Genomic DNA, 115343 nt, shown 5'->3' with positions numbered 1-115343 from the left:
CGCGCGATGCGCTGCTCGATGACCGGCTGGAACTCCGGGTCGGCCTTGATCGCGCGCAGGGTCGCCAGCGCGTCATCATTCTTGTCGGCTTCGACCTGGGCCTTGGCCAGCTGCAACGCGGCCAGGTCCGAATAGATGTTGGCCTTGCCGTCGTCGAGCGCCTTCACGCCCTTGGCCGCTTCCGCCAGGTTCTTGTCCTGCAGGTGCTTGAGCACCGCCTGGTACTGGACATTGGCGCCAGCAAGCGAGTTGCTGTGCTCCTTCTGCCACCACTGCCAACCGGCGATGCCGCCGATGGCGATCGCCACACCGGCGAGGATGCTGACACCATTCTTCCGCAGCCAGCCGCGGACGCGTTCACTTTGTTCGTGCTCGTCGAGCAGGTCGTCGATCGCCATGCGTACTCTCGCCCCGCCTGTGAAGGAGGAGCTGTTTGAATTGGATTGGGAAACGCGGCTCAGTGCGGAACTGGGGCCACGGAGCCGTCAGAGGATACCGTAAAGCGTGCCACGTTGGCTCGCTGGTAGGGCGAAAGGTCGACGATAGTGCCGGCCTGCTGAACCTCGACCGCCGACGCGTTGCCGAGCGTCATGCGCCCGACCTGACCGGGGCTGAAGCTGCGGGTGTCGCCGGACTTGATCAGGGCCTTTTCGACGGTACTGCCGTCCGGGGCGGCGATGTCCACCCAGCTGTCAGCCTTGAACTGCAGGCTGAGCGCGCCGGTCGGTGCCGTCGCGGCGGTGGCCGGGCGCGGCACCGGGGTCAACGAGGCCAGGTAAGGCGCCGACGGCGCGGACGGGGTGGCCACGATCGGGGCCGCGTCCGGGCGGACCGCCTCGGCCGGGGCCGGACCGCCGCTCATCGGCACCGCGGCCGGGACAACGTCCAGTGAAGCGGTGCTGGGCGCGGGGGCGCTGCCATCGAAATGACCACGGGTGGCAAACCACACCGGCACCGCCAGAACGGCGGTGATACCGACATACAGTACCCGGCGACCGAGACTCTCGGCGATGCGGCGGGCCCGCGGGGTATGCGTATGGCTGACCAGCTGCGGCGGCACCACCGGGCCGATGCTGGCCTGTTCCAGCACGTCGCCCAGGTCGACCTTCAGCAGCCGCGCGTAACTGCGCAGCTGGCCGCGCACGAACACCGGCGCGCCAAGGCGCTGCCACTGCTCATCTTCAAGCGATTTCACCACCTGCATCGGCATGCGCAACTGCTGCCCCACTGCTTCGAGCGTCAGTCCTGCCGCTTCCCGCGCCTGGCGGAGACGAGCTCCACAGCCGGCGGCGGTATCAAAAGCGTTCACAGTCTGGTCATCAATCACAATGCTTCAACCCCGGGGATTAGGTGCCGCATCCTGCGGAAATTCGTTGCGAATTCGCTGCAGATAGCGGCCGGATGCCACGTCGTCGCCGAGCTGCGCCTCGATTTGAGACGCAAGTTGTAACACGGAACGTGTGGCCGGTGCAGCCGCGAGACGACGTTGCGAGAAGGCCCGGGCCTCGAAATACCGGCCTTGGGCGAACTCGCTGCGGGCCATCGACTCGAGGGCATAGGCGTTGGTCGGGTCCAGTTCGATGGCGCGACGCAGGTCGCGGGCGGCCCGTTCGGACTGCCCCGCATCGAGCGCGCAGCCGCCGGCATTGGCCAGCGCCGAGCCCGGCGTGGCGTAGCCGGGGGCCGCCATGGCGCGGTCGAACCAGACCAGCGATTCGGCGGCCTGGCCATGCGTACATAGCCAGGCGCCATAGTTGTTGAGTGCATCGCCCTGCCCCGGGGCCACGTCGACGGCCTTGCGGTACAGGGTGCCGGCCTCGGTGTCGGCACCGCGCTGGCTGGCGATGTTGGCCAGCAGCAGGTACGCGTCCGGGCGGCTGCCATCGATCTTCACCGCCGCGCGCGCCTTCTTTTCCGCCGCCTGGGCCTGGCCGGCGCGGAACGCTTCGGTGGCCAGGGTCATCTGGTCCTGGTAACCGACCCGCTGCCGGATCGACGCGTTGTCGCGGACCTCGTACACCGGCGCGACCGCCAAATTGCCGGTGGGCGGCCTGATACCTTGTTTACCGCAGCCGACCAATGCCAGCGCGATGAAAACAACGGCTGGCAATCGGATATCAGGCAGCGGCATCCCGGCTTTTCCCTTCCTGCAATGTCTTGTTGAACTCGGCCTGGCGACGCGTGCGGTCCATCACCTGGCCCTTGAGCTGACCACAGGCGGCATCGATGTCGTCACCACGGGTGCGTCTCACCATGGTGAGCACCTGCGCATCCAGCAGGATCTTCTGGAACGCGCGGATTTCGGTATCGCCGGAACGCTCGTAGCGCGTGCCCGGGAACGGATTGAACGGAATAAGGTTGACCTTGCCTGCGTGCGAGGCCTGCACGGCGTTGTCGAACTGGCGCATCAGCCGCGCCAACTGCCGGGCATGCTCGGGCTGGTCGTTGATGCCCTTCATCAGGGTGTATTCGAAGGTGACCGATTCGCGGCGCTTGTTGGCGCGCAGGTAGCGCGCGCACGAGGCCATCAGCTCGGCGATCGGGTACTTCTTGTTCAGCGGGACCAGCGTCTCGCGCAGCGCATCGTTGGCCGCGTGCAGCGACACCGCCAGCGACACATCGCTTTCCGCCGACAGCCGATCGATCTGCGGCACCAGGCCGGAGGTCGACAGGGTCACGCGCTTGTTGGCCAGGCCGTAGCCCAGGTCGTCGCGCATCACGCTCATGGCGCGCACGACGTTGTCGAAATTCATCAACGGCTCGCCCATGCCCATCATCACCACATTGGTGAGACGACGCTGCTTGTGCGGGATGTTGCCCAGATGACGCGCGGCCACCCACACCTGGCCGATGATTTCGGCGGTGGAGAGGTTGCGGTTGAAGCCCTGGGTGGCGGTCGAACAGAACGTGCAGTTCAGCGCGCAGCCGACCTGCGAGGACACGCACAGCGTGCCGCGGTTCTTGTCCGGGATGTAGACCGCTTCGATGGCATTCTTGCCATCGCTGCCCATCGCCAGCAGCCACTTGTGGGTGCCGTCGGCGGAGGGTTTGTCGAACACGATGTTCGGGACCAGGACCTCGGCATGCTGCTTGAGCTTGGCGCGCAGCGCCTTGCCCAGGTCGGTCATCTCATCGAAATCGGTGACGTAGTGGTGGTGGATCCACTTCATCACCTGATGGGCGCGGTAGCGCGCTTCGCCGAGCGTGTCGGCGAAGAAGCGCTCCAGACCCTCGCGATCGAGGTCGAGCAGGTTCTGCTTGGCCACCGGCATGCTCGGGACGAGCACGACGGGGATGGCGGTTGGCTGTACGACCTCGTTCACGGCATCACTCTCAGCGCGAGACGACTTCGGTCGCGGCAAAGAAGTAGGCGATTTCGATCGCGGCGTTCTCGACCGAGTCCGAGCCGTGGGCGGCATTGGCATCGATGGATTCGGCGAAGTCGGCGCGGATGGTGCCCGCAGCGGCTTCCTTCGGATTGGTGGCGCCCAGCAGGTCGCGGTGGGCCAGCACGGCGTTGTCGCCTTCCAGCGCCTGGATCATCACCGGGCCGGAGATCATGAACTCGACCAGCGCGTTGAAGAACGGACGCTCACGGTGCACGGCGTAGAAGCCTTCGGCTTCACGGCGCGACAGCTGCTTGTACTTGGCGGCGACGACCTTCAGGCCGGCCTTTTCGAAGCGGGCGTAGATTTCACCGATGACGTTCTTGGCGACGGCGTCCGGCTTGATGATGGAAAGGGTGCGCTCCAGCGCCATGGGAATTCTCCGTTGGGCGGGCCACTGATCGGCCCGAGATTAACATGAAAAAAACCCGCGTCAAAACGCGGGCTTAGCCTGATATACGTGAGGCAATTCTAACGTGTAACCCGCCCCCGCGGTAGTGCCGACCGCTGGCCGGCAACGCCCTGTGTGCCGTGGTGATCGGCCTGTTCAGGCAATGGCGTGGTTGCCGGCCAGCGGCCGGCACTACCGGGAGGGGCGGATGAACGAACGCCCGTTTCTGCTGCGCCGCACAATGCGCCAGCGCAGCCCCAGGTCTAATATCAAACAATCGTTTGATTGAACTCTGCCCGCCCCATGGCCAAGCCCGCTCATTTCTCCACCAAGGACCGCATTCTCGGCGCGGCCGAGGAGCTGTTCGCCCAGCATGGCTTTGCCGGCACCTCCCTGCGCCAGGTCACCAGCCAGGCCGACGTGAACATCGCGGCGGTCAACTACCACTTCGGGTCCAAGGAAAACCTGGTCAACGAGGTGTTCCGTCGGCGGATGGACGAGATGACCGCCGCCCGCCTGGCCCAGTTGGACAGCGCCCGCCGCGAGCATCCCGGCCAACTGCGCCCGGTGCTGGCCGCGTTCGTCGAACCGGCGCTGGCGATGGCCCAGGACCGCCAGACCGGTGGCGCCTTCGTGCGGGTGATCGCCCGCGCCTATGCCGAGAAGAACGACAACCTGCGCAAGTTTCTCTCCGACCACTACGGCCATGTACTGCGCGACTTCGGCAAGGCCATCGCGGCCTGCGTGCCGGAGCTGAGCAAGGAAGAGCTGTACTGGCGGTTGGACTTCCTGGCCGGGTCACTGACCTATGCGATGGCCGATTTCGGCCTGATCAAGCGACCCGCCGGTGTCACCGAAGCGGCGCATCGTGCCCATGCCGCCCGCGAACTGATCCATTTCGCCGAAGCCGGTTTCCGCGCCAGCGCGGTCATCGACGCTCCGACGACCTCCCTCTCCACCCCGTAGAGCCGGGCGTTGCCCGGCTTCCAGACAACCAAAGGCTTATCGACATGTCCAATTCCCTGCCAGCCCGCCGCGCCGCCGTACTGGGTGCCGGTGTCATGGGTGCCCAGATCGCGGCCCACCTGACCAACGCCGGCGTCGACACCGTGCTGTTCGATCTTCCCGCCAAGGAAGGTCCGGCCGATGGCATCGTGCTCAAGGCGATCGCCAACCTGGGCAAGCTCAGCCCTGCTCCGCTCGCGAGCAAGTCCTACGCCGAGGCGATTACCCCGGCCAACTATGAAACGGGCCTGGAACAGTTGAAGGACTGCGACCTGATCATCGAAGCCATCGCCGAACGGATGGACTGGAAGCAGGACCTGTACAAGAAGATCGCCCCGTTCGTGGCCGATCACGCCGTGCTGGCCTCCAACACCTCCGGCCTGGGCATCAACAAGCTCGCCGACGTGCTGCCCGAGCAGCTGCGCCACCGTTTCTGCGGCGTGCACTTCTTCAATCCGCCGCGCTACATGCACCTGGCCGAGCTGATCCCGGCAACCACCACCGATGCGTCGGTGCTGGAAGGGCTGGAAGCGTTCCTGGTCACCACCCTGGGCAAGGGCGTGGTGTACGCCAAGGACACCCCGAACTTCATCGGCAACCGCATCGGCGTGTTCTCGATCCTGTCCACCATCCACCACACGCAGGCATTCGGCCTGGGCTTCGACGAAGTCGACGGCCTGACCGGCCCGCTGGTGGGCCGCCCGAAGTCGGCCACCTACCGCACCTCCGATGTGGTCGGGCTGGACACCATGGCGCACGTGATCAAGACCATGGGCGACACCCTGCCCAACGATCCGTGGCATGAGTTCTTCAAATCGCCCAAGTGGCTGGACGCGCTGATCGCCAAGGGCGCGCTCGGCCAGAAGACCGGTGCCGGCATCTTCCGCAAGGTCGGCAAGGACATCGTCGTCCTTGATCTGGAAAAGCAGGACTACCGCGCCGCCGACCGCACCGCCGCGCCGGAAGTGGTCGAGATCCTGAAGATCAAGAACCCGGCCGAGAAGTTCGCCAAGCTGCGCGAAAGCCAGCACCCGCAGGCGCAGTTCCTGTGGGCGACCTTCCGCGACCTGTTCCACTACAGCGCCTACCACCTGGCCGACATCGCCGAAACCGCGCGCGACGTCGACCTGGCCATCCGCTGGGGCTACGGCTGGTCGCTGGGCCCGTTCGAAACCTGGCAGGCCGCCGGCTGGAAGCAGGTCGCGCAGTGGATCGCCGATGACATCGTCGCCGGCAAGAGCATGAGCAACGCGCCGTTGCCGGACTGGGTGTTCGATGGCCGCGACGGCGTGCATGCCGCCGAAGGCAGCTACAGCCCGTCGCGCAACGCCAAGCTGCCGCGCTCGGCGCTGCCGGTGTACCAGCGCCAGCGCTTCCCCGATCCGCTGCTGGGTGAAACCTTCAGCCCGGGTGAGACCGTGTTCGAGAACGACGGCGTGCGCATGTGGCACGACGGCGACGGCATCGCCGTGGTCAGCTTCAAGACCAAGATGAACACCGTCTCCGACCACGTGCTCAATGGCCTGCAGGAAGCGATCAAGCGCGCCGAGCAGGACTTCAAGGGCCTGGTGATCTGGCAGCAGAAGGAACCCTTCTCCGCCGGTGCCGACCTGGCCGGTGCGCTGGGCCTGCTGCAGGCCGGCAAGGTCGAGCAGTTCGAGGAAATGGTGCACAACTTCCAGCGCACCAGCCAGGCGATCAAGTATTCGCTGGTGCCGGTGGTAACCGCCGTGCGCGGCCTGGCCCTGGGCGGTGGTTGCGAATTCCAGATGCACAGCGCCAAGAGCGTGGCCGCGCTGGAAAGCTACATCGGCCTGGTCGAGGCCGGCGTCGGCCTGCTGCCCGCCGGTGGTGGCCTGAAGGAATTGGCCGTGCGTGCCTCGCAGGCCGCCGGTCCGGGCGGTGACGTGTTCGCCGAACTGAAGAAAACCTTCGAAACCGTGGCCATGGCCAAGGTCTCCAACTCGGCGGTCAACGCCAAGGAACTGGGCCTGATGCGCGCGACCGACAAGGTCGTGTTCAACAGCTTCGAAGCGCTCCATATCGCCAAGGCCGAAGTGCTGGCGCTGGCCGAAGGTGGCTACCGTCCGCCGATGCCGGCCCGCCGCATCCAGGTTGCCGGCGACGTCGGCATCGCCACCTTCAAGATGATGCTGGTCAACATGCTGGAAGGTCGTTTCATCAGCCCGTACGACTACGAGATCGCCGTGCGCATCGCCACCGTGCTGTGCGGTGGCGAAGTGGATCGCGGCACGCTGGTGGACGAGGAATGGCTGCTGACCCTGGAGCGCAAGCACTTCGTCGAACTGGCCCAGCAGGAAAAGACCCAGGCCCGCATCGCGCACATGCTCAAGACCGGCAAGCCGCTGCGTAACTGATGGCGTCACGGGCGCGACGGACGCCGTCCGCGCCCGCCTGGTGCCGGCCCCTGGCCGGCACGCCTGTCCCCCTATTTGAAGAGATCACTGCAATGACCAAGCAAATCCAGGACGCCTACATCGTCGCCGCTACCCGCACCCCGGTCGGCAAGGCGCCCAAGGGCATGTTCAGCAATACCCGTCCCGATGACATGCTCGCCCACGTGCTCCGTTCCGTGGTCGCGCAGGCGCCGGGCGTGGACGTCAACCGCATCGATGACGCGATCATCGGCTGTGCGATGCCCGAGGCCGAGCAGGGCATGAACGTGGCACGCATCGGCGTGCTGCTGGCCGGGCTGCCGGACACCATCGCCGCGCAGACCGTCAACCGCTTCTGCTCGTCCGGCCTGCAGGCCGTGGCGATGGCCGCCGACCAGATCCGCCTGGGCAATTCGGACCTGATGCTGGCCGGTGGCACCGAGTCGATGTCGATGGTGCCGATGATGGGCAACAAGATCGCGATGGCCCCGAGCGTATTCGACAACGACCACGTCGCCATCGCCTACGGCATGGGCATCACCGCCGAGAAGGTGGCCGAGGAATGGAAGGTCTCGCGTGAGGAGCAGGACGCCTTCGCCCTCGCCTCGCACCAGAAGGCCATCGCCGCGATCCAGAACGGCGACTTCAAGGACGAGATCAGCCCTTACGACGTGCGCACCCGCCAGCCCGACCTGGCCGACGGCCGCCGCATCATCACCCGTGACAGGATCGTCGACACCGACGAAGGCCCGCGCCTGGATTCGTCCGCCGAAGGCCTGGCCAAGCTGCGCCCGGTGTTCCGCAACGGCCAGTTCGGCGGCACCGTCACCGCGGGCAACTCCTCGCAGATGAGCGACGGCGCCGGCGCCGTGCTGCTGGCCTCGGAGCAGGCGATCAAGGACTACGGTCTGACGCCGCTGGCCCGCTTCGTCAGCTTCTCGGTGGCTGGCGTGCGCCCGGAAGTGATGGGCATCGGCCCGATCGCCGCGATTCCCAAGGCCCTCAAGCAGGCCGGCCTGAGCCAGGACCAGCTGGACTGGATCGAGCTCAACGAAGCCTTCGCCGCGCAGTCGCTGGCGGTCATCCGCGATTGCGGCCTGGACCCGTCCAAGGTCAATCCGCTGGGCGGCGCCATCGCCCTGGGGCACCCGCTGGGCGCGACCGGCGCGATCCGTACCGCCACCCTGCTGCACGGCCTGCGCCGTCGCCAGCAGAAGTACGGCATGGTGACCATGTGCATCGGCACCGGCATGGGTGCGGCCGGTATCTTCGAGTCGCTGTGATGTGACAGGCGGTGCCGACCCCGGGTCGGCACCGCCCACCCGGCAGGTACCGACCGTTGGTCGTCACGAAGAACGCAAAAGGGCAGCCGCGAGGCCGCCCTTTTTGCCATATCCCACCACAGCCCATCGGGTGGTAGTGCCGAGCCATGCTCGGCAAGCGGTAGCGCCGAGCCATGCTCGGCGGGCGGTAGTGCCGAGCCATGCTCGGCGGGTGGTAGTGCCGAGCCATGCTCGGCAAGCGGTAGCGCCGAGCCATGCTCGGCAGGCGGTAGTGCCGAGCCATGCTCGGCAAGAACACCAAGGTACATTCAACGGCCAGCCGGGCATGGCCCGGCGCTACCGGTCAGCTGTCGGCGAGCGCCTTCTTCAGCATCTCGCGCGCCGGTCCGGCCAGCTTCTCGTTGTTCAACGCAAAGCGGATGGTCGCTTCGACCAGACCCAGATGGGTACCGCAGTCGAAACGGGTGCCTTCGAAGCGGAACGCGTCCACGCGCTCGCTCTTGAGCAGCTCTGCGATGGCGTCGGTCAGCTGGATCTCGCCACCCGCTCCGGTGCCGGTGGCTTCAAGCAGCTCGAAGATCTTCGGGCTCAGTACGTAGCGGCCGACCACGGCCAGGTCGCTCGGCGCGTCCTCGGGCTTGGGCTTCTCGACAATCGCACTGATCCGACCCTGGCGGCCATCGAAGGTGTCGGTGGCGACGATGCCGTAGCTGCCGGTCTTGTCGTGCGGGACGTCCTCGACGGCGATGATGCTCGCGCCGGTGGCCTGGTTGGCGTCGGCCATCTGCTTGAGCGCACCGTCACCCTTGTTCCAGATCAGGTCGTCAGGCAGCAGCACCGCGAACGGCTCGTCGCCGACGATCGCCTTGGCGCACAGTACCGCATGGCCCAGCCCCAGCGCCTCGGCCTGGGTGACGAAGATCGCACGCACGCCGTTGGGCAGCACGTGGCGCACCAGCTCCAGCTGCTCCATCTTGCCGGCGCGCTCGAGCTTCTGCTCCAGCTCGTATGCCTTGTCGAAATAATCGGCCACCGCATGCTTGTAGCGGTTGGTGATGAAGATCAGGGTGTCGCAGCCGGCTTCGATCGCTTCATCGACGGCATATTGGATCAACGGCCGATCGATGATCGGCAGCATTTCCTTGGGAACCGTCTTGGTCGCGGGAAGGAATCGGGTACCGAGACCTGCCACCGGGAAAACCGCCTTGCGGATACGCTTGTTCGTCACAGCCTGTTGGCCTCTCGTGCCGGGAAGGGAAGCACTTTAGCGGACGCGACGTGATCGTCCTGTTGCAGTGGCGAGAACTCCGGCATGGTGGCGAACAGGATGCTGTTGATGGCATCGGTGTCGTAGGTGGCGATCGCTTCGCGCAGGCGCGGGACATTGCCCAACACCTGCTCGCGGGCGAACGTACGCACGCCGGCTTCGAGGATCTTCGGGTGCGCGGTGGGGCGATAGTCCTCGTCCGAATAGAACAGGGTCTCGTGCAGCTTTTCGCCCGGACGCAGGCCGGTATAGATGATCGCGATGTCCTTGTACGGCTGTTTGCCGGCCAGGCGGATCATCTGCTCGGCGAGCACGCGGATCGGCACCGGCTCGCCCATGTCCAGGGTGTAGATCGCCCCGTGCGACGCCGATGCCGCGGCCTGCAGGATGAGCTGGCAGGCCTCGGGGATGGTCATGAAGTAACGCGTCACTTCCGGATCGGTCACGGTGACCGGCCCGCCCTTGAGGATCTGGTCGCGGAACAGCGGCACCACGCTGCCGGCCGAGGCCAGCACGTTGCCGAAGCGCACAGTCACGAAACGGGTGTGGCTGGTCTTCTGGTCCAGGCTCTGGCAGATCATCTCGGCGTAGCGCTTGCTCGCGCCGAGCGCGTTGACCGGGTCGACCGCCTTGTCGGTGGAGATGAACACGAAATGCTCGATCCGGGCCTCGACACAGGCACGGGCCACCGTTTCGGTGGACAGGATGTTGTTGCGCACCGCCTCGCGAAGCTGGCGTTCCAGCACCGGCACCTGCTTGTAGGCGGCGGCGTGGAAGACCGCATCGACGCTGGCCATCGACAGCGCGTGGCGGATCACCGCCGGGTCACCGCAATCACCGAGCACCGCTTCCACTTCCAGGTCGGGGAAGCTGCGGGTGAGCTCGCCCTCGATGGTCAGCAGCAGCAGTTCACTCATTTCCAGCAGGATGATCCGGCCGGCACCGTGACGCGCGCACTGGCGGCACAGCTCCGAACCGATCGAGCCACCGGCGCCGGTCACCAGCACGGTGCGCCCGCCCAGCCAGCCACGGATCAGCGACCAGTCCGGCAGGATCGGCTTGCGACCCAGCAGATCCTCGATCGCCACTTCCTTGAGCTCGCCCGGCAGCGAATGACCGAGCAGCACGTCATTGAGCTTGGGCACCATGCGGAACGGCACGCCGGTGGCCTCACAGATGGCGACCACCCGCTGCATCCCGACCGCATCCAGGGAGGGAATGGCGATCACCAGCAGTCGGGCGGCGGTTTCGCGCACCGCGGCCGGGGCATCGTCCAGTGTGCCCAGAATCGGCAGGCCCTGCAGCTTGGCGCCCTGCAGGTGCGGGGCATCGTCAAGCAGGCCGACCGGCTCGAAATCGCCGGAACGGCGCAGGTCGCGGACCAGCGCCTCGGCGGCCTGGCCGGCACCCAGGATCAGCACCCGACGCGCAGTGGCGTCGTATTGCAGCGACTGGTAGTCCTTCCACGCGCGGTACAACAGGCGTGGCGCACCCAGCAGCGCCGACAGCGCGAACGGGTAGATCACCAGCACCGACATCGGCACACCATTGAAGCGCTTGTAGGCGAGCACGACCACGATGGCGAGCAGGCCGATGAAGCTGGCCTTGAAGATGTTGAGGAGGTCGGCCACGCTGGCAAAACGCCACAGGCCGCGGTACAGGCCCACCCGCCAGAACACCACTGCCTGGATCGCCAGCACCAGCGAGGTGTCGATGTTCCACAGCGGAAGCGAGGGGGCATCGGCCAGCATCGAATAGCGGCCCGCATGCAGCAGCTGCCAGCACGCCCAGACCATGAACAGGTCGTGGACCACGATGGCGCCGCGCGGAATCAAACTGGTAAGACGGTCCTGCCAAGGCGTCATAAAACAAACAATCCTTCTAGTTGCGCATTCCCTTGCGCAGGAGTAGCCACAGGCCGGTCGCGAAGATCATCCACGCGACGGCTACGGCAGCCTCCCACCTCGGCTGCAGATCACTGCAAGCATTAAACACTGTAATACTGAATAGACCAAAAACAAAGTACATCCCTGTGACCAAAGTGTGGCTCAGACCACCTTTGACCGCGCGCTGGTAGAGATGCTGGGTGTGGGGCTCCATCCATCTTTGCCCGGACAGCATGCGCGACAGCAGTGTGAAGCCTGCGTCCACGAGGAACGCCGTGAGCGGCACCAGCAGCAGCAACCAGTTGACCTCGGTCACCACGCTGGCCAGGCAGACCAGGGCGGCAATTGCATAGCCCAGCGCGCCGCTGCCGACATCGCCCATGAAGATCCGTGCCCGCGGGTAGTTGAATGGCAGGAACCCCAGGCACGCCAAGGCCAGGACCAGGCCGGCCAGGGCAAAGGGCGCGGGCATCACCACCGCGAAGGCCAGCCCGGCCAGGATGGCCTGGGTGGTGGCTATGCCGTTGATGCCATCCATGAAGTTCCAGATGTTGATCAACGACGTCGTGAACAGCAGCGCCAGCAGCGCCTGCCACGGATTGCCGCTGGCCTGCCACACCAGGGCGGCCACCAATGCGGCGGCGACCAGATGCACCAGCAACCGGCGGACCGCGGGCAGCGGGCGGTGATCGTCCCACCAGCCAATGCCGGCCACCAGCACCAGGCCAAGACCGAACACCAGCAACTGGAGACGTGCGCCGGGCCACGCCAGCGCAGCTACGCCCGTAGCGAGCAGCAGGGTCAGCACGATCGCGATGCCGCCCCCGCGCGGGGTGGCCACGCCATGGCTGCGGCGTTCGCCGGGCTGATCCATCAGGTTGCGGCGCAGCGCGTAATGGCGCGCACCCCAGGTGAGCGCCGCCGCGAGCGCCAGCACCGCTGGCAACCCGACCATCCAGGCCACGGGCATCGCTTAAAGGACCGCGTAGTTCAGCAGCGGCTTGACCGTTCCCCATTCCTTGCAGCTGGGGCACTGCCAGTGGTGCGTACGTGCGCCGAAACCGCAACGCGTGCAGCGATAGGCCGGGTTGCGCACCAGCAACTGGTCGGTGATGTGTTTGAGGTCATGCAGGGTCGCGGTGGCGTCCGCGCCCTCGGCCAGGGTCAGGTCGATCAGCGCCGATTCGCCACGAACCGACGGACGATCCTTGAGCTGGCGGCCGAGATAGGCGCGCGCCGGGGCCACGCCCTCCTGCTCTTCCATCAACTGGGTCAGGGCCAGCACCGGGGCGATGCCACGGTAATGCTCGGTCATCTCCGACAGGAAGGCGCGTGCACCGCCAAGGTCGCCGACCTTGCGGTAGTTCTGCATCAGCGCCTGCAGTACTTCGGGCAGGTATTCGGGATCGTTGCGCGCGGCGCGCTCGAAGGCGCGCACGGCGGCTTCGGCATTGCCCGCATCCGCTTCAAGACGGCCCTCGATGATGCCGGCGCGGACCGACATCGCATCGGCCTGGTAGGCGCGCGCGATGGCCGCCCTCGCCTCCTCGATCTTGCCGGCGCCGCGGAAGCGCTCGGCCAGCTCGCATTCGAACTGTCCGATCAGCTTGCCCATCGGCTCGCCGGTGACTTCCTCGAAGCGGCTGGCGTTGTCGATCGCCTTTTCCCAGTCACGCTCGGCCTGGTAGATCCCGATCAGGTGCTTGAGCGCCTGCGGCGCGCGCTGGTCGATCTGCGCCAGCTCACTGAACACGGTTTCGGCACGGTCCAGCAGCCCGGACTTCATGTAGTCCTCGCCCAGGGCGAGCAGTGCCTGCACCCGCTGCGCGTCATTCAGGTCGGCACGGTTGACCAGGCCCTGGTGCAGTCGGATCGCACGATCCACCTCGCCACGACGGCGGAACAGGTGGCCCAGCGCGACCTGGGTTTCGAAGGTTTCCTTGTCCAGCTCGGCGATATGCAGGAACAGCTCGATCGCCTTGTCCGGCTGCTCGTTGAGCAGGTAGTTCAGGCCACGGAAATAGGTGCTGGACAGGCGGCTGACCTGGTTGTCGCCATGGCGCTGGCCACCGCGACGGCCGATCACCCAGCCGGACAACGCCGCCAACGGCAGGAACAGGAAGAACCAGAACCACTCGGAGACAAATTCCATCGGGGCTCAGCGTCCGTCGAAAGTAGAAGAAGGGGTGGAAGCCGGCGCCACGACCGCGGTCGGGACAGCCTTCTGCGCCGTGCGCAGCTTCGCGTACAACGGGATCACCAGGCTGGCCAGCACGATGCCGCCGCCGATGATGGCACCGGACAACAGGGCGACAATGATCGCCAGGCCGGTGGTGGTGGTGATTTGGGTGAAGCCCAGACTGAGAACCATCTTGTCCGAGTTGAGCGCACCGATGATGAGTCCGGCGACCAGAACCGCCAGCAGCACAAGCAGACGTACGACTTTCATGCAGCATCTCCAGTTCCGGGAGATTCAAAGAGTAGCGGAATATAGAGCAGCGGGACAAAGAGGCCCGGAACGAAAAAAGCAGCGGACCAACGGTCCGCTCTACGCGGGGTCGCTTTCCAGCGGCACCACGGCGCTGACGCGCTCGCGCAGCTCCTTGCCCGGTTTGAAATGCGGGACATGCTTGCCCGGCAATGCGACCGACTCCCCGGTCTTGGGGTTACGCCCCAGCCTGGGTGGCCGGTAGTGCAACGAAAAACTGCCGAACCCGCGGATCTCGATGCGATCCCCGCCGGCCAGCGCCCCACCCATCATTTCCAGCAACGACTTCACGGCCAGATCGACATCGTCCGACTTCAAATGCGCCTGTCGGCGCGCCAGGATTTCGATCAGCTCGGATTTGGTCATTACGGGCTCTTCGGGGGGAACTAGACCCTGAAACGGCCCGGACTGATGTCCGGGCCGTCCAGGAAACTACGACAGCGACAGACCGATTACTCGGACTTGTTGCCGTTCAGCTGTGCACGCAGCAGCGCGCCGAGCTGGGTGGTGCCGCTGGACGCCGAAGAGGACTGGTATTCCTCCAGCACTTCGCGCATTTCCGCATCGTCCTTGGCCTTGATCGACAGCTGCAGGGTACGACCCTTGCGATCCATGCCCACGAACTTGGCTTCAACCTTGTCGCCGACCTTCAGGAACTGGGTCGCGTCGTCCACGCGCTCGTTCGCAACATCGCGAGCGGCCACGTAGCCTTCGATGCCGTCAGCCAGTTCGATGGTAGCGCCCTTGGCGTCCACTTCCTTGACCACGCCTTCGACCTTGGAACCCTTCGGGTTGGCCGCCATGTACTGGCCGAACGGATCCTGCTCCAGCTGCTTGACGCCCAGGCTGATGCGCTCGCGCTCCGGATCGACGGCCAGGACCACTGCGTCCAGGTTGTCGCCCTTCTTGTAGTTGCGGACCACGTCTTCGCCGGTGGTGTTCCAGCTGATGTCGGACAGGTGCACCAGGCCATCGATACCGCCGTCCAGGCCGATGAAGATGCCGAAGTCGGTGATCGACTTGATCTGGCCCGACACCTTGTCGCCCTTCTTGTGGATGGCAGCGAAGGTTTCCCACGGATTGGCGGCAACCTGCTTCATGCCCAGCGAGATGCGGCGACGCTCCTCGTCGACGTCCAGGACCATGACTTCAACTTCGTCACCGACCTGCACAACCTTGGACGGGTTGACGTTCTTGTTGGTCCAATCCATTTCCGACACGTGCACCAGGCCTTCCACGCCCGGCTCGATCTCGACGAATGCGCCGTAATCGGTGACGTTGGAGACCTTGCCGAAGACGCGGCTGTTGGCCGGGTAACGACGGGCGATGTTGTCCCACGGATCTTCACCCAGCTGCTTCAGACCCAGCGAAACGCGGTTGCGCTCGCGGTCGAACTTCAGCACGCGGACGTCCAGCTCGTCGCCGACGTTCACGACTTCGGACGGATGGCGCACGCGCTTCCAGGCCATGTCGGTGATGTGCAGCAGGCCGTCGATACCGCCCAGGTCCACGAACGCGCCGTAATCGGTCAGGTTCTTGACGACACCCTTCAGGATCGCGCCTTCCTGCAGCTTGTCCATCAGCTGCTCGCGCTCTTCCGAGTGCTCGCTTTCGACGACAGCGCGGCGCGACACCACGACGTTGTTACGCTTGCGGTCCAGCTTGATGAGCTTGAATTCCAGCTCCTTGCCTTCCAGGTAGGCCGGATCGCGCACGGGGCGCACATCGACCAGGGAACCCGGCAGGAACGCGCGGACATCCTTGATGTCCACGGTGAAACCACCCTTGACCTTGCCGCTGATGCGACCGGTGATGGTTTCGTTCTTCTCCAACGCTTCTTCCAGCTCGTCCCACACCATCGCGCGCTTGGCCTTCTCGCGCGACAGGACGGTTTCGCCGAAGCCGTTCTCGATGGAATCGAGGGCAACCTTGACGACATCGCCTTCGGCGACGTCGATTTCGCCAGCGTCGTTACGGAACTGTTCGATCGGCACGATGCCTTCGGACTTCAGGCCGGCGTTGATCACCACGACGTCGCCGCGGACTTCAACAACGACGCCGCTGACGATCGAGCCCGGCTTCAGCTTGGCCAGATTGGCCTGGCTGGCTTCGAACAGTTCGGCAAATGATTCGGTCATTAGATTTACTCTGTTGGACACATGGGCATTGGCCCCCGAAGGGAACCGCTTACTGCCCGCCTGTTGGTCGACCCCGGTAACGCAGGTCGTGTGTTAAGTAGGAAAACCGCCACGCAACATTGCGGGACGGAGCTTTTGCAGCCTTGCGATGGTGCGACACCGCCGATGGATTGACGGTCCTCCTGTACAACGGATCAGGCACCCGAAACCGGAAGCAGATCCAACACGTTGGCAACGACTGCGTCGATGCCGATGCCACTGGTGTCGATGATGACGGCATCGTCTGCCGGCTTCAGGGGCGCCACTGTGCGCTGTGCATCACGGGCGTCGCGGGCCATGATCTCGCGCAGGAGGTCATCAAAGTTAACAGAAACCCCCTTGTCTTTCAACTGCTTATGCCGGCGCTCGGCGCGCTCCTCGGCACTGGCGGTCAGAAACACCTTGTACGGCGCGTCCGGGAAGATGACCGTGCCCATGTCGCGGCCGTCAGCGACCAGCCCAGGCTCCAACCTGAATGCGCGCTGGCGTTCTTTCAGCGCCGCGCGGACCTCCGGGATCGCCGCAATGGCCGAGGCGAGCGCCCCGGTGGTCTCAAGCCGCAGCTCGTCGGTGGCATCGGTGTCGTTGACCACCACCCGCAACCCGCCGTCGGCGGCTTCGATGAAGCGCACATGGGTGTCGAAGGTGCAGCGAACCAGCGCCGAGGCGTCGGAGGTGTCGATATCGGCCCAGCTGGCGGCCACGCCCACGGCGCGGTAGAGAGCGCCCGAATCCAGGTAATGCCAGCCCAGGCGGCGTGCGACAATGCGGCTGACGGTCCCCTTGCCAGCCCCGGAAGGGCCATCGATGGTGAGCACGGAAGGAAGCTGGTTCATGGGTTTCCCGGTAGATTTGACCGCCCATTCTAGCCCCCGCCCAGGGCCGCTTGAGATTTTTTTGGTGCAACCACTTGAAAGGATGGAAAAAAGCCCGGTAGAATGGCGGGCTTGAACGGGCGTCACCTGCCGATTGTCATCTGCATATCGCGGCCGCGCTCCAACCGAATCCAACGTTTACGCCGAGGTATGCAATGAAAGTCCTGTCTTCCCTGAAGTCGGCCAAGTCCCGTCACCGCGATTGCAAGGTCGTTCGTCGTCGCGGCAAGATCTTCGTGATCTGCAAGTCGAACCCGCGTTTCAAGGCTCGCCAGCGCTGAGCCCAAAGGCATCACGACCCCCGGGTCGCGAGCTGCCTGAATAAAAAACCGCCTCCGGGCGGTTTTTTATTGCCGTTTTTTGCTGTAATCGCCGGGTAACTCACGACACTTGGTCATGAGGCACGCCGTCGTGAGGCCTTCCGTATTCTTGACCACTGGGGAGTAGATCGAGATGAAGCGTTACCTGACCACCCTGCCGTTGCTTGCCCTGCTGGCCTGCGCCAGCGCCCACGCCGACACACTGCTGATCGATCGCAGCCAGGAAAAGCCCGCCACCGCCCTGCCCGTCCGCGGCCAGAGCATGCAGCAGGTGCAGGCCCAGTTCGGCGACCCGGGCGAACGCCTGGACCCGCGCGGCGGGCAGAAGCGCCAGTGGCCGACGATCAACCGCTGGGTCTACCCGCAGTTCACCGTCTACTTCGAGAAGCAGAAGGTGATCGACGTGGTGGCCAACAAGGCCGACGCCAACGAAGTCGGCCCGAAGCCGCCGATCCGCTGACCCCATTCCTACTGCCCGCCACCCGGCGGGCCATCGCATCGAGACCATGAACGACACGCTCCGCTTTCCGGCCGAATGGGAAACCCAGTCCGCCATCCTGATCGCCTGGCCCCACGCCGACACCGACTGGGCCGACCGCCTGGGTGACGTCGAGGACACCTACATCGCCCTGGTTGCGGCCATCACCCGCTTCCAGCCGGTGCTGATCATCGTCGCCGACGATGACCTGGAGGCCTACGCCGATGCGCGCCTGCGCTCCAACCGGATCGACATGGACCGCGTCCGTTTCGTCACCGCGCAATACGACGACACCTGGCTGCGCGATTCCGGCCCGATCACGCTCAAGCGTGCCGACGGCGGCTTCCGCCTGCTCGACTTCCGCTTCACCGGCTGGGGCGGCAAGTTCGACGCGAGCCTGGACGACCAACTGGTCGGGGTGCTGCATGCGGCCGGCGTGTTCGCACCAACGGCCGAGGTGCAGAGCATTCCCTTCGCACTGGAAGGCGGCGGCATCGAAACCGACGGCGCCGGCACCCTGCTGACCACCTGGCAGTGCCTGCACGAGCGTCATCCAGACCGCGCGCGCGATTCGCTCAGCGCGGACCTGGCCAACTGGCTGCAGCAGGACCGGGTGCTGTGGCTGGACCACGGCTACCTGGAAGGCGACGACACCGACGCCCACATCGATACCCTGGCGCGCTTCGCGTCGGTGGACAGCATCGTCTACCAGGCCTGCGATGACAGCGGCGATTCGCACTTCGCCGAACTGCAGGCAATGGGCAACGAGCTGGCCGCGCTGCGCACGGCGCAGGGCACGCCGTACCGCCTGTTCCCGCTGCCGTGGGCGCAGCCGGTGATCGACGATGGCCGCCGCCTGGCCGCGTCCTACGCCAACTACCTGATCCTCAACGGCGCGGTACTGATGCCGGCCTACGGCGATGTCGCCGACGAGGCCGCGCGCGCGGTGCTGGCCCAGGCCTATCCGGACCGCGAGATCGTGCCGGTGCCGTGCCGATCACTGATCTGGCAGAACGGCAGCCTGCACTGCATCACCATGCAGCTGCCGGAAGGGTTGCTGGCCTGACCCCTGCTGCAGGCCACGACCCACGGTCGCGGCCAGCAGCTCCTCTCCCTCGGCGCGCCTGGATGTCGGTAGAGCGGGCGGGCAGCGCGATCCAGGACCGTTGGGCGCCATGGATGGCGCCCACGAGCCCCCAAGGATGGGTTCACGGCGTGTCCTGGATTGGGCTGCCCGTCCCGCCTGCCTGCGCAAACGACGCGCCGCCCTCTGCACCGTGCCCCGACGATGGCGACAACGTGGCATCGCCGCCCATTTAGCGCACAGCACGCCGCGTGCACCCATCCGCGATAAACTGCGTTTTTCCCCCGCAGGACCGCACTCGGATGAGCTCACGCCACACCCTTTCCGTCGCCCTGATCCAGGAGCGCAACCACGGTGACGCCGCGGCCAACCTGGCCGTGATCGAAACGCGCGTGGCTGAAGCGGCCGCCCAGGGTGCCAAGCTGATCCTGCTGCAGGAACTGCACAACGGCGCGTACTTCTGCCAGCACGAGTCGGTGGACGAGTTCGACCTGGCCGAGCCGATCCCGGGCCCGAGCACCGAGCGCCTCGGCGCGCTGGCCAAAAAACATGGCGTGGTCATCGTCGGCTCGCTGTTCGAACGCCGTGCCGCCGGGCTCTACCACAACACCGCGGTCGTCTTCGAAAAGGACGGCACGCTGTTGGGCAAGTACCGCAAGATGCACATCCCGGACGATCCGGGCTTCTATGAGAAGTTCTACTTCACCCCGGGCGACATCGGCTTCAAGCCGATCGATACCTCGGTGGGTCGCCTCGGCGTGCTGGTGTGCTGGGACCAGTGGTATCCGGAAGCGGCGCGCCTGATGGCGCTGGCCGGCGCCGAGCTGCTGCTCTACCCCACCGCCATCGGCTGGGATCCGGAGGACCAGCAGGACGAGCAGGGCCGCCAGCGCGATGCGTGGGTGCTCAGCCATCGCGGTCACGCAGTGGCCAATGGCGTGCCGGTGCTGAGCTGCAACCGCGTCGGTCACGAAGCCTCGCCGCTGGGCGCCTCGGGCATCCAGTTCTGGGGCAACAGCCACGTGCTCGGCCCACAGGGCGAGTTCATCGCCGAAGCCGGTGGCGAGCCCACCGTGCTGATCTGCGAGGTCGACCTGCAGCGCAGCGAACACGTGCGGCGGATCTGGCCGTTCCTGCGCGATCGCCGCATCGATGCGTACGGCGACCTGCTCAAGCGCTACATCGACTGATACCCAGGACCCCTGCCCCGTGACCGTGTCCCTGCGCGACGCCACCGACGCCGACATCCCCGCCATCACCGCGATCTACGCGGTGGAGGTGACCGATCTGGTCAATACGTACGAGTACGACGTGCCCGACGCGGCGGAGATGCAGCGGCGCATGCACGACATCGTCGGCCGCGGGTTTCCGTACATCGTGGCCGAGGTCGATGGCCAGGTGGCCGGTTACGCCTATGCCAACACCTATCGCGGGCGCATCGCCTACCAGTGGACCGTGGAAAACTCGGTCTACGTGGATGCGGGCTTCCAGGGCCGCGGCGTCGGCACGGCGCTGCTGCAGGGGCTGATCGATGCCTGCGTGGCACGCGGGTACCGGCAGATGGTGGCGGTGATCGGCGAGCCGACCAACACCGCCTCGATCAAACTGCACGAGCGCTTCGGTTTCCACACCGTCGGCATTTTCCGCGGCCTCGGCCGCAAGCATGGCCGCTGGCTGGACACTGTCCAGATGCAGCGTGCGCTCGGCGATGGTGCCGACAGCGCCCCTTCGAATGAATGAAATGACTGAACCCCAGATCGATGACACCGGCGACACCCTGTTCGCCGGCCAGCCCGTGCGCGTGGTCGAACGCGACGGCGTGCGTTACACCCTGCTCGGCACCGCGCACGTGTCCCAGGCCAGCGTGGAGGCGGTGGAACGGGCGATCCGCAGCGGCCGCTTCGATGCGGTGGCAGTCGAGCTCGACGCGCAGCGCCTGCAGGCGCTGACCAACCCCGATGCGATGGCCAAGCTGGACCTGGTCGAGGTGATCCGCAAGGGCCGCGTGGCACTGTTTGCCGCCAACCTGGCGCTGGCCGCCTACCAGCGTCGCCTGGCCGAACAACTCGGCATCGAGCCGGGCGCCGAGCTCAAGCGCGCGGTGACCCTGGCCAACGAACAGCACCTGCCGGTGCATCTGATCGACCGCGAAGTCGGGCTGACCTTCAAGCGCGCGTCGCAGCGGCTGGGTTTCTTCGGCCGGATAAAGCTGGTGATGGGACTGGGCGCGGGCCTGTTCGCCTCTGAAGACGTGGGCGAGGAAGAGATCGAGAAGCTCAAGCAGGGCGACATGCTCGAAGCGAGTTTCGGCGAATTCGCCAGCGAAAGTCCGGCGCTGTACGAGACCATCATCGGCGAGCGTGACCGCTACATGGCCACCCGCCTGCGCGAAGTGCACGACCCTGCGCAGCGCGAGGTGCTGGCGGTGGTCGGCGCCGGCCACCTGGCCGGGCTGGCGAAGTATCTGGAAACCGATACCGATGCGCCGGGTCCCTTGCGCGAATCGCTGGAAGAAGTGGCGAAAAAGCGCAACATCCCGTGGATCACCCTGACCATCCTGGCGATCGTGCTGGCGGGTATCGCGGTCGGCTTCTACCGTGGCGGCATGGGCGTGGGCGGTGAGTTGCTGCTGACCTGGGCGATGTACACCGGTGGCCTGGCGGGCCTGGGGTGTCTGCTGGCCGGCAGCCATCCCTTGAGCATCCTGACCGCGATCGTGGTCGCCCCGTTCAAGCCGTTCCGCCTGAGCATTCCCACCGGTGCCTTCGCGGCGCTGGTGGAAACCCGCCTGCGCAAGCCAGCGTACGAGGATTTCCTCAAGCTGCGCGACGATGCGCAGAGCGTGAGGGGCTGGTACCGCAACCGCGTCACCCGCGTGGTGCTGACCTTCATGCTGACCAACCTGGGCAGCATGCTGGGACTGTGGCTGACCGGCTTCCAGGTGTGGGGGAAGGTGGCGGGGTAATTCCCTGCGCCGAGGCGTATCGAAGGGCCACGCAATGCGTGGCCTTTTTTTTGGTTCTTCGCCCCCTATGCGGGGCGAGCAGAAGCGTGCGTTGACTTCTTCCAGGCGCGGCGGTCGGTGGGTCGGGCGCTGGGCGCCCATGCCCTTTCCGGCGACGCCCCCGGCGTCGGCCTGCGGCCGCCACCTCCTCCTTTATTTCGCCTCCAAGGGAATGGGCGCCCAGCGCCCGACCCACCAACCGCCATCAAACGTGCCCGGCTCCTGGCCTGTACCGCAAGCCGAGCCCCGTAGCAGCCGGTAGGCCCCTGGGCAAAATAAAGGAGGAGGCCGCCAGGCCGGGGGACATTTGCGCCAGGGGCCTGCCGGCTGCTACGGGGCCCTCACGCTCGCGACATACCGGAGCGAAGACACAGCCTGGCACTGCCCGTCCGGGCCGACGGCCGGCGGTACCGGGAATCTGGGATTCGCGTGGAGCCGGCCAGCGGCCGGCACTACCGGGAAGCGGGGAGCGGGCCAGCGGCCGGCACTACCTAAAGCCGGGTACGTTGGCCGGCCAGGGGGGGCGTTCAGGCGACCGTTGCCGCTTCGCCCTTCGCCGGCAGGCCGCGGGCGCGGCGGATGATCCTGCCCACCGCGATGCTCATGTCATCGAGCATCGCGTAGATGGTCGGCAGGAACAGCAGACTGACCACCGTGGAGAACGCCAGGCCGCCGGCAATGGCACGTGCCATCGGGTAGTACGGCGGGCCGTTGCCCAGCAGCTGGGTGTCGGTGAGCGAGATCGGGATCATCGCCAGGATCGCGGTGCCCATGGTCATCATGATCGGGCGCAACCGCTCGCGCGAGCCTTCCACCAGCGCTTGGGTGCGGCCCATGCCGCGCTGGCGCAGGTTGTTGATGTGCTCGATCATCACGATGCCGTTGTTCACCACCACGCCCATCAGCACCAGGATGCCGATGAAAGACATGATTCCGAACGAGGTCCCGGTCAGCCAGAACAACCAGAACACCCCGAAGATCGAGAACAGCACCCCGCTCATGATCGCCGCCGGGAACAACAGCGATTCGAACACCGCGGCCATCACCACGTAGATCATCACCAACGCGATGATCAGGTTGAACAGCATCTGCTGCATCGCCTCGTTGTCATTGCCGTAGTCGCCGCCATCGAAGGTGAAGGTATAGCCGGCCGGGAAGCTCATCGGCGTCAGCGTCGCTTCCATCGCCTTGCGCGCTTCCGGGGCGGTGATCTTCTCGGCAAGGTTGGCCTTGATGGTCAACGTGGTCTGGCGGTTGGTGCGGCCGATCTGCGTCGCCGACGGCTTGATCGACACATCCACCAGGCTCAGCAACGGCACCGATCGGCCGTCGCCGGTACGCACGGTGAAGCTGGCCAGGTCTTCCGGGCTACTCTGTTCGGCCCCGGCAAACCGCACCCACACCGGCACCTCGCTGTCGCCGCGGCGGAACTCGCGCATCGGCGCACCGCGCAGCGCCAGGCCGACGAAGCTGGCGACCTGCTCTGCATTGAAGCCGAACGCCGCCGCGCGCTCGCGATCGACGTGGATGGCCAGCTCGCTGCCCTTCTCGCCGTTGTCGATGCGCACGTCGCGCAGTTCCTTGCGCTGTGCCAGCAGCGGCACCACCTCCTCGCCGATCTCCTGCAGCATCTTGGTCGAGTCGCCGACCAGCTGCACCTGCACGGATTGATTGCTGCTGCCGCCACCGTCGCCGCCCTGGTTGCCGACGATGTAATCGGCACGCGCCGAACGCGGCAGGCCCTTGCGCAGCGCTTCCTGCACGGCAGGCATGTTGTCGGCATGCGCTGCGTCGAAGGTCACCGTCGTGCTGCTGCCTTCCTGCTCGCTGTACCAGGAATAGATCTGGGTGATGTGCAGCTTCTCGCGCTGACCATCGAGGTAGTGCTCGACGCGGGCGACTTCCTCGGACATCTGGCTGTAGGTGTAGGCGCCCTTCCAGTTGTAGCCGATGAATACCTCGTGGCCACCTTCGCCCCCGAACATGTCGATCTTGGTCAGCTTCATCGGCACCAGGCTGATGGCCACCACCATCAGGATGCCGAACACGCTCCAGCCCCGATGTTCCAGCGTCCAGCGCAGGACCTTGGCATAGCGGCGCTGGAGGCGCGCGATCACCCCGGATTCGGCGTGCACCAGCTTGGGGGTCTGCATGCGCGCGGACAGCATCGGGATCAGGCTGACCGCCACCAGCCACGAGGCCAGCAGCGAGACCGAAATGGTGATCGCGATCTGCGACATGAAGATGCTGATGTTGTTGGTTTCACCGAACAGGTTCGGCACGAACACGATGCAGTGGCACAGGGTGCCGGCACTCAGCGCGATGGCCACGTTGCGCGTTCCGATGATCGAGGCCAGCCGCGGCTGGTCGGGCATGCGTTCGCGTTCCTGGTAGATGCTCTCCACCACCACCACCGCGTTGTCCACCAGCATGCCGACGGCCAGCAGCAGCCCCATCATGGTCAGGATGTTGAGCGTGACGCCGGCAAAGTACATGAAGCCCAGGGTGATCACGAAACAGATCGGGATCGCCAGGGTCACCATCAGCGTGGACGGCCAATGGCGCAGGAAGAAGAACAGCACCGTGATCGACAGCAGCAGACCGACCGCGCCGGCCTCGGCCAGCTCCAGCAGCGAGGAGGTGACCATCTTGCCCTGGTTGTCGATGACCTTGATCTGCACATCGCGCATCGACGGCTGCTTGCGGATTGCCTCCACTTCGGCGAGCGCTGCGCGCGAAACTTCCACCAGGTTGGCGCTGCGCTCCTTGAAGATGTCCAGGCCGACGGCCGGGTTGCCATCCAGGCGGCGGCCGTAGTTCATCCGCGTGGGCTTGAGCCGGATGTCGGCGATGTCGCCAAGGCGCAGGCCCTTGGTGTCGATCACCAGGTCGCGCAGCTCCTGCAGGTCGGTGATCTCCCCGACCGGCTGGATGCGCACGCGCTGGCCGTTGTCATCGATCTGCCCGGCCGAGATCGAGAAGTTCAGCGTGCGCAGACGGTCGCTGAGGTCGTTGATGCTCAGGTTGTGCGCGGTCAGGCGGTCCGGGCTGATCGCGATCTCCACCTCGTTGGGTGGCGCGCCGGAGATATTGACCCGGGCCACGCCGGGGATGCGTTCGATGCGCCGCTTGAACTCGCGGTCGAGCATGTCGTACGCGCCGGTGAGGTCGCTGCTGCTGGCCAGGCGCACCTTGAGCACCGGGTCATCGCTGCTGGACCACTTGAACACGCTGTAACGCTGCAGGTCATCGGGCAGGTCGGTGCGGATCGCGTCGATGCGCTCGCGCGCGTCCGAGGCGGCGATGGCGATGTCGCGGTCCCAGTCGGTGAACTCGATGAAGATGCTGGCCCCTTCGGAGGTGGCCGAGGAGCGCATGCGCTTGATCCCGGTCATGGTGGCCAGCGCTTCTTCGGTGGGGCGGATGATGTTGCGCTCCACTTCCTCGGGGGTGGAACCGGTGTACGGCACCTGCACGAACAGGAACGGGGCCGAGATGTCCGGCAGTGCCTCCAGCGGCAACCGCAACGAGGCGATCAGCCCCACCACCGCCAGCGACACGAAGCACATGATGGTGGTGATGGGACGGCGGATGGAGAATTCGGCGATGCTCATGCCGGCTCCTGTGCGGTGCCGGTGCCGGGGGTCTCGACGAAACCGGCTTGCTTGCGCCCACGTTCGCGGTAATACGCATCGCCGCGACGATCCAGCAGGTCGTACACCACCGGGATGACGATCAGGGTCAGCAGGGTGGACACCAGCAGGCCACCGATGACGGTGATCGCCATCGGCGCGCGCACTTCGGCGCCCTCGCCCATCGCCACCGCCAGCGGCAGGAAGCCGAACAGCGTGCACAGGGTGGTCATGATGATCGGCCGCAGGCGTGAGCGCGCGCCCTCCACCAGTGCCTGCTGCTTGGGCACCCCGGACTCGCGCAGCTGGTTGACCTTGTCGATCAGGATGATCGCGTTCTTGGTCACCAGCCCCACCAGCAGGATCAGGCCGATGAACACCACCACCGAAATCGGCTTGCCGGTCAGCATCAGCGCCAGGATCGCGCCAACCAGGGCCAGCGGGATGGTGAACAGGATGACGAACGGGTGCAGCAGCGATTCGAACTGCGACGCCATCACCAGGTAGACCAGGAAGATCGCCAGGCCGAAGGCGAAGATCAGCGAACGCGCCGATTCGGCCAGCTCCTCACCCTGCCCGCCGATGTGCATGCCCACGCCGGCGCCCAGCGGGTCCTTGGCGACCATGTCCTGTACTTCGCGCACCGCACCGCCCAGGTCGATGTCGCGCAGGTTGGCCGAGACCACCGCCACGCGCGTCTGGTCGGCGCGGTGGATCTCGCTCGGGCCGTTGGTGGCGACCACCTCGGCCACCGCATCCAGGGTCACCGGACGGCTGCTGCCGGGATTGACGATGAGCCGGCGGATGCTGTCCACGCTGGCACGGTCGCCTTCCTGGGCCCGCACCAGCACGTCGATCTTGCGGTCGCGGAAGCTGTAGCGGGTGGCCACGTCGCCACGCACCTTCTTGACCACCACATCGGCGATCTGGCGGGTGGTCAGGCCGAGTGCGCCGGCACGTTCCTGATCGAAGCGGATCTGGATTTCCGGGAAGCCTTCCTCGACCGTGGATTTGACGTCGGCGTAGTGGGGGTTGTTGCGCAGCATCGCCGCCAGTGCCTGGCCGGCGTGTTCCAGGGTGGCCATGTCCTGGCCGCGCAGCTCCACTTCCAGTGGCGTGGAGAAACTGAACAATGCCGGCCGCGCGAAGTCGACCTGCACGCCCGGATGCTGCTTCATCGAATCACGCAGGCGCTCGGTGATGGCCGCTTCCGTGCGGGCGTCGCCGCCACCGGCCATGACCACGGTCAGCTTGCCGATGTTCTCGCCGCTTTCGGTCGGGCTGGCATCCAGCCGCGTGCCGCTGCCGCTGACCCCGTACAACGAGGCGATCTGGTCGTCCTTGGCGTGGGCCAGCTGCAGTTCGCGGACCAGGGCATCGGTCTGCTTCAACGGCGTGCCGGCCGGCAGCTTGGCGGTCATCTCGAAACGGTCCTGGGCCAGCTGCGGGATCAGGTCGGCCCCCAGCATCGGCACCAGCGCCAGGGTGGCCACGAAGGCCAGGCCGGCCAGGCCCAGCACCTTGCCCGGGTGGTGCAAGGCACCCGGCAGCAGCTTGAGGTAGCCGCGCTCGGCACCGGCGTAGGGCTTCATCGCCACATCGCTGGCTTTGCGCATCACCGGGCCAACCACCGCCACGATCCCGCGCGACACGCGGATCACCGCCCATGCCAGCCCGAAGCAGGTCCAGCGCACCAGCGCGCCGACGCCGCGACGGCTACCGGCCACCGGCTTGAGCCAACGCTGCTCCGGCTGCCAGGTGGCGTGCGCCGGTTCTTCCGGGAATGCAAGCGGCGGACGGCCCTTGAGCGAGCTCAGCATCGGGATCAGGGTCATGGACACCAGCAGCGAAATCGCAATGGCGATCGCCACGGTCAGCGCCTGGTCGCGGAACAGCTGGCCGGCGATGCCATCGACGAACACCAGCGGCAGGAACACGGCGATGGTGGTCAGCGTGGAGGCGACCACGGCCATGCTGACTTCCCGGGTGCCGGCGATCGCCGCCTCCAGGATGCCCAGGCCACGCTCGCGCGCCTTGGCGATGCTCTCCAGCACCACGATCGAGTCGTCCACCACCAGGCCGGTGGCCAGTGCCAGGCCGCCCAGCGACATCACGTTGAGGCTGAGCCCCATCTGGCCCATGAAGAAGAACGTGGTGATGATCGACACCGGCAGCGACAGGCTGATCACGAACGTGCTCCAGCCATCGCGCAGGAACAGGAAGATGATCAGAATCGCCAGCAGGCCGCCGATCACCGCGTCTTTCTTGACGTCGCTGATGGCGTGTTCGATGAAGCGCGACTGGTCTTCGATGGTGGTCAGTTCGGCATCGCCGGGAATCTGCCCCTTGATCTGTTCCAGCTTGGTACGCAGCGCGGCGGCGGTGGCGACGGTGTTCGCATCGCCTTCCTTGTAGATCGCCAGTTCGACCGCTTCCTTGCCGCCTAGGCGGATGATCGCCTCGCGCTCTTTGTAGCCCTGGCGCACGCTGGCGACATCCTTCAACCGCACCGGCATGCCATTGGCGACGGTGGAGGCACTACTGCTGGATGCACTCTGCGCGGCCGAAGCGGCGGCGACGGCCGCATCCGAACCGGTGGACGCGGCGATCGCGAACATCTGCTGCATGGCCGCGTCGGCGGCACTGCCGTTGCTGCCTTGCGTGGTCACCAGCAGGTTGCGGATGTCGTCCAGGTCGGCGAACTGGTTGACGGTACGCACCAGGAAGCGCTGCGAGCCCTCCTCCAGGCGGCCGCCGGAAATATTGATGTTCTCTTCCTTGAGCCGCTTGATGACGGTGTCGATCGGCAGGTTGAGCTGGGCCAGCTTCTGCTGGTCGATGTCGACCTGGATCTCGTCTTCCAGGCCACCGCCGACCTTGACCGCCGCCACGCCGGTGACCGGCTCCAGCTTCTTCTTCAGGTCCTCGTCGGCATAGCGACGCAGTTCGGTCAGCTGGCGCACCGCGTCGGCGTCGGTGGCGGCCTCCTTCTTTGCCGAAATCACCAGGCGCATGATCGGCGCGGTGGACGGATTGAAGCGCAGCAGCACCGGGGCCTTGGCCTCCAGCGGCAGGTTAAGCGCTTCCATCTTGTCGCGCACCTCCAGGCTGGCCTGGTCCATGTTGGTGCCCCAGGCGAACTCCAGCACCACATCGCTCTGCCCGGTACGCGAGACCGACTTGAGCTTGCGCAGGTTCTTGACCACGCCCACGGCCTCTTCGACCGGCTCGCTGATCAGGGTTTCAATTTCAGTCGGCGCCGCACCGGTGTACTCGGTGCGCACGGTCAGGGTGGGATAGCTCAGGTCGGGCAGCAGGTTGACCTTGAGGTTGCCCAGGGCGATGAAGCCGAACAGCATCAGCGTCACCGTGCACATGGCGATGGTGACGCGGCGGCGGGTGGCAAATTCCACCAGGCCGCCGCCGTGCGCGCCCGGACGCTCGCCAGCGTGCGGGTCCTTGCCGTGGTCGTTGCCGGCTGATGTCATTGGCGGCTCTCCGCCTTTTTTGCCGGCACGGCAGCGGCGGTGGCGGTCGGCTTGGCACCGATCACCTGCACCGCGGTGCCGTCACGCAGCGCCACCTTGCCGGCGGTGACCACCTGGTCGCCTTCGGCCAGGCCATCGCGGATCTCCACCCACGGGCCTTCGGCATAACCGAGCTTGACCGGCACCCGGGCGACCTTGCCGGCGCGCACGCGGAACACGGCGGGTTCGCCGTCGTCGAGCAGTGCCAGGCGCGGCACCACCAGCGCATCGGCACGCTGGTCGTAATCGATCCGGATGCGACCGAACATGCCCGGCTGCAGGCCTTCGGCGTCTTCGCCGAAACCGCTGACCACGCGGAAGGTGCCGCTGCCGGCATCGATCACCGGCGCGATACGGTCGACCACGCCCGGGAACGACTTGCCCGGCAGCGCATCGGCCAGCAGCGTCACCGGCTGGCCGGCGCGCAGGGTGGCCAGTTCGCGCTCGGGCACGTTGAGCGTGGCTTCCAGGCGCGAGTTGTCGATGATGCGGAAAATCGGCGTGTTGATCTGCACGAAGTTGCCGGTCTTGATCGAGCGCGAGGCGATCACGCCGGAGATCGGCGCCACCACCGTGGTGTAGGACAGCTCCAGCGTGGCCAGCCGGTACTGCGCGCGGGCGTTCTCCACGTCGTACTTGATCTGGTCGACATCGGCGGCGCTGACCATCTGCTGGCCGATCAGCTTCTGCGCACGCTGGTAGTTGTTTTCCAGCTTGCGCATCACCGCCTCGCTCTGGGCGACGGCCAGCCGCGCACGGTCCGGATCCAGTCGCACCAGGGGCTGCCCGGCGCGCACTGCCTGGCCCTCTTCGACCAGCACCGCCAGTGCCACCCCGGAGGTCTTGGCCACCACCTGCGACTCGGCGCGCGCTTCCAGCGCGGCGGTGCCGGTATAGCTGGCCGCCACCGCGCGGCGGCTGGCGGCGACCGCTTCGACCGGGACCGCGTCGACCTTTTCGGCCTTGGCGTCCTTTTCCGCAGCCTGCGCATCGGCGGCACCGGTGCCGGCGCCGCAGCCGCTCAGCAGCAGCGAGGTGGTGATCAGCAGAGCAGCGGCGCAGGTTCCGGAGCGGCCGTGCAGGAAAGATTTTCGCGACATCGTCGTGTCCCTGAGGGATGCGTGGGCAGGTGTGGTAGCAAAGTAATGCACCACGTCACAATCACACCATATCCCAAAGGTCATGGTGACCTGCGGCAACGCGTCCGATGACCCGGTTTCAGCTAGATGAAATCGCAGGCTATACTCGGGCCAGTTCCGTACCCCACGCCGGAACGACCAGACCCGTACACCGGAAAGGACATCATGCGCCCGCAGCCGCTCGCCGCTTGTCTTCTGGCCGTCCTCCTGCCCCTCGGGGCCGCCGCACAGGCCGCCACTGCTCCAGCAGTACCCGCAGCACCTGCCGCACCCGCTCCTGCTTCAGCCCCCGCCGCGCCCGCCCCTGTCGCCCTCACCGGGAATGTCGACAATGGCCGCGTGCTGGCTTACACCTGCCAGGGGTGCCACGGCATCACCGGCTACAAGAACGCCTACCCCAGTTATCGGGTGCCCAAGATTGGCGGGCAGACCCAGCAGTACCTCAGCCAGGCGCTGAGCGAGTACCGCCAGGGCAAGCGCCGGCATCCCACGATGCAGGCGCAGTCCATGAGTTTCAGCGAACAGGAGATCGCCGATCTCGCTGTTTACCTGTCCACCGTCAAATAAGCGCGCTCATGTCGAAAGCCACGCCCTTCAAGCGTCACGCCATCGCCCTGTCCGTTGCCCTGCTGATGACTGCGTGTTCGCAGTCACAGGTGGAAAACAGCGCAGATTCCGCCGCCGACCCGGGCCACGCCAGTGGCGAGCATGGGTCCGGCTCCTCCGCCGGCTTACCGGCCGGACGCCTGGCTGCTGGTGAAGCTCGTGCCCAGGTCAAGGGCAAGGCCACCGGCCAGAGCTGCATCGACTGCCACGGCGTCGACGGCAACAAGCCGATCGACCCGACCTACCCGAAACTGGGTGGGCAGTACGGTGACTATCTGGCGCATGCGTTGCAGGCCTATCGCGCCGGCGACCGCCAGCATGCGTTGATGACCCCGCAGGCGACCGACCTGAGCGATCAGGATATTGCCGACCTGGCCGCCTATTTTGGTTCGCGGCCGAGCCAGCTGCGGGACCTGCACGGGGTGAAGTGACCGCGGTGGAGCCGACCGTTGGTCGGCTGCCCTTCGTTCCGGCGTCATGAACCTCTGAATGGTAGAGCCGACCGTTGGTCGGCTGCCCTTCGTTCCGGCGTCATGAACCTCTGACGCCAGCCGACCAACGGTCGGCTCTACGTGTGCGGCCGACCAACGGTCGGCTCTACGTGTGCGGCCGACCAACGTTCGGTTCTTCGCGTGCGGGCGACCTGCGGTCGGTTCCACACGTCCCGCATCGTCAAGCCGACCAACGGTCGGCTCTACGTCGATCGCCGGATCAGGCGTCCAGCTCTTCCCAGCGTGCGTAGGCGGCATCCAGTTCCGCCTGCACCTTGCCCAACTGCTGGGTGTGCGCGGCCATGTCGGCGGCGCTGCGCTGGTAAAACGCCGGGTCGTTCATCGCGGCGGTGAGGCCTTCGACGTCCTTCTCCAGCGTTTCGATCTTCAGCGGCAACTGTTCCAGCTCGCGCGCGTCCTTGTAGCTGAGCTTGCGCTTGGGCTCGGCCGGGGCGGCAGCAGCCGCTGCAGCCGCAACGGGCCTGGCCGCCGCCACCGGTGCCGACGCGGCGGCGGCCGCCACGCGTGCCGCGTGGCGCTGCCAGTCGGTGTAACCGCCGACGTATTCGCCGACCACGCCGTCGCCTTCCATGACCATGGTGGAGGTCACCACGTTGTCGAGGAAGTCACGGTCGTGGCTGACCAGCAGCAGGGTCCCGGTGTAGTCGCTCAGCAGCTCTTCGAGCAGCTCGAGGGTTTCCACGTCCAGGTCGTTGGTCGGTTCATCCATCACCAGCAGGTTGGACGGCTGCGCGAACAGCTTGGCCAGCAGCAGGCGGTTGCGCTCGCCACCGGACAGGCGGGTGATCGGCGCGCGCGCACGCTCGGGCGAGAACAGGAAGTCCTGCAGGTAGGCGTGCACATGCTTGCGCTTGCCGTTGAACTCGATGAAATCGCGGCCTTCGGCCACGTTCTCGATCGCCGTCCAGTCTTCGCGCAGCACCGCACGGTACTGGTCGAAGTAGGCGATCTGCAGGTTGGTGCCGGCACGTACTTCGCCGCCCTGTGGCTGCAGGTCGCCCAGCAGCAGCTTGAGCAGCGTGGTCTTGCCGCTGCCGTTGGGGCCGATCAGGCCGATGCGGTCGCCGCGCAGGATAACGGTGCTGAAATCCTTGACCATCACCCGCTCGCCAAAGGCGAAGGAGATGTCCTTGACGTCGATGACCTTCTTGCCGGAGTTCTCCGCCTGCGCCGCTTCCATGCGCACGTTTCCGCCAAGTTCGCGGCGCTGCGAACGGTCGTTGCGCATCGCCTTGAGGCGCCGCACACGGCCTTCGTCGCGGGTACGCCGGGCCTTGATGCCCTGGCGGATCCAGATTTCTTCCTGCGCCAGCATTTTGTCGAAGCGCGCGTTTTCCTGCGCCTGCGCGTTCATGCGCTCTTCGCGGCGGCGTTCGTAGTTGGCCCAGTCGCCGGGCCAGCTGGTGACCTGGCCGCGGTCGATCTCGACGATGCGGGTGGCCAGCGCGCGCAGGAAGCGACGGTCATGGGTGACGAACACCACGCTGCCGTTCCAGTTCTTGAGGAACATTTCGAGCCAGTCGATGGCTTCGATGTCCAGGTGGTTGGTGGGTTCGTCCAGCAGCAGCAGATCCGGCGAGGACACCAGCGCGCGGCCCAGCAGCACGCGGCGCTTCATGCCGCCGGACAGGCGCGCGAATTCGGCATCGCCGTCCAGGTCGAGCTTGGTCAGGGTCTCGCTGACGCGCTGATCCAGGCCCCAGCCGTTGGCGGCGTCGATCTTGGCCTGTACGGCCGACAAGGCATCGCCGTCGAAGTCGTCGGCCATGCTCAGGTGATGGAACTCGGCCAGCCACTGGCCCAGCTCGCCCAAGCCATCGGCGACCACGTCGAAGACGCTGCCGGCGGCACCGTGCGGCACCTCCTGTTCCAGGCGGGTGATGCGCACCCCCTGCTGCACGCGGACTTCGCCGTCATCGGGCTTGTGATCGCCGGACAGCAGTTTGAGCAGGGTCGATTTGCCGGCGCCGTTGCGGCCGATCAGGGCAATACGCTCGCCCGGCTCGATCGACAGTTCGGCTTTTTCCAGCAACAAGGGGCCGCCGACGCTGAAGTCGACGTTTTGGAGAGTAATCAGAGGCATCCGACCATTGTACGGGCTGGCGGTGCGCGGCGTCGCTCAACCGCGCGCGAAAGCGTCCGGCGGCAGGCCCAGCAGCGTGGCCAATGCCGGCGGCACCTGCTTGCCCGGGTGCCGGACCACCCACAGCTGCCGCGACAGGGGCGGCAACGGGGTGTCCAGGATACGCAGCGTGCCCAGCGCAACCAGATCGGCCACGGCGTGGCCGGACAGGCAGGCCACGCCCAGCCCGGCCGCTGCCGCCTGCTTGATCGCCTCGGTGCTGCCCAGCCGCATGGATCGGCCGAAGTGGTGCAGATGCGGCAGCAGCGCCTGCTCGACCGCCTCGCGGGTGCCCGACCCGGGTTCGCGCAACAGCCAGCGCGCGTTGGCCAGCGTGGCCAGGTCCGGCATCGGCCCGAGCGGCGCGTCGGCCGCAGCGACGATCACCAGTGCATCGCGCTGCCACGGCAGCACCTGCAGGCCGCTTTCATGGCACGGGCCCTCGATCAGGCCCAGGTCGACCTCCAGCCGTTGCACTGCAGCCACCACGTCGGCGCTGTTGCCGATGCGCAGGTCGACCTGCGCCAGAGGGTTGTCGGCCAGCAGCGCGGCCACGCGCGTCGGCAGCAGGTAGTTGCCGATGGTGCTGCTGGCGCCGATCCGCAACTGCAGCGGGACCTGGTCGAGCGTGCGGTCCTGCCCGACCCCGGCCACGGTCTCCAGGTCGGCGGCAGCGACCAGCAGCGCCCGCGCCGGGTCCAGCAGCGCCCGACCGTGCGCGTTGAGCACCAGGCGCCGGCCGATGCGATCGAACAGCGGCGCGGGCAGGTGGGCTTCCAGTTCGTTGAGCGCGGCGCTGGTGGCCGACTGCGACAGCGCCAGCTGCGTGCCCGCCGCCGCCGTGGTACGCGCGTTGGCGACGGCCACGAAAACCTGCCATTGGCGCAAGGTGAGGTGCATGGCGCAAATTAACGCATAGAACCGGTTGAAATCAGATGAACAATGCGTTTTACAGGTTTGTCAACGACGCGCACGCTGGGCATCCGATCCGACTGGAGCCTTGCCGTGAGCACCTCAACCGCCGCCCTGCCCTTGCCCTCCCTGGCCCAGCGCTGGCGCGGTCGCGTGCCGGGCCTGCTGCTGACCGCGGGGGTGGCGGCGGCCGCAATGGGCCTGGCAACGCTGCCATGGCTGCAGGCGCACGGCATCAGCGCGTTGACCCTGGCCATCGTGCTCGGTATCGCGCTGGGCAACAGCGTCTATCCGCGCCTCGCCGCGCAGGCCGCGTGCGGGGTCGGCTTTTCCAAGCAGTGGCTGCTGCGCGCCGGCATCGTGCTGTATGGGCTGCGGCTGACGTTCCAGGACATCGGCCAGGTCGGCGTGGCCGGCGTGCTGGTTGATGCGCTGGTGCTGGGCAGCACCTTCGCGCTGGCCTGGTGGGCCGGCACCCGCTGGTTCGGGATGGATCGCGAGAGCGCGCTGTTGATCGGCGCGGGCAGCGCGATCTGCGGCGCGGCGGCGGTGATGGCCGCCGAGCCGGTGGTGCGCGGTCGCGCCGAGCAGGTGACCGTGGCGGTATCGACGGTGGTGGTGTTCGGCACGCTGGCGATGTTCCTGTACCCGCTGTTGTATCAGCTCAACCTTGCCCATGGCTGGGTGCCGATGAGCGAAGCGGCCTACGGCGTGTTCACCGGCTCGACCGTTCATGAAGTGGCGCAGGTGGTTGCGGCCGGGCGTGCGGTGAGCCAGGGCGCCGCCGATACGGCGGTGATCGCCAAGATGGTGCGGGTGATGATGCTGGCCCCGTTCCTGCTCGCGCTGTCGTTGCTGCTGGCACGCGGCCGTGTCATGCAGCCCGGCGCGGCGCGCGCGACGATCGTGGTGCCGTGGTTCGCGTTCGGATTCGCGGCGGTGGCCGGGATCAACTCGCTGCATGTGCTGCCTTCGGCGATGATCGCTGCGGCCATCGACCTGGACACCGTGCTGCTGGCCATGGCGATGGCCGCGCTTGGCCTCACCACGCACGTCTCGGCGCTGCGCCAGGCCGGGATCAAGCCGCTGCTGCTGGCCCTGCTGCTGTTAGGCTGGCTGATCGGCGGCGGGCTGGCGATCAATCTGGCTGTACGGCACCTGCCGGGGTAAGCCACCGCAGCCGGCGCAACAGGTAGAATGCACCATGAACGAATTCTCCGAACTGCCCCTGTCGGCCTCGCTGGCGGCGGGCATCGACGCGCTGGGCTATACCCGCATGACCCCCGTGCAGGCGCAGAGCCTGCCGGCCATCCTCGATCGCCGCGACCTGATCGCACAGGCGCCCACCGGCAGCGGCAAGACCGCCGCGTTCGGACTGGGCCTGCTGCAGGCACTGGATCCGTCGGTGATCCGCGCCCAGGCGCTGGTGCTGTGCCCGACCCGCGAACTGGCCGACCAGGTCGGCAAGCAGATCCGCAAACTGGCCACCGGCATCCCCAATTTGAAGCTGGTGGTGCTGACCGGCGGCATGCCGCTCGGCCCGCAGTTGGCGTCGCTGGAAGCGCACGACCCGCACGTGGTGGTGGGCACGCCCGGGCGCATCCAGGAGCTGGGCCGCAAGCGTGCGCTGAAGCTGGGCGGGGTGACCACGCTGGTGCTGGACGAAGCCGACCGCATGCTCGACATGGGCTTTGAAGAGCCGATCCGCGAGATCGCCGGCCGCACCAGCAAGGACCGGCAGACGCTGCTGTTCTCGGCTACCTACCCCGATGAGATCCGCCAGATCGCGCGTGAGCTGCTGCGCGACCCGGTCGAGGTGACCGTTGAAGGCGCCGACAACGCGCCGGCGATCCGCCACCTGTTCTGCGAGACCGACCTGGCCAGCAAGCAGAAGGCACTGGCCGGGCTGCTGCTCAAGTACAACCCGGAATCGACGGTGGTGTTCTGCAACCCCCGCCGCGACGTCGACGATGTGGCCAACTCGCTGCAGCAGTTCGGCTTCTCGGCGCTGCCGCTGCACGGTGAAATGGAACAGCGCGACCGCGACGAAGTGCTGGTGCGCTTCGCCAACCGCAGCTGCAACGTACTGGTGGCCAGTGACGTGGCCGCGCGCGGGCTGGATGTGCAGGACCTGGCGGCGGTGATCAACTACGAGCTGCCCACCGACATCGAAACCTACGAACACCGCGTCGGCCGCACCGGTCGCGCCGGCGCGTCCGGTCTTGCGATCAGCCTGGTCACCGGCCGCGAGCGCAATCGCGCCGATGCCCTGGAAGCCGCCCAAGGCAAGCCGCTGGACTGGCAGAAGACCCCGCTGGCCACCGCGCGCCCAGCGGTGCTGCCGCAGGCGGCGATGGAAACGCTGCGCATCGACGGCGGCAAGACCGACAAGCTGCGTCCCGGCGATATCCTCGGCGCGCTGACCGGCGATGCCGGGCTGTCGGCCAAGGCGATCGGCAAGATCGACATCTACGCCACGCGTTCCTACGTGGCGATTGCGCGCGAGCAGGTCGGCAAGGCGATCGCGCAGCTGGAAGCGGGCAAGATCAAGGGCCGTCGTTTCCGCGTGCGCAGGATGTAAGCGAGATAAGGGGTAGACGGCGGCGATGCCGCCGTAGAGCCGACCGTTGGTCGGCTGCTCTTGCCGTTGGAGGTTCATGGGGAACCGGATCGACGGCAGCCGACCAACGGTCGGCTCTACGGTGGGTGGTGGCGTGGCCACCGCGCCGATACGTCAGTACACCAGGTTCGCCAACAGCGGCACGTTGGCGTCCCAGCGCTCGCGGCCGCCCAGGCCGGCCAGTTCGACCAGCACCGCCGCGCCAACCACCTCGACCTGCAACTGCTGGGCCAGCGACAGCGCCGCCAGCAAGGTGCCGCCGGTGGCCAGCACGTCATCGACGATCAGCACGCGCGCGCCGGGCGGCAACGCATCGGCGTGCACTTCGATGCTGTCGGTACGGTATTCCAGGGTGTATTCCTGCTTGAGCGTGCGGCCCGGCAGCTTGCCCGGCTTGCGTACCGGCACGAAGCCCACGCCCAGCACGCGTGCCATCGCCGCGCCCAGGATGAAGCCGCGCGACTCGATCCCCATCACCGCCACCAGGCCGGCATCGCGCCACGGTTCGACCATGGCATCGATCGCCGCGGCGAAATCGGCGCCATCGGCCAGCAGCGGCATGATGTCCTTGAACAGGATGCCCGGCTTGGGGAAGTCGGCGATGTCGCGCAGGCGATTGGCCCAGGCAGGGCTGGCGGAAACGTCGGTCATGATGGCGTCTGGCGGAATGGGCGGCATAGCGTAACCCGGCCGCTCATGTGGCTCTACCGCGCGCCGACACCTCAGGAACTGCAGGACAGCATCGAACAGCCGGCCTTGTCGCGCGCCCACGCCGGGCGCTTGCCGGCGTAATGCTCACGTCCGGGCTGCAGGTCATACGGATGCCGCAGCACCTCCTGCAACGCATGCACGCCACTCAGGTCACCCTGCTCGGCGTGTTCGATCGCTTCCTGGGCCAGCCAGTTGCGCAGCACATACAGCGGGTTGGCCGCCGCCATCCGCTGGTGCCGGGACGCGGTGTCCAGCGCATCGTTGCGCACCCGGGCCGCGTACTGCTGCAGCCACGCCTGCAGCGCCGGCATCACCGCCGCACGCCGGTCCGCGCTGTAGAACGCCTCTTCCAGCACGGCCACCGACGGCGCCTGCGGGTCCAGCGCGATCAGGCCGCGGAACGCCAGGGTCATGTCCATTTCGCCGTCCTGCAGGATCTGCAGCCACGCCGCCATCATCGCCACGTCGTCATCGCGACACTGCGCCAGCCCGAGCTTGGCGGCGATGTCCTCGCGCTCGCGCTGTGCGTGCACCGCCTGGAAACGTGCGAGCCCCTCATGCAGCGGCGCCACGTGGTCGAACAACGGCGCCAGCGCCTGCGCCAACCGGGTCAGGTTCCAGTACGCCACCTGTGGCTGGGTCCCGAAGCGGTAGCGGCGGCCCTGCGCGTCGGTGGTGTTGGGGGTCCAGTCCGGGGCGTAATCGTCCACCCAGCCGTACGGGCCGTAGTCGATGGTCAGGCCGAGGATGGACATGTTGTCGGTATTCATCACACCGTGCACGAAACCGACCCGCATCCAGTGCGCCACCAGCACCGCGGTGCGCTCGCAGATCTGCGCGAACCACTGCGCGTGGCGCGCGTCACCGGCATCGGCCAGCTCGGGAAAATCGCGGGCGATGCATACATCGGCCAGTTGCCGCAGCAATGCCACATCGCCCCGCGCGGCCGGCAGCTCGAACGTGCCGAAGCGGATGAACGATGGCGCCACGCGGCACACGATCGCCCCCGGTTCCGGTGCGGCGTTGCCGTCGTAGAACATGTCGCGCACCACGCTGTCGCCGCTGCCGACCAGGCTCAGTGCGCGCGTGGTGGGAACGCCCAGGTGGTGCATCGCTTCGCTGCACAGGAACTCGCGGATCGACGAGCGCAGCACCGCGCGGCCATCTGCGCCACGCGAATACGGGGTACGCCCGGCGCCCTTCAACTGCAGCTCCCAGTGCGTGCCGTCGGGTGCAACCAGTTCGCCCAGCGAAATCGCGCGCCCATCGCCGAGCTGCCCGGCCCAGTGACCGAACTGGTGCCCGCCGTAGTTGGCGGCCCATGGCTGCATGCCGGCGTACAGCGCGTTGCCGCCGAACACGCGGGCGAAGTCCGCGCTGTCGGTGAGGTCCGCGCCGATTCCGAGCAGGTCGGCCACCCCGGTCGACACTGCCAGCAGTTGCGGATCGGCCACGGGCGTGGGCATCACGGCCGACCACGCCGCACCGCGCACCTCGCGCACGCGCGGGCCGGTTTCCTCGTCGCCGGGGAGTTGCTCGATGAAACGGTTGTGGAAACGCAGCGGGTCGGTGTTCATCGCTTCGAAATGGGGGCGCCAGCGCGCGCCCGCAAGCTCATGCCGTGCCTGCGCCGAGGTCCAGCGCCCCGCCCCGCTCGCTGGCGCGCTGGTAGGCCGGACGCTGCTCGATGCGCTGCAGGAAGGCCTGCAGCTTCGGGTAGTTGGCCATGCTGCCGGCACGCGAAGCAGCGGCCTGGATCGGGAAACTCATCTGGATGTCGGCGGCGGTGAAGCGTTCGCCGGCAAACCACGGCGAGTGGCCCAGCTCGCGCTCCATCCAGTCCAGGTGCAGCTTGAGCTGCGGACCGACGAAGCCCTTCATCACCTTGTCCACGATGCTGCGGGCGATCGGCCGGGCGAAGAACGGCATCGGCGCCTTGCGCACCCGCGCGAACACCAGGCTCATCAGCAGCGGCGGCATGGCCGAGCCTTCGGCGTAGTGCATCCAATAGCGGTAGCGCAGCCGTTCGGCCGCCTGTGCCGGCAGCAGCTCGGGCGAGAGCTGGCGGCCACTGTCATAGCGGTCTGCGAGGTAATCCAGGATCGCCCCCGATTCCGCCAGCACCAGCGCATCGTCCTGCAGCACCGGCGACTTGCCCAGCGGATGGATCTCGCGCAGTGCCTGCGGGGCCAGCCAGGTCTTCGGATCGCGCTGGTAGTTGACCACCTGGTACGGCAGGCCAAGCTCTTCGAGCATCCACAGCACGCGCAACGAGCGCGAGTGGTCCAGATGGTGCACTTTGATCATTGCCGCGTCCGCAGGTTCAAAGCGTCATCGTAACCGCGGCGACGGATGCATGCCGTCATCGGCGGCAACCGGCCCGAAGGCCAGGCCGGGCAAAACGCGCACAACAAAAAACGCCGGAAGCTTTCGCTTCCGGCGTTTCATTGCAACCTGACGGTAGCGGGGGGTCGATTAGACCGCCTGCACCTGGTCAGCCTGCATACCCTTCTGGCCCTGCACGGCGACGAAGGTCACCTTCTGGCCTTCCTGCAGCGACTTGAAGCCGGTGCCCTGGATGGCACGGAAGTGCACGAAGAGGTCCGGGCCGCTTTCCGGGGTGATGAAGCCGAAGCCCTTGGCATCGTTGAACCACTTGACGGTACCGCTCTGACGATCAGACATGTACAAACTCCTGAAACAATAGTTGAAATAATCGCGGCTTCCCATTGTGGGCGCCGAGACTGAGTTGCAGGCGTTGGTAAAGCGGATCGATGAGCAGATCGTGAGATCAACTGCACCAGGCCACGATTCACGGTGACCCTAGCAAACACAGTGTGGGTGACGATACTCGTGTTTTACCGAAAAAGCGATAGCTGGTTTATTCAGCCATCCTCCCCCTCCCGCCTGACAGGACAAGGGATTGGCGCATCGTACACCAATCATCATGCCTATTCAGAATTTTCCTACCTTAAGATCAGCCAAATGCCCGATTCAAGTTCCCCGATTTCCCGTATCTGGGTCGATGCGGACGCCTGCCCTGGCGTCATCAAGGAGATCCTGTTCCGCGCCGCCGAGCGGGTGAAGATCCCGCTGGTGCTGGTGGCCAACCATTGGCTGCGGGTTCCCTCCTCGCCGCTGATCAGCTTCCTGCAGGTGCCGCCGGGGCTGGACGTCGCTGACAGTGCGATCGTTGAGCGGCTGGCCGCTGGCGATCTGGTGGTCACCCAGGACATCCCGCTGGCGGCCCTGGTTCTGGAAAAGCAGGCCGTGGCGTTGAACCCGCGCGGTCAGCTGTACACCCCGGACAACATGGCCGAGCGGCTGTCGATGCGCAATTTCATGGAGGAACTGCGCGGTGCCGGCATCCAGACCGGCGGGCCGCCTCCGCTGGGCGCGCGCGATCGGCAGGCGTTCGCCGCCGAACTGGACCGCTGGCTGGCCAAACGTTCAGCCCGCTGAACGTGTAGTGCCGGCCGCTGGCCGGCTCCCGGAAATGCCCATCACCCCGGTAATGCCGGCCGCCGGCCGGCTCCCGGAAATGCCAATCACACCGCGTAGTGCCGGCCGCTGGCCGGCTCCCGGAAATGCCCATCACCCCGGGTAATGCCGGCCGCTGGCCGGCTCCCGGAAATGCCAATCACCCCGGTAATGCCGGCCGCTGGCCGGCTCCTCGGGTGCCCAGGTTCCATGGGGAGCCGGCCAGCGGCCGGCACTACCCGGGGTGCTGCTCGAGCTGGCGTTCGCTCGCGAACTGCCGTGGCGCCCCGCTCAATGGATCGACGAACGCCAACCCCTGCGCCAACAACTGCAGCGACGCTTCGACCTCCTCCGGCCCCACCCTGCACAGCTGCGGATACAGATCGTCGCCCACGATCGGCGCACCCAACGCGGCCATGTGCACGCGCAGCTGGTGCTTGCGCCCGGTTTCGGGCTGCAGCCGGTAGTGCCAGATCGGGCCGTCGGCATGCAGCACCTCGATCCGCGTCCGCGCATTCGGCTCCCCGGGCGCTTCGTCCATGCGGAAGAAGGGTTCGCCCGGCACCAGCCGGCTGTGCCGCTCCAGCGGGAACGTCAGCGCGGGCAGCGCGGGCGCCAGCGCCTGGTAGGTCTTGTGGATGCGCCGCTCGCGGAACAGGCGCTGGTAGGCGTCGCGCGTGGCCGGCCGGGTCGAGAACAGCACCAGCCCGGCGGTGAGCCGGTCCAGCCGGTGCAGCGGCACCAAGTCGGCGTTGCCGGTGCGCGCGACCAGGCGCGCCAGCAGGGTTTCCCGCACATGCCCCCCGGCCGGCGTGACCGGCAGGAAATGCGGCTTGTCGGCCACCAGCAGGTCCGTATCCTGATAGAGAATGGATTCGAGGAACGGAATCGCCGGCTCGTCAGCCACCTCGCGGAAATACAGGATCTCCAGCCCCACCTGCCACGGCCGGTCCGGCGCCAGCGCCCTGCCCTGCGCATCCTGCACCCGCCCGCGCGCGAACCGGCTCTCCCACTGCGCCCGCTCGATGCGCGGGAAGCGCGCGCACAGCCCGTCCAGCAGGCTCGCCCACTCGCCCGGCGGCAGTTGCAGGCGGCTGGCGGCGATGGCGCTGGGAATCGGATCGGACGGGGTCATGGCACACCCATTATCATGGCGCTCTTTGTTTACGGTATCCCCATGGCCCTCACCGCCACCATCCGCAAGGCCGAACTGCAGATCAGCGACATGGATCGCGGCTATTACGCCAGCCATACGCTGACCCTGGCCCAGCATCCGTCCGAGACCGATGACCGCTTGATGGTGCGGCTGCTGACGTTCGCGCTGAACGCCGACGACCGCCTGGAATTCGGCCGTGGCCTGAGCGTGGACGACGAGCCGGACCTGTGGCGCCGTGATTACACCGGCGACATCGAGCTGTGGATCGAGCTGGGACAGCCGGACGAATCGCGCCTGCGCAAGGCCGCCGGCCGCGCGCGCGCGGTGCAGCTGGTCACCTATGGTGGCCGCGCGGCCGATATCTGGTGGGACCGCAACGCCTCGGCGCTGAAGAAGCTGTCCGGGCTGGACGTGATGGACCTGCCCGGTGAGTTCGTCACCGAATGGGGCGCGCAGATCGAACGCACGATGCAATGGGACGTGCAGATCCAGGACGGCGAAGTGCAGCTGACATCCGACAAGGCCCAGCTCAGCGTCATCCCCACCTGGCGCAAGCAGAAAGCGCAGGCGTGAGTGTGATCCGCTGCGACGTGCTGGTCATCGGGGCCGGTGCGGCCGGGCTGATGTGCGCGCTCACGGCGGGCCAGCGCGGACGCATCGTGCAGGTGATCGACCATGCCAACAAGGTCGGCAAGAAGATCCTGATGTCCGGCGGTGGCCGCTGCAATTTCACCAACACCGGCACCACCCCGGCCAACTTCCTCTCGGCCAACCCGCACTTCTGCAAGTCGGCACTGGCGCGCTACACGCCCTGGCACTTCATCGAGATGGTCGAGCGCCACGGCATCGCCTACCACGAGAAGGAACTGGGCCAGCTGTTCTGCGACATCTCCTCCAAGCAGATCGTGCGCATGCTGATGGACGAATGCCAGGCCGCCGGCGTGCAGGTGCGCACCGATTGCGCGGTGACCAAGGTCGAACGCGGCGCCGACGGCTTCCACGTGCAGACCGCACAGGGGCATTTCCATGCGGCCTCGCTGGTGGTGGCCACCGGCGGGCTCTCCATCCCCAGCCTGGGCGCGAGCGGCTTCGGCTATGAGCTGGCCCGCCAGTTCGGCCACGAGGTGCTGCCCACCCGCGCCGGGCTGGTGCCCCTCACCTTGAGCGGCAAGCACCAGGAACGTTTCAACGACCTGAGCGGCGTGGCGCTGCCGATTACCGCCCGCTGCAACAACGTGGAATTCCGCAACTCGATGCTGATTACCCACCGCGGCATCAGTGGCCCGGCGATCCTGCAGATCTCCTCGTTCTGGGAGCCCGGCGACGACCTGCGCCTGGACCTGCTGCCGGGCCAGGACGCGGACGCCTGGTTGCGCCGGATGAAGGCCGAGCGCGGCGCGGCCGAGCTGCGCACGGTGCTGTCGGAGGTGCTGCCGCGGCGGCTGGCGCTGCGCCTGTGCGAGCACTGGCTGCCGGACCGCCCGGTCAAGCAGATCGACGAACCGCAGCTGCGCGAGTCTACCTCCCTGTTGCAGGGCTTTCCGTTGGTGGCCAGCGGCACCGAAGGCTACCGCACCGCCGAAGTCACCCTGGGCGGGGTGGACACCCGCAAGGTGTCTTCCAGCACCTTTGAATCGCAGTTGGTCCCCGGCCTGCACTTCGTGGGGGAAGTGCTGGACGTGACCGGCTGGCTGGGCGGCTACAACTTCCAGTGGGCCTGGGCCAGCGGCCATGCCGCCGGCCAGGTGGTCTGACCATCGCGTGGATCCGTGACCGGCTACCGTCTGCCGCATGGACGTATCCACACGCATCGTGTATCAAGTTTGCAGTCCGGGGAGTAGTGAATGCAGAACGCGAATGACATCACCGTCCGCCTGCTGATCGTGGATGACAGCGGGGAAAACGCTGAAACCATCGTCAGCACGCTGCGCAACAGCGGCATCGCCGTGCGCCCGGCGCGCCCGCAGCACAGCGAGGAACTGGCCCAGATCCTGGGCAGCCAGCCGATCGACCTGGTGCTCGTCGCCCCCGCGCAGAGCATCCCGCTGCTTCAGGTGACCCAGCAGATCGCGGCCAGCGGCAAGGACATCCCGATGATCCTGCTGGCCGAATCGATCGATGAGAACGAGTGGGTCGAAGCCGGTGCCAACGGCATCCGTGCGATCGCCCTGCGCAACCGCCCCGAACACCTGCTGGCGGTGGTGCGCAACGAGTGGACCGACCTGCACGCGCGCCGTGGGCTGCGCCGCATCGAAGCGCAGATGCGCGAGACCGAGCGTCGCTGCGATGCGCTGATTTCCTCCTCGCGCGACCCGATCGCCTACGTCCATGAAGGCATGCACATCCGCGCCAACGAGGCGTACCTGGAGATGTTCGGCTACGACTCCTTCGACGACGTGGAAGGCATCTCGCTGCTGGACATGGTCGCCCCGCAGCACGTGGACGGCTTCAAGCAGCTGTTGAAGTCGATGAGCAAGGGCGAGGCGCCGCCGCCGCAGTACCAGGTGGACGCGCGCAACCAGGATGGCGCGGTGTTCGCGGCGACCATGGAGTTCACCCAGGCCAGCTACGAAGGCGAATCCTGCCTGCAGGTGGTGTTCCGCCGCCGGCGCATGGAGTTCGACCCGGAGCTGGCCCGCGAGGTCGAAGACCTGCGCCAGCGCGACCAGGTCACCGGCCTGCTCAACCGCCCCACCTTCATGCTGCATGTCGAAAACGCCGTCGCCCAGGCCGGCCGCAGCGAGGGCCAGTTCGGCCTGCTGCTGATCGAACCGGACCACTACGCACGGCTGCTGCCGGACATCGGGCTGGATTCGGCCGATGCGTTGATCGGCGCGCTGGGCCGGGTGCTGGCCGACAGCGTGGGCGAGCAGGCCCAGGTTGCCCGCTTCGGCGAACACAGCTTCGCGGTGCTGACCGAAGGCGCCTACGCGCAGACCGTGGCACTGGCCGATCAGATCCGCGAGGCCTTCGCCGCGCAGGTGTTCAGCATCGGCGAACGTTCGGCCACGGTCACCGTCAGCATCGGCGGCGTGCAGGTCGGCGAGAAGATCGCCAGCATCGGCCAGGTCCTGGCGCGTGCCACCGAATGCCAGCAGGCGGCGTCCGAACTGGGCAACACCACCCGCATCTTCGATCCGGCCGCGGTCGATCGGGTTGAGGAAGAGCGCATCCAGCGCTGGGTCGCGCGCATCCGCGAGGCACTGGCCGGCGATGGCTTCCAGCTGCACTACCAGCCGGCACTGAACCTGCAGGGCGAACCGCTGGAACTGTACGAGGCCTACCTGCGCCTGGAAAACAACGGCGAGCTGCTCAGCCCGACCGCGTTCCTGGGCATCGCCGAAGAGCACGGCCTGCTGGCCGACATCAACCGCTGGGTCGTGGCCCATGCAATCGGCGTGCTCGGCCAGCGCGAGCGTGCCGGCAAGCCGACCTACATGATGGTCAAGATCACCCCGGAATCGTTCAACGACCCGCAGATGATCGCCACCCTGCGCCGCGAACTGCAGGCGCACGGCGTACCGGGCGAGCGGTTGTGGCTGCACGCCCCGGAAGCCAAGGTGTTCACCCACCTGCGCAACGCCCAGCAGTTCCTCGCCGAGGTGGCGCCGCTGGGCTGCCAGATCGGGCTGGAGCAGTTCGGCTCGGGGCTGGACTCGTTCCAGCTGCTGGCGCATTTCCAGCCGCAGTTCCTCAAGCTGGACCGCGACTTCACCCGCGATGTCGCCAGCACCCGCGAGCACAGCGAGAAGATCAGCGAAATCACCGCGCGAGCGCAGTCGGCCAACATCCGCACCATCGCCGAGTTCGTCGCCGATGCCAACTCGATGAGCCTGCTGTTCAGTGCCGGGGTGGACTACGTGCAGGGCGAATTCGTCGGCCCGGCCGGTCCGGCGATGGACTTCGATTTCGCCTGATGCCGGGGCACGGCCCGCCGTCGTGACCGGCCGCTAACGGGAGGCAAGCAAGCCGCGCAGCAGCAGATCAAGCGCGGCCTGTGCGTGCGTCAGTCGTTGCGACGCCCCGGGTCCCTCGGCAATCCAGAACGCCGCTTCGGCGAGGCTGCCGTATATCAGCGAGGCCAGCGCCTGCGGGCTGGCGTCCGCCACCACGCCAAGGCGCATGAGATTTTCGAGCAGGGCCTGCATCGAGGCGACGCAATGGCGCTGCGCCTCCGGTGATGCGCCGCCCAGGACCGCACGCGCATCGCGTAGCACGATGCGTTGGATGTCCGGCTCCAGGGCCATCTGCAGGTAGGCATGGCAGCGGCTGCGAAAGCCTTCCCACGGATCGGCAGCCGTGGCCGAAATCGTCTGTAGTCGGACATCCATCGCGGTATCCAGCTGCGCCACCACGGCCTGCAGCAATCCCTTTTTGTCGCCGAAGTGGTGGTAAAGCGCGCCACGTGTGAGTCCTGCCTGCGCGGTCAGATCGTCCATCGAGGCGTCGGCATAGCCATGCGTGGTGAACACCGCATGCGCGGTGGCTAACAGGGCGGCGCGGGTCTCTTCCATCTCGGCACGGGTGCGGCGGGCCATCCGGTCAACTCCTTACATATGGTTCGTATGTTTATTTACATTCACAACGTATGTATATAGGATTTTATTCATACGCGTCGTATGTATGCGCATGAACCCGTGCCGGCCGATGGCGCAATCCTGGAGAACGTTGATGCTTGCCCCTTACCGAACGCTGTTTGCCGCCCCCGGAACGGGGCGCTTCGTCCTGGCCGGCCTGCTGGCGCGACTGCCCCTGCCAATGACCGGTATCGGCATCATCACTCTGCTCGCGCAGTTGCGCGGCAGCTATGCCCTTGCCGGCACCGTGGCGGCCGCGTTCGTCCTCACCTACGCGCTGCTCTCGCCACAGATCTCGCGCCAGGTGGACCGCCACGGGCAATCGCGCGTGCTGCCGGTCGCCGCGACGGTCAGTGTGCTGGGCATGGCGCTGCTGCTCGCTGCGGCCGCGCGGCACGCACCGGCATGGACGCTGTTTGCCGGCGCGGTGCTGGCCGGGTGCATGCCAAGCATGTCGGCGATGGTGCGCGCGCGCTGGGCCGCGATGTTCCGGGGGCAACCACGTCTGCAAACCGCTTACTCGCTCGAAACCGTGCTGGATGAAGTGACCTTCATTGCCGGTCCGCCGCTGGCGGTAGGACTGTCGGTGGCGATCGATCCGCTGGCGGGCCTGTTCGCCGCCGCCGTGCTGCTGGCGCTCGGCGTCACCGCGCTGACCGTGCAGCGTGGCAGCGAACCGCCGCTGCAGCCGGTCGACCCGGGCGACCGCCACGGGTCGGCGATCAGCGTGGGGAACGTGCGCCTGCTGGCGCTGCTGATGGTCGCGATGGGCGTCATCGTCGGTACGGTGGACATCACCAGTGTCGCCTTCGCCAACCAGCGCGGCGTTCCCGCCACCGCCAGCGTGGTGTTGTCCGCCTATGCACTGGGCTCGTGCGTGGCGGGGCTGTTGTTCGGCGCGGTCACACTGCGTTGGCCACTGCGTCGGCTGCTGTTGCTGGGTGGCATGGCGACCGCACTGTCCACCCTGCCCCTGCTGCGGGTGGACAGCGTCGCTGCGCTTGCGGTGGCGGTGCTGGTGGCTGGAGTGTGCTTCGCTCCGACCATGATCGTGGCGATGTCGATCGTAGAGCGGCTCGTGCCTGCGCACCGGCTGACCGAAGGCATGACCTGGCTGCTGGCCGGGCTCAACGTGGGCGTGGCGATAGGCGCGGCAAGCGCCGGCCAGCTCGTGGATATCGGCGGTGCGCGCGCCGCATTCGTCGTCGCCGTCGCTGGCGCTGCCATGGTGGCGCTCACTGCGCTGTGGGCGCATCAGCGCCTCCCCGCACAGACGCGCGACGCAAGCGACGCCGCCGCAACGCCCCCCTCCCTTCCTGCAGGATCCGAACGATGAACATGCTTCCCGGTGCGCATCCGCATGCACCACGCGCGTGGTTGGCGGTTGTCGCCGCCGCCCTGGCCACCTTCGCGGTGGTGACCACCGAAATGCTGCCGGTAGGGCTGTTGACCGATATCGCCCAGCACCTGGACACCAGCACCGGCACGGTGGGCCTGACCCTCTCGCTGCCTGCGCTGCTGGCGGCCCTGTTCGCGCCGATCGTGGTGATCAGCGCCGGGGGTATCGACCGACGCTGGATCCTGGCGGGGTTGCTGGCCCTGCTGGTGACCGCCAACCTGGCCTCGGCGCTGGCGGCGGACATCCGCTGGTTGCTCGCCGCGCGGATCCTGGTCGGGTTCTGCATGGGGGGCATCTGGGCCATCGCCGGCGGCCTGGCTGCCCGGCTGGTGCCGGCCGAACGCGTGGGGCTGGCCACGTCGATCATCTTCGGCGGCGTCGCGGCAGCATCGGTGCTGGGCGTGCCGCTGGGCACCTGGATCGGCGACCTGGCCGGCTGGCGATGGGCCTTCGCCGCGATGGCGCTGTTCAGTGCGGCGGTATTGGTCCTGCATCTCGTGGCGATGCCCACACTGTCGGTAACGTCTTCGCCTACCCTGCACCAGTTGCGCGGGCAGCTGGGCAACCGGGCGTTGCAGGCAGGACTGCTGCTCACGTTGCTGCTGGTCGGTGGGCATTTCATGACCTTCACCTTCGTGCGGCCGCTACTGGTCAGCATGGCCGGCGTGGATCCCCGCTGGGTTGGCGCAGTGCTGTTCGGCTACGGCATCGCGGGCATCGTCGGCAATTTCATCGCCGGCACCGCGGCGGCCCATCGCCCCGCAGCCACGATCACCGCCATTGCGATGGGCCTGTTGCTCACCCCGCTCCTGTACCTCACCCTCGGCGACACCGCAGCCGGCGGCACGGCCGTGCTTCTGGTCTGGGGGCTGGCCTATGGCGGGGTGTCGGTTGGCCTGATGACATGGGTGATACGGGCCGCGCCGCAGGCCGTTGAAATTGCCAGCGCGCTCTATGTCGGCGTGTTCAACGTGGGCATCGCGCTGGGATCGTGGAGCGGCGGTCAGCTGGTGGACGGGCTTGGGTTGACCGCCGTGCTCTGGTTGTCGGCCGGCTGTGCCGGCGCCGCGCTGATGCTGGCGTTGGTGCTCACGGCAGGCGGGCGCCGCGCTGGAACTGAAACGACAAACGCCGGGTAATCCCGGCGTTTGCAGTGCAACCCACGCGTGCCTGTTCGGGCACGCCGGATCAGGCCATCTCGACCAGGTTCGGAATCTTCACGTCGGTGGCGACGTCGGCGTCGTAATCCACGCCTTCCACGCCAAACCCGAACAGGCGCAGGAACTCCGCCTTGTAACCGGCCAGGTCGCTGATCTCGTACAGGTTCTCGTTGGTCACCTGCGGCCACAGCGCGACGACTTCGCCCTGCACCTCCGGCGCCATTTCCTTGTAATCCGCGCGCAGGCGACCGGCCTCGTCGATCAGTTCGACCTTGCGACCGCCGTCGGCAACCAAGTCATGGCGCAGGCGCTCGATCGCCGTGCCCGCGTCCTTGCCGCCGTAAAGAATGTCGTACAGCGTATCGAGCTGTTCGATGCAGCCCTCGTGGGTGCCCTTGGCCTTCATGACCTTGAACAGCAGCGACAGGTACAGCGGCATGGTCGGAATCGCCGAGCTGGCCTGGGTGACCACGGCCTTGAGCACCGACACGCGCGCGTCGCCGCCGATCTTCTCCAGCTTCGCGCGCAGGCCCAGCACCTTGGTGTCCAGGTCCTTCTTGGCCGCGCCGATCGATCCATTCCAGTAGATGGCCTGGGTGATCTCTTCGCCGACATAGGTGAAGGCGGTGGTCGTGGCGCCTTCCGCCAGCACACCGGCCTCCAGCAGCGCATCGATCCACATCTGCCAGTCTTCGCCGCCCATGACCGCGACCGTACCGGCGACTTCTTCCGGGCTGGCCGGTTGGATCGTGGTTTCGGTGATCACTTCCTTGTCGGTATCCAGCCCGCGCAGGGTGATCGGCGCGCCGATCGGCTTGAGCGTGGAGCTCATCACTTCGCCGGTCTTGGGATGCTTGCGGCGCGGTGCGGCCAGGCTGTACACGACCTGGTCGACCTGGCCCAGGTCCTGCTTGATCAGCTCGATGACCTTGGCCTTGACCTCATCGGAGAACGCATCGCCGTTGACGCTCTTGGCGTACAGGCCAGCCTGTTCGGCGTACTTGTGGAAGGCGGCGGTGTTGTACCAGCCGGCGGTGCCGGGCTTGGTTTCGGTACCCGGGCGCTCAAAGAACACGCCGAGGGTGGCCGCATCGCTGCCGAAGGCGGCGGTGATGCGCGCTGCCAGGCCGTAGCCGGTGGATGCACCCAGCACCAGGACCTTCTTCGGGCCGTTGGCGATCTTCGGCTTGGACTGGATGTACTCGATCTGCTGCTTGACGGCCGCATCGCAGCCGACAGGATGGGTGGTGACGCAGATGAAGCCGCGCACACGCGGTTTGATGACCATGGAGACCTCGATTGACTGGCGCAGGCCGCGCCTGCGCGATGAAAAGGGGCAACGCGCGCCACCGTGGCGGCTGCGCGAACGCAAGGGATCGTAGTGCGCGGGGGCGCGTTGTACAACCGACGGGGGTGTATGGCGGGCCGTTTGTCACTGCGTTTGCGAGGGACGGGATGGGTTTGGCGGGACACGCCATAAACCCGTCCGTGGGGGCTCGCGGGCGCCATGCAGGGCGTCCCACGGTCCTGCCAACCCCATCCCGTCGCTCGCCCGACAGGTGGCCGCGCGTGGGTGGGAGAGCAGCCGGGCATGGCCCGGCTCTACCAAGCGCGCTGATGCGTGCGATAGGCCCGCGTAGCCACGCAACACAGGGCGTGCCTTGGATCCGTTGCCGGTCACGGAGAACTGTCTGGAGGATGGCGGCCAGCCCCCGTGCAGGACCGTCGGGCGCCATGGATGGCGCCCGCGAGCCCCCACGGACGGGGTTACGGCGTGTCCTGCACGGGGCTGGCCGCCGTCCTCCCTCGCACAGAGCAAAGGCACCGCTCCTGGCGCTGCCTCGCCTGCTGCAAAAAGGAAAAGCCGCGCAGAGCGCGGCTTCTCAGGTAGTGCGTGCAACCGATGACTTACGGACGGCGCTCCAGCGCTTCGATGTCCTTGGCCTTGGGCAGCAGGTCCTGCTTGGTCACGCGCAGCGCACCGATGGTCAACATCGGCACGGCCACCAGGATCGAGGACAGCACCACGATCACCGCGCCCACCATGTGGGTTTCGGCCAGACCTTCCATCGACGTACCGCCGTACATGTACAGCGCCAGTGCCGACAGGAAGAACATCACCGCGGTGATCACCGTACGCGACAGCGTCTGGTTGATCGAACGGTTCAACACCTCCAGCGGCTCCACGCGCAGGCTGCGGAAGTTTTCGCGGACGCGGTCGAACACCACGATGATGTCGTTGATGGCAAAGCCCATCACCGACAGCAGACCGGCCAGCACCGTCAGGTCGAACTCGCGACCGATCGCCGAAATGTAGGCTACCGTCACCAGCAGATCGAACAGCGCCACGATGCTTGCCGTGATGGCGAACTTCCACTCGAAGCGGAACGCGATGTAGATCAGGAAGCCCACCAGCATGAACAGCGTGGCGTACAGACCGTTCATCGCCAGGTCCTTGCCGACCTGCGGGCCCACGAACTCGTTGCGCAGCACCGTTGCCTGGTTGTCGCCGGTGGAAATCGCCTTCACCACCGCCGCGGCGGTGCGCTGGTCACTGGCCGAATTGCCGGTGCCCGGCGCATGTTCACCCTGCGGTGCCAGGCGGATCAGCAGATCGGTGTTGCCACCGAAGCTCTGCACCTGTGCGCCTTCAAAGCCATTGCCCTCGAGCTTGGCGCGGACGTCTTCAACGTCCACCTTGCGCTCGAAGCGGGCCTCGATCAGCGTACCGCCGGTGAAGTCCAGCGCGTAGTTGAAGCCCTTGGTCGCGATCAACGCGATCGAACCCACGAACAGCAGCAGGGTCACGACCATCGCGGCATGACGCCACCGCATGAAATCGATCTTGGTGTCGTTCGGGAGGATATGCAGCGGAAACAGTTTCATTGTGCGTGTCGTCCCGTCAGATGGCCACGTTCTGGAGCTTCTTGCGGCGGCCGTAGATCAGCGTCGCCAAGGCGCGCGATACGGTGATTGCCGTGAACATCGAAGCGAAGATGCCGATGATCATGGTCAGTGCGAAGCCCTTCAGCGGGCCCGTACCAAACGCATACAGGGCCACGCCGACGATCAACCCGGTCAGGTTGGCGTCGAGGATGGTGCCGCTGGCACGCTCGTAACCGGTCACGATCGCGGTCTTGCCCGGCATGCCGGCACGCAGCTCTTCGCGGATACGCTCGTTGATCAGCACGTTGGCGTCGACCGACAGGCCCACCGACAACGCCAGGCCGGCAAAGCCCGGCAGGGTCATGGTGGCACCGAACATCGACATCACCGCGACCACGATCAGCAGGTTGAACAGCATCGCCAGCGAGGTGATCACGCCGAACATGCGGTAGTAGATGCTGAAGAACACCAGGGTGAACATGAACGCGTAGACCACCGCGGTAATGCCGTTCTTGACGTTCTCCGCGCCCAGGCTCGGGCCGACCACGCGCTCTTCGACGAAGTCCATCGGCGCTGCCAGCGAACCGGACTTCAGCAGCTTGGCCAGGTCTTCGGCTTCCTTCTTCTCCAGACCGGTGGTCTGGAAGTTCTTGCCGAACACACCGTTGATGTTGGCCACGGAGATCACTTCCTCCTTGACCCGGAAGCTGCGCACTTCCTTGCCATCGACCATGTTCACGGTCGGGATGCGCTCGGTGTAGACCACCGCCATCGGCTTGTTCACGTTGGCGCTGGTGAAGTCGAACATGCGCTGGCCGCCGACGTTGTTCAACGTCACGCTGACTGCCGCCGAACCGTTCTGATCGGTGGTGGCCTGCGCGGCGACCATCTGGTCGCCGGTGACGATCACGCGCTTGTTGAGCAGCACCGGGCCGCCGTTGTCACGGCGCTGGTAAACCTTGGCTTCCGGCGGAATGCGGCCGCTGGCGATCGCGTCCTGCGCGTTGCCCTCGACCACGGCGCGGTATTCCAGCGTCGCGGTGGCACCGATCATGCGCTTGGCTTCGGCGGTGTCCTGCACGCCCGGCAACTGCACGACCACGCGGTCGGCACCCTGGCGCTGGATGATCGGCTCGGCCACCCCCAGCTGGTTGACGCGGTTGCGCAGCGTATTGATGTTCTGCTCGATCGCACCATTGGCGATCTGGGTCAGCTCGGCCTCGGGGACCTTCACCGTGATGCGGTTGTCGTTGACCTCATAGCCCAGCGTCGGCTGCGCCTTGGCCATCACCTCGCGGGCGCGGGTGACCGCTTCGGCACCGGCGGACGGGCTGATGGTGGCGATGATGCTGTTGTCCGCGCGACGCTCCACCGACTGGTAGGCGATGCGGGCATCGCGCAGGCTGCTGCGCACGTCTTCGGCGTAGGCATCCAGGCGCTTGTCCAGCGCGGCCTTCTGGTCGACCTGCAGCACGAAGTGCACGCCGCCCTGCAGATCCAGGCCCAGCACCATCGGGCTGCCGCCCAGCTTGGCCAGCCACTCCGGCACGGTCGAGGCCAGGTTCAGGGCCACCACATAGTCCTCACCCACGCTGTCGCGCAGGGTATCGCTGGCGGCGGCCTGCGACTGCAGGTCGGCCAGGCGGACGATCAGGCTGTCGCCTTCCTTCTCCGCGCCAATGGTCTTGACCCCGGCCTTGGCCAGGTCGGCCAGCACGCGGTCACGCAGCGCGTCGTCGATCTGCCCGCCACGGTTGGCGGTGATCTGGACGGCCGGGTCCTTCTGGTAGACGTTGGGCAGCGCGTACAGGGTGCTGAGCGCCAGCACGATCAGGATGAGGAAATACTTCCAGCGTGGAAATTCGAGCATTGCTTGGGTCCCGCGCGGCGCCCATCCCGGCGCCGCGGTTGTGCTTCGGAAAAGGAGTGGCTCAGTTGGCCGACTTCAGCGTGCCGGTCGGCAGCACGTTGCCCACGGCGCCCTTCTGCACGCGGATGCGCACGTTGTCGGCCACTTCGATGGTGATGAAGTTGTCGCCGATGTCGGTGACCACGCCGGCGATGCCGCCGTTGGTCAGCACTTCGTCGCCGCGCTTGATCTTCTCCAGCATCGCCTTGTGTTCCTTCTGACGCTTCATCTGCGGGCGGATCATCAGGAAGTACATGATCGCGATCAGGATGATCGGGAACAGCAGCGTGGTCAGACCCATACCACCGCCCGGCTGGCCGCCAGCGGCTTGGGCGTGGGCGGCAGGAATCAGGAAAGCGATCAGGTTCATGTTGGTGTCCTTGGGTTGGGAGGCGCCCTGCCCTGGTGGGCCTGGGTGTCGCCGCGAAACGGGTCAGCCACGAAGTATGCCATGGCCCCGGGAGTTCGTCCTCGGGCCCTTTGGCAGGGTCGGCGCGGCGGTCGGTGCTGCGTGGAGGGCCTACAGCGCCGGGGTAGCCGCGCCACGGGCCGCGTAGAAGGACTCGCGGAAGGCGGCAAAGGTTCCCGCCGCGATGGCCGCGCGCATGTCGGCCATCAGCTTTTCGTAGTAATACAGGTTGTGGATGGTCCCCAGCATCGGCGCCAGCATCTCGTTGCAGCGGTCCAGGTGGCGCAGGTACGAGCGGGTGTAACCGCTGGTGCAGGCGTGGCAACCGCAGCCCGGCTCGATGGTGTCCATGTCGCGCTCGTAGCGGGCGTTGCGGATGCGCACGGTGCCGAACGAGGTGAAATAGTGGCCGTTGCGGGCGTTGCGGGTGGGCATCACGCAATCGAACATGTCCACCCCGCGGGCGACGCCTTCCACCAGGTCCTCCGGGCGGCCCACGCCCATCAGGTAGCGCGGGCGGTCGGCGGGCAGGATCGGGTGCATGTGGTCGAGCATGGCGTTGCGCTCGTGCTCGGGCTCGCCCACGGCCAGGCCGCCGATCGCGTAACCATCAAAGCCGATCTGCTGCAGGCCCTCGGCCGAGCGGCTGCGCAGGTCATGGTGGACCCCGCCCTGGACGATGCCGAACAGCGCCGCATCATTGCCCAGTTCGTCGTGCGCGTTGCGGCTGCGCTGGGCCCAGCGCAGGCTGAGTTCCATCGAGGTCCGCGCCACCGGCTCGGTGGCCGGGTACGGGGTGCACTCGTCGAAGATCATCACGATGTCCGAGTCGAGCACCTTCTGGATGCGCATGCTTTCTTCCGGCCCCAGGAAGACGCGTGCGCCGTCGGTCGGCGAGGAGAAGGTGACACCCTGCTCGGTGATCTTGCGGCGGTGCGCCAGCGAGAACACCTGGAAACCACCCGAATCGGTCAGGATCGGGCCATCCCAGCGCGCAAAGCCGTGCAGACCGCCGTGGTCGGCGATCACGTCCAGGCCGGGGCGCAGGTACAGGTGGAAGGTGTTGCCCAGGATGATTTCCGCGCCCAGCGCCCGGATCTGCTCCGGCAGGATGCCCTTGACCGAGCCATAGGTGCCCACAGGCATGAATGCCGGGGTCTCCACGGTGCCGCGCGGGAAGGTCAGGCGGCCGCGGCGGGCGCGACCGTCAGTGGTCTGGAGCTGGAACTGGAGTCGGGACATGGAGCGGGATTCGGGCAAATAATGGCCCATTGTCGCCGAAAAGCCCCCGCCTGCGCTCGCCCGTAGAGCCGACCGTTGGTCGGCCACCCACCCAACCGTAGAGCCGACCGTTGGTCGGCTACCCTCCCGACCGTAGCGCCGACCGTTGGTCGGCTAGGCCTGCGGGAACAGCAACATCGCATCGCCATAGCTGAAGAAGCGGTATTTCTCTGCGATGGCGGCCCGATACGCCTCGAACACCCGTTCCTTGCCGGCAAACGCCGAAATCATCATCAACAGGGTGCTTTCGGGCAGGTGGAAGTTGGTGACCATCGCATCCACGCTGTAGATCCGGTAACCCGGGGTAATGAAGATCTGGGTCTCACCGGCGTACGGCAGCAGCTCGCCATCGCGCATCGCGCTTTCCAGCGCGCGCACCACCGTGGTGCCCACGCCGATCACCCGCCCGCCGGCAGCGCGCGTGCGGCGCACCTGCTGGACCAGTTCGGCGCCGACGTTCAGCCACTCGCGGTGCATCACATGCTGCTTGAGGTCGTCCACCCGCACCGGCTGGAACGTGCCCGCCCCCACATGCAGGGTCACATGGCCGACATCGATGCCCTTGGCCATCAGCGTGGCCAGCAGCGCCTCGTCGAAATGCAGGCCCGCGGTCGGGGCGGCCACCGCGCCGATTTCACGGGCGAACACGGTCTGGTAGCGCTCGCGGTCGTCCACGCCCGGCTCGCGCTGGATGTACGGCGGCAACGGCAGGCGACCGGCGTGCAGCAACCACTGCTCCAGTGCCTCCGGCACGTGGAACTGCAGCACATAGAATTCGCCATCGCGGCCCAGCACCTCGGCCTCGCCGCCGGCATCCAGCGCGATCCGGCTGCCCGGTTTGGGCGACTTGCTGGCCCCGACCTGGGCCCGCGCCTGCTGGGCGCCGAGCAGGCGCTCGATCAGGATTTCGACGCGCCCGCCGCTGGCCTTCTGACCGAACAGGCGCGCGGGAATGACCCGGGTATCGTTGAAGACCAGCAGATCGCCGGCACGCAGCAGGTCGGGCAGATCGCGCACCTGGCGGTGCTCGAACGCGGCGGGGGCCGGCGGCACCAGCATCAGGCGGCTGGCGGAGCGCTCGGCGAGGGGCGCCTGGGCGATCAGTTCAGGCGGGAGTTCGTAGTTGAAATCGGACTTCTTCAAGGGAGCGCACGGCAACGTGTAGGCAATGTCGGCCATTGTACGACCGGCCCTCCGCGGCGGCGCAGCGACAGGCAAACGTCGCGCAAAATGCTGCTATGCAACAGTTTTCGCGGGGTTATCGCGCGAAAAAGCGCGTGCTAGCATCGGGCTGGAAGTTAGATGCACGAGCAGGAATGCCCCCAGCGCGCGCGAATAGACGCGCGTTTTGCGTTTCCGCCGCGCCGCCAATCGTTTCAGGAGATCTGCAATGAGCTTCATCGAACGTCTTGCCCCCCTTCGCGCCCAGCCCGGCACCCGCCTCACCGCCGGTCTGGATGACGCCAGCCTGGAGCGCCTGGCTGCCGGCCACCCGCACCTGATCGCCGCGATCGACGCTGCCGCCGCCGAGTTCGAGCGCGTCCGCGCCGACCTGGGCGACCTGCTGGCGCTGGACGAACGCGCCCAGATCGAGGCGATGCAGGATGGCTTCGTCAATTTCTACGCCGACGATGCGGTCACCCCGTATGTCGCCCTCGCCGCCCGCGGTGCGTGGGTGGTCACCCTGAAGGGGGCGGTGCTGTACGACGCCGGCGGCTACGGCATGCTCGGTTTCGGCCACACCCCCGAGGCGGTCATGGCGGCCATGGCCGCCCCGCAGGTGATGGCCAACGTGATGACCCCGAACCTGTCCCAGCAGCGCTTCATCAAGGCCCTGCGCAAGGAGATCGGGCACCGTCGCGGCGGCTGCCCGTACAGCCACTTCATGTGCCTGAATTCCGGCTCTGAAGCGGTCGGCCTGGCCGCGCGCATCGCCGACGTCAACGCAAAACTGCAAACCGACCCGGGCGCGCGCCATGCCGGCGCCAAGATCAAGCGCTTGGTCATCAAGGGCAGCTTCCACGGACGTACCGATCGGCCCGGCCTGTACTCCGACTCCAGCCGCAAGACCTATGTGCAGCACCTGGCCAGCTACCGCGGCGAAGACTCGGTGATCGCCATCGCCCCGTACGACGAGGAGGCACTCAAGCGCGTCTTCGCCGAGGCAGAGCAGAACCACTGGTTCATCGAGGCGGTGTTCCTGGAGCCGGTGATGGGCGAAGGCGACCCGGGCCGCTCGGTGCCGCCGGCCTTCTACGCGCTGGCCCGCGAACTGACCCGCCAGCACGGCAGCCTGCTGCTGCTCGACTCGATCCAGGCCGGCCTGCGTGCGCACGGCGTGCTTTCCATCGTCGACTACCCCGGCTTCGAAGGCCTGGACGTGCCGGACATGGAGACCTACTCCAAGGCGCTCAATGCCGCCCAGTTCCCGCTTTCCGTACTGGCGGTCACCGAACATGCCGCGCATCTGTACCGCAAGGGCATCTACGGCAACACCATGACCTCCAACCCGCGTGCGTTGGACGTGGCCTGCGCCACCCTGTCGCTGCTGACCCCGCAGGTGCGCGAGAACATCCGCGTGCGTGGCGAGGAAGCGGTGCGCAAGCTGGAGCAGCTCAAGTCCGAGCTGGGCGGGCTGATCACCAAGGTGCAGGGCACCGGCCTGCTGTTCTCCTGCGAACTGGCGCCCCAGTTCAAGTGTTACGGCACCGGTTCCACCGAGGAGTGGTTGCGCAACCACGGCATCAACGTCATCCACGGCGGCGAGAACTCGTTGCGCTTCACCCCGCATTTCGGCATGGACAGCGAAGAGCTGGACCTGCTGGTCGGGCTGGTGGGCCGCGCATTGAAGGAAGGTCCGCGCAAGGAACAGTCGCAGGCGGCTTGAGGCCGGCGGCCGGGCGGGGTTGAACCCGCACGGGGGTAGGCGACCGACGGGACGAACGCCGAAGGCCGGGCAACGGCAGGAAAAACGAAAGCCGACCAACGGTCGGCTCTACCCCCGGGTGCACCCTCATCCGTAGCGCCGACCGTTGGTCGGCTGCCGTCACGTGTGCAGATTGGCCTCCGCGCCCGTAACGCGCGATAATCCCCGCCCGCATCTGCGGAACGAAACCCCGTCACGAGACCGGAGCACTGGTCATCGGCGGGGCTTTTTCGTTTCCGCCGCACCAGCTTCTCGAACACAGGAAGATCCAATGAAGTCGATTTGCGTTTACTGTGGCTCCAACCCCGGCAGCAGGCCGGTCTACACCGAGCGCGCCATCGCACTCGGCGACCGCATCGCCCGCGACGGCCTGCGTCTGGTCTATGGCGGCGGCAATGTCGGCCTGATGGGGACCGTCGCCAATGCCGTGCTGGAAGGCGGCGGCGAGGTCACCGGCGTCATCCCCCAGCAGCTGGCCGATTGGGAAGTGGCCCACCGCGGCCTGACCGAGCTGGAAATCGTCGGCTCCATGCACGAACGCAAGTCGCGCATGTTCGACCTCTCCGATGCGTTCGTCGCCCTGCCCGGCGGCTTCGGCACCATGGAGGAGATCTTCGAGATGCTGACCTGGCGCCAGCTCGGCATCGGCAACAAGCCCTGCGCCTTCCTCGACGTGGACGGGTTCTACGCGCCGCTGATCGGCATGATCGACCGCATGGTCGAAGAGCGTTTCCTGCATCCGGAACAGCGCGCCGACCTCTGGTACGGCTCGGACATCGACGCCATGCTGGACTGGATGCGCGCCTACCAGCCCGCGCAGGCCTCCAAGTGGATCGACGAAAAGCGTCGCAACGCGCTGCGTTGATGGCCTGATGCGTTGATGTGGAGTTGCCGGCCAACGGCCGGCACTACTCCGCCGCGAACGTGTCCATCGGCGCCGGCCGCCCGAGCAGGTAGCCCTGTCCGTAATCGCAGCCGAGCTGCAGCAGCGTCAACCGCTGCGCTTCGTTTTCGATACCCTCGCCCACGGTCTCTATGCCCAGCGTGCGCGCCAGCGACAGCACGCCCTGCACCAGCGCGTAGGTGCTCTGGATGTCCTGGCCGTGCAGGCCGGCGATGAAGCTCTGGTCGATTTTCAAGGTCGAGATCGGGAACCGGTGCAGATAGGACAGTGCCGAGAATCCCGTGCCGAAATCATCCAGCTGCACCAGCACGCCACGCTCGCGCAGCGTCTGCAGGATGCGCAGCGTACGTGGACCATCGTCGAGCAGGGCCACTTCGGTGATCTCCAGCCGCAGCCGGCACGGATCCGCGCCCGCCGCCTCGATCAGGCCGAACAGCCGGCTGATGAAATCGGCCGAACGGAAATGCCGCGGCGACACGTTCACCGACAGATAGCCTTCCCCGCCCAGCGCCAGCTGCCCGATCACGTCTTCGTACAGCAGCCAGTCCACCTGTTCGATCAGCCCGCTCTCCTCGCCCAGGTCGAGGAACGCACTCGGCAGCAGCAGTCCCCGCCGCTCATGCTGCCAGCGTAGCAGCGCCTCATACCCGACCACCGCGCCGTCGCTCAGGCGCACGATCGGCTGGTAGTACGGCAGGAAATCGCGGTTGATGATCGCCCGGCGCAGGTCCGCTTCCAGGTCCAGGCTGCGCAATGCCTCCTCGCGCATGGCCTCGTCGAACACCGCACAACGATCCTTGCCCTGCGCCTTGGCCCGGTACATCGCCGCGTCCGCATCGCGCACCAGTTCCTCGCCATTGCGATAGCGCGGGTTCCACATCGCGATGCCGAGGCTGCCCGATGGGAACAGTTCGCGCCCCTTGACCCACATCGATTCTTCCAGCGCCACCAGCATCCGCTGCGAAAACTCGCGCGCCGACGCCAGCCCCTGGTCGCACTGCAGCAGGATCGCGAACTCATCGCCCCCCAGCCGCGCCACCACATCACCGCTGCCCATCATCGACACGATCCGCTTGGCCACCTCGACCAGCATCTGGTCGCCGGCCGCATGGCCGATGCTGTCATTGACCAGCTTGAACCGGTCCAGGTCCAGGAACAGCACCGCGAAGACCGGCCCATCCGGTGCGCTCGCCCGGGCGATCGCGTCCTCGAGCCGGTCGAGCAGGTGCAGGCGATTGGGCAATCCGGTCAGCGCATCGTGCATGGCCTGGTGGGTCAGGCGCTGCTCGGCACGCAGGCGCTCGCCGATCTGGCCGAGCAGCTTGTCATTGACCTCGGCCAGCTCGCGGGTGCGTTCTTCCACGCGTTTTTCCAGCTCGGCGTGCGCGTTGCGCAGGCCTTCCTGGTCACGCTGGCGGGCCAGCCCATTGCCGATGTTCTGCGCAACGAAGGTCAGCAGGCGCTGGTCGTGCGCGGTGAAACTCACCTCCGGCGAATAGCTCTGCACCACGATCACGCCGACCACATCGTCGTCGCTGAGCAGAGGCACGCCCAGCCAGCAGTGCGAGCGCGCGCCGAACTCACGCACGCGTCCGGCCGCACGCAGCCCATCGATGTGGTCGCGCGAGGCCAGCAACGGTTGCCGGTTGCGCACGATGAACTCGGTCAGGCCCTGGCTGAACGGACGCGGTGCGCGCGAGGCGTTGTACTCGTCCACCGAGTACACGAAATCCAGGCCGTCACCGCCCTCGTTGACCAGCGCGATGTAGAAATTGCGCGCATCCAGCAGCGTACCGACGACGCCATGCACCTGCACGTAGAACTGCGCCAGGCTCTCGGCGCTCATCGCCATCTCGGCGATGTTGAACAGCGCCAGCTGCAGTTTCTCCGCGCGCCGCCGTTCCACCACCTCGTCCTGCAGGCTGCGATTGGCACGCTGCAGCTCCACGGTGCGCCGCTCCACCTGGCGTTCCAGCTGGACCTGTGCCTGGCGCCGGTCCATCGCGGTCAGGATGTGCTGGGCCACGTAGCCCAGCAGCGTGCGGTCGGCCTCGTTGTAGCGCACCCGCTGCTCGTAGCTCTGGACCACGATCGCCCCGCACACGCGCCCCTCGCGCAGCATCGGCACGCCGAGCCAGTCCAGGCTCTCCGGGCCCCGGCTGGGGTCGTACTCGTCGTTCATCGCCGCCAGCAGCTCGTTGGACGGGCCGCTCAGCGGCTGGCCGTGGCGCAGCAACGCAAAGGTGAGGCTGCGCGGCATTTCATGTTCTTCGTAACTGCGGTCCGGATCGGCCACGAAGCTGTCGCGCTGGTCGGCGAAGTACAGGAAACGCACCCGCCGGCGCACGTCGTCGTACTCAACGATGTAGCAGTTCTGCGCGTACATCAGCGAATTGAGCACGCGATGGAAATGGCGCAGCATCTCGGCCATTTCCAGGTCCGCGCCGGCCAGGTCGGCGATCTCGTAAAGCGCCTGCTGCAGCCGCTTGGAGTTCTCCAGCAACTTGATCTGCTCGCGTTGCCGCGCCAGCGCCAGTGCGTCCTGCAATGCGCGCAGCGCGATCGCCCACCAGGCTTCGTCGGGCATCGCGTTGGCGCCGGTCAGCGCCCGCACCGCCAGTTCGCTGCCCTGGTGCTGCCAGCGGCGCAGCGCGGTATGCACGCCGGCCGCGTCGCCCAGCAACGCATCCAGCAGCTCGGCCGACGCGCATTCCGGCAGCGGATGCGCCTGGCAGCCTTCGCCCAGCCCCGGGTCCGACCACGCCAGGGCCACCTGCGCATCGCCAGGCAGCAACGCGCACAGCGCCTGCGCGAGCGCGGCGGAGACCACTGACTCACGATCCGGATGCCCCAAGGACGTCACTACCTGGCTGGACAACATGTTCATCTCTTCTGGCGCCGGATGCCCGGCACCTCCCCTGTGGCCTGAGCATAGCGCGCCGACCGGGGGGCAGTGGAAGCCCGCAACCCCGTTCATCGCCACGGGACGTTCAACAGGACCTCGCCCACCTCCCTGCGCCCATGTTGTCCCCTGCCCCCGCCCGCCCCTTGCCCTGCTATGCGGAATCCGGCCCAGCGCTTACCCTGTGCGCCGTGGACGCCGCCGCCCTGCCAACCGACGAATCGCTGATGCTGGCCTGGGCCGCTGGCGAGCTGCCTGCGTTCGAAACCCTGTATGCGCGCCACCGCAGCCGCCTGTACAGCTTCCTGCTGCGCCAGCTGCGCGATGCCGCACTGGCCGACGAGATGTTCCAGGACGTGTGGCAACGCGTGATCGCCGCACGGGCGAGCTGGCAACCCGATGCCGCCTTCACCACCTGGCTGTTCCGCATCGCCCACAATCGCCTCAACGACCACTGGCGCGCGGCGCGGCACCGCCCGCCCGCGCCCGGTGATGCCGAGGAGCGGGTCGCCCGCATGAGCGATACGCGTACGCCGGAAACCCAGCTGTCCGAGTTCGAACAGCGTCGCCGGCTGCAGCTGGCCATGGAACAGCTGCCCGACGAACAGCGCGAGGTACTGCAGTTGCGCCTGGAGCAGGAACTGAGCCTGGAAGAGATTGCCGAGATCACCGGCGTGGGCCGCGAAACCGTGAAATCGCGCCTGCGCTATGCCATGGACAAGCTGCGTGCGGGGTTGTCCGAATGAACCGGTCCGCGCCGCTCACCCCGGAAGAACGCGCGCTGGCGCGCCTGCTCGGTCGTCCCGCGCCCACCGCACCGTCGAGCGCGCTGGACGAGGCCGTACTGGCGGCCGCACGGGCGTCCTTGCACACCGCGCCGGTGGCGCAGTCCGTCCCGGTCCCGGAGGCGGCCGCGCCTGCCCGCAGCGTCCCGCGCGCCGCGCGCCGCCGTTCGCGCCTGCCGGCCGCGCTCGGTCTGGCCGCCTCGGTGGTGTTCGCCGTGGGCATCGCCTGGCAGCTCAAGCCCGACGCACCGCAGCCCGCGCCCAGCCCGGCCCCGTCGGCCGCGGTCGAGGCGCTGCCCACACCCGCAGCGGCACCGCAGGCATCCGAGGCACGCCACGATCAAGCGCCGATGGCCGCTGCCGACGTGGCCGAGGTTGCCACGGCACCGGTCGCAAAACCGTCCACGCCGCCGCCGGCACCGCCACGCGCCGACACGCGCGAGCCATTGGTCACCCGGCCCGCGCCCGCACCGATCGTGGCCGCACCGATGCCGCCGCCGGCAGCACCGGTGGCGGCCCCGTCGCCGTCCCAGGCCTACGCGATGGACGCCGTTGCTGCGCCTGCGCCTGCGCTGGAGAAGATCACCACCACCGGCAGCCGCGCACGTCAGCAGGCCACCGATATCCAGTCCGCGCCGATGGCGGCCGAACCGGCGCGCAGCGCCGCCGGTGCGCCCGGGGTGATGCGCCGCGCCGCGCCGGCGGCGGTGAGCGGCACGCTGTCCGACAGCGCCGTCAACGCCGCTGTCGATGCCGATGCCACGCTGCCCCGCAAGCAATGGCTCCAGCGCATCCGCGAGCGCCGCGACAACGGCGACGTGGATACTGCGCGCGCCAGCCTGGAACGCTATCTTCAGCACTATCCGGAAACCCGCGTCCCGCGCGACGTACGCCAGCTGCTGGACAACTGACGCGCCCGGTCGCAGCCAGCCCACTACAATGGTGGGAATGTCCGACACGCTCGCCACCCCCGTCAGCCACAGCCTGGAGATCAAGCACAGCCGCTTCATCGCCCATGCGGCGCCCATCGATGACGCGGCGGCGGCCCTGGCCTTCCTGCAGCAGGTGGCCGTGCCCGACGCCACCCACAACTGCTGGGCCTACCGGCATGGCGGGGAATACCGCTCCAGCGACGATGGCGAGCCGGCCGGTACTGCCGGGCGCCCCATCCTGGCGGCGATCGACGGCCAGGGCTTCGACCGGGTGATGGTGGTGGTGATCCGCTGGTATGGCGGCATCAAGCTGGGCGCCGGCGGTCTGGTCCGCGCCTACGGCGGCACGGCTGCCGAGTGCCTGCGCACCGCCCCACGGCAGCCGTTGATCGCACTGGCCGCGCTGCGCATCCACGCCGGCTTCGAAGACCTGGGCGCCCTGCATGCCGCATTGGCCGGTCACAGCGCCGAAAAACTGGCCGAAACCTTCACCCCGTCGGGGGTCGAGCTGCAGGTTCGTTTGCCGGCCGATCAGGCCGACCCGTTGAAAATCCGCCTGCGCGACGCCACCCGTGATCGTATCCGCATCGAAACATGCCCCGAACCAGGCCATCTGAATGACTGACACCTCCCCCGCGCAGGCCCCGGCCGTGCGTCAGCTCGGCAGCTTGGGCACGCTGTGGCCGTTCGTGCGTCGCCACACCGGGCTGTTCGTGGCCTGGCTGGTGGCGCTGGCGCTGTCCTCGGTGGCCACGCTGAGCCTGCCGCCGGCGGTGAAGCTGATGATCGATCACGGCTTCAACGACAGCGGCCAGATCAACCGCGCCTTCGCCCTGCTGTTCCTGGTCGCTGTGCTGCTGGCGCTGGCCACCGCCGCGCGTTTCTTCTTCGTGTCGTTGCTCGGTGAAAAGGTCGTCGCCGATCTGCGCAGCCGCCTGTACGCACACCTAATTTCGCTTGGCGCCGGTTTCCACGACCGCAGCCGCAGCGGCGAACTGGTGTCCCGACTCACCGCCGACAGCGAACTGCTGCGCAGCGTGATCGGCTCGACCATGTCCGTTGCCCTGCGCAGCAGCGTCACGGTGGTGGGCAGCCTGGTGATGCTGTTCGTGACCAGTCCGCACCTGGCCGCGTGGTCGCTGGTCGGCATCCCGCTGGCGGTGCTGCCGATCATCATCGGCGCACGCCGGCTGCGCAACATCTCGCGCGCCAGCCAGGACCGCGTCGCCGACGCGAACAGTCTTGCTGCCGAAACCCTCGGCGCGGTGCGCACCGTGCAGGCGCATGCGCGCGAGCCGTACGAACGGGGCCGCTTCAATGCGGCGCTGGCCGAATCGATCCGTGCCGCACGGCGCCGCATCGGGGCGCAGTCGATCGTCACGGCCACCGCGATCGTGCTGGTGTTCGGGGCGATCGTCGGCGTGCTGTGGCTGGGCGCGCACGATGTCATCGACGGCAACATGACCGCCGGTACGCTCGGCCAGTTCGTGCTATACGCACTGATCGGCGGCGGCTCGGTCGGTGCCCTGGCCGAAGTCTGGAACGAATTGCAGCGCGCCTCCGGCGGCATGGGCCGGATCGCCGAGCTGCTGCAGGAAGACATCGAAATCACCACCCCGGCCGATCCGCTGCCCCTGCCCACGCCGTTGCGCGGCGAGATCCGCTTCGACGACGTGGTCTTCCACTACCCGCAGCGCCCGGACACCGCCGCGCTGGAGCATTTCAACCTGCACGTCCGCCCCGGTGAAACCGTGGCACTGGTCGGCCCCTCCGGCGCGGGCAAGAGCACGGTGCTGTCGATGCTGTTGCGCTTCCACGATCCCGCCTCGGGCAGCATCCTGGTCGATGGCCTGGACGTTCGCCGGGTCGATCCGGCGCAGTTGCGCGCGCAGCTGGCACTGGTCCCGCAGCAGCCCACGCTGTTTGCCAGCACCGCGCTGGAGAACATCCGCTACGGGCGCCTGGAAGCCACCGATGAGGAGGTGCAGCGCGCCGCCGAAGCCGCCGAAGCCGATGAGTTCCTGCAGGCCTTGCCCGACGGCTACCTGAGCGAACTGGGAGAGCGTGGTGCGCGCCTGTCCGGTGGCCAGCAGCAGCGCATCGCGATCGCCCGTGCACTGCTCAAGGACGCACCGATCCTGCTGCTCGACGAAGCCACCAGCGCGCTGGATGCGCAGAGCGAGCGCGCGGTGCAGCAGGCGCTGGAACGGCTGATGGCCGGGCGCACCACGCTGGTGATCGCCCATCGCCTGGCGACCGTGCTCAAGGCCGACCGCATCGTGGTGATGGACCACGGCCGCATCGTCGCACAGGGCACCCACGCCGAGCTGCTCGCCGAAGGCGGGATGTACGCCGAACTGGCCAGGCTGCAGTTCATCGAGTGATGACGCACCGCTAACGCGGTGCGTTGCATGGTGCGCAGGTCATCGGTTTGTGCCACCGCAGGAGGTGCTTCATGTCGTTCCGACAGTTCCCCGCCACCGACGCCGCCGGCGAGAGCTACGTCATCGTCGAGTTCAAGGATGAGCAGCCCGGCAACACCGCGCCGGCCGAAAACAGCGCGCGCTATGAGCTGGCCGACGGCCGCCATCTTGTCCGTGACGGCCGTCAGTTCCGCACCCGCGGCGGCGAGTTGATCCTCACCACCTGAGTACCGGCCGTACTGCGCTCGCTGTCAAGAAAAATAGTTTCCGAAAGGCTGGTCATTTTCTGGCCAGCCTTCTTGACAGCCTGTGACCGCAAGGGATGCGCGCGGTTATCCACATGTTTGTGCGCAACTCATCCACACCCCCTGTGGATGAATGCGGCGTCGCAGCACGTCAGCGCGGCAACACCCGGCCGATCCCGGACGCATCGATTTCCTGCGCCGCGCGCTGCAGCGCCGCCGCATCGCTGCCGGCCACGAAGCCGACACGGAAATGCACTTCACCGCCCGGCGTACGCGAGGAATGGATCGACGCCAGGCTCACCGCATGCCGTTCGAACACATGCAGCAGTTCGCGCAGCGAGCCGGGGCGGTCCTCGGGCAGGTGCACGCTGATCGCATTGCGTTCGGTCAGGTCCGCAAGCAGGTAGCCGACGCGTTCGAAGGTGTAATTGCCTTCGGCCAATACGGCCTCGCCCTGGCTGTCACGGTTGTCCAGCAGCAGGTGCTGGCGGAAGGCCGCGCGTGCAGCGTCATCGCCCTGCCCCACTTGGTCGCGCAGTTGCTGCAGCTGGCCCAGCAGGCGGTCCAGCATCGGGCCCACGTGCGGGTTGCCGAACTGGATGTCTTCGTAGATGGCCGGGTTCAACGACAGGATGCGCGCGATGATCGCCGTGTCCAGTTCGAACGACGCCGAGCGGTACGGCATCAGCGCCGGCAACGCTCCCAGCAGGGGCGCGTACTCGCGCAGCACCCCGGCCTGGGCCAGGTGGGTGGCGTGCACCATCGCCTGCACCAGCGCCATGACCTGGTCGTGGTGTGCGGGCGTGGCGCGCACGCACTCGGCTTCCAGCGCGTCGCACAACCGTTGCACCCAGGGCTGCCAGCGCGACAACCGCGCTTCGCAGACCACCATCACCCGCCCCTTCAGCGTCGGTGCCTTGGGCGGTGCGGTCATCGGATGCAGCCCCACCACCTCGGCCTGCGAGGCCAGCATCGCCGCGACCGGATCGCTCTTTACCGAGGTCACATCCAGCCACAGGCGCCCGGCCTCGCGTCCGGCCGAACGCGCCACGTAGTCGGCGATCAGCGCGGGCGTTTGGCGGATGGGCGCGGAGAAAACCAGTACATCGGACCGCTGCAGCAGCACCTCCGGATCGTCCGAGTGCGGATCGGCCGGATCATGGCCGATCACCTCCAGGCCCATGCGCCGCTCGAGGAACCCACGCAGCCAACGCCCGTAGGCGCCGGCGCTGCCGACGATACCGACAACCGGTGCTGCCCTCACGCCAGGCGCTCGGGCACGAAGCGCTGCGGCAGGGCCAGCGCGGCCGGCGCGGCGGCCAGAACGTCGAACTCTTCATGGCCATTGGCCAGGGTGGTCTCCAGCGCCACGTGCACGCCGGCGATGGCGCGCGAGATCGCCTCCTCGAACGCTTCACCGCGCAGCAGGAACGCTACCAGCAGCGACATCAGCACATCACCCGTACCGGCCACGTCCACCGGCAGGTGCGGCGAGGACCAGCGCCAGATCGCCTCACGGCTGACCGCCAGCGTGACCAGTTGGCCCGGGTCACCGCCGACGCTGTGGGCGAGCACCCATTCCGGCCCGCGCGCGAGCAGCGTCTGCGCAGCGGCGATAGCCTCGTCCTGGGCCAGGCTCGGCATGCCGGTCAGGCGACCGAGTTCGAAGGCGTTGGGGGTCACCAGCCAGGCATGCGGCAGCAGGCGTTCGGCGAAGACCTTTTCCAGGCCCGGCTCGACGTAGGGCCCGGTGTGGGTATCGCCGATAACCGGGTCCAGGCAGTAACGCAGCTGCGGTGAAGACGGCAGCACCGCGTCGAGCCAGTCGGCAAAGGCCGCGCCGTTGCCGACGCTGCCGAAATAGCCGGAGATCAGCATCCGCGCCCGCTGCGGCAACCCGCGCTCACCGGCGCCCAGCAGCAGGTCGGCAAACCAGTCCGAGGGCAGCACGCGGCCACGCGTGGTGGCGTAGAACGGCGCATTGCTCAGCAGCGTGGTCGGGATTTCGGCGACACGCACGCCCAGCGCGCGCAACGGCGGCACGGCAGCGCTGTTGCCGGCGTAGCCATACACCAGCTGCGACTGCACCGAGATGACGTCGACCGGCGACGGACCGTCCGGGCGCTGGCGGCGTCCATGGACCAGATGGCTTTCGAGGGATTCGTTCATCCCGACATTTTACGCCTGCCGCCCCGACCGGCGGAGACTCCGGGAAAGCCGCACCATGGATGGCTGCTTCTCCACCCGGGGGTAGAGCCACCCCACGGGCGGCTGCTTGTCCGCCCAGGGTAGAGCCACCCCATGGGTGGCTGCTTGTCCACCCAGGTAGAGCCACCCCATGGGTGGCTGCGCGCGGTGCCGAAACGAAGAGCAGCCACCCATGGGGTGGCTCTACCCGGCGACGGACAAAAAAAGGCCCGCTGTCACCAGCGGGCCTTCGTCACATCCGTTGAATCGCCGGTCGCTTACGAGGTCATCCGATCCCAGAAACCCTTCACGCCGTCGATGAACGTCGCCGATTTCGGCGAGTGCTTGCGCGCTTCTTCGCCGGTGAAGGTGGTTTCGAACTGCTCCAGCAGCTTGCGCTGCTCAGGGGTCAGGTTGACCGGAGTTTCCACCACCACGCGGCAGTACAGATCGCCTTCGCTGCGACTGCGCACCGAGCGCACGCCCTTGCCGCGCAGGCGGAACAGCTTGCCGGTCTGGGTTTCGGCCGGGATGCGGATTTCCGCGTACCCGCCCAGGGTGGCCACGCGCACGGTGTCGCCCAACGCAGCCTGCGAGATGCGGATCGGCACTTCGCAATGCAGATCGTCGCCGTCGCGCTGGAAGATCGCGTGCTCGCGCACCCGCACTTCCACGTACAGATCGCCCGGCGGCGTACCGGCCGGACCAGCCTCGCCTTCGCCGGACAAGCGGATGCGGTCGCCACTGTCGACGCCCGCGGGCACCTTCACCGACAACACCTTGTCTTCCTCCACACGGCCATTGCCGTGGCAGGTCTTGCACGGGGTCTGGATGATCTTGCCGCGCCCGTTGCAGTTGTGGCACGCCTGCTGCATCGCAAAGATGCCGCGCTGGATGCGCACCTGGCCGTGGCCATGGCACACGCTGCAGGTATCGACCTTGCCGTCTTCGGAGCCACTGCCGTTGCAGTCGTCGCATTCGGCCAACGTCGGGATCTCGATGCGGCGTTCCACGCCCATCACCGCTTCTTCCAGGTCCAGCTCCATCACATAGCCGACATCGGCGCCGCGACGGGCCTGGCGCTGGCCACCACCACCGGCACCGCCGAAGATGTTGCCGAAGATGTCACCGAAGATATCGCCCATGTCCGGGCCGCCGGGACCACCGCCACCGCCGCCCATGCCGTGCTCGAAGGCAGCATGGCCGTGGGCGTCGTACATGCGGCGCTTGTTGCTGTCGGACAGGGTTTCGTAGGCTTCCTTGCACTCCTTGAAGGAGGCTTCGGCCGCGCTGTCGCCCGGGTTGCGGTCCGGGTGGAACTTCATCGCGCAACGGCGATAGGACTTCTTCAGTTCTTCTTCGGTCGCGGTGCGGGAGACGCCCAGCACTTCGTAATAGTCACGCTTGCTCATAGGGTTGAATCGGGTTCCGGTGGTCGGGATTCGTCAAAGCGGAAGAGCGGAACCAGGTCCGCTCTTTCGCCGGGGCGCCCCGACAAACCGCAGGCGGCTGCCAGGACCTAAGGGGAAACAAGCACGGGACGTTGCCTGCGCAACGTCCCGCATCCTGTCCGGATCAGGACTTCTTGTCGTCCTTCACTTCGGTGAACTCGGCGTCGACCACATCGTCGTGCGCGCCGGCGTTGGCACCGGCATCCGCGCCCGGCGTCGCACCACCCTGCTCGGCCGCGGCCGAGGCGGCGAACAGCGCCTGGCCCGCTTCTTCCAGGACCTTCGACTTGGCTTCGATCTGCGCCTTGTCGTCGCCCTTCATCGCCGTTTCCAGGTCGGCCAGGGCCGACTCGACCTTGCCGATCACATCGCCACCGACCTTGCTGCCGTGCTCGGTGATCGCGGTACGGGTACCGTGGATCAGCGCGTCGGCCTGGTTGCGGGCCTGGACCAGCTCATGGAACTTCTTGTCTTCTTCGCGGTTGGCTTCGGCATCGGCGACCATGCGCGCGATCTCGTCCTCGGACAGACCCGAACCGGCCTTGATCTCGACCTTCTGTTCCTTGTTGGTCTTCTTGTCCTTGGCCGACACGTGCAGGATGCCGTTGGCGTCGATGTCGAAGGACACTTCCACCTGCGGCATGCCACGCGGGGACGGCTCGATGCCGGACAGGTCGAACTTGGCCAGCGACTTGTTGAAGCGGGCCTGCTCGCGCTCACCCTGCAGCACGTGCACGGTCACGGCCGACTGGTTGTCCTCGGCGGTGGAGAACACCTGCGAGGCCTTGGTCGGGATGGTGGTGTTCTTCTCGATGATCTTGGTGAACACGCCGCCCATGGTTTCGATACCCAGCGACAGCGGGGTCACGTCCAGCAGCAGCACGTCCTTGACGTCGCCGCCCAGCACGCCGCCCTGGATCGCCGCACCCAGTGCCACGGCTTCGTCCGGGTTGACGTCCTTGCGCGGTTCCTTGCCGAAGAACTCGGTCACCGCCTGCTGTACCTTCGGCATGCGGGTCTGGCCACCGACCAGGATCACTTCGCTGATGTCGCTCGAGCGCAGGCCGGCGTCGTTCAACGCCACGCGGCACGGCTCGATCGACTTCTTGATCAGCTCTTCCACCAGCGCTTCCAGCTTGGCGCGGGTCAGCTTGATGTTCAGGTGCTTCGGACCGGAGGCGTCGGCGGTGACGTACGGCAGGTTCACTTCAGTCTGCTGGGCGCTGGACAGCTCGATCTTGGCGCGCTCGGCCGCATCCTTCAGGCGCTGCAGGGCCAACGGGTCCTTGCGCAGGTCGATGCCCTGGTCCTTGTTGAACTCGTCGACGAGGTACTCGATGACGCGGTTGTCGAAGTCTTCGCCGCCCAGGAAGGTGTCGCCGTTGGTGGCCAGCACTTCGAACTGCTTCTCACCGTCGACGTTGGCGATCTCGATCACCGACACGTCGAAGGTGCCGCCGCCCAGGTCGTACACCACGATCTTGCGATCCTTGTTGTCGCCCTTGTCCAGGCCATAGGCCAGCGCGGCCGCGGTCGGCTCGTTGATGATGCGCTTGACGTCCAGGCCGGCGATGCGGCCGGCGTCCTTGGTGGCCTGGCGCTGGCTGTCGTTGAAGTAGGCCGGCACGGTGATCACCGCCTCGGTGACGGTCTCACCCAGGAAGGCTTCGGCGGTCTTCTTCATCTTCTCCAGCACGCGGGCGGAGATTTCCTGCGGCGCCATCTTCTTGGCGTCGCTGGTCTGCACCCAGGCGTCGCCGTTGTCGTGGGCCAGGATGCCGTAGGGCACGTGCGCGATGTCCTTCTGGACTTCAGCGTCGGTGAACTTGCGGCCGATCAGGCGCTTGACGGCGTAGAAGGTGTTCTTCGGGTTGGTGACGGCCTGGCGCTTGGCCGAGGCACCCACCAGTACTTCGCCGTCCTTGGTGTAGGCGACGATGGAAGGCGTGGTGCGGTCGCCTTCGGCATTTTCGATGACGCGGGCCTTGCCGCCGTCCATGATCGCCACACACGAGTTGGTGGTGCCGAGGTCGATACCAATGATCTTGCCCATGAGGGAGACTCCTGAAAGTTCTGGGAACATCCGGCTGCTGCCGGGTTATGAATGGGATGTGGGGGACGGCTGGACTACATTCAAGCCACCCACCAAACACTGTGTCCGGTGGAAGCGCAACGCATTCAGCGTCGCGCAAGCCGGGTCAATCGCGGGCGACCACGACCAGCGCCGGGCGCAGCAGGCGATCGTTGAGCAGGTAACCCTTCTGGAACACCTGCACCACGCTGCCGGGCGCCGCGCCGGGCGCGTCGACCTGGCTGATCGCCTGGTGGTGGTCCGGGTTGAAGGCCTGGCCGGTCGGGTCGAGCAGGGTCAGGCCGTTGTCGGCGGCAACCTTGAGCAGCTGCTTGTAGGTCAGCTCCAGGCCTTCGCGCAGCGGGCTGGGCTCGGCACCGGCGGCACTCAGGCCGGCGTCGAGGCTGTCGAAGACCGGCAGCAGCTCGCCCAGCAGCTTTTCATTGGCGAAGCGGCGCGCCTGTTCCACGTCGCGGGCCACGCGCTTGCGCTGGTTGTCCAGGTCGGCGCGTTCGCGCAGCGACTCGGCACGCAGCAGGGCGACCTCGTTGTGCAGGCTGTCCAGCTGCTGCTGCAGGGACGGCTCGGCAGCCGGCTCACCGGCGGGATTCTGGGATGCGATATCGGGCTGATCTTGGTTCATTTCCGGATCCTTGGCGGTGACTCTCCGCCTCCACCCACCCCTATGTGGGCGCGGGGTGCGGATTCAAGAGTCCAATGCCAGGTTTATGCGCGATCGCGGGACAATCCGCCGCCCGCCGGGTCGCCCAGCGCGGCGCCCAGCACCTGCGCGGTAGCCTCCACCAGCGGAATCATGCGGTCATACGCCATCCGCTTCGGGCCGATCACCCCGAGCACGCCCAGTACCTGGCCGCCGGCCGAGTACGGCGCGGTGACCAGCGAGACCCCCTCCAGCGGCATCACCCCGGTCTCTTCGCCGATGAAGATGCGCACGCCCGGGGCCTGGATGGTGCGCTCGAGCAGCTGCAGGATCTCGCGCTTGCTGGCAAACACATCGAACAGCTCGCGCAGGCGCTCCAGGTCGGACAGGTCCTGCACCCCCATCAAGCGGGTCGCCCCGGCCAGCACCATGTCATCAGCCGGCGGCACCATCGCCTGCTCGGCCAGCTCGATGCTGTGCGCCAGCAGCTGCTCCATTTCCGACTGCGCATCGCGCAGCTCCAGCAGCAGCCGCGCACGGATCTCGGCCAGCGGCCGGCCCGCGCAGTTGGCATTGAGGTAGTTGGCGACCTGCTCCAGCTCGCCCGGACCGAAGGCGCGGCGCGGCTCGATCACCCGGTTCTGCACTTCGTTGTCGGCAAATACCAGGATCGCCAGCACGCGGCCGGCATCGAGTGCCACGAAATCGATGTGGCGGAAGGCGAACTGCTCGCGGCGCGGGGCGCTGACCACCCCGACAAAGTGGCTCATCGCCGACAGCAGCTCCGACGCACTGCCGAGCAGCGCCTGGGTGCCGGTGCCGGTGGCCAGCTCGCTGCGCAGCCGGCTCAGTTCGCCCTCGCCCGGCGGCTGCATCTTGACCAGGCTGTCCACGAACACCCGGTAGCCGTGCGCGGTGGGCACCCGGCCGGCCGAGGTATGCGGCGAACTGAGCAGGCCCAGGTCTTCCAGGTCGCCGAGAATGTTGCGGATGGTCGCCGGGCTGACATCCAGCCCGGCCAGTCGCGCCAGCGTCTGCGACCCCACCGGCTCGCCGTCCTGGATATGGCGCGCGATCAACGTCCGCAGCAGATGGCGGGCGCGGGGAGCGAGATGGGTGGCGGAGGGGTGCATGGAATCAGCCTGTGAGACGCAACACTAGATAATGGCGATGGGGCCCGTTGGCAAGCCATCGGTACATCACGATTGATATCCGCGCATTGGAGCCGCCCCTCACCCATGCTAGCGTTGCGCGGCTCGAGAACAGACAACCATGCTCAAACATCTATCGATCAAGGATTTTGCCGTCGTCCGCGCTACCGAACTCGAATTCGGGGCGGGCATGACCGTGGTTTCCGGCGAGACCGGCGCGGGCAAGTCGCTGATGGTCGACGCGCTGGGCTTCCTGTCCGGCCTGCGCGCCGACAGCGGCGTGGTCCGCCACGGCGCCGCCCGCGCGGAACTGTCGGCCGAATTCGCCCCCGGCGAAGACGCCCCGGCGCGGCGCTGGCTGCGCGAGAACGAACTGGACGATGAGGACCAGTGCCAGCTGCGCCGGATCATCCGTGCCGACGGCGGCTCGCGCGCCTGGATCAACGGGCGCCCGGTCACCCTCACCCAGCTGACCGAGCTGGCGTCCACGCTGGTGGAAATCCATGGCCAGCACGAACAGCAGGCGCTGCTCGCGCGGCCCTCGCAGCTGGCCCTGCTGGACGCGTTCGCGCGCAACGAGACCGAGCGCGGCCAGGTCCGCCAGGCCGCCGCACGCTGGCAGGCGCTGGTGGACGAGGCCGAATCGCTGTCGCGCCAGGGCGATGTCAGCGACCGCATCGGCTACCTGGAACACCAGTTGGGCGAGCTGCAGCGCGAGGATCTGGAACCGGCCTCGATCGCCCAGCTGGGCAGCAGCCACCGCCGCCAGGCCCACGCCAGCGCGCTGATCGCCGCCTGCGACGTGGCCGTGGCGCGCCTGAACGGCGATGAAGACACCTCCGCGCTGCAGCTGCTGCAGCAGACCCGCCACGAGCTGGCGCGGGTGGCCGAACACGATCCGCGCCTGGGCGAGGTCGATGCCCTGCTCGACAGCGCCGCCATCCAGCTGGACGAGGCGCTGGCGCTGCTGGACCGCGTCCACGACGACCTGGACGCCGACCCGGAACAGTTCGAGGACATCGAGCGCAGGCTTGGTCGCCTGCACGACCTGGCGCGCAAGCACCGGGTGCCGATGGAAGCGCTGGGCGAGCACCGCGACGCGATGGAAGCGGAGGTCGAGCAGCTGCGCGGCGCCGACACCCGGCTGCAGGCGCTGGCCGGCGAGATCGATCGCGCCGCCGGCCAGTGGCAGACCGTGGCCGAGGTGCTGAGCAAGAGCCGCCGCGAGGCCGCCAAGGCGCTGTCGGACACCACCACCACCCTGATCGGCGAGCTGGGCATGGGCGGCGGGCAGTTCCTGATCGACATCGAGCCGCAGACCGTGGTCAAGCCGGACCCGAACGGCGCCGAGCGGGTCGAGTTCCTGGTCGCCGCCAATGCCGGGCAGCCGCCGCGCGCCCTGCGCAAGGTCGCCTCCGGCGGTGAACTGTCACGTATTTCGCTGGCCATCGAGGTAGCCGCGCTGGGCCTGGACGCGGTGCCGACCATGGTCTTCGACGAAGTCGATTCGGGCATCGGCGGCGCGGTGGCCGACATGGTCGGGCACAAGCTGCGCGCCCTCGGCGAGAAGCGCCAGGTGTTGTGCGTCACCCACTTGCCGCAGGTCGCGTCCAAAGGCCACGCGCATTACCGGGTCAGCAAGGCGCCGGTGGACGGCATGACCCAGAGCGCGGTGGAGAAGCTGGACCCCAAGGCCCGCGAGGAAGAACTTGCCCGGATGCTGGGCGGGGTGGAAGTCAGCAAGGAAGCCCGCGCGGCCGCCCGCAAGCTGCTGCAGGTTTGAGGGCAGGTACCGACCCACGGTCGGTACCCACCGCTGGCCGGTTCCGCACGCCCCCCCCCCCGACATACCTCGCGTAATGCGCCGACCGCCGGCCGGGTCCGGATACACCCGACGCACCGCGGGTCTCGTCGGACGCTGGCTGGCGCCTTGCGTTGCCGCGCCCCGCGGCCATTACCCCAACGGGCTGGACAGATCCACCCGTTCCACCAGGAAATCCAGCAACGCGCGCACCCGCAGCGGCAGGTAACCGCCCTGCCCTTGGAACACCGCGTGCACCTCTTCCAGATCGCCCGGGTTGGCGTGCTCCAACACCGGTAGCAACCGCCCGGCCGCTATGTCGTCCTTGACCTGGAAGGCCGCCAGCCGCGCCATCCCCACCCCGCCCAGCACCAGCCGCCGCAACGCCTCGCCGTCGCTGGCCCGTGCACTGCCCTGGGTGGCTACCACCCGCCGCTGCCCGTCCACCATCAGCGGCCATCCGGACTGCGCGCGCGGGTGGCCGATATCGAGCCGGTTGTGCGCCAGCAGTGCATCGGCCGTCGCCGGCAGGCCGTGGCGGAGGGCATACGCCGGTGCCGCCACGATCGCCATAGGCGTCGCCCCCAGCCGCCGCGCCACCAGGCGGGAATTCTTCAGCGGTCCGGCGCGCACGGCCACGTCGGTGCGCTGCTCCAGCAGGTCGATCACCTCGTCGGTCAGCACCAGATCCACGCCCACCTGCGGATGCCGGGCGAGGAAGTCCGGCAACAGCGGCAGCAGGAAGTGGTGCCCGAACGGCACATTGGCATTCACCCGCAGTCGCCCGCGCGGCTCGGCATGGGCACTGGCGCAACGCTCGGCCTCGTCCAGGTCGGCCAGCACCCGCAGCCCCCGCTCGTAGAAGGTGCAGCCCTCCGGCGTGAGCTGCAGCTGACGGGTCGAGCGTTGCAGCAGGCGCGCGCCCAGCCGCTGCTCCAGCCGCGACACCAGCTTGCTGACCGCCGACGGGCTCAGCTCCAGCGAGCGCGCCGCCGCCGAGAAACCGCCGGTTTCGATGACCCGGACGAACACTTCCAGTTCGCCGGAACGGTTGATATCGGTGCCTGCCATGGGATGAATCCAGTTCACAGATGATTGTCCGCACGCAGTCTAGTTCACAGATGCGGCGCGGATCACCATGGCCGTCCCCACCCGACGGATCGCCCGATGAATGCACTCACCCGCCTTGCCGCCACGGCCCTGCTTACTGCCACCACCACCGTAGCCGCAGCGCCTCCCGCCCGCTGGGTGGCCAGCTGGCAGGCCAGCCCGCAGCCCGTGTGGGGCGCGGATTTTCTGTTCCCCACAGGCATTCCCGCGCAGTTGGACGCACAGACCGTCCGCCAGACCGCGCGCCTGAGCCTCGGCGGGAATCAGCTACGGGTGCGCCTGAGCAATGCCTACGGCGACCAGCCGGTCCGGATCAGCGCCGCGAGCGTTGCCGCCGCGCCCGGACAGGTGCCGATGGCCCTCGCCTTCGATGGCCAGGCCGAGGTGGTCATCGCCCCCGGCCAGGAGCGCCTGAGTGAACCGCTTGGGCTGGCCACCAGCGCCCTGCAGGCCGTACAGGTCAGCGTGTACATCCCGGATCGGCTGCGCCTGCGCACCTTCCATTGGGATGGCCGGCAAACCGCCTTGATCGGCAGCGGCGACCAGACCCGCGCGCCGGTGCTGGCGCCCACCTCGACCACCACCGCGCGCCTGTTCCTGACCGGCATCGAGGTCCAGGCCGGCGCCACCGCACGCAGCGTGGTGGTGATCGGCGACTCGATCACCGATGGCGCCACCGCCAGCCTGGACCGCGACCAGCGCTGGACCGATCACCTGGCGGCGCGGCTGGCGCCACGCGGCGTGGCCGTCGTCAATGCCGGCATCTCCGGCGGCCGCCTGCTGCGCGATGGCATGGGTGACGCGGCCGTCTCCCGCGTCCAGCGCGACGCGCTCGACCCGACGGGCGTGGTCAGCGTGATCGTGCTGATCGGCATCAACGACATCGCCTGGCCCGGCACCGCCTTCGCCCGCGGAGAGGGGGCGCCGACGCTGGCCGAGCTGCAGGCCGGCTACCGGCACCTGGTCGAGCGCGCACATGCCCGCGGTGTACGCATCCTCGGCGCCACCCTGCCGCCGTTCGCCGGTGCCCTCCCCGGCACCCCGCTGGACGACTACTACCAGCCGGACAAGGACGCCCTGCGCCACCAGCTCAACGCCTGGCTACGCAACGACGGCCCGTTCGATGCGGTGATCGATCTTGACGCGGCCCTGCGCGATCCCAGCCATCCCGAGCGGCTGGCACCTGCCTTCGATTCCGGCGATCACCTGCACCCGGGCGATGCCGGCAACCGGGCAATGGCCGACGCGGTGGACCTGGACGCTCTGCTCCCGGACGTTGCACCCGTCACCGCCACCGCCACCGCGCGCTGAAACGCAAAAACCCCGGGCCAGGGCCCGGGGTCCGGTGAAGCGCGGTGCGGGTCGGCGGCGGCCTGACGACCGGCCGCCGGGCCATTAGCGACGCTTCTTGCGTACGTACAGGACGAGCGAGTGCTCTTCCAGCTCGTAGCCGTGTTCGGTGGCGATCTTGCGCTGAAGTTCTTCGATCTCGTGGCTTTCGAACTCGATGATCTTGCCGGTGTCCACGTCGACCATATGGTCGTGGTGGCCGCCGCGATCGAGTTCATAGACGGCCTGCCCGCCTTCGAAGTTGTGCTTCAGCACCAGGCCGGCGGCCTCGAACTGGGTCAGCACGCGATACACCGTGGCCAGCCCGATCTCGTCGCCGTGCTCCAGGAGCTGGCGGTAGATGTCTTCGGCGGTCATGTGGTGCTGGTGGCTCTGGGCATTGCGCTGTTCCAGCAACGCCAGGATCCGCATCCGCGGATGGGTCACCTTCAGGCCGACTTTGCGCAGGTCGTGGGTTTCCATAGTTCTCCGTTCATTGGCGATTTAGCGCCAGCTGCCTCGGATTGGGTCGCGGCGACGCGTCGTGAGTGTATCATCGACTGGATTTCCCCAAACGCCCTTTCCGATGCGCAAACTCCTGCTGGTCGCCGCCGTTGCCCTGTCCACCACGGGCTGCGGCATCATCTATAAGCAACCCATCTATCAGGGCAACCTGATCCGGGAGCAGGCCGTCGGTCAGCTGCAGGCGGGCCAGAGCAAGCAGCAGGTCACCGCGCTGCTCGGCACCCCCTCGATCCCGGACCCGTTCCATGCCCAGCGCTGGGATTACACCGCCAGCCAGCGCGTGAACCGCCTCGGCCAGACCGAAGTGAAGAACTTCACCGTCTACTTCGAGAACGATGTGGTTACCCGTTGGGAGGGCGAGTACTTCGCCAACAACGACGCCGACCTGGCCAAGACCACGGTGCGCCAGTTCGGCCGCAACCTGGCCAAGGACAAGAAGAAGCGCGGCGGCCGCTGAGGCCACCGCCACGTTCTTCAGCTGCCGGCGCGGGCGCGTCGGCGGCGGTTGTCCTTCGGATCGGCCAGCAACGGGCGCAGCAGCTCGACCCGGTCCCCATCGCACAGCGTCTGGGTGGGCCGGGCCAGCAGCCCATGCACGGCCACGGCCGGGCACTGCTCACTGCCCTCCAGCGCGGCGGCGGCAATGGCGTCGGCCACCGTGGCGGTATCGGGCAACTGGAGCTGGCGTGATGCCACCCGATCCGGCCAGGCCAGCACCACTTCCACTGCGATCACCGCTCAGTCCTGCCCATCGGCGACGCGGACGAAATCATTGACCATGCGGTCGGCCAAGCCCTGGAAGCCCAGTGCCAGCGCCGGGCCCAGCAGTCGCGAGTTCGGTTCGAACTCCAGGGTCAGGGTCACCTTGCAGGCGTCCTCGGCCAGCGCATGGAAGTCCCAGCGCCCATGCAGGCGCTTGAACGGGCCATCGCGCAGCTGCATGTCGATGCTGCTGGGACGTTGCAGGGTGTTTTCGGTCATGAACCAGGTCGAGAACGAGCCCAACCCAAGGTCCAGGCGCGCCACCAGGCGGTCCGGACCGGATTCCAGGATCTGCGACGCCGAGCACCAGCGGAACCGGCGCGGATAGGCATCGATATCATTGACCAGATCGAACATACGGGCAGCCGAATGTTCGACCAGGGCACTACGGCGGATAGTTGGCATGCGGCAATACTGTGTGCTGATGAATCGACCGGGGAGGCCCGAATCGGAGACAATACGGACATGAGCAAGAACAGCGGCAAGGATAAAGCAAACAACGCGACGGCCAACAAAACCATCGCGCTCAACAAGCGTGCCCGCCACGAGTACCACATCGAAGACCGTTTCGAGGCCGGCCTGGCGTTGCAGGGCTGGGAGGTCAAGTCGATCCGCGCCGGGCGCGGCAACATCATCGATGCGTACGCCTACGTGCGTGATGGCGAGATCTATCTGATCGGCGCGCAGATCACCCCGTTGATCCAGGCCTCCTCCCACGTGGTGGCCAACGACCGTCGCGAGCGCAAGCTGCTCCTGCATCGCAACGAGATCGACAAGCTGATCGGCAAGGTCCAGCGCGACGGCTACACGATCGTGCCGACGGCGATGTACTGGAGCAAGAACAAGATCAAGCTCGAGATCGCACTGGCCAAGGGCAAGCAGACCCACGACAAGCGCGACGCCGAGAAGGACCGCGACTGGGCCCGCGAGAAGTCGCGCACCATGCGCCGCCACAACCGCGACGCGTGATGGAGCGCACGGTGCGCGCGCCGTGCATCCAGCCGGCCAGCGCCGAGGACACCCGGGCGGTGTTCGCCGGCCTGCTCGCCTTCAACCAGGCTGCCAGTGGCGATGCCCTGGACGACCAGCCGGTCAACCGCGTGATCCACGATGCCGCCGGCCAGGTCGTGGCCGGCATCGCCGCCGATGTCTGCGGTGGCTGGCTGATGGTGCATGCGCTGTGGGTCGACCAAACCCAGCGTGGCCGGGGTCTTGGCCAGGCGCTGCTGGCCGACGCAGAGCAGCAGGCCCGGGCGCTGGGCGCGCACGCCGTGACGCTGGATACCTTCTCCTGGCAGGCCGAGGGCTTCTACCTCAAGCAGGGCTATGCGGTGTTCGGCCGGCTGCAGGACTTCCCGCGCGGCCACGAGCGCCTGTACCTGCGCAAGCCGCTTTAGCGCCCCCGCCCTTCCCTCCAAACCGTCCCGACAGCAGGTTGTTTCCCCTCCGAGGCGCGCAGCTGTCAGAATCCCCGCATTGATACGGAAAGGATCCGCGCGTGACCCTCGAACATACCCCGGAGCCGGTGCAGACGGCCGACGAACTGACCACCCTGCGTGCCGACGTGGCCGCGCTGGAGTTCATCTTTGACGAACTCGCCCGCGCCATGGACCCCGCCGCGCTGCTCAAGGTGCTGACCTACCTGATCCGCAACGCCAAGCGTGCTGCGTCGGAGAACCAGAGCTACGACAGCCTGGAGCACCGTCGGCTGGTTGCCCAGGTCGAATCGCTGATGGCGCGGGCCGAACCCCAGGCCAAGAAGCAGGCGATGACCGTGCGCAACGAGCACAATCGGGTGCGCAAGGAAAAGGCCCGCCACCAGGCCGACAGCCGTCGCCAGCAGGAAGGCAAGCGCTGATTCCCCTCCGCTGGGCACCGGGCAAGGCAGGACGGGCCGTGCACCGTGACTGTTCAGCTGAATTGGAGTAGCATCGAGCCCGTCAAGTAGCGTCTGGGTCGCCAGATGTCTTGCGGTTCTTGAAGAAACCGGGGGTGCATTGGTTTCGACGGGGGTTGTGAAGTTACTTGGTGCATGCCGAGGGGGCAGCTTTCCTCGTTAATCCAGCAGCAAACTTTTAGTTGCCAACGACGACAACTACGGTTCGAACGACTTCGCAATCGCTGCCTAAAAACAGCTTTAGCGTTTAGTTCTACAGCCGCCTAAGGCGAACCCCCGAACCTACTTGTGCCCGTGCTCGTAGATGTAGGGTCATTATCACGGAACCGGTTGTGATGGCTGCCTGTCAGTCACGACTTAACTAAAGCAGGCTGGTCCTGGGGTGCGCTTTGCACACCGTGCTGCCACAGGATGAGATCCAACGGTGAGCTAAGCATGTAGTACCGGGGATGGAGTGCCTTCGGACGGCGGTTCAATTCCGCCCACCTCCACCATACAACCGGCCTTTCGGGGCCGGAAAGAAGCCGGAAGTTCCTGGTGACAGGGCTTCCGGCTTTTTTATTGCCTCGAAAACGTGCCGTGCAGCGCAGCCGGGATGGCAAATCCGTCCATCCGCACCTCGGGCCGATAGCGGGCGGAGGGCGTGAACCGATACTCGCGCGCCAGCAACGCGCACAGCAGGATCAATTGCGCATTGCCCACCGCCGAGCCCACGCACGAGCGCGACGGGAAGCCGTACGGCACGTAGATGCCGGCAGTGCGCCGGCGACGCTCCGGCAACCAGCGGTCCGGATCAAAAACCTGCGGATGGTCCCAGTACTTTTCAGAGCGATGCTGGATGTAGGAGCTGAGTTCGTACACGCTGCCTTCGGGTATCGCGTGCCCGTCCGCCTCCAGGTCGCACACCGCGACGCGGCGATTATTGAACGGCGTCGAATACAGCCGCATCACTTCTTTCAGGAAGCGCATCGTGCACGGAATGCGTGCCATCGGCAGCGCGTGGATCTGCGCGTCCGACAGCGTCTCGAATTCCGCCTCGATCTTCTCGCGCCACTCCGGGTGCATCTGCATGGCCAGTAGAAGGCACGCCGCCATCATGCCCGGTACGCCGGAAATGGCGATCAACTGCACGGTGACCAGATAGGTGACTTTATCCAACCCGATACGGTCGCGCAGTCCAAGCAGCGGCTGCGCATAATCAAGATGAGAATGGCCATCGCGCAGCCGGCGCTGGAGTTCTGCGTGTATCGCGCGCGACTCGCCGCGGCCGATGAAGAAGTTGCGCAGCAGATCGCGCGTGTGGATCACCTGCTCCACCTGCGTGGTGAAGCGCAACTGCATCGCACGCTGCACGGCGGCCTGTTCCTTGCCGCTGAGTCCGTTGATGACCAGTGGAATCAGCGGGAAGGACATCGTGTTCCAGATGGCCGGCATCGCATCGGCTTCGATACCGCAGACCGCGTCGAGTGCGATGCGCATCCTGCCCTGCAGGGCGCAGAGCGTGTCCGGGCCGGTCAATTCGGCGCTGCAGGCGGCTATGAGGCTACGCACTTCGGACCAGCGCACGCGCTGATGGCGGCGAAACAGATCGGACAGCGATTCGACGACGAACAACTGCTCGGCGTTTTCCTTGTCGACCCGGCCGGCGAGCTCGGGGCAAAACACGCCGACGCCGCCGGTGTCCAGTTTCAACACCGGACCTTCGCGTTCAACGCGGGCGGCCAGGCGCTCGGCGGCCACGCCGCCTTGCTGTTGCGACATCCCTTCCATGCATGTCTCCGGCAAGAAGGAACTCGAAGACGAGTCCCTTCGTCTTGCTACCGTTCAAACCCGTAAAATCAACGGGGAATCAAAACTCGATCCAGATCGGCCAGGTATTCCACACACTACTTTTCTCGTTCGGATGAATATTGAGGCTGACGCGCAATGCTCGGGCGAATCGTTTCATTTTCGATCCTTTGATTGCTGTGTGGTTTGCCAGGATTATCCTGACCAGCGCTTCATAACACAGGTAAATGGCAGTGTCCATTCGCGCGACTGGAATGTGCATGCATCACATTTTAACCACTGCCCCCAGCGAACCGGCACTGACCGCTAGAATGGAGAAATGGCACACGACATCATTGGCGATATTCACGGTCAGGCGGGGAAGCTCAAAGCGTTGCTCAAACAGCTGGGTTACCGCGAGCGCATGGGCGCCTGGCGGCATCCGGCACGTACTGCGCGGTTCGTGGGCGACCTGATTGATCGCGGCCCTGGGCAGCTGGAAACACTGGAGATCGTCCGGCGCATGGTCGATGCGGGCAGCGCCGAGGCGATCATGGGCAATCATGAGTTCAATGGCATTGCCTATGCAACGCGGGACCCCGCGCAGCCGGGCCACTACCTGCGGGCACGCGGCCAGAGCAACCATGACCAGCATCGCGCCTTCCTCAACGAGGTGACGCTGGACAGTGCACTACACCGGGAATGGATCCAGTGGTTCATGACCCTGCCGCTGTGGATCGAAACCGACCAGTTGCGCCTGGTGCACGCCTGCTGGCACCCGCCCTCGATGGCGGTCATTGCCGATCAGCTCGGGGTGGGTAACACGCTCACGCCGGAACTGCTGGTGGCGGCATCACGCAAAGACAGCGCGGCGTTCGTGGCGGTGGAAGCGATCTGCAAGGGCCTGGAGATCGAGCTGCCCGCCCCGATCACCTTCACGGACAAGCAGGGCATTGTCCGACAGCGGACGCGGGTGCGCTGGTGGGATGACACGGCCTCGACCTACCGCACTGCGGCGCTGATCGGCCGCGATGCGGGTCAATTGCCGGAGACACCGATTCCAGACAGCGCCATCGCGCGCTACGACCAGGCCAAACCGGTCTTCTTCGGGCATTACTGGTTCAGCGGAAACCCGGGTGTCATCTCCGCCAAGGCGTGCTGCGTGGACTACAGAGCAGCCCTGGATAGCGAGCCGCTGGTGGCCTACCGCTTCGACGGCGAGGATGCGCTGTCGAACGACAAGCTGGTGGCCGTTCGGGCGTAGCCGCCCGCCCCACCCTCACGGCAACGTGAACTTCCGCGCCATCCGCAGCGGCCACACCGAGGTGAACTGGGCACCGCCAACCAGGCGGTAGGCCGCCGAAACGCTGTGCAGGACACCCAACCGCTCCAGCACGTCCTTGGTGCGCCGAAAGGTCGGGCGTGGATCGGCCGTGAACATGAACAGGTTGATTTCCTTGGCACTGACGTCATAGCCATCCAGCGTCGCCGCCTTGCCAAGCGCGGCGGTCAGCTCGGCCTCCAGCGTGGCCAGGAACGCCTCGTCGTCCAGCGACTTTCGCCAGAACTTGATCACAAGCTGGTAATCCATCGGCGCGGGCCTGTCGTTCAATAAGGGAACCGCCAAGGTTACCCTTCCTTGGCGCGTCATGCGCCGTCGAGTCGGGACGGCGCCCGATCTGCCGGCTGCATCGACAAGCCCTTGATGCGCTGGCGATCATGCTCGGCGGGAACGCCCAAGCCCGGGCCCGCGAGAACTGCGATGAAACCCTTCCGCTTGCTGCTGTTGTCTTCCCTGCTCGCACAGACCCCGGCCTTGGCCACCGCCGCCGACAAGGTCACCACCACACCGGTGCACTTCACCAAGGGTGCCAGCAGCGCGGCGCTGCGCGGCACGCTTTCGGGGTATGACACGGTCCAATATACGGTGGCGGCACGCGCCGGCCAGACCATGACGGTCTCGGTAGGCGGCAGCGCCAATGCCAACTTCAATGTGTTCGCCCCTGGCGTGGTCCCCGGCGAGGGTGAGGCGCTGGGCAGCAACGATGAGGAGCGGCGCTGGTCCGGCACCCTGCCCGCCTCGGGCACCTACGTGGTGCAGGTCTACCAGATGCGGGCGCAGGCGCGCCGTGGCGAGAAGGCACCGCATACGCTGACCGTCGCCCTCCGCTGACCGCAGTGCCGAGCCCGCCCGGCGCTGTCGGCGCCTTCATCGCAGGGACCTTGGATGGACTTCCTCAAACTGCTTCGATCGCTGGAAGAGTTTCTCTACGAGCTCTGCACCTGGTTCCTGTTTTTCCCGCGCACGCTGTACCGGGTGATCGTGCATCCACGGCGGATGGCGCAGTACGTCACTACCGAGCTGACCCAGAAACTGGACAAGCAGTTCGACGATGCGATCAGTCCGCCGATGTTCCTCATGCTGGCGGTGCTGGTGGCGCACGGGGTGGAGTTGCTGATGCACCAGCAGATCGTCGGCACCGGGCAGTTGTCGCGCACGGTGTTCGGCAACGAGGAAAGTCTGTTGCTGTACCGCTCGATCACCTTCGCGGTGTGGCCGCTGATCGCTACCGTGCACATGCTCCGACGCAGCAAGCTGCCGATGACCCGCGAGACGCTGCGCCGCCCATTCTTCGTGCAGTGTTACCTGACCGCGCCGTTCGCGGTCGCGCTGTCTACCAGCATGGTGTTCGTCCGGCTGCCGGGCCAGCTTTCGACCCACATCGGCGTGGCCGTGTCCCTGCTGTCCCTGCTCTGGTACGCGGTGGTGCAGGCTGGCTGGCTCAAGGTGGCCTTGGAACGCTCCTGGCTCAATACCGTGTTGTCCACGCTGTGGGTGCTGCTTTGGGGCATCGCGATCAACAGCCTGATCGGCTGGGTGTTGCTGACCAGTTGAAACTAGCTGGCCGGGTCGCCACGCAGACGCGCATACATATCGAAGTCGCGCGAGGTACCGCCGACCCGACGGAAGCCGCGCAATCGTCCTTCATGCTGAAACGCGCACCGGTGCAGCACGCGCGCCGAGGCATGATTGGTATCCAGCACCACGGCCTGGATGCGTTGCCAGCCGAAATGGGCAAACGCCCACGGCACGACCTGCCGACACACGGCCGTGGCGATGCCCCGGTGCCAGGCCGCCGGTGAAAGCTCGTAGGCGATTTCGGCGCTGCCGTGCTGGGGATTGATGCTGTGGAAGCCGAGGGTTCCAACAAGCGCATCGCCGCGATCGACAATGGCCAGGCGCAGCTGAGGCGCCGCAGCCTCCGGCTCCAGTGCGGCGAAGATTGCCGTCAGGTCGTCGACCGATGACAACGCCCAGCTGGTCTGGCCGATCACCTCGGGTAAGCGCAGATAGTCGTACCACGCCTGCGCGTCGCCGCGCCGGAGCCAACGCAGCGTCACGTCAGGGTGGCCGGAAGACGGCGGTGGAAGGGACTGGGGATTCACCTGAAACTCCGCGAGGTGCAGTGCGGTTCCGATTCAACCCGGATTGGCGGCCGCGCTCAAGCAGGTGCGTCACAATCACCGCATCCGCCACGGTGTTCGCGCTGCGTTGCAGCAGGTGTCACCCGTTGCGGCACAGTCGGTGTCGAGGAAAGCATGGCAAGCTGGGGCCTTACCTGTCAGGCCGTCCAGGAGGCCCCATGCACGCACGTTTCCACCGCCCCGCTTTGTTGGTATTGATGGCGATGTCGCTCGCCACCGCTTCGGCGCATGCGGCCGACGCGCTGCGGGTGATGTCCTTCAACGTACGCACGCCGGTGGATACCGAGGCCGGCCGGCGCTGGGAAGACCGTCGCGATGCGATGGTGACGCTGCTGCGCGAGCAGCACCCGGCCGTGTTTGGCACCCAGGAGCTGGTGGAAAAACAGGCCGATTACCTGGTGCAGCACCTGCCCGGCTACCGCTGGTTCGGCGAAGGCCGCCGCGGCGGCCATGCCGATGAGCACATGGGCGTGTTCTACGACACCGCGCAGCTCAAGCTGCTGGAATCCGGCAATTTCTGGCTCTCCGACACGCCCGATGTGGTCGCCAGCATCACCTGGGGCAACCTGATGCCGCGCATGGTCACCTGGGGGCTGTTCCAGCGCCAGACCGATGGCCAGCGCTTCTACCTGCTCAATACCCACCTGCCCTACCGCGAGGAAGATGAGCCGCGCCGCGTGCTGGGTGCCAAGCTGATCATTGAACGGCTGGCCGCGCTGCCCAAGGACATCCCGGTGGTGGTCACCGGCGATTTCAACAGCGAGCCGGGCAGCACCACCTACCAGACGTTCACCGCCGCGCTCGGTGATGCGCGCAGGCTTGCCGGCAAGGTCGATGGCCCGCGCCTGACCTTCCATGATTTCACCGGCAAGCCGACCGTGGAACTGGACTGGATCCTGGTGCGCGGCGTCACCGTGGATCGCTTCAGCACGCTGGATGAAAAGCCCGGCGGCGTGCTGCCGTCGGACCACTACCCGGTGCAGGCCGAACTGGTGTTCCCCGCCGCATCCAGACACTGAGCCCGGGCGCGACGGGCCACCGCCTCAGCGCGCGGCGGTGGCCTTGGGCGCGTGGCTGACTCGCCAGACCGTGTTGCCGGCATCGTCGCTGACCAGCACGCTGCCGTCCTTGAGCACCAGGCTGGCCACCGGGCGGCCATAGACCTCCGACGTGCTGCCGTCGACCAAGAAGCCGCTGAGGAAATCCTCGGCCTGGCCACTGGGTTTGTCGCCCTTGAAGGGAACAAACAGCACCTTGTAGCCCGATAGCACGGCACGATTCCACGAGCCGTGCAGGCCCACCAGCGCACCCCCCTGGTACCGGGCCGGGAACGCCGTGCCGTCATAGAAAGTAATGTCCATCGCCGCCACGTGCGGGCCCACCGCAAAATCCGGGACGCGGGTTTTCTCGACCAGTTCCGGCGCCTTGCCGGCCAGGCGCGGATCTTCGTTGGCGCCGTAATACGCGTAGGGCCAACCGTAGAAACCGTCCTGGTGCACCTCGGTGATGTAGTCCGGTACCAGGTTGTCGCCGAGCTCGTCGCGCTCGTTGACCGCCGTCCACATGCGGCCATTCTTGAAGGCGATGCCGTTGGGATTGCGCAGGCCGGCGGCGAAGACGGTTTCGCCGCTGCCGTCGGGGCGGATGCGCAGGATGTTGGCGCGGCGCTTCTCGTTCTCGAGACCGTACTCGCCGTTGTTGCTGGCCGACCCGACGGTCACATACAGGTACTGGCCGTCCGGGCTGGCGACGATATTGCGCGTCCAGTGATTGTTGTAGCCACCGGCAGGCAGCGACAGGATCTTGCGGCCCTTGGCGGTGATCTTCGTCTGCCCGTTTTCGTACGGGTAGACCGACACGCCATCGGTGTTGGCCACGTACAGCTGGTTACCGCGCTGAAGCATGCCGAATGGCTGGTTGAGACCGGCCAGGAAGGTGCTGCGCAGCTCCGGCACGCCGTCGCCATCGGCGTCGCGCAGCAGGGTGATGCGATTGGCGCTTTTCTTGCCGGTCTTCGCCTCGGAGACCAGCACATCACCATTGTCGAGCAGCACCATCCAGCGCGGGTTGTCGAAGTCGCGCGCGTAGGCGCTGACCTGGAATCCAGCGGGCGCTTTCGGAGTGCGACCTTGTGGCCAGCCGATCACCTTGGAATTGAGCTGGGCAGACCGGGTGGCATACGGTTTGGGCAACTGCCTGGCGATCTGCTCACCGGGGCCGACCAGCGGATCGGCGGCGCTTACGGTGGCAGCGGCGGCCAGTGCCAGCAGGCACGCAGCGGCGAGCGATGTCGGGCGCATCGGCAGTTCTCGTCGTCGGGTAAGGGGACAGGAAGCGTCGCGCAGCCTGCGTGACTGTTGCGTCACGCCGCATCGCCCCCCGGACGCTGACAGGCGAACTCAATGCCGGCGTTGTGGGTGATCCTCACCCAGCATTCGACACAAGGCCAGATGCTGGTCGCGGGCCTGGCAGATGCGTGCGCCGACGGCGATGAACAGCCCGACCACGACCACGCCGATGTCCAGCAAGGTGTCCGGAAGCCGGGCAAAACCCAGGGCCACCACCAGCGCCGCCAGAATCAGCAACACCAGCGCGCTGGGCGACAGGGCCGCCTGAGCGCTCCGAGTGGCGGTCGAGGCTGTCCGCCACTGGTCACGGTCGATCATGAGGTGTTCCCCTGGAAAAGGGGAGTTTTGTATCACCCGGGTTGGTGCGGACGTCAGTGGCAAAGACGCCAACGGCCGCTTCACTGATCATGCATGGCGGCAAATTCTGACGCAGATCACACGGGAGGGCGGTCTGGCCGCCCTCCCGCATCGGCTCAACGCAGCGTGCCAGCCACGGCCGGCGGTGCGGCCTCCTGCTGCTGGCCCCAGCCGCCCAGGGCCTTGTACACCCCCACCACACTGACATTGACCGTGGACTCGGCCGCGGCCAGCGCGTCGTCGGCCGCCAGCTGCGTGCGCTGGGCGTCCAACAGGGTCAGGAAGTCTTCCGAGCCCTCGCGGTAGCGGATCTGCGCCAGCTGCTCGGCACGCCGGGCGGCCTGGGCCTGCTCGGCGACGATGCCCAACCGCGCCTGTTGCTTGGCATAGCGGGTCAACGCATTCTCGGTGTCTTCCAGCGCCAGCAACACCGCCTTTTCGTACTCGGCGGCAACGCCGTCGGCCTGCGCCTTGCTCGCCCGCAGGCGTGCCTTGACGGTGCCGAAGTCGAACGCGGCCCAGCTGATCGACGGGGTCATCGACCAGGCCTTGTTGCTGCCGTTGACCAACCCACTGGCATCGCCGGACAGGAAACCGACGAAGCCGGTGAGGCTGATCCGCGGGAACAGGTCGGCCGTGGCCACGCCAACGCGTGCGGTAGCCGCCGCCAGGCGACGCTCGGCACTGCGCACGTCGGCGCGCTGGCGCAGCAGATCGGTGGTGTCACCGAGCGGCAGCTGCTTGGCATAGGCCGGCACTTCACGCGGCTGCAGCAGTGCGTCCAATGCATCCGGACGCTGCCCCAGCAGCACGGCAAGGCGATGCCGCGACTGCACTTCGGACACTTCCAGCAGCGGGATGTCCGCTTCGATGGCCTTCAATCGCGCGCGGCTGCTTTGCACGTCCAGCTCGCTGCCTGCACCGAGTTCCCAGCGCGCTTCGGTCAGCCGCTGGGTATCACGGAGGTTGACCAGGGTGCGCTTGGCGACCGCGATGCGCTTCTGGGTACCCCGCAGTTCGAAGTAGTTGCGTGCCACTTCGGCGGCCACGGTGACCTGGGCATCGGCAAGGTTGTCCTGCTCGGCACCCAGGTCGGCACGCGCCGCTTCGGACGCGCGGCGCTGGCGACCGAACAGGTCCAGTTCCCAGCCAGCGTCGAAGCCGAGCTGGTAGGTTTCGCTGAATACCCGCTCGCCGCCGACGGTGGCGTCGGGCTGCTTGCGGCGGTCGTAGCTGCCGTCGGCGGTGACGTGCGGCAGCTGGTCCAGGCGCTGCTCGACGAACACCGCGCGCGCTTCACGCACGCGGGCCATCGAAATGCGCAGGTCCAGGTTGTCGCCGAGTGCGTCATGCACCAGCTGTTCCAGTACCGGGTCGTCGAACTGCGCCCACCAGCTGGCGACCGGCGAGGCGTTGGTGAACACCGGCGCGGCGGCGCCCTGCAGGGTCACCGGCTGTGCCGGTGGCGCCTGGTAGTTGGGGCCGACGCTGACGCAGCCGGCCAGCAGCGCGCTGGTCACGGCCACGGTCAACAGGCGGATCACCATGGCAGCACCTCGCCGAGGTAGGTGAAGCTGCCGTTCGGGCCGTCGGCGCCGATCAGCGCCATGCCCACGCTCGAGCGTGCGCCTTCGCTGACGTCGATCTCGCCCTCCCCACCGTTCATGTCGGTTTTGACATAGCCCGGATGCACGGTGTTGACCTTGGTGGTGCTCTCGCGCAGCTCATAGGCCAGCTGCACCGTCCAGGCATTCACCGCGCTCTTGGAGGCGTTGTAGGCCGGCACGGCGAAGCCGTAGATCGACGAGCCCGGCTGGCTGTGCAGGGTCAGCGAGCCGAGGATGCTGGACACGTTGACGATGCGGCCGGCCGGCGAGGCGTTGAGCAGCGGCAGCAACGCCTGGGTGACGGCAATCACCGCGAACACGTTGGTGTCGAAGGTGGCGCGCCAGGTATCCAGGGTCTGTGCCGACGGCGCCAGCTTGGGGTCGTCGAGCAGGATGCCGGCGTTGTTGACCAGGATGTCCAGGCGCCCGTGGCGTTCGGTGACGGTCTGCACGGCGGCGGCAATGCTGGCGGCATCGCCGACGTCGAGCTGGATCGCTTCCACCGGCAGGCCTTCGGCCTGCAGCTTCAGCGCCTCGGCCACGGCGACGTCGCGCTTGCGCCCGGCCAGCAGCGTATGCACGCCGGCCTGGGCCAGCTGGCGGACGGTTTCCAGGCCGATGCCGCGGGTGGCACCGGTGACCAGGGCGATCTTTTGGGTAGCGGTATTCATGTGAAAAACCTCGCGGGGGACGGAATCAATGGTGGATGGTCGGTTCGCCGTGGGTGACCAGCTGCCCGCCGCCATTACGGCTGACGAACTTGCGCAGGGCCACGTAGAACACAGGGGTCAGGAACAGGCCGAACAGGGTCACGCCCAGCATGCCGGCGAACACGGTGATGCCGGTCACCGAGCGGACTTCCGCACCGGCGCCATGGGACAGCACCAGCGGCACGGTGCCGGCGATGAAGGCGATGGAGGTCATCACGATCGGACGCAGACGCAGGCGGCAGGCTTCCAGCGCGGCTTCCACGATCCCCTTGCCGCCCATTTCCAGCTCGCGGGCGAACTCGACGATCAGGATCGCGTTCTTGCACGCCAGGCCCATCAGCACCACCAGGCCGACCTGCACGAACACGTTGTTGTCGCCACCGGTCAACCACACGCCGAACAACGCCGACAGCAGAGTCATCGGTACGATCAGGATCACTGCCAGCGGCAGGGACCAGCTTTCATACAGCGCGGCCAGCACCAGGAACGCCAGCAGGATCGCCACCGGGAACACGATGAAGGCAGCCTTGCCTTGGGTGGCCTGCTGGTAGCTCAGGTCGGTCCATTCGGTGGTCATGCCCACCGGCAGCACCTTGGCGGCAATGGCGGTCAGGTTGTTCATCGCTTCGGCCGAGGAGAGCATGCGCGGGTCGGCTTCGCCGGCCAGATCGGCCGCCGGGTAACCGTTGAAGCGCAGCACCGGGTCCGGGCCGAAGGTCTCCTTGACGGTCACCATCGAGCCGATCGGCACCATCTCACCGCGATCATTGCGGGTACGCAGCTTGCCGATGTCCTCCACGTTGTTGCGGAACTGGCCGTCGGCCTGGGCGATCACCTGCCAGGTACGTCCGAACTGGTTGAAGTCGTTGACGTAGGACGAGCCGAGGTAGGTCTGCAGAGTGTCGAACAGCTCGGTCAGCTGCACGCCCTGGGCCTTGGCCTTGACCCGGTCCACTTCCGCATCCAGCTGCGGCACGTTGGCCTGGTAGCTGGTGATCGGGAAGGCCATGCCCGGGGTCTGCGCCACCGCACCCTGCATCGCCTGGACGGCATTCTGCAGCGCGCCGTACCCCAGGTTGCCACGGTCTTCGATGAACATCTGGTAGCCGTTGCCGTTGCCCAACCCGAGGATCGGCGGCGGCATCATCGCAAACGCGAAGCCTTCCTGCAGGCCGGCGATCTTCTGGTTGATCTCGGCGTTGATCTGCGCGGCAGTGCGGCCATGGCGCTCGTTGAACGGCTTGAGCGGAATGAATGCCACACCGGTGTTGGGCGTGTTGGTGAACTGCAGCGCGTTCAACCCGGGGAACGAGATCGTGTGGGCCACGCCCTCGGTTTCCTGGGCGATCTTGGCGACCTTGCGCAGCATTTCATCGGTACGCGCGATCGACGAGCCTTCCGGCAGCTTCACGCCGGCGATCAGGTACAGCTTGTCCTGGGTAGGGATGAAGCCCGGCGGCACCACCTTGAAGATGAAACCGGTGGCCACCAGCAGCACCGCATAGACCAGGAACACCGCACCACGACGGCCGAGGATCTTCGACACGCCGCGCTCGTACTTCTCCGAGCTGGACTTGAAGAAGCGGTTGAACGGACGGAACACCCAGCCGAACAGACGGTCGATCAGACGGCTCGGGCCATCCTTCGGCGCGCCATGCGGCTTGAGCAGGCGCGCGGCCAGGGCCGGCGACAGGGTCAGCGAGTTGATCGCCGAGATCACCGTGGAGATGGCGATGGTGACGGCGAACTGCTTGTAGAACTGACCGGTGACGCCGGACAGGAACGCCATCGGCACGAACACCGCACACAGCACCAGCGCGATGGCGACGATCGGGCCGGACACTTCGCGCATCGCCTGGTGGGCGGCGGCCAACGGAGTGAGACCTTCCTCGATGTTGCGCTCGACGTTTTCCACCACCACGATCGCGTCATCGACCACGATGCCGATCGCCAGCACCAGGCCGAACAGGCTCAGCGTGTTGATCGAGAACCCCAACAGGTATAGCGCGGCGAACGTACCCACGATGGACACCGGCACGGCGATCAACGGAATGATCGAGGCGCGCCAGGTCTGCAGGAACAGAATCACCACCAGCACGACCAGCGCGATGGCTTCAAGCAGGGTGGAAACCACGGCCTTGATCGAGTCGCGCACGAAGATGGTGGTGTCATACACCGCTTCGTACTTGACGTCGTCCGGCATGGTCTTCTGCATTTCGTCCATGCTGGCCATCACCGCATCACGGATATCCAGCGCATTGGCGCCGGGGGCCTGGAAGATGCCGATGCCGACCGCGTTCTTGCCGTCCAGCTGCGAGCGCAGGGTGTAGTCGCCGGCACCCAGTTCCACGCGGGCCACATCGGACAGGCGCACCACTTCACCGTCGGTACCGCTCTTGAGCACGATGTCGCCGAACTCCTTCTCGCTGCGCAGGCGGCCCTGGGCGTTGATCAGGGTCAGGAACTGGCTGTTGGGCATCGGCTCGGCACCGAGCTGGCCGGCCGAGACCTGCACGTTCTGCTCGCGCATGGCGCCAACCACATCGCTGGCGGTCAGGCCGCGCGCGGCAACCTTGTCCGGGTCCAGCCAGGCGCGCATGGCGTAGTCGCCACCACCAAAGATCTGCGCATCGCCCACGCCCTGGATGCGCGCGAGCGCGTCCTTGACGTGCAGGCGTGCGTAGTTGCGCAGGTACAGGGTGTCGTACTTGCCCTTCGGCGAGGTCAGGTGCACCACCATCAGGAAGGTCGGCGACTGCTTCTGGGTGGTGACACCCTGTCGACGCACGTCCTCGGGCAGGCGGGCCTGCGCCTGGGCGACGCGGTTCTGCACCTTCACCGCCGCATCGTCCGGGTCGGTGCCCGGGCGGAAGGTGATGGTCATCTGCAGCACGCCATCGGAGCCGGCCACCGACTTGAGGTACATCATGCCCTCGACGCCGTTGATGGCCTCCTCCAGCGGGGTGGCCACGGTTTCGGCGATCACCTTGGGGTTGGCGCCGGGATACACGGTGCGCACCACCACCGACGGCGGCACCACGTCCGGGTACTCACCGATGGGCAGCATCGGAATGGAGATCAGGCCGGCGGCGAAGATCACGATCGACAACACCGCCGCGAAAATCGGCCTGTCGATGAAGAAACGGGAAAAGTCCATGGGTGGATTCCTGGGGTTTCACCAGCGCCGGCGTGCACGACTCCGGCCGCTGTCGCAGGCGACAGCGGTGGCGGGCTCCCCTGCACGGGGCGGTGGCAGACACGGTAGAGCCGACGGTGGGGTCGGCTGCTACATGACGGTAGAGCCGACTGTCAGTCGGCTGCCTTTAATTCAATGCAACGGGTGCCGTCGCAGGCGCAGCCGGCGCGGCAACGGGCTGCATGGCGACGACCTTGGCCTGCACCGGCATGCCGGGCATGAAGACCTTCTGCACGCCGTCGATGATCACCCGGTCGCCGGCCTTCAGGCCCTGCTGCACGATGCGCAGCCCGTCGGCGTTGCGGCCCAGGGTGATGTCCTGGCGCTGCGCCTTGCCTTCCTTGTCGACCACGTACACGTACTTGCGGTCCTGGTCGGTGAGCACGGCCTTCTCGTCGATCAGCATGGCCTGGAACTGGCCGCTGCCGAGCAGCTGTACGCGGGCGAACAGGCCCGGGGTGAAGGTGCGGTCGGCGTTGTCCAGCAGCGCGCGGACACGGATGGTGCCGGTGCTGCGGGTGACCTGGTTGTCCAGGAAGTCGACCTTGCCTTCGTGCGGGTAGCCCTCTTCGCCGGACAGGCCGACCTTGACCGGCAGGTCGCTGTCGCGCTCGCTCGGGCGCTCGCCCTTGCGGGCCATCTGCGCGTAGCGCAGGAAGGTGCCTTCGTCGGCATCGAAGTACACGAACACCTTGTCCAGCGAGACCAGCGTGGTCAGCACGCTGGCGCTGTCGCCGGCGGTGACCAGGTTGCCGGCGGTGACCATCGCGCGACCGGCGCGGCCGTTGATCGGGGCACGCACCCTGGTGAATTCCAGGTTCAGTGCCGCCGCATCCAGCGCGGCCTGCGCGGCCTGCACGCTGGCTCCGGCCTGGTCGGCCGCGGCGCGGCGCTGTTCCCAGGTTTCGGTGGAGATGGCCTGCTGGTCGGACAACTTCTTGGCGCGCTCGGACTCGCTGCGGGCCAGCGTGGACTGGGTGCGGGCGCGGGCAAGTTCGGCGCGGGCGCGGTCGTACTCGGCCTGGTAGCTGCGGGCGTCGATGGTGAACAGCACATCGCCCTTCTTCACTTCCTCGCCCTCGACGTAATTGACCTTATCGATGTAGCCGGACACGCGCGGACGCAGCTCCACGCTCTGCACCGCTTCGACGCGGCCGCTGAAGTCATCCCACTGACTGACCGGCTTGATCAGCACCGGCGCGGCACTGACCGAGGGCGGCGGCGGCATGCCCGCTTCTTCGGCGTGGCTGCCACTGCAGGCGGCCAGCACGGCCGCGGCGAGGATCGACACGCCGGCCATGGCCAGCCGTCGGGTGATACGGGAGGGGGTGGAAATCTGGGAGGTCATGACATGCATCCGTACGGAGGGGGGTGATAGGAAATCTGAGCGCGGGGCGACGTGGGTGGCGTAGCCTGGGACCTGAACCTTGGTAGAGGTCAAGCGGTACCGGCGACGTTGCGCAGCGGTGGGGGAGGCCAATCCAGGTGCAGCAGGCCCCGCGGCAGTTCGGCATCGCGGGCGTCGCAGCGGACGATGGCGCGGTTATCCGTACAGTTGTCCAGCAACGACACCAGGCGGCGCCCGACCAGCAGGGCGCTGGGCCATTCGATGCAGGCGTTTGCCGCGTTGGTGGGCGTGCACACCGGGCTGCACACTTCCAGCATCTGCGCGCGTACGCCCAGCGCCTGCGCTTCCTGGTGCAGCACCTGCGCGTACATGCGCGTGGTGGACATGGTGATGGACGACTCGCCATGCCCGGCCCACGGCTTGAAGCCGGCCGGGCCGCCGACCAGCACGTAACGCAGGGTGTGTGCGCCACCGCGCAGCAGCGGCAGCAGGTGGCGGCCAGCGTGGACGTGCGGCATCACGTCGGCCTGCAACGCCTGCAACAGGGCATCGCCGCTGCGGTCGGTGACCCGGCCGCGGTTGTACGGGCCGCCCATTGCATCGACCACGGCCGCCAGCCTGCGGCGCCGCATGCCGATGCGCTCGGCCACGGTGCGGGCCGAGCCGTCGTCGCCGAGCGAGCCGAGCAGGGTTTCCAGCCCGGGCTCGTCGGCGAACTGTTCCTGCAGGGCGGCCAGCCGAGCGGAGTCGCGGCCGACCACCAGAACCGGGCTGCCGGCCTCCAGCAGCGCAGCCACGATGCCCTGGCCGACACTCCCGGTGCCGCCCAGGACCAGGACCTCGGGGGCCAGCGTCCCACTCATGGGACTTTCACTCCCGCCGCCGGGATAATCCCAATCCGGCCCAGTCGGTCGCCATGGCGGGCGCCAAGCTGCAGACTGCCGCCGCGCTGCAGGTTGGCCGGTGGGGTGAACTCACGGAAAGCCTTGTGGGAGAAGCCGGAGGGGCGCCTCTCTACGGTCATCGCCAGTTCCAGCGGGGCCTTGCGGCCGCTGAGCACGCGGCCAAGAATGTTCCGCAACCACATGGTTGACGTCCTTCGTTTCGGGAATGGCGCCAGATTAGTCCTCAAATTGCTACTTGATTAGTCCGGATTAAGGGGAATAATCATCCCGTTCCCGGCACAATCTTTCGGGCAACCTACCCCTCCACGACTTCGGACCCCGTCATGGCACACGATCTCAACGACACGCTGATCTTCGTCAAAGTGGTCGAGCAAGGCAGTTTCATCGCCGCGGCCACTGCACTTGGCCTGCCCAAGACCACCGTCAGCCGCAAGGTGCAGGAACTGGAAACGCGGCTTGGCGCGCGCCTGCTGCACCGGACCACCCGCCGGCTGGGCCTGACCGAGGCCGGGTCGGTCTACCACGAGCATTGCCAGCGCATCGCACGCGAGCTGGAAGAAGCCGAAGGCGCGGTCAACCAACTGCAGTCCGGTCCGCGTGGCTGGCTGCGTTTTACCGTGCCCTATTCGATCGGCATCACCTGGATCGCACCGCTGCTGGGCGAATTCCATGCGCAATATCCGGAAATCCAGCTGGACATGCACCTGGGCAACGAGAAGCTGGACCTGATCGCCGGCGAAGCCGACCTTGCCCTGCGCGTGGGCACCCTGCCCGATTCCAACCTGGTGGCGCGCAAGCTTGGCAGCCTGCGCACGCAGGTGTTCGCCAGCCCGGCCTACATCGAACGCTATGGCGAGCCGCTGCATCCGGACGAGCTGCAGTTCCATCGCATCCTGGCGATGCGCAAGGCACGCAACCTCAACAACAACCGGTTCTTCTGGCAGCTGGGCGAAAACGGTGGTGACCTGCGCGATTTCCCGGTCAATCCGCTGCTGGTCGCCAATGACCCCTCGGCGTTGAACGGCGCGCTGGTATGCGGCGAAGGCCTGCTGCTGACCGGTGATGTGATGGCAAAACCCTTCGTCGAATCGGGCATGGTGCGGCGCGTGCTGGCCGGCTGGACCGGGCCGGAAGTGGACTTCAACGCGGTGTTCGCCGGCGGCCGGCTGGTCTCGCCGAAGGTGCGCGCCTTCGTCGATTTCCTGGTCGCCAAGCTCGACTTCGACGCCAACTACATGCTGGCGCAGTGCCCCAACGCCAAGTACGCCAAACAGCACAACGCGCAGGCCGAAGACGAACTGCAGGCCACCGGCAAGCGGATCCTGGAGACGGTCACCGCAGGCTGACCGACGGCGTAGCCGAACACGGCCTCCCTACCTGACAACGCCGCCTCCGGGCGGCGTTTTTTCGTCGGCGACGACGCGCGGATTGTCGCTAACGGCACGATCCTGTTTTTCACCCTTCGCAATGATGCAGAAGGTTTTTGAGCGAACCCGGTCACGTCTCGATGCGTGGGACGGCGTTATTTCTGCGCCGCGTCACGTTACGCAACGTCCTGGCGACGCCACACGTTTTTTCGTCCGCGCCCGAGGACTAGCGTCCGCCCCACTCGACCCGGCCACCCCGGCCGGACGCACTGGAGGCGAAGACATGCATCACCCGTTCCGTACGTGCAGGATCCAACCGCGCAAGACCACCCTGTCCCTCCTGCTGATGGCGATGTTGACGCCGCTGCCCGCGTTGGCCCAGAGCACGGTCGGGGACATCCTCGGGCATGTCCCCGATGCCGCCGGCGGCAGCGTCCAGATCCGCAGCCTGGAGGCCGGCACCTCCCGTGACGCCCGCATCAGCGCCGACGGCAGGTTCCGCCTGCCGGCCTTGCCGACCGGCCAGTATGACGTCCGCATCACCCGTACCGACGGCACCACCGATCAACGCCAGGTAACCGTGGTCGCCGGGCAGACCACCCAGGCCGATTTCGCCAAGGCCGCCACGCTGGAAGCGGTGAACGTGCGTGCCAGCAGCGTGGCACCGATCGACCTCGGCAGTGTGGAGACCCGCACCACCTTTACCGCCGAACAGCTCAACACGCTGCCGGTTGCGCGCGATGTCACCAGCATCTCGCTGCTCACCCCGGGTACGGTAGCCAGCAGCAGCTTCTTCGGGCCGGCCTCGTTCGGCGGTGCATCGGCAGCCGAGAACAGTTACTACATCAACGGCTTCAACGTCACCAACCTGTTCGACAGCCTGTCCTTCGCCGAAGTGCCCTTCCAGGCCATCGACCAACTGGATGTGCAGACCGGCGGCTATGGCGCGCGTTACGGGTTTTCCACTGGCGGGGTCACCAGCGTCAACGTCAAGCGCGGCACCAACACCTGGAAAGGCGGGGTCAGCTGGACCACGGCACCGGACGCCCTGCGCGAAAATGCGCCCGATACGCTTCGCACCGATGGCAGCATCCTGCGTTCGTACGACAACAACCGCCAGTCCAGCGATGTGTTCAGCGCCTGGGCCGGCGGCCCGTTGATCGAGGACAAGCTGTTCGTGTTCGCGCTGGGCAGCCTGACCCGATCGGACAAAACCGCCTTCGGCGGACGTTCGTCGAGCAACCCGCGCAGCGCGCGCGATCCGGACACCCCCGTGCCGCCCACGTCGCTGGCGGCGTCTGCACAGGACTACCGCGCGCGCGATCCCTACTGGCTGCTGAAACTCGACTGGTACCTCAACGACCGCAACCACCTGGAATACACCGGTTTCGACAATCGCCGCCGCTACCGTTACGACTATTACGACACCGAGTACGCCAGCGACCAGCCTGGTGCGGCAGTAGACAAGGGCGACTACCGAGGGCGCCTGGAAGGCCGCTCCGGCGGCACCACCAACGTGTTCAAGTGGACCAGCCAGCTCGGCGATGATGTTACCGCCAGCCTGCAGCACGGGCGCATGCGCAATACCAACGGCGAGTACACGATCAGCCCGGACGGACAGCGTGGCGACTACGATGGCGACATCAACGCCGCCGACGGCGACTGCCCTTACGTGGTCGACCGCGTACTGGGCAAGCAGGTGGGCTGCGCGGTCAACAGCCAGCTCGGCCTGCGTGCGGGCAGCAACGAGCGCAGCAACAACCAGGCCGACCTGGTCTGGCAGCTGGGCAACCATCAGCTCGGCGGCGGCTACAGCAAGGAGGACTGGACCTCGGTGCAGGGCACCGCCTATTCCAGCGGCGCCTACTGGAACCTCTACGCCAACTACGCACAGCGCATCGATTTCCGCACCGGTGGCCGCATCGGCGTCAAGCAGGCGTCGTGGTACCTGGAAGACCATTGGCAGGTCACCGACCGGCTGATGCTGTACGCCGGGCTGCGCAATGATTCGTTCGACAACCGCAACGGCAGCGGCGCGACGTTCGTCAAGCAGTCCAATATCTGGCAGCCGCGGCTGGGCCTTTCGTGGGATCCCACCGGCGACGGCGACAGTAAGCTGTACGCATCGCTCGGCCGCTACTCGCTGCCCATCGCCGCCAACGTGGCACTGCGCGCGGCTACCGCGTCGTACTACACGATGGATTACTACACCTACGACGGCTACGACCCGGTCACCGGCAAGCCCAACATCACCGGCTCGTATCGCAACGGCAGCGCCGACAGCGTAGTCAACGGCGCCGACGGCAGCACGCCCGATCCGCGCGCGGTCGCATCCCGCGGGTTGAAGCCTTACACGCAGGACGAGGCGATCCTCGGCTATCAACGGCAACTGCGCTCCTCCAACGATTGGGTCGATGGCTGGACGCTGGGCGCCAAGATCACCCTGCGCCGGATCAATCAGGTGATCGATGACACCTGCGATTCGCGATCGTTGTACAACGCGGCCAAGGCGGCCGGCTACGACGTCTCGCATTGGGACAGCGAATGGGAGGTTCCGGGCGGCCTGCCCGGCTGCTGGATCTTCAATCCCGGCAGCGACCTGACCTTGGACATTGATGTCGATGGCGACGGCAAGCCGGACACCATCACTGTTCCTGGCAGCGAACTGGGCCCCAAGGCCAAGCGCAGCTACCGCTCGCTGAGCCTGTCGGCGGAGAAGCGGACCGAACGCTGGTATGCCAGCGTGAACTACACCTGGGCCAAGCTGTACGGCAACTACGAAGGCCTGGTGAAGAGCACCAACGGCCAGGACGACACCGGCACGACCTCGGACTTCGACTTCAAGGAACTGTCCTACGGCGCCGATGGCTACCTGTTCAATGATCGTCGCCACAGCTTCAAACTGTACGGCAGTTACCAGTTGACCCCGCAGTGGCAGCTGGGCGCGAATCTGCTGGTGCAGTCCGGGACGCCGATCAGCTGCCTGGGCGGCGGCAACGGCACCTTCGATACCGACTTCGGCTATCGCGGTGTGTTCCACACCTGCAACGTCGGTATGGACGACCTTTCCAAGGTGGGCAGCAGTGGACGCACGCCGTGGACGATGTCGGTCAACCCGAACGTGGTGTATTCGCCGGCCGCGCTGCCGGGGCTGAGCGTGCAGTTGTCGGTGATCAACCTGTTCAATTCGATCAAGCCGGTGCAGGTGTATGAGGCGCGCTACGACGTCAATTCCGCCGGGACGGTGACCGACTACTTCAACTACGGCAAGGCGCGCTACTACACCACGCCGCGGTATGCGCGGCTGCAGGTGCAGTACGACTGGTGAGGGCGTCGGCATCGCACAGAAAGGACGCTCCTCTCCCGATGGAGGGAGCGTCCTACTGCGAAGGCTTGGCGCGTGGTGTTATGCGTGTGGCTTCGCCGCCTGGGTGCCGTGTGGATCGAGAGAGGTCTTCGCTTTGGCGTGCCGCGCGCGTGAGGGCCCCGTAACGGCCGGTAGGCCCCTGGCGCAAATGTCCCCCGGCCTGCGGCCTCCTCCTTGATTTTGCCCAGGAGCCTACCGGCCGCTACGGGGCTCGGCTTGCGAGGCTTTTTTGGCTCTGGTTGGTGGGTCGGGCGCTGGGCACCCATGCCCTTGGAGGCGGATAAAGGAGGAGGCCGCCCCGCGGCCGGGGGTGTCGCCGGAAAGGGCATGGGGGCCCAGCGCCCGCCCCCCGACCCCCGCGTCTGAGAGGTCGTAGCGCGCGTTCGGTGCCTGCGGGAGCGATGGGAGAAAAACAAAAAAATGCCGCCTACAAAGGCGGCATTTTTGCTCCGGCACGTGGCCCGAGCCTCAACAACGCCAGATGTTACTGACGCAGCGGAATCACGCGGATCTCCACGCGGCGGTTCTGCGCGCGGCCGGCGTCGGTGCTGTTGTCGGCGATCGGATACGCCTTGCCGGCGCCGAGGGTTTCGATGCGCGCGCCCTGCACGCCCTGGGCGGTCAGGTAGGCGGCGACCGAGTCGGCGCGTTCCTTGGACAGGCGATTGTTGACCGCGTCGCTGCCAATGCTGTCGGTGTGGCCGACCACTTCGATCATGGTCTGGTTGTATTCGGCCAGCGTGCTCGCCACGCCGTTGAGCGAGCCGTAGAACTGCGGCTTCAGCGTGGATTTGCCGAAATCGAAGGTGATGCCGTCCGGCAGGTTCAGGGTCAGGTTGTCGCCATCACGCGACACATCGATACCGGTGTTGGCGGTACGTTCGCGCAGCGCGCGTTCCTGGCGATCCTGGTACTGGCCGATCGCCGCACCACTGAGCGCGCCGATACCGGCACCGATCATCGCGTGCTGGCGGCGCTCGGTAGCGCTGTTGCCGCTGAGCAGACCGGCGGCCACGCCCACGGCAGTACCGATCAGCGCATTGCGGCCGGTCTTGTTCTGCTGCTGGGTCGGGTTGCCGTAGGGGTCGGACTGGACGTACGAGCCGCCGGTGGCGCAGGCCGACAAAGCGGCGGCGGTCATAAGGGCCAGGGCCACGTTACGGGTTGCAGGTCGGATCATGATGTTCTCCTTGGTTACCGGTGTATCGGCGTGCGGGCGGGAAAGAGCATAAACAGCCTGACGCGATGCCGACATGACGACACGTGCGGCCGTCTCCCCCGCGTTCAGGTTTCTGACCCGACCTGTCCGGCGCCGCTCATGCCCCGCCGGTATGCCGGTACGCCGCCAGCGCCGCATCGCGCCCGGCGGCCAGATCAACCAGCGGCAGCGTCGGATAGGACGGTGCGTGTTCGGCCAGCAGGTGCGGATGCTGCCAGGGCGCAAAGCGCGCCTTGAGCGGCAACGCGGCCAGTTCGGGCACCCAGCGGGTGATGTAACGCGCCTGCGGATCGAACTTCTCCGATTGGGTCACCGGATTGAAGATGCGGAAGTACGGCGCCGCATCCGCACCGGTCCCGGCCACCCACTGCCAGCCCATGGTGTTGTTGGCCAGGTCGGCATCCACCAGCGTGTCCCAGAACCAGCGCGCGCCCTCGCGCCAGTGCTGGCGCAGATGCTTGCACAGGAAACTGGCCACCAGCATGCGTACCCGGTTGTGCATGTAGCCGGTGGCCCACAGCTCGCGCATACCTGCATCGATGATCGGAATGCCCGTGCGCCCCTGCTGCCACGCCTGCAACTGCCCCGCATTGGGCGCGGCCCAGCGGAAGCCGTCGAAGCGCGGGTTGAGGTTGTGGTCGGGGGTCTGCGGGAAGTGATGCAGCAGGTGGTAGGAGAATTCACGCCAGCCCAGTTCGCGGATGTAGCCATCGATGTCGGCGTCGCGGCTGGCACTGCGCGCCGGCTGCAACTGATGCACGACCTGCCACGGCGCAATCTCGCCGAAATGCAGATGCGGGGACAGCAGCGAGGTGCCCACCCGGTCAGGCAGGTCACGCTGCTGCCGATAGCCGTTGAGCGCCCCGTCGATGAACACCGTCAACGCCTCCTGCGCGCCCGCCTCGCCCGGCTGCCAGTGCGTCCAGAATCCGGCATCCCACGGCAACGTTGCCGCCAAGCCGAGCGTATCGAGCGCCTCGCCCTGCAGCGGATGGGCCGGCAGCGACGCCGGCGCACGGACCGGCGCGGGCAGCTGCAGGCGGGTGAGTGCGTTGCGCCAGTACGGAGTGAACACCTTGTACGGGCCACCCTGCAGGGTGGTGATATCCCATGGCTCCAGCATCAGGCTGCCGTTGTGGCTCTGCGCCTCGATGCCCTGCTCGCGCAGGTCGCGCTTGATCCTCGCATCGCGCGGCTGGGTGGCCGGTTCGTACTTGCGGTTCCAGTACACCGCCACCGCACCGGATGCGGCGATCAACCGCTCAAGTTCGGCCTGGCTGTCGCCGCGACACAGCACCAGCGACGAGCCACGGCCACGCAGGTCTGCATCGAGCGCGGCCAGCGAACGGTGCAGCCAGGCATTGGACGCGCCACCGGGCGCCCAATCGCCTTCCTCATGCGGCGCATGGATGTAGACCGGCACCGGCACGTGTCCAGCATCCAGCGCGGCCTGCAAGGCTGGGTTGTCCTGCAGACGAAGATCCCGGCGGAACCACACCAGCGCTAGCGACACGACGACCGTCCAATGAGAGGAAACAGGGCGCATGATAGCCAGCGCGCGTGAAAGACGGTGCCGGTCGTCGCCGCGCGGATACGGTTGTGCCTCCCCGAGGCGATGGCTAGTCTTCGCCTCCTTCCCTGCAACGACATCGGCCATGCACACACTGCACGCATCCTTCGCCCGCTTCGGCCCGCTGCATGCCCAGCCGGCAGATCTGTGGCGTGGCGAGCTACCGCTGCCCGCCCCGCTGGCGGCGTTCTACGCGCAGATAGGCCCGTGGGGCGAGACCATGCATGCCAACGTGGGACCGGTCGGCATCGACATCCCGGGCGTCAACGTGTGTTTCCCGCCCCTGCATCGGCTGTGGTCCCTGCAGGCCGGCTATCGGTGGCAAGGCGACAGCGGTGAGCGCCTCACCGATTGGCCCGACCCTTGGCTGGTGATCGCCGAACAGAATGCCGACCCCTTCATCTTCGATCGCGACAGCGGCCAGGTCCTGTTCGCGTTCCACGGTGCGGGCCGCTGGCAGGCGTCGGTACTGACGCAGGACCTGACGACCTTCCTCGCCGCCATCGCGGCCATCGGTACGGTGTACCTCGACGCCGGGGACGACCTGGAAGACGACGATGGCGCGCTGCGCCCGGCGCATCGTGACGCGGCGCTGGGCGCATTGGCCACGGTGCTGGGCGAGGAAGACGCGGCCGAACGCTTCTTCGAGACGCTGGAGTGGTGAATGCACCGCGCCACGTCTTCGCACGGACGCCATGTGCCCTGCACCCACCCTGCACGCCGCACCCGCCAAGGTGGTGTCCTGCCCCCCCAGCCGGCTGTTGCCAAGGCGTAAGCACGGTCTTGTCATGCGCCGGCTCCCTGACCTGCCCCACAAGGATGCCGTTGCCATGGCCACGTTCGCGCCTGCTGTTGTCTATTCGCCCGACATTGAACATCGCCAAGACGACGAGGAAGACACCATCGCCGAGCTGGCGACGGTGTTCACCGGTATGGCCCGCACCGTGGCCGAGCATGAAGGCCATGCACACCGCGCGGTGCACGCCAAGGGCCACGCCCTGCTGACAGGCCGCTTCCAGGTGCTCGATGGGCTCCCCGCCGAGCTTGCACAGGGCCTGTTCGCCGCCGCCGGTACGTACAAAGCGCTGGTGCGCCTGTCCTCACCGCCCGCCGAGCAACTGCCCGATACCGTGTCCACGCCCCGCGCGATGGCAGTAAAGCTGCTGGACGTCCCCGGTGCGCGGGTGGAGGGGGGCGAGGAGCAGCACAGCCAGGACTTCCTGATGGTCAACGGACCGGCCTTCAGCACGCCCGGCATCCAAGGATTCCTGCGCTCGGCCAAGCTGCTGGCGTCCACCACCGAACGCATGCCGCGGACCAAACCGGTGCTGTCGGCGGCGCTGCGCGGCACCGAAGCGGCGCTCGAAGCGGTAGGCGGGCAAAGCGCGACGTTGAAGGCGCTGGGCGGTGAACCCCAGCACCATCCGCTGGGCGAAACGTTCTTCACCCAGGTCCCGTTCCTGTATGGGCCGTACATGGCCAAGTTCTCCTGGGTGCCGGTCTCGCCCGCACTGCTCGCGCTGACCGGCCAGCCACTGGCATCGACGGCCGATACGCAGCGCGAGGCGATCGGCGCCTTCTTTGAACACCTCGATGCGCCGGTCGAATGGGAGCTGCGGGTGCAGCTGTGCCGTGATCTGGAACAGATGCCGATCGAGGACGCCTCGGTGGTATGGCCCGCAGCGCTCAGTCCGTTCGTGGCAGTCGGACGCCTGGTGGTCGGCGCGCAGCCGGCGTGGAGCTCCGATGCCGAGGCGCGCGAAGACGGCCTTGCATTCGCGCCGTGGCACGCCTTGGCGGCACACCGCCCGCTGGGTAGCCTCAACCGTGCCCGCCGCGTTGTGATGGCCGCATCGCGGCAGTTCCGCTCACAGTTCAACCGCTGCCCGATCCATGAGCCGTCGGGCACGGTCGGTTGAAGCATGCCGCACGCGCTGTCGGATCATGAATCGAACGCATCAATGCGCTTGACCTCAACCATGCTTCAGGTCCGATCATGACCGCTCTTTCCACGGAGTTGTCTGCGATGTCCTACACCCTCCCCGCCCTGCCCTACGCCTACGACGCCCTCGAGCCGCATTTCGATGCGCAGACGATGGAAATCCACCACGCGCGCCACCACCAGGCCTACGTCAACAATCTCAACGCCGCGCTGGCCGAGGCAGGCATCAAGGCAACACCGATCGAGCAACTGATTGCCGACATCGCATCGCTGCCGGAAGGCGTACGCAACGCCGTGCGCAACAACGGCGGCGGGCATGCCAACCACAGCCTGTTCTGGACCGTGCTAAGCACCGACGGCGGCACGCCGCAGGGCGCGCTGGCGGCCGCCATCGAACGTGACCTCGGCGGCTACCAGGCCTTCAAAGACGCCTTCACCAAGGCGGCGCAGACCCGTTTCGGCAGCGGCTGGGCGTGGCTGACGCTCGGCAGTGACGGCAAGCTGCTGGTCGAGAGCAGCCCCAACCAGGACAGCCCGCTGATGGGCGCTTACGCCAACCTGTCCGGCGGCGTGCCGATCCTGGGGCTGGATGTCTGGGAGCACGCCTATTACCTGCACTACCAGAACCGTCGGCCAGACTATATCGCCGCCTTCTTCAACCTGATCGACTGGACCGAAGTGACGCGCCGCTTCCAGGCCGCCGGCGGCCGCTGATGAAACCGGGCCCGGTCGGCAACGCGCAGGCCATTGCGGCACCGCCCTCCGGCGCCACCGGGCCCGACCTGGTCGCGCTGCGCCACGTCTTCGGGCAATACCCGACCGGCGTGGCGATCGCCACGGCACGCGATATCCAGGGGCAGGTGGTGGCGATGACGATCAACTCGTTTACCTCGCTGTCGCTGGATCCGCCGTTGGTCGCGTGGAGCATCGGCGCGCGTTCGGCCGACCTGCCGGTATTCGCAGCAGCGCGATGGTTCGGCATCAACGTGTTGTCCTCTGCGCAGGAGGCGCTGGCGCGTCGTTTCGCCGATCCGCTGCTGAGGCGTGAGTTGGCCAACATGGCCTTGCTGGATCTCAGCGGAGAAGCGCCGCGGGTCCCCGATGCGGTGGGCTGGCTGCTATGCGCGGTGCATCGCACGGTGGCGCTGGGCGACCATCTACTGATCGTCGGGCGCGTCGAGCATTTCCAGGCCGCACCCGGTGAGGCGCTGGCCTACCATCGCGGCCGCTATGCGCGCATCGATGGCCAGGCGACGCCGTGAAGCAGGCCTGCCCCCACCTCCCCGACACGAAAACACCGCCATGGACCTAGCTGCATTGCAACGCATGCTCGACAGCGGACGCGACAACGCGCTGCTCCGTTTCAGCCTGGGCAAGGGCCTGCTCGAGGCTGGCGATCCGGCAGGGGCGACATCGCACCTGCTCCACTGCGTGGCGCAGGACCCCGGCTACTCCGCCGGCTGGAAGCTGCTGGGCAAGGCGTGGCTGGCCGCCGGCGATGCGCATGCCGCGTCACAGGCCTGGCAACAGGGTATCGACGTGGCCCAGCGCAACGGTGACAAACAGGCGGGAAAGGAAATGACGGTGTTCAAACGCCGTGCGGACAACGCCGTGGCAGCGCGCGACTGACGCCGCTCACGGCAATGGCGGTGGCGTTGGTTGACCCCAGGACACGGCCAGCATATGCCCCAGCGGCACCATCACCGGCAGACCGAAAACACCCACCAGCGCCCAGGCGGTAAGCCGGTCGAAGACGGCAGCCACCAGCAGGGCGAGCAGGCACAGCAACGCGCCGCTGCCGGCGCTCCAGCGCGCCCAGGCCGGGACGCGCTTCAGGCTGAGGCCATCGAGCAGGAAGCCGAAGGTCAGCCGCCAGAAACCGATCAGCGCGACCGTGGCCACTACCGTCCCCACCAGCATCGGTGTGTGGTCCGGATGCGAATTCGGGTAGGCCAGCACCAGCAGGCCGAAGCCATCCAGCACGGTGACCGGCACTGCCAGCAACAGCAGTTCCAGCACCAGCAGGGTGACCCCCAGCCCCTCTACCCAGCGCGCCTTCGCCATTGCGTCGTTCCCGCGAACCCGAAGCGCGGATCATACAACGCGCGCGTCGCGGTCAATCGCCCTTCTGGCGCTGCTGCTTGAGCTCGAAACGCTGCATCGACGCGCCGATCAAGGCCTTGGCGTCGGCCGCAGTGCCCCAGCCATTGAGCTGCACCGGATTGCGTCCCTCGGGCAGGTCCTTGTAGACGCGGAAAAACGCCTCGATGCGCTGGCGTTCGATCAGCGGCAGGTCCTGCAGGTCGCGGATGTTGGCGTAGGTGGGATCGAGTTTGTCGGTGGGCACGCCGATGACTTTTTCGTCGTGCTCGCCGCCATCGACCATCTTCAGGAAGCCGATCGGGCGGAAGCGCACGATCACCCCGGGGTGCAACGGCTCACGGGTGAGCACCAGCGCATCGAGCGGGTCGTTGTCGCCGGCCAGGGTGCGTGGCATTGAGCCGTAGTTGGCCGGATACGCCACCGGCATGGACTGGAAGCGATCCACATGGACCAGTCCGTCCTCCTTGATCTCGTACTTGGTAAAGCTGCCGGCCGGGATCTCCACGGCCAGGTTGACCTCCTCCGGTGCTTCCCTGGGCTGGGCAGCCAGGAACGGGTGCAGCACCGCATTGGTGGCGGCACTACCGCCAGCGAGCAGCAGCAATGCGGCGGCGATGGCGCCCAGGGGAATTACGCGTCGCGTGTCGATCATCATCGTCTCCAGCAGCGGCCGGGCGCGTGGAGGCGGCCCGGCCCGGGGGTCATTCCCAGCAACGGTCGGCGCGGCCCTTGAGGGTCTGCGCGCGCGTGCAGTCACGGGGGGCGATGCGTCCTTGCGTCAGCTCGGTCTTGTGCTTGCGGCCATCGGTGCTGCGGGTCAGCTCGAAGCCATCATAGAGCCGGCCGGTGACGGTGCGCGCTTCATAGCGCAGGTGCTGCGGGTCGATGTTCAACACCTGGAACAACTGGGTGTCCTCGCCGACCGGCGCCATGCTGGCACGTGCGGCATCGGACAACCGGTACTGCTTCGGCCCGGCCACGGTGACGATGAACTGCGGGGTCGCGCCCTGCCCTTCGCCACGACGGCCATAGGTGTGGTCGTGCCCCTGCAGCACCAGATCGACCTGATGGCGGCGCACCACCGGCAGCAGCACGTCACGCAGTTCGGCGTTCTCCCGACCTTCTCGTGGCGAGTAGAACGGCTGGTGCAGCAGCACGATGCTCCACGGGTGCGGGTTGTCGGCCAGCACCTTGTCCAGCCAGACGGCCTGCGCCTGCGCGGTCCCCAGGTCCAGTGCCGAGGTGCCATCCAGCACCGCGATGCGCACGCCCTGGTAGTCGAACCAGTAGGTGCTGGTATCGGCCGCGTCCACGCCGTTGCGCGGCAGCGCGAAGGTCACCGGCCAATGGCGACCGAGCACGCGACGTTCCTGCGGGGTGTCTTCGAACTCCTCGACGTACTCATGGTTGCCGATCGCCGGGGCGACGGCGGTTTCCTGCGGCAGCCAGCCCGCGGCGGCGAACCACTCACCCCACTCGCTGTCGTCCTGGCCGTCGCCGCCGCTGACCAGGTCGCCGGCGAACAGGCTCAGGCGCGCCTGCGGGGCGGCCTTGAGACCGGCGCGCAGTACCCGCGAGACATGGCTGAGGTTCTTGTTCTGGGTATCGCCGAAGTACAGCAGGGTCAGCGCCTGGGTAGCGCTGCCGGCGGTGCGCAGCTGGTTCCAGGCACTCCACGTGGCCTGCCCCTGTACGCGCCACAGGTACAGCGTGTCGGGCCGCAGTCCGCTGACATCGGCGCGGTGGTAATGCGCGCTGCCGTTCTCGGTGTCCAGCACGCGGGTGCTGGCGGTGATGCGGGTGACGCGGCCAACATCGGGCGAATCGCCGGCCAGCACCCACTCCAGCACCGGCGTGCCGACCGTCGTGTCGGTCCGCCACGACACGCCGAAACCGCGCGCGGCGTCCTGTGCGGGCGAGGCCACGATCCGGTCCGGGAAGCCACTGGCGGCGTAATGTCGGTTGCTCGCCGGCACCTGCGTGTTCGGCTCGGCGACGGTGTTCGCGCTGTTCGCGATCAGCGGGGCGCTGCCGAGCAGCAACGCCAGCAGCACGGTCGCGCTGGCCATGCGCGTGCGCCTCATGGCGCGCACTCCAGCGGCAACGACAACTGCCTGGCCACGCTGGCCCAGTCGAAGGCGACCACGCCCTGGTCGTCGTGCACCGCGTACAGCACGCCGTGCGGGAAACGCGTGGAGGCATGCTGGTCCAGCCAGATGCCGTCGGTGTTGGCCACCTTGTTGCCCTGGAACGCGCCAACGTGCTTGAAGGTATGCCGGTCGAACAGGTGGAACACGCTGCGCTGCTTGCCCTGCTCGGTGGTGATCCACCAGCCGTCCTTGCCGCAGGTACGCAGCATCACGCCTTCGGCCTGCGCCTTGAAGGCATCGCGTCCAAAGGTGGTGCCGGTGAACCGGCCGTCCAGCGTGTAGACCTTGATCTCGCTGGCGTAGGTTTCGTCTTCCTCGGCGATCAGCAGGCGGTCGTTGGCCGGGTCGCCCCAGATCGATTCGACCACGCGCAGCGCGCCTGCCTCGCTGGTGTCGCCGATGCTGGATATCAGCCGGGCATCCAGCGCGCCGCCCTTCACCGTGAGCGCGTAGCGGCGCACGCGCTTGTCCAGTTCGGCCAGCGGCGGCAGCACGTCGTTGCCTTGCGCATCCTCGCCAGCGTCGTAGGAGTCGGTCACGTAAACCTCGTAGCCCTCCCGCTGCTTGTTGACCCACAGCCCGTAGGGCTTGCGCAGGTCGTCGGCGGCGAACACGCCCAGCGGGGTGAAGTCGGGCAGTTGCAGGACCTGCACGCGGTGGTTGTCGCGCTCCACGATCAGCACCAGGTCATCGACCACGGCGATGCCGTTGGGGCGGACGAACTGGCCCGGTGCGGTGCCGGTGCTGCCGACGTCGCGCAGGTGTGCACCGGTCTGGCCGTCGTACACCACCAGCTTGTCGGTGGCCTTGGCGGTGGCGATCAGCCACCGATGCCCGTCGGCGGTGGTCCAGCTGGCTGGCGAGTCGATGTTGTCGGCCGGCGTCATCGGGGTCAGGAAGGCTTCGGCTACCGTGCTCACCGCGCGGGCGGCATCGGCCGCTGGCGCAACCGGTGCCGGCGCAGCCCCGTGCCGGCAGGCCGCCAACAGGGCCAGGCTCAACAGGCCGATGACAGGGCGCGCGCGCCTCACAGGGCCACCTTCAGGCCGAGCGCATAGGTGCGACCGTATTCTTCCATCTGCAACGTGCGCGAGCGCGTGCCCTGATACAGCTCCAGCGGCTTGTCGAGCAGGTTCTGCGCCTCGAAATAGACGCTCACGTTCGGGGTGAACTTGTAGTCCAGGCTGAAATCCAGCTGGGTGTTGGGCGCCACGTAGATGTCGTAGGCGCGGCTGTCCCCGAGCGTGTCCAGATACTCGCTGCGGTACACCGCGGCGAGGCGGGTACTGAAGGCATCTTTCTCGTAGCCGATGTGCGCGCTGTACACATGCTTGGACGCACGCGGCAGCATGAAGTCGTCACGCTCGCGACCGGCCACGCCCGGATCGAAATCGGTGTCCAGCCAGGTGCCGCTGGCGCCGACCAGCAGCCCGTCCCAACCGGCCGGCAGGAACGCCAGCTGCTGCTGCCAGTTGAACTCGGCCCCGGTGACGTTGGCCTTCTCGCCGTTGATCACGCGGGTGACCTCGTAACCCGGATACGCCGGATCATTGTTGCTCACAGTGTTGACGATGTAGCCGTCGATCGACTTGTGGAACAGGCCCAGCGAGATGATACCGGTGCTGCCGATGTACTTCTCCACCGACAGATCGAGGTTGTTGGATTCGTACGGGTCCAGCTGCGGGTTGCCGATCCGCACTTCCTCATCCCCCCGGCTCAGGCCGACGCGCGGGGCGATGTCGCCGAAAGACGGCCGCGACACGGTCTTGTTGGCGGCCGCGCGCAGCACCCAGTCGTCGCCGGCGTCATAGCGCAGGTGCAGGCCGGGCAGCACGTTGGTGTAGCTGCGGCTCACGCTGAGCGGGGTGACCGTGTAGCTGCGGCCATTGCTGGCCACGTCGACACTGTTGCCGGTGGCGGTGAACTGGGTATTTTCCACGCGCACGCCGCCGATGATGCGCAGCGCGCCGATATCCCAGGTGCCCATCGCATAGCTGGCGAAGATGTCTTCGCTGGCGGTGTAGTCCTCTTCCAGCGAGGTGAGCGCGTTGCCGCCGGCGTCCTGCGGGCGCGCACTGTACTGGGCGCCGTGCTGGGCCCAGTAACGGCGCATGGCATCCGAACTCATGCCCTGGCCGAGACTGCCGCCGCGATGGTCCGGGCTGGCAGTGGTCCAGTCCGACAACGCGATGTCCGGACCGACCCGCAGTTCGCGCTCGTCGGTATCCACGTTGCGGTCGCGCCACCGGCCGAGCAGGCCGAACTTATAACTGGCGTTGTCGCCGTCGAAACGGAGGTTGACCTGCGCGCTGCGCTCCTCATCGTCCACGCGCTTGGGCGAAAGCACGACACGGTCGACGTCGTAGTTGCCGTTGTCCATCCAGCCGGCATCGCCGAGGGTAAGGCCGGGTACGCGGCTGCGCTGGTCGACGGTGGCGCTGGTGTCATCGCCGGCGTATTCGAAGCGCGCTTCCATCTCGTCGTTGACGCGTTCTTCGGTGCGGGTGTAGCCGACCTTGTAATCCAGCACCGCGCCGCTGAGGCGATTCTCTCCGCGCAGGCTGGCGGCGAAGGTGTTTTCCTTCTTGGTGCGGTAGCGCATGCGCTTCTGGATCGCATCGGCGGGCAGGTCATCGATGCGGTACTGATGGTTGCCCAGTGCGGTCACCTCGCCGTCGCCGACGTTGAAGAGGGTGCGCTGGCGGGTTTCGGCGTCATCGAACTGGCTGTACAGCGTGCGCAGGTAGTAGCGGCTGTCCTCGTTGGGCCGCCAGTCGAGGTTGAGGTTGGCGCCGATACGCTTGCGCTCGATCTCGTACTTGCGGCGCTGCAGGCTGTTGGCGAACAGGTCATCGTCGGCGCCGCCGTCGAACGTGCCGTACTCCACTTCGGTGTTGTCCGATTCGAACTTGCGGTTCTGGTAGTTCACACCGAGCGCCACGCCGAAGGTATCGGCGAACACTTCGCTGTAGTTGATGGCCGCCTTCGGGCTGGTGTTGCCGGACAGCTGCTGGTGGCTGGCTTCGATCTTGCCGCGCAGGTTGCGGCCTTCGCGGTCGAAGGCCGACGCCGACTCGACCAGGATCGCACCGCCGATGGCATCGCCGGGCATGTCCGGGGTGGGTGATTTGACCACGCGCAGGCGTTCGGTCGAATCGGAGGGAATCACGTCCAGCGGCGCGGCGCGGCTGGAATCCTCCGGGGTGCCGATGGCGATGCCATCGACGCTGACGCTGTTGAGGTTGGCATCCAGCCCGCGGATGACCACGAAACGGCCTTCGCCCTGGTCGCGGGTGACGCTGACGCCGGGCAGGCGCTGCAGCGATTCGGCCACGTTCTTGTCCGGGTAGACGCCCATGGCATCGGACGATACAGCGTCTTCGATGGCATCGCTGCTGCGCTTGAGGTCGACCGCGCGGGTCTGCGATTCCAGCTGCGGGCGCACCTCGACCCGGTCCAGGTCGACCGCCCCGGCGCCGGCGGCGCTGGCTTCGACGGCAAACACGGACGGGCTGGCCATCACCAGCAACGACAGGCTGATCGCCTGGCCCAACGCACGCTTCATCTGCACGACTATCCCCAACGGTGTAAAGACTGGGTCAGCACGGTATGTCCGCGACGTTGCATGGGCATGACACCGGGACAGGGGAACGGGGGAACGGGGAATTAGGGAATTGGGGAATTAGGGAATTGGGGAATTGGGGAATTGGGGAATCGGGAATTGGGAATTGGGAAATCGGGAATCGGGAATTGGGAAATCG

General features: G+C 66.9%; 102 protein-coding genes and 1 other RNA gene (1 of these 103 running past the window's edge). 44 read left to right on the top strand and 59 right to left on the bottom strand.

The window, feature by feature from the left end:
- The 5 genes from NR101_RS02820 to ndk all read right to left on the bottom strand — a co-directional run.
- A protein-coding gene (locus NR101_RS02820; protein ID WP_256773959.1) for a tetratricopeptide repeat protein crosses the window boundary here: on the bottom strand, positions 1-398 show its 5' portion. Its footprint begins 241 nt before the window's first position; the window shows 398 of its 639 coding nt (coding positions 1-398); the start codon lies at positions 396-398; the stop codon falls past the left edge of the window.
- 59 nt (positions 399-457) lie between these two features.
- On the bottom strand, positions 458-1327 hold the full coding sequence (locus NR101_RS02815) for a RodZ domain-containing protein (RefSeq protein WP_256773960.1): 870 nt from the start codon (positions 1325-1327) through the stop codon (positions 458-460).
- 6 nt (positions 1328-1333) lie between these two features.
- The gene (gene pilW / locus NR101_RS02810) at positions 1334-2131 is read right to left on the bottom strand and encodes a type IV pilus biogenesis/stability protein PilW (protein ID WP_256773961.1); all 798 of its coding nucleotides are present in this window, start codon (positions 2129-2131) and stop codon (positions 1334-1336) included.
- On the bottom strand, positions 2118-3272 hold the full coding sequence (gene rlmN, locus NR101_RS02805; RefSeq protein WP_256774144.1) for a 23S rRNA (adenine(2503)-C(2))-methyltransferase RlmN: 1155 nt from the start codon (positions 3270-3272) through the stop codon (positions 2118-2120). Before rlmN ends, pilW begins: the two co-directional genes overlap by 14 nt.
- A 61-nt stretch (positions 3273-3333) precedes the next feature.
- The gene (gene ndk / locus NR101_RS02800; RefSeq protein WP_038688788.1) at positions 3334-3759 is read right to left on the bottom strand and encodes a nucleoside-diphosphate kinase; all 426 of its coding nucleotides are present in this window, start codon (positions 3757-3759) and stop codon (positions 3334-3336) included.
- Positions 3760-4080: 321 nt separating this feature from the next.
- On the opposite strand from ndk, the gene NR101_RS02795 reads away from it, so the two are divergent.
- The 3 genes from NR101_RS02795 to NR101_RS02785 all read left to right on the top strand — a co-directional run bounded on the left by NR101_RS02795 (position 4081) and on the right by NR101_RS02785 (position 8461).
- Positions 4081-4743, top strand: a complete 663-nt coding sequence (locus NR101_RS02795; RefSeq protein ID WP_256773962.1) for a TetR family transcriptional regulator — start codon at positions 4081-4083, stop codon at positions 4741-4743.
- A 44-nt stretch (positions 4744-4787) separates the two neighbouring features.
- A complete protein-coding gene (locus NR101_RS02790) occupies positions 4788-7160 on the top strand; it encodes a 3-hydroxyacyl-CoA dehydrogenase/enoyl-CoA hydratase family protein (RefSeq protein WP_256773963.1) in 2373 nt (790 codons plus the stop codon).
- Between the two features lie 92 nt (positions 7161-7252).
- Positions 7253-8461: an acetyl-CoA C-acyltransferase gene (locus NR101_RS02785; RefSeq protein WP_256773964.1), complete on the top strand. Its 1209-nt coding sequence runs from the start codon at positions 7253-7255 to the stop codon at positions 8459-8461.
- A 343-nt stretch (positions 8462-8804) separates the two neighbouring features.
- On the opposite strand, the gene galU is transcribed toward NR101_RS02785, so the two are convergent.
- From galU to cmk, 8 genes are all read right to left on the bottom strand, one after another.
- Complete coding sequence (gene galU / locus NR101_RS02780; protein ID WP_256773965.1) at positions 8805-9689, bottom strand: UTP--glucose-1-phosphate uridylyltransferase GalU; 885 nt, start codon at positions 9687-9689, stop codon at positions 8805-8807.
- Positions 9686-11593, bottom strand: a complete 1908-nt coding sequence (locus tag NR101_RS02775; RefSeq protein ID WP_256773966.1) for a nucleoside-diphosphate sugar epimerase/dehydratase — start codon at positions 11591-11593, stop codon at positions 9686-9688. Before NR101_RS02775 ends, galU begins: the two co-directional genes overlap by 4 nt.
- A 16-nt stretch (positions 11594-11609) precedes the next feature.
- On the bottom strand, positions 11610-12584 hold the full coding sequence (locus NR101_RS02770) for a glycosyltransferase family 4 protein (protein WP_256773967.1): 975 nt from the start codon (positions 12582-12584) through the stop codon (positions 11610-11612).
- A gap of 3 nt (positions 12585-12587) precedes the next feature.
- The gene (lapB, locus tag NR101_RS02765; RefSeq protein ID WP_256773968.1) at positions 12588-13766 is read right to left on the bottom strand and encodes a lipopolysaccharide assembly protein LapB; all 1179 of its coding nucleotides are present in this window, start codon (positions 13764-13766) and stop codon (positions 12588-12590) included.
- Between the two features lie 6 nt (positions 13767-13772).
- Complete coding sequence (locus NR101_RS02760) at positions 13773-14063, bottom strand: hypothetical protein (RefSeq protein WP_256773969.1); 291 nt, start codon at positions 14061-14063, stop codon at positions 13773-13775.
- A 99-nt stretch (positions 14064-14162) separates the two neighbouring features.
- A complete protein-coding gene (locus NR101_RS02755) occupies positions 14163-14468 on the bottom strand; it encodes an integration host factor subunit beta (RefSeq protein WP_017355596.1) in 306 nt (101 codons plus the stop codon).
- A gap of 86 nt (positions 14469-14554) precedes the next feature.
- Complete coding sequence (gene rpsA / locus NR101_RS02750) at positions 14555-16240, bottom strand: 30S ribosomal protein S1 (protein ID WP_121042136.1); 1686 nt, start codon at positions 16238-16240, stop codon at positions 14555-14557.
- Positions 16241-16434: 194 nt separating this feature from the next.
- Positions 16435-17115: a (d)CMP kinase gene (gene cmk / locus NR101_RS02745; RefSeq protein ID WP_256773970.1), complete on the bottom strand. Its 681-nt coding sequence runs from the start codon at positions 17113-17115 to the stop codon at positions 16435-16437.
- A 194-nt stretch (positions 17116-17309) separates the two neighbouring features.
- On the opposite strand from cmk, the gene ykgO reads away from it, so the two are divergent.
- From ykgO to NR101_RS02715, 6 genes are all read left to right on the top strand, one after another.
- Entirely contained in the window at positions 17310-17435 is a 126-nt protein-coding gene (ykgO, locus tag NR101_RS02740; RefSeq protein ID WP_017355593.1) for a type B 50S ribosomal protein L36, read from the top strand.
- Positions 17436-17607: 172 nt separating this feature from the next.
- Entirely contained in the window at positions 17608-17934 is a 327-nt protein-coding gene (locus NR101_RS02735; RefSeq protein WP_256773971.1) for a hypothetical protein, read from the top strand.
- A 46-nt stretch (positions 17935-17980) separates the two neighbouring features.
- Positions 17981-19018, top strand: a complete 1038-nt coding sequence (locus tag NR101_RS02730; RefSeq protein WP_256773972.1) for an agmatine deiminase family protein — start codon at positions 17981-17983, stop codon at positions 19016-19018.
- A gap of 320 nt (positions 19019-19338) precedes the next feature.
- Positions 19339-20226 (top strand): carbon-nitrogen hydrolase, encoded by an 888-nt coding sequence (locus tag NR101_RS02725; RefSeq protein ID WP_256773973.1) that lies wholly within the window; start codon positions 19339-19341, stop codon positions 20224-20226.
- Positions 20227-20245: 19 nt separating this feature from the next.
- Positions 20246-20776 carry a GNAT family N-acetyltransferase gene (locus NR101_RS02720; protein ID WP_256773974.1) on the top strand — a complete coding sequence of 177 codons (531 nt, stop codon included), beginning with the start codon at positions 20246-20248 and terminating at the stop codon, positions 20774-20776.
- Between the two features lies 1 nt (position 20777).
- Positions 20778-22001, top strand: coding sequence for a TraB/GumN family protein (locus NR101_RS02715; RefSeq protein ID WP_256773975.1), 1224 nt, complete (start codon positions 20778-20780; stop codon positions 21999-22001).
- Positions 22002-22567: 566 nt separating this feature from the next.
- Here the strand turns inward: NR101_RS02715 and NR101_RS02710 are convergent.
- The 3 genes from NR101_RS02710 to NR101_RS02700 are packed head-to-tail and all read right to left on the bottom strand — an operon-like array spanning position 22568 to position 30299.
- Positions 22568-25654, bottom strand: a complete 3087-nt coding sequence (locus NR101_RS02710; protein ID WP_256773976.1) for an efflux RND transporter permease subunit — start codon at positions 25652-25654, stop codon at positions 22568-22570.
- Positions 25651-29160, bottom strand: a complete 3510-nt coding sequence (locus NR101_RS02705; protein WP_256773977.1) for an efflux RND transporter permease subunit — start codon at positions 29158-29160, stop codon at positions 25651-25653. Before NR101_RS02705 ends, NR101_RS02710 begins: the two co-directional genes overlap by 4 nt.
- Positions 29157-30299: an efflux RND transporter periplasmic adaptor subunit gene (locus NR101_RS02700; RefSeq protein ID WP_256773978.1), complete on the bottom strand. Its 1143-nt coding sequence runs from the start codon at positions 30297-30299 to the stop codon at positions 29157-29159. The genes NR101_RS02705 and NR101_RS02700 overlap by 4 nt, the downstream gene beginning before the upstream one ends.
- 204 nt (positions 30300-30503) lie before the next feature.
- Between NR101_RS02700 and NR101_RS02695 the strand changes: the two genes are divergently transcribed.
- Together NR101_RS02695 and NR101_RS02690 are read left to right on the top strand one after the other, a co-directional pair.
- The gene (locus tag NR101_RS02695) at positions 30504-30905 is read left to right on the top strand and encodes a c-type cytochrome (RefSeq protein WP_256773979.1); all 402 of its coding nucleotides are present in this window, start codon (positions 30504-30506) and stop codon (positions 30903-30905) included.
- Positions 30906-30913: 8 nt separating this feature from the next.
- The gene (locus NR101_RS02690; protein WP_256773980.1) at positions 30914-31375 is read left to right on the top strand and encodes a cytochrome c; all 462 of its coding nucleotides are present in this window, start codon (positions 30914-30916) and stop codon (positions 31373-31375) included.
- Between the two features lie 280 nt (positions 31376-31655).
- Here the strand turns inward: NR101_RS02690 and NR101_RS02685 are convergent, their stop codons facing one another.
- Both NR101_RS02685 and NR101_RS02680 read right to left on the bottom strand, forming a co-directional pair.
- On the bottom strand, positions 31656-33539 hold the full coding sequence (locus tag NR101_RS02685; protein WP_256773981.1) for an ATP-binding cassette domain-containing protein: 1884 nt from the start codon (positions 33537-33539) through the stop codon (positions 31656-31658).
- 36 nt (positions 33540-33575) lie between these two features.
- Complete coding sequence (locus NR101_RS02680; protein ID WP_256773982.1) at positions 33576-34478, bottom strand: LysR family transcriptional regulator; 903 nt, start codon at positions 34476-34478, stop codon at positions 33576-33578.
- A gap of 105 nt (positions 34479-34583) precedes the next feature.
- Between NR101_RS02680 and NR101_RS02675 the strand changes: the two genes are divergently transcribed.
- On the top strand, positions 34584-35660 hold the full coding sequence (locus NR101_RS02675; RefSeq protein WP_256773983.1) for a YeiH family protein: 1077 nt from the start codon (positions 34584-34586) through the stop codon (positions 35658-35660).
- 34 nt (positions 35661-35694) lie between these two features.
- The gene (gene dbpA / locus NR101_RS02670; protein WP_256777698.1) at positions 35695-37071 is read left to right on the top strand and encodes an ATP-dependent RNA helicase DbpA; all 1377 of its coding nucleotides are present in this window, start codon (positions 35695-35697) and stop codon (positions 37069-37071) included.
- Positions 37072-37224: 153 nt separating this feature from the next.
- Here the strand turns inward: dbpA and NR101_RS02665 are convergent, their stop codons facing one another.
- The 4 genes from NR101_RS02665 to NR101_RS02650 form a co-directional block, all read right to left on the bottom strand.
- Positions 37225-37761, bottom strand: a complete 537-nt coding sequence (locus NR101_RS02665) for an adenine phosphoribosyltransferase (protein ID WP_256773985.1) — start codon at positions 37759-37761, stop codon at positions 37225-37227.
- Between the two features lie 71 nt (positions 37762-37832).
- Positions 37833-39398 carry a protein adenylyltransferase SelO gene (locus tag NR101_RS02660; RefSeq protein WP_256773986.1) on the bottom strand — a complete coding sequence of 522 codons (1566 nt, stop codon included), beginning with the start codon at positions 39396-39398 and terminating at the stop codon, positions 37833-37835.
- Positions 39399-39435: 37 nt separating this feature from the next.
- The gene (locus NR101_RS02655) at positions 39436-40128 is read right to left on the bottom strand and encodes a glutathione S-transferase (protein WP_256773987.1); all 693 of its coding nucleotides are present in this window, start codon (positions 40126-40128) and stop codon (positions 39436-39438) included.
- Positions 40129-40296: 168 nt separating this feature from the next.
- Complete coding sequence (locus NR101_RS02650) at positions 40297-40506, bottom strand: cold-shock protein (protein WP_006451993.1); 210 nt, start codon at positions 40504-40506, stop codon at positions 40297-40299.
- Between the two features lie 300 nt (positions 40507-40806).
- Between NR101_RS02650 and NR101_RS02645 the strand changes: the two genes are divergently transcribed.
- On the top strand, positions 40807-41283 hold the full coding sequence (locus NR101_RS02645; protein ID WP_256773988.1) for a YaiI/YqxD family protein: 477 nt from the start codon (positions 40807-40809) through the stop codon (positions 41281-41283).
- 253 nt (positions 41284-41536) lie between these two features.
- On the opposite strand, the gene NR101_RS02640 is transcribed toward NR101_RS02645, so the two are convergent.
- Positions 41537-42436 carry a pseudouridine synthase gene (locus NR101_RS02640; RefSeq protein WP_256773989.1) on the bottom strand — a complete coding sequence of 300 codons (900 nt, stop codon included), beginning with the start codon at positions 42434-42436 and terminating at the stop codon, positions 41537-41539.
- A gap of 42 nt (positions 42437-42478) precedes the next feature.
- Here NR101_RS02640 and NR101_RS02635 point away from each other — a divergent pair, with 42 nt between their 5' ends.
- From NR101_RS02635 to NR101_RS02625, 3 genes are all read left to right on the top strand, one after another.
- Entirely contained in the window at positions 42479-43030 is a 552-nt protein-coding gene (locus NR101_RS02635; RefSeq protein ID WP_256773990.1) for a YaeQ family protein, read from the top strand.
- Positions 43027-44211 (top strand): NAD(P)/FAD-dependent oxidoreductase, encoded by a 1185-nt coding sequence (locus tag NR101_RS02630; RefSeq protein WP_256773991.1) that lies wholly within the window; start codon positions 43027-43029, stop codon positions 44209-44211. The genes NR101_RS02635 and NR101_RS02630 overlap by 4 nt, the downstream gene beginning before the upstream one ends.
- Positions 44212-44301: 90 nt before the next feature.
- Positions 44302-46374 carry an EAL domain-containing protein gene (locus tag NR101_RS02625; protein WP_256773992.1) on the top strand — a complete coding sequence of 691 codons (2073 nt, stop codon included), beginning with the start codon at positions 44302-44304 and terminating at the stop codon, positions 46372-46374.
- Positions 46375-46407: 33 nt separating this feature from the next.
- Here the strand turns inward: NR101_RS02625 and NR101_RS02620 are convergent, their stop codons facing one another.
- The gene (locus NR101_RS02620; protein ID WP_256773993.1) at positions 46408-46995 is read right to left on the bottom strand and encodes a TetR family transcriptional regulator; all 588 of its coding nucleotides are present in this window, start codon (positions 46993-46995) and stop codon (positions 46408-46410) included.
- Positions 46996-47128: 133 nt separating this feature from the next.
- On the opposite strand from NR101_RS02620, the gene NR101_RS02615 reads away from it, so the two are divergent.
- On the top strand, positions 47129-48370 hold the full coding sequence (locus tag NR101_RS02615; protein ID WP_256773994.1) for an MFS transporter: 1242 nt from the start codon (positions 47129-47131) through the stop codon (positions 48368-48370).
- Complete coding sequence (locus NR101_RS02610) at positions 48367-49572, top strand: MFS transporter (protein WP_256773995.1); 1206 nt, start codon at positions 48367-48369, stop codon at positions 49570-49572. Before NR101_RS02615 ends, NR101_RS02610 begins: the two co-directional genes overlap by 4 nt.
- A gap of 49 nt (positions 49573-49621) precedes the next feature.
- Here the strand turns inward: NR101_RS02610 and fabV are convergent, their stop codons facing one another.
- The 6 genes from fabV to queA all read right to left on the bottom strand — a co-directional run bounded on the left by fabV (position 49622) and on the right by queA (position 57257).
- On the bottom strand, positions 49622-50881 hold the full coding sequence (fabV, locus tag NR101_RS02605; protein ID WP_256773996.1) for an enoyl-ACP reductase FabV: 1260 nt from the start codon (positions 50879-50881) through the stop codon (positions 49622-49624).
- A 620-nt stretch (positions 50882-51501) separates the two neighbouring features.
- Positions 51502-52479 carry a protein translocase subunit SecF gene (gene secF / locus NR101_RS02600; protein ID WP_256773997.1) on the bottom strand — a complete coding sequence of 326 codons (978 nt, stop codon included), beginning with the start codon at positions 52477-52479 and terminating at the stop codon, positions 51502-51504.
- A gap of 16 nt (positions 52480-52495) precedes the next feature.
- Positions 52496-54349, bottom strand: coding sequence for a protein translocase subunit SecD (secD, locus tag NR101_RS02595; RefSeq protein ID WP_256773998.1), 1854 nt, complete (start codon positions 54347-54349; stop codon positions 52496-52498).
- 61 nt (positions 54350-54410) lie between these two features.
- The gene (gene yajC, locus NR101_RS02590; protein ID WP_256773999.1) at positions 54411-54758 is read right to left on the bottom strand and encodes a preprotein translocase subunit YajC; all 348 of its coding nucleotides are present in this window, start codon (positions 54756-54758) and stop codon (positions 54411-54413) included.
- A gap of 150 nt (positions 54759-54908) precedes the next feature.
- Entirely contained in the window at positions 54909-56039 is a 1131-nt protein-coding gene (gene tgt / locus NR101_RS02585) for a tRNA guanosine(34) transglycosylase Tgt (RefSeq protein WP_256774000.1), read from the bottom strand.
- A gap of 153 nt (positions 56040-56192) precedes the next feature.
- Complete coding sequence (gene queA, locus NR101_RS02580) at positions 56193-57257, bottom strand: tRNA preQ1(34) S-adenosylmethionine ribosyltransferase-isomerase QueA (RefSeq protein ID WP_256774001.1); 1065 nt, start codon at positions 57255-57257, stop codon at positions 56193-56195.
- Between the two features lie 211 nt (positions 57258-57468).
- Here queA and NR101_RS02575 point away from each other — a divergent pair, with 211 nt between their 5' ends.
- Complete coding sequence (locus tag NR101_RS02575; protein ID WP_256774002.1) at positions 57469-58965, top strand: aminotransferase class III-fold pyridoxal phosphate-dependent enzyme; 1497 nt, start codon at positions 57469-57471, stop codon at positions 58963-58965.
- Positions 58966-59275: 310 nt separating this feature from the next.
- Complete coding sequence (locus tag NR101_RS02570; protein WP_256774003.1) at positions 59276-59869, top strand: TIGR00730 family Rossman fold protein; 594 nt, start codon at positions 59276-59278, stop codon at positions 59867-59869.
- A gap of 43 nt (positions 59870-59912) precedes the next feature.
- Here NR101_RS02570 and NR101_RS02565 read toward each other — a convergent pair whose 3' ends face one another.
- Complete coding sequence (locus NR101_RS02565; RefSeq protein WP_256774004.1) at positions 59913-62795, bottom strand: EAL domain-containing protein; 2883 nt, start codon at positions 62793-62795, stop codon at positions 59913-59915.
- A gap of 242 nt (positions 62796-63037) precedes the next feature.
- Here NR101_RS02565 and NR101_RS02560 point away from each other — a divergent pair, with 242 nt between their 5' ends.
- The 5 genes from NR101_RS02560 (at position 63038) to NR101_RS02540 (ending at position 67177) form a co-directional block, all read left to right on the top strand.
- Positions 63038-63556: an RNA polymerase sigma factor gene (locus NR101_RS02560; protein WP_256774145.1), complete on the top strand. Its 519-nt coding sequence runs from the start codon at positions 63038-63040 to the stop codon at positions 63554-63556.
- Positions 63553-64506 (top strand): hypothetical protein, encoded by a 954-nt coding sequence (locus tag NR101_RS02555; RefSeq protein ID WP_256774005.1) that lies wholly within the window; start codon positions 63553-63555, stop codon positions 64504-64506. Before NR101_RS02560 ends, NR101_RS02555 begins: the two co-directional genes overlap by 4 nt.
- 37 nt (positions 64507-64543) lie before the next feature.
- Positions 64544-65152 (top strand): YigZ family protein, encoded by a 609-nt coding sequence (locus NR101_RS02550; RefSeq protein ID WP_256774006.1) that lies wholly within the window; start codon positions 64544-64546, stop codon positions 65150-65152.
- Positions 65145-66911: an ABC transporter transmembrane domain-containing protein gene (locus tag NR101_RS02545; protein WP_256774007.1), complete on the top strand. Its 1767-nt coding sequence runs from the start codon at positions 65145-65147 to the stop codon at positions 66909-66911. Before NR101_RS02550 ends, NR101_RS02545 begins: the two co-directional genes overlap by 8 nt.
- A gap of 71 nt (positions 66912-66982) precedes the next feature.
- The gene (locus NR101_RS02540) at positions 66983-67177 is read left to right on the top strand and encodes a hypothetical protein (protein WP_256774008.1); all 195 of its coding nucleotides are present in this window, start codon (positions 66983-66985) and stop codon (positions 67175-67177) included.
- 169 nt (positions 67178-67346) lie between these two features.
- Here the strand turns inward: NR101_RS02540 and NR101_RS02535 are convergent, their stop codons facing one another.
- The 6 genes from NR101_RS02535 to hrcA all read right to left on the bottom strand — a co-directional run bounded on the left by NR101_RS02535 (position 67347) and on the right by hrcA (position 74698).
- Complete coding sequence (locus tag NR101_RS02535; RefSeq protein ID WP_256774009.1) at positions 67347-68459, bottom strand: prephenate dehydrogenase; 1113 nt, start codon at positions 68457-68459, stop codon at positions 67347-67349.
- A complete protein-coding gene (gene pdxY / locus NR101_RS02530; RefSeq protein ID WP_256774010.1) occupies positions 68456-69364 on the bottom strand; it encodes a pyridoxal kinase in 909 nt (302 codons plus the stop codon). The genes NR101_RS02535 and pdxY overlap by 4 nt, the downstream gene beginning before the upstream one ends.
- Positions 69365-69660: 296 nt before the next feature.
- Positions 69661-70794: a molecular chaperone DnaJ gene (dnaJ, locus tag NR101_RS02525; RefSeq protein ID WP_256774011.1), complete on the bottom strand. Its 1134-nt coding sequence runs from the start codon at positions 70792-70794 to the stop codon at positions 69661-69663.
- Between the two features lie 163 nt (positions 70795-70957).
- Positions 70958-72886: a molecular chaperone DnaK gene (dnaK, locus tag NR101_RS02520; RefSeq protein ID WP_256774012.1), complete on the bottom strand. Its 1929-nt coding sequence runs from the start codon at positions 72884-72886 to the stop codon at positions 70958-70960.
- Positions 72887-73031: 145 nt separating this feature from the next.
- The gene (grpE, locus tag NR101_RS02515) at positions 73032-73547 is read right to left on the bottom strand and encodes a nucleotide exchange factor GrpE (RefSeq protein WP_256774013.1); all 516 of its coding nucleotides are present in this window, start codon (positions 73545-73547) and stop codon (positions 73032-73034) included.
- 83 nt (positions 73548-73630) lie between these two features.
- Positions 73631-74698 (bottom strand): heat-inducible transcriptional repressor HrcA, encoded by a 1068-nt coding sequence (hrcA, locus tag NR101_RS02510; RefSeq protein ID WP_256774014.1) that lies wholly within the window; start codon positions 74696-74698, stop codon positions 73631-73633.
- A gap of 139 nt (positions 74699-74837) precedes the next feature.
- Between hrcA and recN the strand changes: the two genes are divergently transcribed.
- Positions 74838-76499 (top strand): DNA repair protein RecN, encoded by a 1662-nt coding sequence (gene recN, locus NR101_RS02505; protein ID WP_256774015.1) that lies wholly within the window; start codon positions 74838-74840, stop codon positions 76497-76499.
- Positions 76500-76670: 171 nt separating this feature from the next.
- Here the strand turns inward: recN and NR101_RS02500 are convergent, their stop codons facing one another.
- On the bottom strand, positions 76671-77588 hold the full coding sequence (locus NR101_RS02500; protein ID WP_256774016.1) for a LysR family transcriptional regulator: 918 nt from the start codon (positions 77586-77588) through the stop codon (positions 76671-76673).
- Between the two features lie 96 nt (positions 77589-77684).
- Here NR101_RS02500 and NR101_RS02495 point away from each other — a divergent pair, with 96 nt between their 5' ends.
- Positions 77685-78938 carry an SGNH/GDSL hydrolase family protein gene (locus tag NR101_RS02495; protein ID WP_256774017.1) on the top strand — a complete coding sequence of 418 codons (1254 nt, stop codon included), beginning with the start codon at positions 77685-77687 and terminating at the stop codon, positions 78936-78938.
- Positions 78939-79022: 84 nt separating this feature from the next.
- On the opposite strand, the gene fur is transcribed toward NR101_RS02495, so the two are convergent.
- Positions 79023-79439, bottom strand: a complete 417-nt coding sequence (fur, locus tag NR101_RS02490) for a ferric iron uptake transcriptional regulator (protein WP_256774018.1) — start codon at positions 79437-79439, stop codon at positions 79023-79025.
- Between the two features lie 103 nt (positions 79440-79542).
- Between fur and bamE the strand changes: the two genes are divergently transcribed.
- Positions 79543-79938 (top strand): outer membrane protein assembly factor BamE, encoded by a 396-nt coding sequence (gene bamE, locus NR101_RS02485; RefSeq protein ID WP_256774019.1) that lies wholly within the window; start codon positions 79543-79545, stop codon positions 79936-79938.
- Between the two features lie 17 nt (positions 79939-79955).
- Here the strand turns inward: bamE and NR101_RS02480 are convergent, their stop codons facing one another.
- Together NR101_RS02480 and NR101_RS02475 are read right to left on the bottom strand one after the other, a co-directional pair.
- A complete protein-coding gene (locus NR101_RS02480) occupies positions 79956-80216 on the bottom strand; it encodes an RnfH family protein (protein WP_256774020.1) in 261 nt (86 codons plus the stop codon).
- Between the two features lie 3 nt (positions 80217-80219).
- The gene (locus NR101_RS02475) at positions 80220-80648 is read right to left on the bottom strand and encodes a type II toxin-antitoxin system RatA family toxin (RefSeq protein ID WP_256774021.1); all 429 of its coding nucleotides are present in this window, start codon (positions 80646-80648) and stop codon (positions 80220-80222) included.
- Between the two features lie 60 nt (positions 80649-80708).
- Between NR101_RS02475 and smpB the strand changes: the two genes are divergently transcribed.
- The 4 genes from smpB to ssrA all read left to right on the top strand — a co-directional run bounded on the left by smpB (position 80709) and on the right by ssrA (position 82634).
- Positions 80709-81212, top strand: a complete 504-nt coding sequence (smpB, locus tag NR101_RS02470; RefSeq protein ID WP_256774022.1) for an SsrA-binding protein SmpB — start codon at positions 80709-80711, stop codon at positions 81210-81212.
- Between the two features lie 11 nt (positions 81213-81223).
- The gene (locus tag NR101_RS02465; RefSeq protein ID WP_256774023.1) at positions 81224-81640 is read left to right on the top strand and encodes a GNAT family N-acetyltransferase; all 417 of its coding nucleotides are present in this window, start codon (positions 81224-81226) and stop codon (positions 81638-81640) included.
- A 101-nt stretch (positions 81641-81741) separates the two neighbouring features.
- The gene (locus NR101_RS02460) at positions 81742-82101 is read left to right on the top strand and encodes a hypothetical protein (protein ID WP_256774024.1); all 360 of its coding nucleotides are present in this window, start codon (positions 81742-81744) and stop codon (positions 82099-82101) included.
- A 130-nt stretch (positions 82102-82231) separates the two neighbouring features.
- Positions 82232-82634, top strand: a transfer-messenger RNA (tmRNA) gene (gene ssrA / locus NR101_RS02455).
- 64 nt (positions 82635-82698) lie between these two features.
- Here the strand turns inward: ssrA and NR101_RS02450 are convergent.
- Positions 82699-83880, bottom strand: coding sequence for a cytochrome P450 (locus NR101_RS02450; RefSeq protein WP_256774025.1), 1182 nt, complete (start codon positions 83878-83880; stop codon positions 82699-82701).
- A gap of 367 nt (positions 83881-84247) precedes the next feature.
- Here NR101_RS02450 and NR101_RS02445 point away from each other — a divergent pair, with 367 nt between their 5' ends.
- A complete protein-coding gene (locus NR101_RS02445; protein WP_256774026.1) occupies positions 84248-85171 on the top strand; it encodes a metallophosphoesterase in 924 nt (307 codons plus the stop codon).
- A 15-nt stretch (positions 85172-85186) separates the two neighbouring features.
- Here the strand turns inward: NR101_RS02445 and NR101_RS02440 are convergent, their stop codons facing one another.
- On the bottom strand, positions 85187-85498 hold the full coding sequence (locus NR101_RS02440) for a hypothetical protein (RefSeq protein WP_256774027.1): 312 nt from the start codon (positions 85496-85498) through the stop codon (positions 85187-85189).
- A gap of 171 nt (positions 85499-85669) precedes the next feature.
- Between NR101_RS02440 and NR101_RS02435 the strand changes: the two genes are divergently transcribed.
- Complete coding sequence (locus NR101_RS02435) at positions 85670-86080, top strand: g-type lysozyme inhibitor (RefSeq protein WP_256774028.1); 411 nt, start codon at positions 85670-85672, stop codon at positions 86078-86080.
- Positions 86081-86134: 54 nt separating this feature from the next.
- Positions 86135-86803 carry a hypothetical protein gene (locus NR101_RS02430; RefSeq protein ID WP_256774029.1) on the top strand — a complete coding sequence of 223 codons (669 nt, stop codon included), beginning with the start codon at positions 86135-86137 and terminating at the stop codon, positions 86801-86803.
- A 2-nt stretch (positions 86804-86805) separates the two neighbouring features.
- Here the strand turns inward: NR101_RS02430 and NR101_RS02425 are convergent, their stop codons facing one another.
- A complete protein-coding gene (locus NR101_RS02425) occupies positions 86806-87309 on the bottom strand; it encodes a GNAT family protein (protein ID WP_256777697.1) in 504 nt (167 codons plus the stop codon).
- Between the two features lie 242 nt (positions 87310-87551).
- Here NR101_RS02425 and NR101_RS02420 point away from each other — a divergent pair, with 242 nt between their 5' ends.
- Positions 87552-88412, top strand: a complete 861-nt coding sequence (locus NR101_RS02420) for an endonuclease/exonuclease/phosphatase family protein (RefSeq protein WP_256774031.1) — start codon at positions 87552-87554, stop codon at positions 88410-88412.
- A gap of 24 nt (positions 88413-88436) precedes the next feature.
- On the opposite strand, the gene NR101_RS02415 is transcribed toward NR101_RS02420, so the two are convergent.
- The 8 genes from NR101_RS02415 to NR101_RS02380 form a co-directional block, all read right to left on the bottom strand.
- Positions 88437-89693 (bottom strand): sorbosone dehydrogenase family protein, encoded by a 1257-nt coding sequence (locus tag NR101_RS02415; protein ID WP_256774032.1) that lies wholly within the window; start codon positions 89691-89693, stop codon positions 88437-88439.
- Between the two features lie 99 nt (positions 89694-89792).
- Entirely contained in the window at positions 89793-90059 is a 267-nt protein-coding gene (locus NR101_RS02410) for a hypothetical protein (protein WP_256774033.1), read from the bottom strand.
- A gap of 155 nt (positions 90060-90214) precedes the next feature.
- The gene (locus NR101_RS02405) at positions 90215-91645 is read right to left on the bottom strand and encodes an efflux transporter outer membrane subunit (protein WP_256774034.1); all 1431 of its coding nucleotides are present in this window, start codon (positions 91643-91645) and stop codon (positions 90215-90217) included.
- On the bottom strand, positions 91639-92376 hold the full coding sequence (locus tag NR101_RS02400) for an SDR family oxidoreductase (RefSeq protein ID WP_256774035.1): 738 nt from the start codon (positions 92374-92376) through the stop codon (positions 91639-91641). Before NR101_RS02400 ends, NR101_RS02405 begins: the two co-directional genes overlap by 7 nt.
- A gap of 25 nt (positions 92377-92401) precedes the next feature.
- Positions 92402-95572 (bottom strand): multidrug efflux RND transporter permease subunit, encoded by a 3171-nt coding sequence (locus NR101_RS02395; protein WP_256774036.1) that lies wholly within the window; start codon positions 95570-95572, stop codon positions 92402-92404.
- Positions 95573-95738: 166 nt separating this feature from the next.
- Positions 95739-96959: an efflux RND transporter periplasmic adaptor subunit gene (locus NR101_RS02390; RefSeq protein ID WP_256774037.1), complete on the bottom strand. Its 1221-nt coding sequence runs from the start codon at positions 96957-96959 to the stop codon at positions 95739-95741.
- A gap of 89 nt (positions 96960-97048) precedes the next feature.
- Complete coding sequence (locus NR101_RS02385) at positions 97049-97822, bottom strand: SDR family NAD(P)-dependent oxidoreductase (protein WP_256774038.1); 774 nt, start codon at positions 97820-97822, stop codon at positions 97049-97051.
- Positions 97819-98046 (bottom strand): hypothetical protein, encoded by a 228-nt coding sequence (locus NR101_RS02380; RefSeq protein WP_256774039.1) that lies wholly within the window; start codon positions 98044-98046, stop codon positions 97819-97821. Before NR101_RS02380 ends, NR101_RS02385 begins: the two co-directional genes overlap by 4 nt.
- 141 nt (positions 98047-98187) lie before the next feature.
- On the opposite strand from NR101_RS02380, the gene NR101_RS02375 reads away from it, so the two are divergent.
- Complete coding sequence (locus NR101_RS02375; protein ID WP_256774040.1) at positions 98188-99210, top strand: LysR family transcriptional regulator; 1023 nt, start codon at positions 98188-98190, stop codon at positions 99208-99210.
- A 304-nt stretch (positions 99211-99514) separates the two neighbouring features.
- On the top strand, positions 99515-102559 hold the full coding sequence (locus NR101_RS02370; RefSeq protein WP_256774041.1) for a TonB-dependent receptor: 3045 nt from the start codon (positions 99515-99517) through the stop codon (positions 102557-102559).
- 523 nt (positions 102560-103082) lie between these two features.
- Here the strand turns inward: NR101_RS02370 and NR101_RS02365 are convergent.
- Together NR101_RS02365 and NR101_RS02360 are read right to left on the bottom strand one after the other, a co-directional pair.
- The gene (locus NR101_RS02365; protein ID WP_256774042.1) at positions 103083-103778 is read right to left on the bottom strand and encodes an OmpA family protein; all 696 of its coding nucleotides are present in this window, start codon (positions 103776-103778) and stop codon (positions 103083-103085) included.
- A 136-nt stretch (positions 103779-103914) separates the two neighbouring features.
- Positions 103915-105330, bottom strand: coding sequence for a deoxyribodipyrimidine photo-lyase (locus tag NR101_RS02360; RefSeq protein ID WP_256774043.1), 1416 nt, complete (start codon positions 105328-105330; stop codon positions 103915-103917).
- Positions 105331-105472: 142 nt separating this feature from the next.
- On the opposite strand from NR101_RS02360, the gene NR101_RS02355 reads away from it, so the two are divergent.
- The 5 genes from NR101_RS02355 to NR101_RS02335 all read left to right on the top strand — a co-directional run bounded on the left by NR101_RS02355 (position 105473) and on the right by NR101_RS02335 (position 108958).
- Positions 105473-106051 carry a hypothetical protein gene (locus NR101_RS02355; RefSeq protein WP_256774044.1) on the top strand — a complete coding sequence of 193 codons (579 nt, stop codon included), beginning with the start codon at positions 105473-105475 and terminating at the stop codon, positions 106049-106051.
- Between the two features lie 166 nt (positions 106052-106217).
- The gene (locus NR101_RS02350) at positions 106218-107306 is read left to right on the top strand and encodes a catalase family protein (RefSeq protein WP_256774045.1); all 1089 of its coding nucleotides are present in this window, start codon (positions 106218-106220) and stop codon (positions 107304-107306) included.
- Between the two features lie 107 nt (positions 107307-107413).
- Positions 107414-108043: a superoxide dismutase gene (locus NR101_RS02345; RefSeq protein WP_256774146.1), complete on the top strand. Its 630-nt coding sequence runs from the start codon at positions 107414-107416 to the stop codon at positions 108041-108043.
- Complete coding sequence (locus NR101_RS02340; protein ID WP_256774046.1) at positions 108043-108591, top strand: flavin reductase family protein; 549 nt, start codon at positions 108043-108045, stop codon at positions 108589-108591. The genes NR101_RS02345 and NR101_RS02340 overlap by 1 nt, the downstream gene beginning before the upstream one ends.
- Before the next feature lie 40 nt (positions 108592-108631).
- Positions 108632-108958, top strand: coding sequence for a hypothetical protein (locus NR101_RS02335; protein WP_256774047.1), 327 nt, complete (start codon positions 108632-108634; stop codon positions 108956-108958).
- A gap of 6 nt (positions 108959-108964) precedes the next feature.
- Here the strand turns inward: NR101_RS02335 and NR101_RS02330 are convergent, their stop codons facing one another.
- The 5 genes from NR101_RS02330 to NR101_RS02310 are packed head-to-tail and all read right to left on the bottom strand — an operon-like array spanning position 108965 to position 115102.
- Positions 108965-109393: a hypothetical protein gene (locus tag NR101_RS02330; RefSeq protein ID WP_256774048.1), complete on the bottom strand. Its 429-nt coding sequence runs from the start codon at positions 109391-109393 to the stop codon at positions 108965-108967.
- A 52-nt stretch (positions 109394-109445) separates the two neighbouring features.
- A complete protein-coding gene (locus tag NR101_RS02325; RefSeq protein ID WP_256774049.1) occupies positions 109446-110084 on the bottom strand; it encodes an inorganic diphosphatase in 639 nt (212 codons plus the stop codon).
- 49 nt (positions 110085-110133) lie between these two features.
- Entirely contained in the window at positions 110134-111516 is a 1383-nt protein-coding gene (locus NR101_RS02320) for a metallophosphoesterase family protein (RefSeq protein ID WP_256774050.1), read from the bottom strand.
- Positions 111513-112586, bottom strand: coding sequence for a phytase (locus NR101_RS02315; RefSeq protein WP_256774147.1), 1074 nt, complete (start codon positions 112584-112586; stop codon positions 111513-111515). Before NR101_RS02315 ends, NR101_RS02320 begins: the two co-directional genes overlap by 4 nt.
- A 23-nt stretch (positions 112587-112609) precedes the next feature.
- Entirely contained in the window at positions 112610-115102 is a 2493-nt protein-coding gene (locus NR101_RS02310) for a TonB-dependent receptor (RefSeq protein ID WP_256774148.1), read from the bottom strand.
- Positions 115103-115343: the final 241 nt, after the last annotated feature.

Source organism: Stenotrophomonas sp. Ste86 (assembly GCF_024519465.1).
Taxonomy (GTDB): domain Bacteria; phylum Pseudomonadota; class Gammaproteobacteria; order Xanthomonadales; family Xanthomonadaceae; genus Stenotrophomonas.
The sequence above is the reverse complement of the archived record's forward strand: the minus strand, read 5'-3'. Positions and strand labels throughout refer to the sequence as shown.

Bases quoted from the DNA above. Each gene is read 5' to 3' on its own strand.
- NR101_RS02665 (WP_256773985.1), bottom strand. From the start codon at position 37,761: ATGACCGACGTTTCCGCCAGCCCTGCCTGGGCCAATCGCCTGCGCGAC.
- cmk (WP_256773970.1), bottom strand. From the start codon at position 17,115: ATGAACCAGCTTCCTTCCGTGCTCACCATCGATGGCCCTTCCGGGGCT.
- bamE (WP_256774019.1), top strand. From the start codon at position 79,543: ATGCGCAAACTCCTGCTGGTCGCCGCCGTTGCCCTGTCCACCACGGGC.
- NR101_RS02625 (WP_256773992.1), top strand. From the start codon at position 44,302: ATGCAGAACGCGAATGACATCACCGTCCGCCTGCTGATCGTGGATGAC.
- lapB (WP_256773968.1), bottom strand. From the start codon at position 13,766: ATGGAATTTGTCTCCGAGTGGTTCTGGTTCTTCCTGTTCCTGCCGTTG.
- NR101_RS02680 (WP_256773982.1), bottom strand. From the start codon at position 34,478: ATGCACCTCACCTTGCGCCAATGGCAGGTTTTCGTGGCCGTCGCCAAC.
- ykgO (WP_017355593.1), top strand. From the start codon at position 17,310: ATGAAAGTCCTGTCTTCCCTGAAGTCGGCCAAGTCCCGTCACCGCGAT.
- ndk (WP_038688788.1), bottom strand. From the start codon at position 3,759: ATGGCGCTGGAGCGCACCCTTTCCATCATCAAGCCGGACGCCGTCGCC.
- dnaJ (WP_256774011.1), bottom strand. From the start codon at position 70,794: ATGAGCAAGCGTGACTATTACGAAGTGCTGGGCGTCTCCCGCACCGCG.
- NR101_RS02575 (WP_256774002.1), top strand. From the start codon at position 57,469: ATGAGCTTCATCGAACGTCTTGCCCCCCTTCGCGCCCAGCCCGGCACC.
- NR101_RS02350 (WP_256774045.1), top strand. From the start codon at position 106,218: ATGGCCACGTTCGCGCCTGCTGTTGTCTATTCGCCCGACATTGAACAT.
- dnaK (WP_256774012.1), bottom strand. From the start codon at position 72,886: ATGGGCAAGATCATTGGTATCGACCTCGGCACCACCAACTCGTGTGTG.
- NR101_RS02755 (WP_017355596.1), bottom strand. From the start codon at position 14,468: ATGACCAAATCCGAGCTGATCGAAATCCTGGCGCGCCGACAGGCGCAT.
- NR101_RS02355 (WP_256774044.1), top strand. From the start codon at position 105,473: ATGCACACACTGCACGCATCCTTCGCCCGCTTCGGCCCGCTGCATGCC.
- NR101_RS02395 (WP_256774036.1), bottom strand. From the start codon at position 95,572: ATGGACTTTTCCCGTTTCTTCATCGACAGGCCGATTTTCGCGGCGGTG.
- NR101_RS02635 (WP_256773990.1), top strand. From the start codon at position 42,479: ATGGCCCTCACCGCCACCATCCGCAAGGCCGAACTGCAGATCAGCGAC.
- NR101_RS02545 (WP_256774007.1), top strand. From the start codon at position 65,145: ATGACTGACACCTCCCCCGCGCAGGCCCCGGCCGTGCGTCAGCTCGGC.
- NR101_RS02730 (WP_256773972.1), top strand. From the start codon at position 17,981: ATGAACGACACGCTCCGCTTTCCGGCCGAATGGGAAACCCAGTCCGCC.
- NR101_RS02475 (WP_256774021.1), bottom strand. From the start codon at position 80,648: ATGCCAACTATCCGCCGTAGTGCCCTGGTCGAACATTCGGCTGCCCGT.
- NR101_RS02420 (WP_256774031.1), top strand. From the start codon at position 87,552: ATGCACGCACGTTTCCACCGCCCCGCTTTGTTGGTATTGATGGCGATG.
- NR101_RS02795 (WP_256773962.1), top strand. From the start codon at position 4,081: ATGGCCAAGCCCGCTCATTTCTCCACCAAGGACCGCATTCTCGGCGCG.
- NR101_RS02310 (WP_256774148.1), bottom strand. From the start codon at position 115,102: ATGGCCAGCCCGTCCGTGTTTGCCGTCGAAGCCAGCGCCGCCGGCGCC.
- NR101_RS02715 (WP_256773975.1), top strand. From the start codon at position 20,778: ATGACTGAACCCCAGATCGATGACACCGGCGACACCCTGTTCGCCGGC.
- fur (WP_256774018.1), bottom strand. From the start codon at position 79,439: ATGGAAACCCACGACCTGCGCAAAGTCGGCCTGAAGGTGACCCATCCG.
- rlmN (WP_256774144.1), bottom strand. From the start codon at position 3,272: ATGCCGGTGGCCAAGCAGAACCTGCTCGACCTCGATCGCGAGGGTCTG.
- yajC (WP_256773999.1), bottom strand. From the start codon at position 54,758: ATGAACCTGATCGCTTTCCTGATTCCTGCCGCCCACGCCCAAGCCGCT.
- NR101_RS02330 (WP_256774048.1), bottom strand. From the start codon at position 109,393: ATGGCGAAGGCGCGCTGGGTAGAGGGGCTGGGGGTCACCCTGCTGGTG.
- NR101_RS02705 (WP_256773977.1), bottom strand. From the start codon at position 29,160: ATGACATCAGCCGGCAACGACCACGGCAAGGACCCGCACGCTGGCGAG.
- smpB (WP_256774022.1), top strand. From the start codon at position 80,709: ATGAGCAAGAACAGCGGCAAGGATAAAGCAAACAACGCGACGGCCAAC.
- NR101_RS02560 (WP_256774145.1), top strand. From the start codon at position 63,038: ATGCTGGCCTGGGCCGCTGGCGAGCTGCCTGCGTTCGAAACCCTGTAT.
- NR101_RS02695 (WP_256773979.1), top strand. From the start codon at position 30,504: ATGCGCCCGCAGCCGCTCGCCGCTTGTCTTCTGGCCGTCCTCCTGCCC.
- NR101_RS02655 (WP_256773987.1), bottom strand. From the start codon at position 40,128: ATGATCAAAGTGCACCATCTGGACCACTCGCGCTCGTTGCGCGTGCTG.
- NR101_RS02335 (WP_256774047.1), top strand. From the start codon at position 108,632: ATGGACCTAGCTGCATTGCAACGCATGCTCGACAGCGGACGCGACAAC.
- NR101_RS02570 (WP_256774003.1), top strand. From the start codon at position 59,276: ATGAAGTCGATTTGCGTTTACTGTGGCTCCAACCCCGGCAGCAGGCCG.
- NR101_RS02565 (WP_256774004.1), bottom strand. From the start codon at position 62,795: ATGAACATGTTGTCCAGCCAGGTAGTGACGTCCTTGGGGCATCCGGAT.
- NR101_RS02375 (WP_256774040.1), top strand. From the start codon at position 98,188: ATGGCACACGATCTCAACGACACGCTGATCTTCGTCAAAGTGGTCGAG.
- NR101_RS02785 (WP_256773964.1), top strand. From the start codon at position 7,253: ATGACCAAGCAAATCCAGGACGCCTACATCGTCGCCGCTACCCGCACC.
- NR101_RS02440 (WP_256774027.1), bottom strand. From the start codon at position 85,498: ATGGATTACCAGCTTGTGATCAAGTTCTGGCGAAAGTCGCTGGACGAC.
- pilW (WP_256773961.1), bottom strand. From the start codon at position 2,131: ATGCCGCTGCCTGATATCCGATTGCCAGCCGTTGTTTTCATCGCGCTG.
- NR101_RS02405 (WP_256774034.1), bottom strand. From the start codon at position 91,645: ATGGTGATCCGCCTGTTGACCGTGGCCGTGACCAGCGCGCTGCTGGCC.
- NR101_RS02760 (WP_256773969.1), bottom strand. From the start codon at position 14,063: ATGAAAGTCGTACGTCTGCTTGTGCTGCTGGCGGTTCTGGTCGCCGGA.
- queA (WP_256774001.1), bottom strand. From the start codon at position 57,257: ATGGCCGACATTGCCTACACGTTGCCGTGCGCTCCCTTGAAGAAGTCC.
- fabV (WP_256773996.1), bottom strand. From the start codon at position 50,881: ATGGTCATCAAACCGCGTGTGCGCGGCTTCATCTGCGTCACCACCCAT.
- NR101_RS02690 (WP_256773980.1), top strand. From the start codon at position 30,914: ATGTCGAAAGCCACGCCCTTCAAGCGTCACGCCATCGCCCTGTCCGTT.
- NR101_RS02550 (WP_256774006.1), top strand. From the start codon at position 64,544: ATGTCCGACACGCTCGCCACCCCCGTCAGCCACAGCCTGGAGATCAAG.
- NR101_RS02390 (WP_256774037.1), bottom strand. From the start codon at position 96,959: ATGACCTCCCAGATTTCCACCCCCTCCCGTATCACCCGACGGCTGGCC.
- NR101_RS02555 (WP_256774005.1), top strand. From the start codon at position 63,553: ATGAACCGGTCCGCGCCGCTCACCCCGGAAGAACGCGCGCTGGCGCGC.
- NR101_RS02610 (WP_256773995.1), top strand. From the start codon at position 48,367: ATGAACATGCTTCCCGGTGCGCATCCGCATGCACCACGCGCGTGGTTG.
- NR101_RS02380 (WP_256774039.1), bottom strand. From the start codon at position 98,046: ATGTGGTTGCGGAACATTCTTGGCCGCGTGCTCAGCGGCCGCAAGGCC.
- NR101_RS02540 (WP_256774008.1), top strand. From the start codon at position 66,983: ATGTCGTTCCGACAGTTCCCCGCCACCGACGCCGCCGGCGAGAGCTAC.
- NR101_RS02345 (WP_256774146.1), top strand. From the start codon at position 107,414: ATGTCCTACACCCTCCCCGCCCTGCCCTACGCCTACGACGCCCTCGAG.
- NR101_RS02385 (WP_256774038.1), bottom strand. From the start codon at position 97,822: ATGAGTGGGACGCTGGCCCCCGAGGTCCTGGTCCTGGGCGGCACCGGG.
- NR101_RS02700 (WP_256773978.1), bottom strand. From the start codon at position 30,299: ATGTCGCGAAAATCTTTCCTGCACGGCCGCTCCGGAACCTGCGCCGCT.
- recN (WP_256774015.1), top strand. From the start codon at position 74,838: ATGCTCAAACATCTATCGATCAAGGATTTTGCCGTCGTCCGCGCTACC.
- NR101_RS02365 (WP_256774042.1), bottom strand. From the start codon at position 103,778: ATGATCCGACCTGCAACCCGTAACGTGGCCCTGGCCCTTATGACCGCC.
- NR101_RS02660 (WP_256773986.1), bottom strand. From the start codon at position 39,398: ATGAACACCGACCCGCTGCGTTTCCACAACCGTTTCATCGAGCAACTC.
- NR101_RS02325 (WP_256774049.1), bottom strand. From the start codon at position 110,084: ATGATCGACACGCGACGCGTAATTCCCCTGGGCGCCATCGCCGCCGCA.
- NR101_RS02340 (WP_256774046.1), top strand. From the start codon at position 108,043: ATGAAACCGGGCCCGGTCGGCAACGCGCAGGCCATTGCGGCACCGCCC.
- NR101_RS02400 (WP_256774035.1), bottom strand. From the start codon at position 92,376: ATGAATACCGCTACCCAAAAGATCGCCCTGGTCACCGGTGCCACCCGC.
- NR101_RS02790 (WP_256773963.1), top strand. From the start codon at position 4,788: ATGTCCAATTCCCTGCCAGCCCGCCGCGCCGCCGTACTGGGTGCCGGT.
- NR101_RS02410 (WP_256774033.1), bottom strand. From the start codon at position 90,059: ATGATCGACCGTGACCAGTGGCGGACAGCCTCGACCGCCACTCGGAGC.
- NR101_RS02620 (WP_256773993.1), bottom strand. From the start codon at position 46,995: ATGGCCCGCCGCACCCGTGCCGAGATGGAAGAGACCCGCGCCGCCCTG.
- NR101_RS02430 (WP_256774029.1), top strand. From the start codon at position 86,135: ATGGACTTCCTCAAACTGCTTCGATCGCTGGAAGAGTTTCTCTACGAG.
- NR101_RS02500 (WP_256774016.1), bottom strand. From the start codon at position 77,588: ATGGCAGGCACCGATATCAACCGTTCCGGCGAACTGGAAGTGTTCGTC.
- dbpA (WP_256777698.1), top strand. From the start codon at position 35,695: ATGAACGAATTCTCCGAACTGCCCCTGTCGGCCTCGCTGGCGGCGGGC.
- hrcA (WP_256774014.1), bottom strand. From the start codon at position 74,698: ATGCACCCCTCCGCCACCCATCTCGCTCCCCGCGCCCGCCATCTGCTG.
- rpsA (WP_121042136.1), bottom strand. From the start codon at position 16,240: ATGACCGAATCATTTGCCGAACTGTTCGAAGCCAGCCAGGCCAATCTG.
- NR101_RS02445 (WP_256774026.1), top strand. From the start codon at position 84,248: ATGGCACACGACATCATTGGCGATATTCACGGTCAGGCGGGGAAGCTC.
- NR101_RS02650 (WP_006451993.1), bottom strand. From the start codon at position 40,506: ATGTCTGATCGTCAGAGCGGTACCGTCAAGTGGTTCAACGATGCCAAG.
- NR101_RS02370 (WP_256774041.1), top strand. From the start codon at position 99,515: ATGCATCACCCGTTCCGTACGTGCAGGATCCAACCGCGCAAGACCACC.
- NR101_RS02645 (WP_256773988.1), top strand. From the start codon at position 40,807: ATGCCCGATTCAAGTTCCCCGATTTCCCGTATCTGGGTCGATGCGGAC.
- NR101_RS02685 (WP_256773981.1), bottom strand. From the start codon at position 33,539: ATGCCTCTGATTACTCTCCAAAACGTCGACTTCAGCGTCGGCGGCCCC.
- grpE (WP_256774013.1), bottom strand. From the start codon at position 73,547: ATGAACCAAGATCAGCCCGATATCGCATCCCAGAATCCCGCCGGTGAG.
- secF (WP_256773997.1), bottom strand. From the start codon at position 52,479: ATGAAACTGTTTCCGCTGCATATCCTCCCGAACGACACCAAGATCGAT.
- NR101_RS02615 (WP_256773994.1), top strand. From the start codon at position 47,129: ATGCTTGCCCCTTACCGAACGCTGTTTGCCGCCCCCGGAACGGGGCGC.
- NR101_RS02495 (WP_256774017.1), top strand. From the start codon at position 77,685: ATGAATGCACTCACCCGCCTTGCCGCCACGGCCCTGCTTACTGCCACC.
- NR101_RS02770 (WP_256773967.1), bottom strand. From the start codon at position 12,584: ATGCCCGTGGCCTGGATGGTCGGGTTGCCAGCGGTGCTGGCGCTCGCG.
- NR101_RS02435 (WP_256774028.1), top strand. From the start codon at position 85,670: ATGAAACCCTTCCGCTTGCTGCTGTTGTCTTCCCTGCTCGCACAGACC.
- NR101_RS02415 (WP_256774032.1), bottom strand. From the start codon at position 89,693: ATGCGCCCGACATCGCTCGCCGCTGCGTGCCTGCTGGCACTGGCCGCC.
- NR101_RS02735 (WP_256773971.1), top strand. From the start codon at position 17,608: ATGAAGCGTTACCTGACCACCCTGCCGTTGCTTGCCCTGCTGGCCTGC.
- NR101_RS02640 (WP_256773989.1), bottom strand. From the start codon at position 42,436: ATGACCCCGTCCGATCCGATTCCCAGCGCCATCGCCGCCAGCCGCCTG.
- NR101_RS02320 (WP_256774050.1), bottom strand. From the start codon at position 111,516: ATGAGGCGCACGCGCATGGCCAGCGCGACCGTGCTGCTGGCGTTGCTG.
- NR101_RS02710 (WP_256773976.1), bottom strand. From the start codon at position 25,654: ATGAGCATCGCCGAATTCTCCATCCGCCGTCCCATCACCACCATCATG.
- secD (WP_256773998.1), bottom strand. From the start codon at position 54,349: ATGCTCGAATTTCCACGCTGGAAGTATTTCCTCATCCTGATCGTGCTG.
- pdxY (WP_256774010.1), bottom strand. From the start codon at position 69,364: ATGAACGAATCCCTCGAAAGCCATCTGGTCCATGGACGCCGCCAGCGC.
- NR101_RS02725 (WP_256773973.1), top strand. From the start codon at position 19,339: ATGAGCTCACGCCACACCCTTTCCGTCGCCCTGATCCAGGAGCGCAAC.
- NR101_RS02775 (WP_256773966.1), bottom strand. From the start codon at position 11,593: ATGACGCCTTGGCAGGACCGTCTTACCAGTTTGATTCCGCGCGGCGCC.
- tgt (WP_256774000.1), bottom strand. From the start codon at position 56,039: ATGTCCCGACTCCAGTTCCAGCTCCAGACCACTGACGGTCGCGCCCGC.